This window comes from Pseudomonas sp. AF03-9, assembly GCF_020515815.1.
Lineage (GTDB): Bacteria > Pseudomonadota > Gammaproteobacteria > Pseudomonadales > Pseudomonadaceae > Aquipseudomonas.
Genome location: NZ_JAHPJF010000004.1, coordinates 1 through 115,050, shown reverse-complemented (window position 1 = coordinate 115,050; position 115,050 = coordinate 1). Strand labels below are relative to the sequence as shown.

103 protein-coding genes, 10 tRNA genes and 3 pseudogenes (1 of these 116 only partly in view) are annotated in these 115,050 nt (G+C 61.0%); 52 read left to right on the top strand and 64 right to left on the bottom strand.

Annotated features, from left to right (window positions below):
- The 3 genes from ssuD to LIY36_RS09345 all read left to right on the top strand — a co-directional run.
- Positions 1–522, top strand: partial view of an FMNH2-dependent alkanesulfonate monooxygenase gene (ssuD, locus tag LIY36_RS09355; protein ID WP_226455506.1) — the final stretch only. It extends 621 nt beyond the left edge of the window; only the last 522 of its 1,143 coding nucleotides appear in the window; its start codon lies beyond the left edge, outside the window; its stop codon occupies positions 520–522.
- A gap of 162 nt (positions 523–684) precedes the next feature.
- The gene (locus LIY36_RS09350) at positions 685–1,872 is read left to right on the top strand and encodes an acyl-CoA dehydrogenase family protein (protein ID WP_226455505.1); all 1,188 of its coding nucleotides are present in this window, start codon (positions 685–687) and stop codon (positions 1,870–1,872) included.
- Between the two features lie 12 nt (positions 1,873–1,884).
- Positions 1,885–2,988: a sigma-54 interaction domain-containing protein gene (locus tag LIY36_RS09345; protein ID WP_226455504.1), complete on the top strand. Its 1,104-nt coding sequence runs from the start codon at positions 1,885–1,887 to the stop codon at positions 2,986–2,988.
- Here the strand turns inward: LIY36_RS09345 and LIY36_RS09340 are convergent.
- The gene (locus LIY36_RS09340) at positions 2,977–3,342 is read right to left on the bottom strand and encodes an antibiotic biosynthesis monooxygenase (protein WP_192301228.1); all 366 of its coding nucleotides are present in this window, start codon (positions 3,340–3,342) and stop codon (positions 2,977–2,979) included. The two genes, LIY36_RS09345 and LIY36_RS09340, sit on opposite strands and share 12 nt — an antisense overlap.
- A 101-nt stretch (positions 3,343–3,443) precedes the next feature.
- Here LIY36_RS09340 and soxR point away from each other — a divergent pair, with 101 nt between their 5' ends.
- From soxR to LIY36_RS09290, 10 genes are all read left to right on the top strand, one after another.
- Entirely contained in the window at positions 3,444–3,884 is a 441-nt protein-coding gene (gene soxR, locus LIY36_RS09335) for a redox-sensitive transcriptional activator SoxR (RefSeq protein WP_192301227.1), read from the top strand.
- A gap of 84 nt (positions 3,885–3,968) precedes the next feature.
- A complete protein-coding gene (locus LIY36_RS09330) occupies positions 3,969–4,430 on the top strand; it encodes a VOC family protein (RefSeq protein WP_226455503.1) in 462 nt (153 codons plus the stop codon).
- A gap of 344 nt (positions 4,431–4,774) precedes the next feature.
- Positions 4,775–5,977 carry a PepSY-associated TM helix domain-containing protein gene (locus tag LIY36_RS09325; protein ID WP_226455502.1) on the top strand — a complete coding sequence of 401 codons (1,203 nt, stop codon included), beginning with the start codon at positions 4,775–4,777 and terminating at the stop codon, positions 5,975–5,977.
- Positions 5,974–6,510, top strand: coding sequence for a thiamine pyrophosphate-binding protein (locus tag LIY36_RS09320; RefSeq protein ID WP_192301224.1), 537 nt, complete (start codon positions 5,974–5,976; stop codon positions 6,508–6,510). The genes LIY36_RS09325 and LIY36_RS09320 overlap by 4 nt, the downstream gene beginning before the upstream one ends.
- Positions 6,507–6,836, top strand: a complete 330-nt coding sequence (locus tag LIY36_RS09315) for a hypothetical protein (protein WP_192301223.1) — start codon at positions 6,507–6,509, stop codon at positions 6,834–6,836. Before LIY36_RS09320 ends, LIY36_RS09315 begins: the two co-directional genes overlap by 4 nt.
- Complete coding sequence (locus LIY36_RS09310) at positions 6,833–7,393, top strand: DUF6162 family protein (protein ID WP_226455501.1); 561 nt, start codon at positions 6,833–6,835, stop codon at positions 7,391–7,393. Before LIY36_RS09315 ends, LIY36_RS09310 begins: the two co-directional genes overlap by 4 nt.
- A gap of 19 nt (positions 7,394–7,412) precedes the next feature.
- On the top strand, positions 7,413–8,333 hold the full coding sequence (locus LIY36_RS09305) for a metal ABC transporter substrate-binding protein (protein ID WP_226455500.1): 921 nt from the start codon (positions 7,413–7,415) through the stop codon (positions 8,331–8,333).
- Positions 8,330–9,076 carry a metal ABC transporter ATP-binding protein gene (locus LIY36_RS09300; protein WP_226455499.1) on the top strand — a complete coding sequence of 249 codons (747 nt, stop codon included), beginning with the start codon at positions 8,330–8,332 and terminating at the stop codon, positions 9,074–9,076. Before LIY36_RS09305 ends, LIY36_RS09300 begins: the two co-directional genes overlap by 4 nt.
- Entirely contained in the window at positions 9,073–9,972 is a 900-nt protein-coding gene (locus tag LIY36_RS09295; RefSeq protein ID WP_192301219.1) for a metal ABC transporter permease, read from the top strand. The genes LIY36_RS09300 and LIY36_RS09295 overlap by 4 nt, the downstream gene beginning before the upstream one ends.
- Positions 9,972–10,931 carry a metal ABC transporter solute-binding protein, Zn/Mn family gene (locus tag LIY36_RS09290; protein WP_226455498.1) on the top strand — a complete coding sequence of 320 codons (960 nt, stop codon included), beginning with the start codon at positions 9,972–9,974 and terminating at the stop codon, positions 10,929–10,931. The genes LIY36_RS09295 and LIY36_RS09290 overlap by 1 nt, the downstream gene beginning before the upstream one ends.
- Positions 10,932–10,949: 18 nt before the next feature.
- Here the strand turns inward: LIY36_RS09290 and LIY36_RS09285 are convergent, their stop codons facing one another.
- Complete coding sequence (locus LIY36_RS09285; RefSeq protein WP_017734819.1) at positions 10,950–11,663, bottom strand: UTRA domain-containing protein; 714 nt, start codon at positions 11,661–11,663, stop codon at positions 10,950–10,952.
- Positions 11,664–12,071: 408 nt separating this feature from the next.
- Between LIY36_RS09285 and LIY36_RS09280 the strand changes: the two genes are divergently transcribed.
- The 6 genes from LIY36_RS09280 to LIY36_RS09255 all read left to right on the top strand — a co-directional run bounded on the left by LIY36_RS09280 (position 12,072) and on the right by LIY36_RS09255 (position 17,353).
- On the top strand, positions 12,072–13,148 hold the full coding sequence (locus LIY36_RS09280) for an ABC transporter substrate-binding protein (RefSeq protein ID WP_226455497.1): 1,077 nt from the start codon (positions 12,072–12,074) through the stop codon (positions 13,146–13,148).
- Between the two features lie 109 nt (positions 13,149–13,257).
- Complete coding sequence (locus LIY36_RS09275; protein ID WP_226455496.1) at positions 13,258–14,064, top strand: alkaline phosphatase family protein; 807 nt, start codon at positions 13,258–13,260, stop codon at positions 14,062–14,064.
- Positions 14,061–14,897: an ABC transporter permease gene (locus LIY36_RS09270; RefSeq protein ID WP_192301215.1), complete on the top strand. Its 837-nt coding sequence runs from the start codon at positions 14,061–14,063 to the stop codon at positions 14,895–14,897. Before LIY36_RS09275 ends, LIY36_RS09270 begins: the two co-directional genes overlap by 4 nt.
- Positions 14,884–15,684 carry an ABC transporter permease gene (locus LIY36_RS09265; protein WP_192301214.1) on the top strand — a complete coding sequence of 267 codons (801 nt, stop codon included), beginning with the start codon at positions 14,884–14,886 and terminating at the stop codon, positions 15,682–15,684. Before LIY36_RS09270 ends, LIY36_RS09265 begins: the two co-directional genes overlap by 14 nt.
- Positions 15,681–16,670 carry an ABC transporter ATP-binding protein gene (locus LIY36_RS09260; RefSeq protein WP_192301213.1) on the top strand — a complete coding sequence of 330 codons (990 nt, stop codon included), beginning with the start codon at positions 15,681–15,683 and terminating at the stop codon, positions 16,668–16,670. The genes LIY36_RS09265 and LIY36_RS09260 overlap by 4 nt, the downstream gene beginning before the upstream one ends.
- A gap of 29 nt (positions 16,671–16,699) precedes the next feature.
- A complete protein-coding gene (locus tag LIY36_RS09255; RefSeq protein WP_226455495.1) occupies positions 16,700–17,353 on the top strand; it encodes an HAD family hydrolase in 654 nt (217 codons plus the stop codon).
- A 144-nt stretch (positions 17,354–17,497) separates the two neighbouring features.
- Here the strand turns inward: LIY36_RS09255 and LIY36_RS09250 are convergent, their stop codons facing one another.
- A complete protein-coding gene (locus tag LIY36_RS09250) occupies positions 17,498–18,460 on the bottom strand; it encodes a zinc-binding dehydrogenase (protein WP_226455494.1) in 963 nt (320 codons plus the stop codon).
- Between the two features lie 138 nt (positions 18,461–18,598).
- Between LIY36_RS09250 and LIY36_RS09245 the strand changes: the two genes are divergently transcribed.
- Both LIY36_RS09245 and LIY36_RS09240 read left to right on the top strand, forming a co-directional pair.
- Entirely contained in the window at positions 18,599–20,680 is a 2,082-nt protein-coding gene (locus LIY36_RS09245; protein ID WP_226455493.1) for a carboxy terminal-processing peptidase, read from the top strand.
- A 118-nt stretch (positions 20,681–20,798) separates the two neighbouring features.
- A complete protein-coding gene (locus LIY36_RS09240; protein WP_226455492.1) occupies positions 20,799–22,568 on the top strand; it encodes a bifunctional diguanylate cyclase/phosphodiesterase in 1,770 nt (589 codons plus the stop codon).
- Here the strand turns inward: LIY36_RS09240 and LIY36_RS09235 are convergent.
- The 4 genes from LIY36_RS09235 to LIY36_RS09220 form a co-directional block, all read right to left on the bottom strand.
- Entirely contained in the window at positions 22,565–22,936 is a 372-nt protein-coding gene (locus LIY36_RS09235) for a hypothetical protein (RefSeq protein WP_005786715.1), read from the bottom strand. The two genes, LIY36_RS09240 and LIY36_RS09235, sit on opposite strands and share 4 nt — an antisense overlap.
- Positions 22,933–23,271: a helix-turn-helix domain-containing protein gene (locus tag LIY36_RS09230; RefSeq protein ID WP_192301208.1), complete on the bottom strand. Its 339-nt coding sequence runs from the start codon at positions 23,269–23,271 to the stop codon at positions 22,933–22,935. Before LIY36_RS09230 ends, LIY36_RS09235 begins: the two co-directional genes overlap by 4 nt.
- A gap of 95 nt (positions 23,272–23,366) precedes the next feature.
- Entirely contained in the window at positions 23,367–23,822 is a 456-nt protein-coding gene (locus LIY36_RS09225; protein ID WP_226455491.1) for a YkvA family protein, read from the bottom strand.
- 420 nt (positions 23,823–24,242) lie between these two features.
- Complete coding sequence (locus LIY36_RS09220) at positions 24,243–24,983, bottom strand: FKBP-type peptidyl-prolyl cis-trans isomerase (protein ID WP_192298880.1); 741 nt, start codon at positions 24,981–24,983, stop codon at positions 24,243–24,245.
- Between the two features lie 247 nt (positions 24,984–25,230).
- Here LIY36_RS09220 and LIY36_RS09215 point away from each other — a divergent pair, with 247 nt between their 5' ends.
- Positions 25,231–27,039 (top strand): di-heme-cytochrome C peroxidase, encoded by a 1,809-nt coding sequence (locus LIY36_RS09215; protein WP_226455490.1) that lies wholly within the window; start codon positions 25,231–25,233, stop codon positions 27,037–27,039.
- Complete coding sequence (locus LIY36_RS09210; protein ID WP_226455489.1) at positions 27,036–28,202, top strand: catalase family protein; 1,167 nt, start codon at positions 27,036–27,038, stop codon at positions 28,200–28,202. The genes LIY36_RS09215 and LIY36_RS09210 overlap by 4 nt, the downstream gene beginning before the upstream one ends.
- Before the next feature lie 228 nt (positions 28,203–28,430).
- Here the strand turns inward: LIY36_RS09210 and LIY36_RS09205 are convergent, their stop codons facing one another.
- The 6 genes from LIY36_RS09205 to LIY36_RS09180 all read right to left on the bottom strand — a co-directional run bounded on the left by LIY36_RS09205 (position 28,431) and on the right by LIY36_RS09180 (position 34,988).
- On the bottom strand, positions 28,431–29,702 hold the full coding sequence (locus LIY36_RS09205; RefSeq protein WP_226455488.1) for an MFS transporter: 1,272 nt from the start codon (positions 29,700–29,702) through the stop codon (positions 28,431–28,433).
- A 6-nt stretch (positions 29,703–29,708) separates the two neighbouring features.
- Positions 29,709–30,644: a LysR substrate-binding domain-containing protein gene (locus LIY36_RS09200; protein ID WP_226455487.1), complete on the bottom strand. Its 936-nt coding sequence runs from the start codon at positions 30,642–30,644 to the stop codon at positions 29,709–29,711.
- Between the two features lie 173 nt (positions 30,645–30,817).
- Positions 30,818–32,827: a CocE/NonD family hydrolase gene (locus tag LIY36_RS09195; protein WP_226455486.1), complete on the bottom strand. Its 2,010-nt coding sequence runs from the start codon at positions 32,825–32,827 to the stop codon at positions 30,818–30,820.
- Positions 32,828–32,911: 84 nt separating this feature from the next.
- A complete protein-coding gene (locus LIY36_RS09190; RefSeq protein ID WP_226455485.1) occupies positions 32,912–34,495 on the bottom strand; it encodes a BCCT family transporter in 1,584 nt (527 codons plus the stop codon).
- 321 nt (positions 34,496–34,816) lie between these two features.
- A tRNA-Asp gene (locus LIY36_RS09185) sits at positions 34,817–34,893 on the bottom strand.
- Between the two features lie 19 nt (positions 34,894–34,912).
- Positions 34,913–34,988, bottom strand: a tRNA-Val gene (locus LIY36_RS09180).
- A gap of 200 nt (positions 34,989–35,188) precedes the next feature.
- On the opposite strand from LIY36_RS09180, the gene LIY36_RS09175 reads away from it, so the two are divergent.
- The 3 genes from LIY36_RS09175 (at position 35,189) to LIY36_RS09165 (ending at position 39,208) form a co-directional block, all read left to right on the top strand.
- The gene (locus tag LIY36_RS09175) at positions 35,189–35,707 is read left to right on the top strand and encodes a sigma-70 family RNA polymerase sigma factor (protein WP_226455484.1); all 519 of its coding nucleotides are present in this window, start codon (positions 35,189–35,191) and stop codon (positions 35,705–35,707) included.
- Between the two features lie 6 nt (positions 35,708–35,713).
- Positions 35,714–36,697, top strand: coding sequence for a FecR family protein (locus tag LIY36_RS09170; protein ID WP_226455483.1), 984 nt, complete (start codon positions 35,714–35,716; stop codon positions 36,695–36,697).
- Between the two features lie 78 nt (positions 36,698–36,775).
- Entirely contained in the window at positions 36,776–39,208 is a 2,433-nt protein-coding gene (locus tag LIY36_RS09165; RefSeq protein ID WP_226455482.1) for a TonB-dependent siderophore receptor, read from the top strand.
- Positions 39,209–39,427: 219 nt separating this feature from the next.
- Here LIY36_RS09165 and LIY36_RS09160 read toward each other — a convergent pair whose 3' ends face one another.
- The 4 genes and pseudogenes from LIY36_RS09160 to LIY36_RS09145 all read right to left on the bottom strand — a co-directional run bounded on the left by LIY36_RS09160 (position 39,428) and on the right by LIY36_RS09145 (position 41,204).
- Positions 39,428–39,880, bottom strand: a complete 453-nt coding sequence (locus LIY36_RS09160) for a hypothetical protein (protein WP_226455481.1) — start codon at positions 39,878–39,880, stop codon at positions 39,428–39,430.
- Between the two features lie 76 nt (positions 39,881–39,956).
- Positions 39,957–40,448, bottom strand: a pseudogene (locus LIY36_RS09155) (two-partner secretion domain-containing protein); the annotation flags it as partial.
- Between the two features lie 584 nt (positions 40,449–41,032).
- Positions 41,033–41,109 (bottom strand) — tRNA-Asp (locus LIY36_RS09150).
- A 19-nt stretch (positions 41,110–41,128) separates the two neighbouring features.
- Positions 41,129–41,204: transfer RNA gene (locus tag LIY36_RS09145), tRNA-Val, on the bottom strand.
- 159 nt (positions 41,205–41,363) lie between these two features.
- Here LIY36_RS09145 and rdgC point away from each other — a divergent pair.
- The 3 genes from rdgC to sugE all read left to right on the top strand — a co-directional run bounded on the left by rdgC (position 41,364) and on the right by sugE (position 43,847).
- A complete protein-coding gene (gene rdgC / locus LIY36_RS09140; RefSeq protein ID WP_192298869.1) occupies positions 41,364–42,284 on the top strand; it encodes a recombination-associated protein RdgC in 921 nt (306 codons plus the stop codon).
- A gap of 173 nt (positions 42,285–42,457) precedes the next feature.
- Complete coding sequence (locus tag LIY36_RS09135) at positions 42,458–43,423, top strand: bile acid:sodium symporter family protein (RefSeq protein ID WP_192298868.1); 966 nt, start codon at positions 42,458–42,460, stop codon at positions 43,421–43,423.
- A 109-nt stretch (positions 43,424–43,532) separates the two neighbouring features.
- Complete coding sequence (sugE, locus tag LIY36_RS09130) at positions 43,533–43,847, top strand: quaternary ammonium compound efflux SMR transporter SugE (protein ID WP_105524638.1); 315 nt, start codon at positions 43,533–43,535, stop codon at positions 43,845–43,847.
- A gap of 118 nt (positions 43,848–43,965) precedes the next feature.
- On the opposite strand, the gene LIY36_RS09125 is transcribed toward sugE, so the two are convergent.
- The 3 genes from LIY36_RS09125 to LIY36_RS09115 all read right to left on the bottom strand — a co-directional run bounded on the left by LIY36_RS09125 (position 43,966) and on the right by LIY36_RS09115 (position 48,328).
- Positions 43,966–45,834, bottom strand: a complete 1,869-nt coding sequence (locus tag LIY36_RS09125) for an MFS transporter (RefSeq protein ID WP_226455480.1) — start codon at positions 45,832–45,834, stop codon at positions 43,966–43,968.
- Positions 45,835–45,901: 67 nt separating this feature from the next.
- Positions 45,902–47,050, bottom strand: coding sequence for a TDT family transporter (locus LIY36_RS09120; RefSeq protein ID WP_226455479.1), 1,149 nt, complete (start codon positions 47,048–47,050; stop codon positions 45,902–45,904).
- A 93-nt stretch (positions 47,051–47,143) separates the two neighbouring features.
- Positions 47,144–48,328, bottom strand: coding sequence for an MFS transporter (locus LIY36_RS09115; RefSeq protein WP_226455478.1), 1,185 nt, complete (start codon positions 48,326–48,328; stop codon positions 47,144–47,146).
- Between the two features lie 91 nt (positions 48,329–48,419).
- Between LIY36_RS09115 and LIY36_RS09110 the strand changes: the two genes are divergently transcribed.
- Positions 48,420–48,959 (top strand): TetR/AcrR family transcriptional regulator, encoded by a 540-nt coding sequence (locus LIY36_RS09110; protein WP_226455477.1) that lies wholly within the window; start codon positions 48,420–48,422, stop codon positions 48,957–48,959.
- 134 nt (positions 48,960–49,093) lie between these two features.
- Here the strand turns inward: LIY36_RS09110 and LIY36_RS09105 are convergent, their stop codons facing one another.
- From LIY36_RS09105 to LIY36_RS09090, 4 genes are all read right to left on the bottom strand, one after another.
- Positions 49,094–49,873 carry an ABC transporter permease gene (locus LIY36_RS09105; RefSeq protein ID WP_017737220.1) on the bottom strand — a complete coding sequence of 260 codons (780 nt, stop codon included), beginning with the start codon at positions 49,871–49,873 and terminating at the stop codon, positions 49,094–49,096.
- Entirely contained in the window at positions 49,870–50,802 is a 933-nt protein-coding gene (locus tag LIY36_RS09100) for an ABC transporter ATP-binding protein (RefSeq protein WP_192298863.1), read from the bottom strand. The genes LIY36_RS09105 and LIY36_RS09100 overlap by 4 nt, the downstream gene beginning before the upstream one ends.
- 134 nt (positions 50,803–50,936) lie before the next feature.
- Complete coding sequence (locus LIY36_RS09095) at positions 50,937–51,554, bottom strand: glutathione S-transferase family protein (RefSeq protein WP_192298862.1); 618 nt, start codon at positions 51,552–51,554, stop codon at positions 50,937–50,939.
- Between the two features lie 43 nt (positions 51,555–51,597).
- Positions 51,598–52,257, bottom strand: coding sequence for a transglutaminase-like domain-containing protein (locus LIY36_RS09090; protein WP_226455476.1), 660 nt, complete (start codon positions 52,255–52,257; stop codon positions 51,598–51,600).
- A 158-nt stretch (positions 52,258–52,415) separates the two neighbouring features.
- Between LIY36_RS09090 and LIY36_RS09085 the strand changes: the two genes are divergently transcribed.
- Together LIY36_RS09085 and LIY36_RS09080 are read left to right on the top strand one after the other, a co-directional pair.
- A complete protein-coding gene (locus LIY36_RS09085; protein WP_226455475.1) occupies positions 52,416–54,863 on the top strand; it encodes an acyl-CoA dehydrogenase in 2,448 nt (815 codons plus the stop codon).
- A 75-nt stretch (positions 54,864–54,938) separates the two neighbouring features.
- Positions 54,939–55,346 (top strand): PA2817 family protein, encoded by a 408-nt coding sequence (locus LIY36_RS09080; protein WP_192298859.1) that lies wholly within the window; start codon positions 54,939–54,941, stop codon positions 55,344–55,346.
- 131 nt (positions 55,347–55,477) lie between these two features.
- Here the strand turns inward: LIY36_RS09080 and LIY36_RS09075 are convergent, their stop codons facing one another.
- The gene (locus tag LIY36_RS09075; protein WP_226455474.1) at positions 55,478–56,410 is read right to left on the bottom strand and encodes a LysR family transcriptional regulator; all 933 of its coding nucleotides are present in this window, start codon (positions 56,408–56,410) and stop codon (positions 55,478–55,480) included.
- 89 nt (positions 56,411–56,499) lie between these two features.
- Here LIY36_RS09075 and LIY36_RS09070 point away from each other — a divergent pair, with 89 nt between their 5' ends.
- The 4 genes and pseudogenes from LIY36_RS09070 (at position 56,500) to LIY36_RS09055 (ending at position 59,850) form a co-directional block, all read left to right on the top strand.
- Positions 56,500–57,174 (top strand): alanyl-tRNA editing protein, encoded by a 675-nt coding sequence (locus tag LIY36_RS09070; RefSeq protein ID WP_226455473.1) that lies wholly within the window; start codon positions 56,500–56,502, stop codon positions 57,172–57,174.
- A gap of 27 nt (positions 57,175–57,201) precedes the next feature.
- Positions 57,202–57,348 (top strand): annotated as a pseudogene (locus LIY36_RS09065) (phospholipase D-like domain-containing protein); the annotation flags it as partial.
- A gap of 128 nt (positions 57,349–57,476) precedes the next feature.
- Complete coding sequence (locus LIY36_RS09060) at positions 57,477–57,950, top strand: hypothetical protein (protein ID WP_226455472.1); 474 nt, start codon at positions 57,477–57,479, stop codon at positions 57,948–57,950.
- 160 nt (positions 57,951–58,110) lie between these two features.
- Complete coding sequence (locus LIY36_RS09055) at positions 58,111–59,850, top strand: dipeptidase (RefSeq protein ID WP_226455471.1); 1,740 nt, start codon at positions 58,111–58,113, stop codon at positions 59,848–59,850.
- A gap of 104 nt (positions 59,851–59,954) precedes the next feature.
- Here the strand turns inward: LIY36_RS09055 and LIY36_RS09050 are convergent.
- From LIY36_RS09050 to LIY36_RS09025, 6 genes are all read right to left on the bottom strand, one after another.
- Positions 59,955–60,030, bottom strand: a tRNA-Gly gene (locus LIY36_RS09050).
- Between the two features lie 3 nt (positions 60,031–60,033).
- Positions 60,034–60,109 (bottom strand) — tRNA-Glu (locus LIY36_RS09045).
- A 103-nt stretch (positions 60,110–60,212) separates the two neighbouring features.
- Positions 60,213–60,288, bottom strand: a tRNA-Gly gene (locus LIY36_RS09040).
- A 3-nt stretch (positions 60,289–60,291) separates the two neighbouring features.
- A tRNA-Glu gene (locus LIY36_RS09035) sits at positions 60,292–60,367 on the bottom strand.
- A gap of 104 nt (positions 60,368–60,471) precedes the next feature.
- A tRNA-Gly gene (locus tag LIY36_RS09030) sits at positions 60,472–60,547 on the bottom strand.
- Between the two features lie 3 nt (positions 60,548–60,550).
- Positions 60,551–60,626: transfer RNA gene (locus LIY36_RS09025), tRNA-Glu, on the bottom strand.
- A gap of 358 nt (positions 60,627–60,984) precedes the next feature.
- Here LIY36_RS09025 and LIY36_RS09020 point away from each other — a divergent pair.
- On the top strand, positions 60,985–61,755 hold the full coding sequence (locus LIY36_RS09020) for a hypothetical protein (protein WP_192298854.1): 771 nt from the start codon (positions 60,985–60,987) through the stop codon (positions 61,753–61,755).
- A 190-nt stretch (positions 61,756–61,945) separates the two neighbouring features.
- Positions 61,946–62,758, top strand: coding sequence for an alpha/beta fold hydrolase (locus tag LIY36_RS09015; protein ID WP_226455470.1), 813 nt, complete (start codon positions 61,946–61,948; stop codon positions 62,756–62,758).
- A 36-nt stretch (positions 62,759–62,794) separates the two neighbouring features.
- Here LIY36_RS09015 and LIY36_RS27800 read toward each other — a convergent pair whose 3' ends face one another.
- From LIY36_RS27800 to LIY36_RS09000, 4 genes and pseudogenes are all read right to left on the bottom strand, one after another.
- Positions 62,795–63,637, bottom strand: coding sequence for a methyl-accepting chemotaxis protein (locus tag LIY36_RS27800; RefSeq protein WP_442962210.1), 843 nt, complete (start codon positions 63,635–63,637; stop codon positions 62,795–62,797).
- Between the two features lie 15 nt (positions 63,638–63,652).
- Positions 63,653–63,880: pseudogene (locus LIY36_RS27795) on the bottom strand (HAMP domain-containing protein); the annotation flags it as partial.
- Positions 63,881–64,876: 996 nt separating this feature from the next.
- Complete coding sequence (locus LIY36_RS09005; RefSeq protein WP_226455468.1) at positions 64,877–66,289, bottom strand: aminotransferase-like domain-containing protein; 1,413 nt, start codon at positions 66,287–66,289, stop codon at positions 64,877–64,879.
- A 202-nt stretch (positions 66,290–66,491) separates the two neighbouring features.
- Entirely contained in the window at positions 66,492–67,253 is a 762-nt protein-coding gene (locus LIY36_RS09000; RefSeq protein ID WP_192298850.1) for an SDR family oxidoreductase, read from the bottom strand.
- Positions 67,254–67,481: 228 nt separating this feature from the next.
- Here LIY36_RS09000 and LIY36_RS08995 point away from each other — a divergent pair, with 228 nt between their 5' ends.
- Entirely contained in the window at positions 67,482–68,489 is a 1,008-nt protein-coding gene (locus tag LIY36_RS08995; RefSeq protein ID WP_226455467.1) for an NADP-dependent oxidoreductase, read from the top strand.
- A gap of 151 nt (positions 68,490–68,640) precedes the next feature.
- Here LIY36_RS08995 and pyrF read toward each other — a convergent pair whose 3' ends face one another.
- On the bottom strand, positions 68,641–69,339 hold the full coding sequence (pyrF, locus tag LIY36_RS08990) for an orotidine-5'-phosphate decarboxylase (RefSeq protein ID WP_017734306.1): 699 nt from the start codon (positions 69,337–69,339) through the stop codon (positions 68,641–68,643).
- Between the two features lie 259 nt (positions 69,340–69,598).
- On the opposite strand from pyrF, the gene LIY36_RS08985 reads away from it, so the two are divergent.
- Complete coding sequence (locus tag LIY36_RS08985) at positions 69,599–70,363, top strand: response regulator (RefSeq protein WP_192298848.1); 765 nt, start codon at positions 69,599–69,601, stop codon at positions 70,361–70,363.
- The gene (locus tag LIY36_RS08980) at positions 70,363–71,400 is read left to right on the top strand and encodes a sensor histidine kinase (RefSeq protein ID WP_226455466.1); all 1,038 of its coding nucleotides are present in this window, start codon (positions 70,363–70,365) and stop codon (positions 71,398–71,400) included. Before LIY36_RS08985 ends, LIY36_RS08980 begins: the two co-directional genes overlap by 1 nt.
- Positions 71,401–71,530: 130 nt before the next feature.
- On the opposite strand, the gene LIY36_RS08975 is transcribed toward LIY36_RS08980, so the two are convergent.
- The 9 genes from LIY36_RS08975 to LIY36_RS08935 all read right to left on the bottom strand — a co-directional run bounded on the left by LIY36_RS08975 (position 71,531) and on the right by LIY36_RS08935 (position 79,377).
- Positions 71,531–72,592: an AI-2E family transporter gene (locus LIY36_RS08975; protein WP_226455465.1), complete on the bottom strand. Its 1,062-nt coding sequence runs from the start codon at positions 72,590–72,592 to the stop codon at positions 71,531–71,533.
- Positions 72,593–72,664: 72 nt separating this feature from the next.
- Positions 72,665–73,483 (bottom strand): DUF4892 domain-containing protein, encoded by an 819-nt coding sequence (locus tag LIY36_RS08970; RefSeq protein ID WP_226455464.1) that lies wholly within the window; start codon positions 73,481–73,483, stop codon positions 72,665–72,667.
- 102 nt (positions 73,484–73,585) lie between these two features.
- Entirely contained in the window at positions 73,586–74,440 is an 855-nt protein-coding gene (locus tag LIY36_RS08965; RefSeq protein WP_226455463.1) for an alpha/beta hydrolase, read from the bottom strand.
- Entirely contained in the window at positions 74,437–75,240 is an 804-nt protein-coding gene (locus LIY36_RS08960; RefSeq protein WP_192298843.1) for an alpha/beta fold hydrolase, read from the bottom strand. The genes LIY36_RS08965 and LIY36_RS08960 overlap by 4 nt, the downstream gene beginning before the upstream one ends.
- Before the next feature lie 97 nt (positions 75,241–75,337).
- Positions 75,338–75,781, bottom strand: a complete 444-nt coding sequence (locus LIY36_RS08955; protein WP_192298842.1) for a hotdog fold thioesterase — start codon at positions 75,779–75,781, stop codon at positions 75,338–75,340.
- A 31-nt stretch (positions 75,782–75,812) separates the two neighbouring features.
- The gene (locus tag LIY36_RS08950; protein ID WP_226455462.1) at positions 75,813–77,462 is read right to left on the bottom strand and encodes an AMP-binding protein; all 1,650 of its coding nucleotides are present in this window, start codon (positions 77,460–77,462) and stop codon (positions 75,813–75,815) included.
- Positions 77,463–77,547: 85 nt separating this feature from the next.
- Positions 77,548–77,997, bottom strand: a complete 450-nt coding sequence (gene sixA / locus LIY36_RS08945) for a phosphohistidine phosphatase SixA (RefSeq protein WP_226455461.1) — start codon at positions 77,995–77,997, stop codon at positions 77,548–77,550.
- The gene (locus LIY36_RS08940) at positions 77,994–78,341 is read right to left on the bottom strand and encodes a DUF4389 domain-containing protein (RefSeq protein WP_192298839.1); all 348 of its coding nucleotides are present in this window, start codon (positions 78,339–78,341) and stop codon (positions 77,994–77,996) included. The genes sixA and LIY36_RS08940 overlap by 4 nt, the downstream gene beginning before the upstream one ends.
- A 10-nt stretch (positions 78,342–78,351) precedes the next feature.
- Positions 78,352–79,377 carry an NAD(P)H-dependent glycerol-3-phosphate dehydrogenase gene (locus LIY36_RS08935; protein WP_192298838.1) on the bottom strand — a complete coding sequence of 342 codons (1,026 nt, stop codon included), beginning with the start codon at positions 79,375–79,377 and terminating at the stop codon, positions 78,352–78,354.
- Between the two features lie 195 nt (positions 79,378–79,572).
- Here LIY36_RS08935 and LIY36_RS08930 point away from each other — a divergent pair, with 195 nt between their 5' ends.
- From LIY36_RS08930 to LIY36_RS08900, 7 genes are all read left to right on the top strand, one after another.
- Positions 79,573–81,693, top strand: a complete 2,121-nt coding sequence (locus LIY36_RS08930; RefSeq protein ID WP_226455460.1) for a TonB-dependent receptor plug domain-containing protein — start codon at positions 79,573–79,575, stop codon at positions 81,691–81,693.
- 1 nt (position 81,694) lies between these two features.
- Positions 81,695–82,624: an ABC transporter substrate-binding protein gene (locus LIY36_RS08925; protein WP_226455459.1), complete on the top strand. Its 930-nt coding sequence runs from the start codon at positions 81,695–81,697 to the stop codon at positions 82,622–82,624.
- Complete coding sequence (locus LIY36_RS08920; RefSeq protein ID WP_226455458.1) at positions 82,621–84,522, top strand: ATP-binding protein; 1,902 nt, start codon at positions 82,621–82,623, stop codon at positions 84,520–84,522. Before LIY36_RS08925 ends, LIY36_RS08920 begins: the two co-directional genes overlap by 4 nt.
- A 248-nt stretch (positions 84,523–84,770) precedes the next feature.
- Positions 84,771–85,286: a 3-hydroxyacyl-[acyl-carrier-protein] dehydratase FabA gene (fabA, locus tag LIY36_RS08915; RefSeq protein WP_010211704.1), complete on the top strand. Its 516-nt coding sequence runs from the start codon at positions 84,771–84,773 to the stop codon at positions 85,284–85,286.
- Between the two features lie 11 nt (positions 85,287–85,297).
- A complete protein-coding gene (gene fabB, locus LIY36_RS08910; protein ID WP_226455457.1) occupies positions 85,298–86,518 on the top strand; it encodes a beta-ketoacyl-ACP synthase I in 1,221 nt (406 codons plus the stop codon).
- A 236-nt stretch (positions 86,519–86,754) separates the two neighbouring features.
- Positions 86,755–87,171, top strand: a complete 417-nt coding sequence (locus LIY36_RS08905) for an OsmC family protein (protein WP_226455456.1) — start codon at positions 86,755–86,757, stop codon at positions 87,169–87,171.
- A gap of 64 nt (positions 87,172–87,235) precedes the next feature.
- Entirely contained in the window at positions 87,236–88,102 is an 867-nt protein-coding gene (locus tag LIY36_RS08900) for a pirin family protein (protein ID WP_226455455.1), read from the top strand.
- A 96-nt stretch (positions 88,103–88,198) separates the two neighbouring features.
- Here LIY36_RS08900 and LIY36_RS08895 read toward each other — a convergent pair whose 3' ends face one another.
- The 4 genes from LIY36_RS08895 to LIY36_RS08880 all read right to left on the bottom strand — a co-directional run bounded on the left by LIY36_RS08895 (position 88,199) and on the right by LIY36_RS08880 (position 91,907).
- Entirely contained in the window at positions 88,199–88,921 is a 723-nt protein-coding gene (locus tag LIY36_RS08895; RefSeq protein WP_226455454.1) for a dienelactone hydrolase family protein, read from the bottom strand.
- A gap of 66 nt (positions 88,922–88,987) precedes the next feature.
- A complete protein-coding gene (gene htpG, locus LIY36_RS08890; protein ID WP_226455453.1) occupies positions 88,988–90,892 on the bottom strand; it encodes a molecular chaperone HtpG in 1,905 nt (634 codons plus the stop codon).
- 89 nt (positions 90,893–90,981) lie between these two features.
- Positions 90,982–91,434 carry a PaaI family thioesterase gene (locus LIY36_RS08885; RefSeq protein WP_192298830.1) on the bottom strand — a complete coding sequence of 151 codons (453 nt, stop codon included), beginning with the start codon at positions 91,432–91,434 and terminating at the stop codon, positions 90,982–90,984.
- On the bottom strand, positions 91,431–91,907 hold the full coding sequence (locus LIY36_RS08880) for a PaaI family thioesterase (protein WP_226455452.1): 477 nt from the start codon (positions 91,905–91,907) through the stop codon (positions 91,431–91,433). The genes LIY36_RS08885 and LIY36_RS08880 overlap by 4 nt, the downstream gene beginning before the upstream one ends.
- A gap of 158 nt (positions 91,908–92,065) precedes the next feature.
- On the opposite strand from LIY36_RS08880, the gene LIY36_RS08875 reads away from it, so the two are divergent.
- A complete protein-coding gene (locus LIY36_RS08875; protein WP_192298828.1) occupies positions 92,066–92,317 on the top strand; it encodes a hypothetical protein in 252 nt (83 codons plus the stop codon).
- Between the two features lie 89 nt (positions 92,318–92,406).
- Here LIY36_RS08875 and LIY36_RS08870 read toward each other — a convergent pair whose 3' ends face one another.
- The 11 genes from LIY36_RS08870 to sdhC all read right to left on the bottom strand — a co-directional run bounded on the left by LIY36_RS08870 (position 92,407) and on the right by sdhC (position 106,534).
- Entirely contained in the window at positions 92,407–93,144 is a 738-nt protein-coding gene (locus LIY36_RS08870; protein ID WP_192298827.1) for a DUF599 domain-containing protein, read from the bottom strand.
- A 247-nt stretch (positions 93,145–93,391) separates the two neighbouring features.
- Complete coding sequence (gene brnQ, locus LIY36_RS08865) at positions 93,392–94,705, bottom strand: branched-chain amino acid transport system II carrier protein (RefSeq protein ID WP_226455451.1); 1,314 nt, start codon at positions 94,703–94,705, stop codon at positions 93,392–93,394.
- Positions 94,706–95,122: 417 nt separating this feature from the next.
- Positions 95,123–96,004: a succinate--CoA ligase subunit alpha gene (sucD, locus tag LIY36_RS08860; RefSeq protein ID WP_071496227.1), complete on the bottom strand. Its 882-nt coding sequence runs from the start codon at positions 96,002–96,004 to the stop codon at positions 95,123–95,125.
- The gene (gene sucC, locus LIY36_RS08855) at positions 96,004–97,170 is read right to left on the bottom strand and encodes an ADP-forming succinate--CoA ligase subunit beta (RefSeq protein WP_003233235.1); all 1,167 of its coding nucleotides are present in this window, start codon (positions 97,168–97,170) and stop codon (positions 96,004–96,006) included. The genes sucD and sucC overlap by 1 nt, the downstream gene beginning before the upstream one ends.
- Before the next feature lie 204 nt (positions 97,171–97,374).
- Positions 97,375–98,811, bottom strand: a complete 1,437-nt coding sequence (gene lpdA / locus LIY36_RS08850) for a dihydrolipoyl dehydrogenase (RefSeq protein ID WP_226455450.1) — start codon at positions 98,809–98,811, stop codon at positions 97,375–97,377.
- Between the two features lie 100 nt (positions 98,812–98,911).
- Entirely contained in the window at positions 98,912–100,132 is a 1,221-nt protein-coding gene (odhB, locus tag LIY36_RS08845) for a 2-oxoglutarate dehydrogenase complex dihydrolipoyllysine-residue succinyltransferase (protein WP_226455449.1), read from the bottom strand.
- Positions 100,133–100,176: 44 nt separating this feature from the next.
- Positions 100,177–103,008, bottom strand: a complete 2,832-nt coding sequence (locus tag LIY36_RS08840; protein WP_226455448.1) for a 2-oxoglutarate dehydrogenase E1 component — start codon at positions 103,006–103,008, stop codon at positions 100,177–100,179.
- A 261-nt stretch (positions 103,009–103,269) separates the two neighbouring features.
- The gene (locus LIY36_RS08835; protein WP_003172807.1) at positions 103,270–103,974 is read right to left on the bottom strand and encodes a succinate dehydrogenase iron-sulfur subunit; all 705 of its coding nucleotides are present in this window, start codon (positions 103,972–103,974) and stop codon (positions 103,270–103,272) included.
- An 11-nt stretch (positions 103,975–103,985) separates the two neighbouring features.
- A complete protein-coding gene (gene sdhA / locus LIY36_RS08830; protein ID WP_192298822.1) occupies positions 103,986–105,758 on the bottom strand; it encodes a succinate dehydrogenase flavoprotein subunit in 1,773 nt (590 codons plus the stop codon).
- A gap of 3 nt (positions 105,759–105,761) precedes the next feature.
- Positions 105,762–106,130, bottom strand: coding sequence for a succinate dehydrogenase, hydrophobic membrane anchor protein (sdhD, locus tag LIY36_RS08825; RefSeq protein ID WP_016974690.1), 369 nt, complete (start codon positions 106,128–106,130; stop codon positions 105,762–105,764).
- On the bottom strand, positions 106,124–106,534 hold the full coding sequence (gene sdhC / locus LIY36_RS08820) for a succinate dehydrogenase, cytochrome b556 subunit (RefSeq protein ID WP_177429371.1): 411 nt from the start codon (positions 106,532–106,534) through the stop codon (positions 106,124–106,126). Before sdhC ends, sdhD begins: the two co-directional genes overlap by 7 nt.
- A gap of 331 nt (positions 106,535–106,865) precedes the next feature.
- Between sdhC and gltA the strand changes: the two genes are divergently transcribed.
- The gene (gltA, locus tag LIY36_RS08815) at positions 106,866–108,155 is read left to right on the top strand and encodes a citrate synthase (RefSeq protein WP_226455447.1); all 1,290 of its coding nucleotides are present in this window, start codon (positions 106,866–106,868) and stop codon (positions 108,153–108,155) included.
- Between the two features lie 245 nt (positions 108,156–108,400).
- Here the strand turns inward: gltA and LIY36_RS08810 are convergent, their stop codons facing one another.
- The 3 genes from LIY36_RS08810 to LIY36_RS08800 all read right to left on the bottom strand — a co-directional run bounded on the left by LIY36_RS08810 (position 108,401) and on the right by LIY36_RS08800 (position 111,495).
- Positions 108,401–110,059: a cation acetate symporter gene (locus LIY36_RS08810; RefSeq protein WP_192298820.1), complete on the bottom strand. Its 1,659-nt coding sequence runs from the start codon at positions 110,057–110,059 to the stop codon at positions 108,401–108,403.
- A complete protein-coding gene (locus LIY36_RS08805) occupies positions 110,056–110,367 on the bottom strand; it encodes a DUF485 domain-containing protein (RefSeq protein ID WP_192298819.1) in 312 nt (103 codons plus the stop codon). Before LIY36_RS08805 ends, LIY36_RS08810 begins: the two co-directional genes overlap by 4 nt.
- A 276-nt stretch (positions 110,368–110,643) precedes the next feature.
- The gene (locus LIY36_RS08800) at positions 110,644–111,495 is read right to left on the bottom strand and encodes a glycine betaine ABC transporter substrate-binding protein (RefSeq protein WP_192298818.1); all 852 of its coding nucleotides are present in this window, start codon (positions 111,493–111,495) and stop codon (positions 110,644–110,646) included.
- Positions 111,496–111,827: 332 nt separating this feature from the next.
- Here LIY36_RS08800 and LIY36_RS08795 point away from each other — a divergent pair, with 332 nt between their 5' ends.
- Positions 111,828–113,381 carry a glycoside hydrolase family 17 protein gene (locus LIY36_RS08795; protein WP_226455446.1) on the top strand — a complete coding sequence of 518 codons (1,554 nt, stop codon included), beginning with the start codon at positions 111,828–111,830 and terminating at the stop codon, positions 113,379–113,381.
- Positions 113,382–113,494: 113 nt separating this feature from the next.
- Here the strand turns inward: LIY36_RS08795 and LIY36_RS08790 are convergent, their stop codons facing one another.
- A complete protein-coding gene (locus LIY36_RS08790) occupies positions 113,495–113,863 on the bottom strand; it encodes a hypothetical protein (protein ID WP_192298816.1) in 369 nt (122 codons plus the stop codon).
- Positions 113,864–114,100: 237 nt separating this feature from the next.
- Between LIY36_RS08790 and LIY36_RS08785 the strand changes: the two genes are divergently transcribed.
- On the top strand, positions 114,101–115,050 hold a 950-nt coding region (locus LIY36_RS08785), incomplete at its 3' end, for a serine/threonine protein kinase (protein WP_226455445.1).

Here is a 115,050-nt window from a genome sequence, read left to right as displayed (position 1 = left end):
GATGTGCGTGAGCGCGCCGCCCGTCACGGCCGCACCGTCAAGTTCGGCATTCGCTTGCACGTGATCGTGCGCGAAACCGAAGAAGACGCCTGGAAAGCCGCCGACAAACTGATCGAGCACATCAGCGATGAAACCATCGCCGCTGCGCAAAAATCCTTCTCGCGCTTTGATTCCGAGGGCCAGCGCCGCATGGCCGCCCTGCACGACGGGCGCCGCGACAACCTGGAAATCGCCCCCAACCTGTGGGCCGGTGTCGGCCTGGTGCGCGGCGGTGCCGGCACGGCGCTGGTGGGCAACCCGCAACAGGTCGCGGCACGCATCAAGGAGTACGCCGACCTGGGCATCGAGAGCTTCATCTTCTCCGGCTATCCGCATCTGGAAGAGGCATATCGCTTTGCCGAACTGGTGTTCCCGCTGTTGCCGGAGCCATACGCCAGCCTCGCCGGGCGCGGTATCACCAACCTCACTGGTCCATTCGGCGAAATGATTGCCAACGATGTACTGCCCACGAAAAAGGCTTGAGGGCAGTGAGATCGGCTTTATGTGGGAGCGGGCTTGCCCGCGATGCAGACACCTCGGTATGTCAGTTAGCCCGAGGTGATGCTATCGCAGGCAAGCCAGCGCCCACAAAAGCCCGCTCCCTCATTTGGCCTTCATTACCAAATCGATAGTGAGGAAACCCGCGTGACAGCCAAACCCCACAGCGTCCTGCCTTCCCCCTTGCAGACCGCCAAACTGCTGGCCGCCGAATTCGCCCTCAGCGCCGTCGAACGCGACGAGCGCGGCGGCACGCCCAAGGCCGAACGCGACGCGCTGCGCCACAGCGGCCTGCTGGCCCTGAGTATTCCCACCCAATACGGCGGCCTCGGCGCACGTTGGAGCGACACCCTGGGCGTCGTGCGTGAATTCGCCAAGGTCGACAGTTCCATCGCCCACGTCTTCGGCTTCCACCACCTGATGCTCGCCACCGTGCGCCTGTTTTCGCGCCCGGACCAATGGCAACCGTGGTTCGAACAGACCGCACGCAAAAACTGGTTCTGGGGCAACGCCCTCAACCCGCTGGACACTCGCACGGTGGTCAAGGACTTCGGTGGCTGGCGTGAGTTCTCCGGCAAGAAAAGCTTTTGCTCCGGCGCCAGCGATTCGGAAATGCTCATCGCCTCGGCGGTGGATGAAAACGCCGGCGGCAAACTGCTGATCGCCGCCATCCCGAGCGGGCGCAGCGGCATCACCCTGCACAACGACTGGAACAACATCGGCCAGCGCCAGACCGACAGCGGCAGCGCCAGCTTCGAGCGGGTCCGCGTCGAAGAGTCGGAACTGCTGCTCGATCCCGGCCCGCTGAGCACGCCCTTCGCCTGCCTGCGCCCACTGATCGCGCAGTTGACCTTCACGCACATGTTTCTCGGAATTGCCGAAGGCGCCTTCGAAGAAGCGCGCAACTACACCCTCACCGAAACCCGTGCCTGGCATAAATCCTCCGCCGCCGAGGTGCGCAACGACCCGTACGTGCTGCATCACTACGGCGAGTTCTGGGTGGCCTTGGAAGGCGTGCGCCTGTTAGTGGAACGTGCCGCCGATTTGCTCGACCAGGCCTGGGCCAAAGGCCCCAACCTCCGTGAACACGAACGTGGCCAACTGGCGATTGCCATCGCCACCGCCAAGGTCGCCGCCACCCGCCAGGGCCTGGAGTTGTGCAGCCGGCTGTTTGAAGTCACAGGTGCACGCTCCACCCACGCGTCGCTGCGCCTGGACCGCCACTGGCGCAACCTGCGCACCCAGACCCTGCACGATCCAGTGGACTACAAACTCCATGAACTGGGGGACTGGGCGTTGAACCAATCCCTGCCGACTCCGACGTTCTACTCCTAAGAAGAGGTGCCCATGCAGCTTTTAACCTTACCGCCCTCGCCCGCCCTTGCGACCTCGATCCGCGCCACTGCCCAGGTCTTCGAAGACCCCAAATCCCAGGCGCTGCTCGACCACATCCAGCAAGTGGCGCCCAGCGAAGCCAGCGTGTTGATCATCGGCGAGACCGGCACCGGTAAAGAGCTGGTGGCACGGCATATCCACAACCTCAGCGCGCGGCGCAACCGGCCATTCGTGGCGGTGAACTGCGGGGCGTTCTCCGAATCCCTGGTGGAAGCCGAACTGTTCGGCCATGAAAAAGGCGCCTTCACCGGCGCCCTCAGTGCCAAGGCCGGCTGGTTCGAGGAGGCCGACGGCGGCACCTTGTTTCTCGACGAGATCGGCGATTTGCCGATGGCGATCCAGGTCAAGTTGCTGCGCGTCCTACAGGAGCGCGAAGTCGTACGCCTGGGTTCGCGCAAGAGCATTGCGATTGATGTGCGTGTATTGGCGGCGACCAACGTGCAACTGGAAAAGGCCATCAACGCCGGGCATTTCCGCGAAGACCTCTACTACCGCCTCGACGTGGTCAGCCTGGAACTCAGCCCATTGCGTGAACGCCCCGGCGACATCTTGCCGTTGACCCGGCATTTTATCGAAGCCTACAGCCAGCGCCTGGGCTACGGGCCGATCACGATCAGCCGCGAGGCCGAACACAAGCTTAAAAGCTACAGCTGGCCGGGCAATATCCGCGAGCTGGAAAACGTGATCCACCACACCTTGCTGATCTGCCACAACGGCGTGATCGAACGCGACGACCTGCGCCTGTCGAACCTGCGCATCGAGCGCCAGGACGACAGCCAGCACGCCACCGACAACAGTGCCGAAGCGCTACTGGAGCGAGCCTTCCAGAAAATCTTCGAAGAACAGGCCGGTGCCCTGCACGAAAAGGTCGAGGATGCACTGTTGCGTGCCGCCTATCGTTTCAGCCATTACAACCAAGTGCACACCGCCAACCTGCTGGGCCTGAGCCGCAACGTCACACGTACACGCCTGATCAAGATCGGCGAGCTGGCGGTGAACAAACGTCGCCCGAGGGAAAACGTGCAAGGCGAACGGATGTTGCACTTATCCATTTAGGCGGCAGTGCAACGCATCGTCATGACTGCGCTCGAAACTGCGCAGCACCTGGAACGAACCAAAGGTCACGGCCGTGGCCTGGTGGGCGCGAATCAGCGTCCAGAAATCATCCTCGCCGTGCTCAAAGCGCTGGAACGCCGCCTCGCCATCCTCGCGGGACTGCCATTGCAGACAATTGAGCACCCGCCGCCCGTCATCGCTGACCTGCACGCTCGCACTCAAAAAACCGCCATGGTCCTGGGCCAGGCGTTCGCTTTGGATGGATAACGCCGCCACCAGGGCGACTTGCTGCCGGGGTTCGATGTGAAATTCGATCAGTTGAGTGAAACCGCGATTCTTCTCTGATACCTGCATGAACACTCCCCTTTCTCTGTAGGCAGAATCTTGCGATTCGATGCCACGCAGGGTAAAACCTCTAGTTAACTAGAGGTCAAGCGCTGTTTCGGAGTTTATGCATGCTCAACAAGGAACTCACTGTTGGCCAACTGGCCGCCCGCAGCGGCGTGGCAGTCACGGCCCTGCACTTCTACGAGGCCAAGGGCCTGATCAAAAGCAATCGTAACGCGGGCAACCAAAGGCGTTATCCACGGGATGTGCTGCGACGGGTGGTGGTGATCAAGATCGCACAGCGTTTGGGGATTCCCCTGGCAACCATTGGCGAAGCGCTGCATGCCTTGCCGGATGGGCGCGCACCAACGGCCAAGGATTGGGAGCGGCTATCCGCGTTGTGGCGTGAAGACCTCGACGAACGGATCAACAAGTTATTGCTGCTGCGCGACAAGCTCAACGGCTGTATTGGCTGTGGGTGTTTGTCGTTGGAGGCATGCCCGTTGCGCAATCAGGGTGATCAACTGGGTGAGCGCGGGCCGGGGGCGCAGTTGCTGGAGCCCACGTGAAGGGCCAGTCAATGTGGTTGCCACGAAGGTGTGACCTATAGTGAAAAGGCCGTCCCTCCAAAACCACCACCTAAGGAGAACGAAATGAGCGTCAAACCTATCCCCGAGGGCTTTCAGAGCATTACCCCATACCTTGGCATCGAAAAAGCCGCCGAAGCGATCGAGTTCTACAAAAAAGCCTTCGATGCTATTGCGGTCATGCGCCTGGACATGCCCGACGGCAAGGTCGGCCATGCGGAACTGCGCATCGGCGGCTCGCCGATCATGCTGGGCTCGCCCTGTGATGAAAGTGCCTTTGGCAGCCCGCGCGATGGGCATACCAGCGTCGGCATCCACCTCTATGTGAACGACGTCGACAAGCAGTACAAACAAGCCATCACCGCCGGCGGCACCGTGATCTCTGAACCCAAGGATCAGTTCTACGGCGACCGCTGCGGCACGCTGAAAGATCCGTTCGGCCATGTGTGGTTTGTGGCCACCCACAAAGAAGACCTGACCGAAGCGCAGATCCGCCAACGCGCCATGGAAATGTTCCAGCAAGGCTGAGACTCCAGGAGCAACACCATCACAATGTGGAAGGGGGCCTGCCCCCTCCCACGCGTTCACCCTTGCCCCGTGTGATTCCAGGATGCAGGCACTCAGCATCAGGAGTCCCTGCGTGTTCGCCGGCCTCGAAAAACACAGCTGCCACCTCAAGGCAGGATAAAGCCCTGCTGCGGGGTGATCACGTGTTCGCTCACAGGCCACTGAAACATTTACTTTCATTTGTCGGTTAGGGATTTCTCATTCTCATCCGTCTTAACTTAGATACAGCCCGTCGCGTCAGCAAAAGCTACGACCGGCCTTTCCCGGGCCTCCATCGCCCCCCTCCGATCAAGACCCGCATTCACATGTCGAAGAAGTCACGCTCAAAACTCTGGTTTCTCGTACATAGCTGGCTGGCATTGCCCATCTGGTTCTTTGTACTGATCGTCTGCGTCACCGGCACCCTGGCGGTGGTCAGCCAGGAGATCGTCTGGCTGGCAAACCCGGATATCCGCGCCAGCAAGCCATCGGACGATGCCGAACCGCTGAGTTATGATCAGGTGATCGCCGCCATCAAGCGCGATGAGCCCCAGGTGTTCGTCCAGTCGATCAGCCGTCCCGACGAATCGCATTTCGCCCTCAGCGTCGACCTCAGCTACCCGGATGGGCGCTCGGTCGAGGTCTACGTCAACCCGTATACCGGCAAGATCCAGGGCATCAGCCCGTCCTTCAACTTCCAGGCCTTTACCCGCGCCCTGCACGGCTGGTGGCTGGTGCCGTTCACCAATGGCTACAGCTGGGGCTGGTACCTGGTGTCGGCGCTCGGCATTCCGTTGCTGGCGTCGTTGGTAACCGGGTTGGTGGTATACAAGAAATTCTGGAAAGGCTTCCTGCGCCCGACCCTGCGGGTGCGCCACGGTGCGCGGATCTTCTGGGGTGACTTCCACCGACTGAGCGGGATCTGGTCGATCTGGTTCATCCTGGTGATCGCCGTCACCGGCATCTGGTTCCTGATCCGCGCGATCCTGGGGGACAACCAGATTTCGATCTCCACGGAGCCTGTGATCCCGGTGATTGCCCGGGAAAAGGTGCCCATGTCGCAGCCCGGCGTGCCGGCACCGATGATTCCGGTGGACGAGGCAATCAAGATTGCCACCCAGCGCATCCCGGGCCTGGAGGCGAGTTTCGTCAGCCTGCCGCTCAACGCCTACAGCCACCTGCAGATTGGTGGCCGCGGCTGGTACCCGCTGATGTACCAGACCGCACAGATCAACCCCTACGACGGAGAGGTCGCCGCCGCGCACCTGCTTTCCGACCGTTCAAAGCTGGAGTTCGTCACCGAGTCCATGCGCCCGCTGCACACCGGCGACTTCGGTGGCCTGTGGATCAAGCTGATCTGGGCGTTCTTTGGCCTGATCATGAGCATGATGGTCTTGAGCGGCCTGCTGATCTGGACCAAACGCACCGCCCTGGCCACCCTCAATGCCCTCAAGCGCGAAGCCAAGACGCAACGCGCGCCGGCTGCTATCCCGGCCATGCAGGCTGAAACTTCGGAGGCCCGCCCATGAGCAAGGTCCTTGCCGCACCGCCTTCGCCCCTGCGGGCCTTTTGGCTGAAGTGGCGTTTTCACATCAATGTCCTGCTGTTGCTGATCCCTCTGGGCTTCATGCCCAAATACTTTGCCGACGCCGCGTTGTTCCGCGGTGACAGCGGTATCGGCGAACGCGTAGCCGGTGACGTGCAGGTCGGGCCCTGGAGCCTGACCCTCGCCGAGTTTCGCAATGAAGGCCCGAGCCCGGACCCGGCAGGCCCGATGAAGTTCTTCAACGCCGCCCTGTGCGACACCTGTGCCGAGCAGGTCAAGGCCACTTACCTGCGTATCGGCAAGCCTCGCAGCCTGCGGGCTGCCGGGGTGATCTTCTTTGGCACGCCGTACCGCATGGGTGCCGCCCTGCCGGTGCCGGAACGCACGCCGGTAGACGCCGAAGTGTGGATCACCATGGAAGGCTGGGACGGCAGCATGCACCAGGGTTCCATCCCGCTGAGCCAGGCCTCGCCTGCCACCATTGCCTGGCTGAACAAGCAAGGAGTTAAACCATGACTTTGATGCGCCTGACCCGCGCCTGCAGCGTCCTGCTGCTGTGCGCCGGTTTCAGTAACCTGGCCCTGGCCCACAACCCGATGTGCGAATGCAAGGAAATCCCCGGCGAGCAGATCCAGTGCAAAGGCGGCTTCTCCGATGGCAGCGGCGCGCCCGGCGTGACCCTGGACGTGATTGGCTACGACGAAACCATCCTGGTGCCCGGCAAGCTCGGCCAGGATTCGACCCTGACCTTCAAGAAACCCTCCGCGGAGTTCTACGTGCTGTTTGATGCGGGCCCTGGCCACGTGGTGGAAATCGACCAAGCGGACATCCAGCCACAATGAGTACCACACAGGTTATCCGCCCCGCCGGGGCCGGCCACGAAACCCTCTACGTCCTGCTGCTGTGCCTGATCATCCTCGCGGTGGCGGGCTCGGTGATCGCGTTGCACGGCGAAACCCAGACCGTCGCGGCCGTGCCCAGCCATCAACTCGACGCACGCCGCGACCTGAGCGCCGCCGAGCAAGGGATCTACGCCGACCTGCGGGTGACCCTGGATGAAATCCAGTTGCTGCAGCAGGAACACAGCGCCCTGCCAACGCCCGCGCAATTGGCCGAAGAAGGCTTCGCGCCCTTCGCCCAGGACGCCAGTTCAGTCAGCCGCGGCGACCATCGCTGGCAGGTGCTGGAGCCATCGTCCTACCTGGGCCTGAGCCAGGCGCCGGGCACCGCCGGTTCGCTGCTGATGCGCGTGCACGGTGCCGAGCCGGATGTCTGGCTCAATCGCAGCGCCAACCTGGCCGCTCCTTCCGACCTCTCTGACCAGGCGCTGATCGCAGCCGGCTGGCAACAGGTGGTCACGCAATTCGATGCTGGCGTGACGCGCCAGCACCGCCACTGAACGAGAAGACCGATTGCCCATGTCTATTTCATCCCCCCTGTTGCGCCTGTTGCTGGTTGGCCTGTGCAGCCTGATGTTCGCCCCGTTGGCCAATGCCGAGGCGGCTAAACGCTTGCGTATCGGCATCACCCTACATCCGTACTACAGCTACGTGAGCAATATCGTCGGCGACAAGGCCGAGGTGGTGCCGTTGATTCCCGCCGGTTTCAACCCCCATGCCTACGAGCCGCGCGCCGATGACATCAAGCGCATCGGCAGCCTCGACGTGATCGTGCTCAATGGCGTCGGCCATGACGATTTCGCCGACCGCATGATCGCCACCAGCGAGCGCCCGGACATCCCGGTGATCGAAGCCAACGCCAACGTGCCGCTGCTGGCCGCCACCGGCAATGCCGCACGCGGTGCGGGCAAGGTGGTCAACCCGCACACCTTCCTGTCGATCAGCGCGTCGATTGCCCAGGTCAACAACATTGCCCGCGAGCTGGGCAAGCTCGACCCGGACAACGCCAAGACCTACACCCAGAATGCCCGCGCCTATGGCAAGCGCCTGCGCCAGATGCGCGCCGACGCCCTGGCCAAACTGACCAGCGCGCCCAACCCGGACCTGCGCGTGGCCACCGTGCACGCGGCCTACGACTACTTGCTGCGCGAATTCGGCCTGGAAGTCACCGCCGTGGTCGAACCGGCCCACGGCATCGAGCCGAGCCCGAGCCAGTTGAAGAAAACCATTGATGAACTGCGCGCGCTGGACGTGAAGGTGATCTTCTCGGAGATGGATTTCCCGTCGACCTACGTCGAGACCATCCAGCGTGAGTCCGGGGTAAAGCTGTACCCGCTGTCGCATATTTCCTACGGCGAATACACGCCTGAAAAGTACGAAAAGGAAATGACCGGCAACCTCAACACCGTGGTGCGGGCGATCCAGGAGTCGGGAGTATGACGGCGGCGGAGCAACTGAAAGTCGCCAGCATCGGCCCGACGATCGAGTTCGACAAAATCTGCCTGACCCTGGGCCGCACCACGATCCTCGACGGCGTGAGCTTCCAGGTAGAGCCGGGCAGCATCCACGCGCTGGTCGGCCCCAACGGCGGCGGCAAAAGCTCGCTGATCAAGACCTTGCTGGGGCAAACGCCGCACCAGGGGCAATTGCGCCTGCACTGGCCGACAGCCGTGGGTACCGTCGGCTACGTCCCCCAGGCACTGGAATTTGACCGCGGCTTGCCGATGACCGTGGATGACTTCATGGCTGCCATGTGCCAGCGCCGCCCGGCATTTCTTGGCCTGTCCACACACTACGCCAGCGCGATTGGCGATGCCCTGGAGCGCGTTGGCATGCAGGACAAGCGCAAGCGCCGCATGGGCGCGCTGTCCGGCGGTGAACGTCAGCGCGTGTTGCTGGCCCAGGGGCTGATCCCGGCGCCGCAATTGCTGGTGTTGGATGAGCCGATGTCGGCCCTCGATGAAGCCGGCATCCAGGTGTTCGAACGCCTGCTCAACGACTGGCGCCTGGCCGGGATCACCGTGCTGTGGATCGAGCACGACCTCGAAGCCGTCGGCCGCCTGGCCGACCGCGTCACCGGCCTGAACCGCCGCGTGCTGTTCGACGCCACGCCCAAAGAAGCACTGACCCCGGATCGCCTGCTGACCCTGTTCTCCACCCACCCTCGGAGCCCGGCGCAATGAGTTATGAAGCTTTTCGCTTGATGGTCCAGGGCTGGGCCTCTTCCGGGTACCTGCCGGAAGCGCTGGCCTATGGTTTTGTGGTCAACGCGCTGCTCGCCGGCCTGCTGATCGGGCCGGTACTCGGTGGTTTGGGCACGCTGGTGGTGGTCAAGCGCTTTGCGTTTTTTTCCGAAGCGGTCGGCCATGCCGCACTGACCGGCGTGGCCGTGGGCATCCTGCTCGGCGAACCCTACACCGGGCCGTATGGCGCGTTGTTTGGCTACTGCCTGCTGTTCGGCATCCTGCTCAACTACCTGCGCAACCGTACGGGCCTGGCGCCGGACACCCTGATCGGCGTGTTCCTCTCGGTGTCGCTGGCATTGGGCGCGAGCCTGCTGCTGATCCTGGCGGGCAAGATCAACGTGCACATCCTCGAAAACGTGCTGTTCGGCTCGGTGTTGACCGTCAACGGCAATGACCTGCTGGTGCTGGCGATTGTCGGCGCGCTGGTGATGGCCCTGGCGTTGCCGCTGTACAACCGCATCATGCTCGCCAGCTTCAACCCGCAATTGGCGGCGGTGCGTGGCGTGGCAGTAAAGACCCTGGATTATCTGTTCGTGATCCTGGTGACGCTGATCACCGTGGCGGCGGTCAAGGTGATCGGCGCGATCCTGGTCGGTGCGTTGCTGGTGATCCCGGCCGCAGCGGCACGCCTGTTGAGCCAGTCACTCAAGGGCTTCTTCTGGATCTCGGTGGTGATCGCCACGGTCAGCACCCTGTGCGGCATCCTGCTGCCGATCATCTTCGACCTGCCGATCCCGTCCGGTGCCGCGATCATCCTGATGGCCGGCATCGCCTTCGCCCTCGCCGCCATCGCACGCGGCACCGTGCCCAGCCTCAAAGGGAATCTAGGATAATGCGCCCCGTCTTTCGCCCACTGGCCTTGGCCATCGCTTGCTTGATCAGTACCTCGGCACTGGCTGTCGACGGTTTCGAGCCCAACGGTTTCAAAACCAACCACGGCCTCGGCCATGCCGCGCTCAGCAAGGCCACCTCGATAAAGCCGGTCAAGGTGCTGGCTTCGCTGCCGGTCACCTACGGCTTGGCCGAGGTGTTGCTCAAAGGCACCGACGTGCAACTCGAACGCGCCGCGCCAGCCAACCTACCGGGTTCGCGACAGGTGTCCTACTTCACCGGCCGTGGCGCCCCGGCGCTGGGCAAGCTGGCCGCGGATGCCGACGCCGCCATCGGCCTGCGCTCGCTGTGGGCCGATGACCCGCTGTACCCGGTAGCGCGACGCAGCAACATCCGCATCGTCGAAATCGACGCCGCACGCCCGGTAGACGGCGGCCTGCCGGGCATCGCCGTGCAGCCCGGCGTGGCCGACGGCTTGAACAGCCAGCCATGGCAATCAAGCAACAACCTGGGGCGCATGGCCGACGTGCTGGCCGCCGACCTGAGCCGCCTGGCGCCGAGAGCCAAGCCAAAGATCGACGCCAACCTCGCCGCCCTCAAACAGCGCCTGCTCAAACTCACCGCCGACAGCGAAGCGCGGTTGGCCAAGGCAGACAACCTCAGCGTTGTCAGCCTGAGCGATCACTTTGCGTATCTGGTCAGCAGCTTGAACCTGGAAGTCATCAGCACCGATGCGCGGCCGGACGCCGAGTGGACGCCGCAGGCCTTGCAGAAACTCAGTGCCGAGCTCAAAGACAACGACGTGGCCGTGGTGCTGCATCACCGGCAGCCAAGCGAAGCGGTAAAAGCGGCGGTTGCCGCTGGCGGTTCGCAACTGCTGGTCTTGAATGTGGATGGCGCAGACCCGGTGGCAGAGCTGGAAACCAATGTGGATCAGGTGCTCAAGGCACTCACACCCTAAATCCAACTGTGGCGAGGGTCACACCACATCCACGCCCACGTGGATCGCATCATGCCGCCAGAACTCCAGGTCACAATCGATCAACCGCTGGTGCTGGTCATAATTGACCCGGGCAATGCGCAAGCCGGGGCTGCCCACCGACACACGCAACGTCGCGGCAGCCTCCACCGGCAGTGACGTCGGCACGATTTCAAAGCGCACCCGCCCGTAGTGCAGGTCGTACTTGCGGGCATACAACTCGGTCATCGACTGATTCAAATCGCAGTCCAGAATCCCCGGGAAATACTGTGGGTTCAGGTAGTGCTCCACATACAGCACCAGGCGCCCGTCGATCCGCCGACCCCGGCAGATCTGGATCACACTCGACAACGCCGGCAACTGCAACCACGCACACACCGCCGCCGACGCCGGCTGCAAGCGCGCCGAGATCACTTCGGTGGACGCCACCCGCCCCTGGTCGCTGACCATCGCGTGAAAGTGGCTACGCTGCATCAGGTTGTAGGCCAGCCGTGGCGGCGAGACAAACCAGCCACGGCGTTCTTCACGATAGATCTGGCCCTGGGCCTCCAGTTGTAACAAGGCTTCCCGCACCGTGATCCGGGTGGTACCAAACAACTCGCTGAGCTTGCGCTCGGCCGGGAGTTTGCTGGCGGGCGGCAACAGGCCGTGGTCGATCTGCTCTTGCAGCGCCAGGCCGATGGATGTCACCGCCTTGATTGCCTCATCACGCATCAACGTTACCTATCTGGACTAGACCAGCACCGTTCGGGTGCAGAAACCGCGCTGTATTTGGGCTGTTGCAGTTGCATGTCAGCCTAGGCATTGCAGATGACCGACAGATGACAGTCCGTGTCAGCCCCGCGCAGAACACCCTGCAATACATCGGCCAAGTCCAATCAATGCGGGCACCTGGGCATGGTCTACGCTCACTCTGAGCGCAGCGACATCAGCGATTTAAAAACGACATCGACATGAAACTGTCATCCACCGGGCCTAAATTGGCTCAGGTATTGCTGACCTAGACCAACTGGGGCGATTCATCACTGATTTCTTGGGACGCGCCCCAAGAAATCAGTGATGAATCGCCCCCCGCAATCGTTCATAAAAACGCAGCGTTGATAACGCCCAAAGGAGCTTCGGATGAAACAGCTTTTCCTGGCATCACTGTTAGGCTCGACCATTGCCATGTGCACCGCCGCCATGGCCGCTGATACCGATCTAAAAACCCTTGAAGCCGCCGCGAAAGCGGAAGGCGCCGTCAACAGCGTCGGCATGCCCGATGACTGGGCCAACTGGAAAGGCACCTGGGAAGACCTGGCCAAGACCTACGGCCTCAAGCACATCGACACCGACATGAGCTCGGCCCAGGAAATCGCCAAGTTCAAGGCAGAGAAAGACAACGCCAGCGCCGACATCGGCGACGTCGGCGCGGCCTTCGGCCCGATTGCAGTGAAGCAGGACGTGACCCAGCCGTACAAACCGTCCACCTGGGCGCAGGTGCCGGATTGGGCCAAGGACAAAGACGGTCACTGGGCCCTGGCCTACACCGGCACCATCGCGTTTATCGTCAACAAGAAGCTGCTGCACGGCTCTGAAGTGCCTACCAGCTGGGCTGACCTGCTGACCGGCAAGTACAAGGTTTCCATCGGTGACGTAAGCACTGCGGCCCAAGCGGCCAATGGTGTGCTGGCGGCGGCCATCGCCAACAAAGGCGACGAAAAGAACATCGCCCCAGGCCTGCAGTTCTTCACCAAGATTGCCCAGCAAGGTCGCCTTGGCCTGTCCAACCCGACCATCGCCACCATGGAAAAAGGCGAAGTCGAAGTGGGCGTGGTCTGGGACTTCAACGGCCTCAGCTACAAGGCCAAGATGGCCAACCCGGATGACTACGTGGTGCTGATCCCATCCGACGGTTCGGTGAAATCCGGCTACACCACCATCATCAACAAATACGCCAAGCACCCGAACGCCGCCAAGCTGACCCGCGAATACATCTTCAGCGACGCCGGCCAGCTCAACCTGGCGAAGGGCAATGCGCGCCCGATCCGCGCTGAAACCGACCTGAAACTGCCGGCCGAAATCGCCAAGAACCTGATCCCGGGCGAGCAGTACACCAAGGCCAACCCGCAACCGATCAAGGATGCCGACGCCTGGGAAGCGACTGCCAAGAAGCTGCCACAACTGTGGAACGAGCAAGTCATCGTAGAGATGAAATAACAGACCTGAAATGCGGTCGGTGTGGGAGCTGGCTTGCCTGCTCCCACAATTTGGTCCGGTTGTGTCAGAGAAATTGAGTCAAGCCTACTGTTGCGGAGCGCCTCCCCCCATGAAGCACAATGTCATCCTTGTCGTGCTCGACGGCCTCAACTTCGAGGTTGCAAGGCACGCCATGGGGCACTTGCAGGCCTATGTCGGCGCAGGACGCGCAGCCCTCTACAAGCTGGAATGTGAACTGCCCGCCCTGTCCCGCCCGCTGTATGAATGCATACTCACCGGCGTGCCTCCGATCCAGAGCGGCATCGTCCACAACAACGTCTCGCGCCTGTCCAACCAGCGCAGCATTTTCCATTACGCCACCGATGCCGGTCTGTCCACCGCAGCGGCGGCTTACCACTGGGTCAGCGAGTTGTATAACCGCACCCCCTTCCTCGCCGCCCGCGACCGTCATACCGACGACAAGGCACTGGCGATCCAGCACGGGCATTTCTACTGGCATGACCACTACCCAGACTCCCACCTGTTTGCCGACGCCGAAAGCCTGCGCCGCAAACACGCACCGAACTTCCTGGTGGTGCACCCGATGAACATCGACGACGCCGGCCACAAGCACGGCCTTGACACCCCGCAATACCGCAACAGCGCACGCTCGGCTGACATTATCCTGGCCGATTACCTGCAAGCCTGGCTCGACGCCGGCTACCAAGTGCTGGTGACCGCCGACCACGGCATGAACAACGATCGTTCCCACAACGGCCTGCTGGCGCAGGAACGCGAAGTGCCGCTGTTTGTCTTCGGCGATGCCTTCAGCCTGGACCCCAACGCCACGCCGAAACAGACCGACCTGTGCGGCACCGTCTGTGAACTTCTGGGCGCGCCCCACGACAAACCTGTCTGCCGGGAGCTGTTGAAATGACCCGAGGCAAATGGTTGGCGCTGCTGTGTCTGGTGCCCTTCGCACTGTTCTTTATCGTGTTCGAAATCGCCCCGCTGGTATGGGTGCTGATCAACAGCCTGCAAACCGAAGAGGCCGGCTGGGGCATGGAAAACTTCGTGCGCATCTTCAGCTCGAAGTTCTACCTGCAAGCCATCCAGTTCAGCCTGGAAATCAGCTTCTACTCCAGCATATTCGGCATCATCATCGCCACGCTGGGCAGCTACTCGTTACGCCGGGTGGATTCGCCACTGCGCAATTTCGTCACCGCTTTCGCCAACATGACCAGCAACTTTGCCGGTGTGCCCTTGGCGTTCGCGTTCATCATTTTGCTCGGTTTCAACGGCAGCATTACGATCATGCTCAAGCAGGCGGGGATCATTCAGGACTTCAACCTGTACTCCAAGACCGGCTTGATCATCCTCTATACCTACTTCCAGATTCCCCTGGGAGTGTTGCTGCTGTACCCGGCCTTCGATGCATTGCGCGAAGACTGGCGTGAGTCGGCTGCACTGCTTGGCGCGAACGGCTGGCAGTTCTGGCGGCATATCGGCCTGCCGGTGCTCACCCCGGCCCTGCTCGGTACGTTCGTGATTCTGCTGGCCAACGCCCTGGGCGCCTATGCAACGGTGTATGCCTTGACCACCGGCAACTTCAACGTGCTGCCGATCCGTATTGCCGGGTTGGTGTCCGGCGATGTGTCCCTCGACCCGAACATGGCCAGCGCCCTGGCCGTGGTACTGGTGGCGCTGATGACCGTGGTCACGGTGGTCCATCAACTGCTGCTCAAGAGGAGCTACCATGTCTCGCGCTGAAGCCGGCCCGGCCTCCCTCTACCACCGCGTGGTGGTGTATGTGTTGTTTGCGATCCTGGTGCTGCCGCTGGTGGGCACCTTTGTCTACTCCATCGCCAGCAGTTGGTCGGCGACCATCCTGCCTGCCGGTTTTACCCTGAAGTGGTACGTGCAGTTATGGAGCGACCCGCGCTTTCTGATGGCGTTCGGGCAGTCGCTGCTGGTGTGCGTCGGCGCGCTGATCCTGTCGGTGGTGCTGATACTGCCGCTGCTGTTCGTGGTGCACTACCACTTCCCGAAACTCGATGCGCTGATGAACATCCTGATCCTGCTGCCCTTCGCGGTGCCGCCGGTGGTGTCGTCCGTGGGCCTGCTGCAACTCTACGGCTCCGGGCCGCTGGCGATGGTCGGCACACCGTGGATCCTGATCGGTTGCTACTTCACCGTCGCCCTGCCGTTCATGTACCGCGCGATCACCAACAACCTGCAAGCGATCAACCTGCGCGACCTGATGGACGCCTCCCAACTGCTCGGCGCCAGCACCTGGCAGGCGGCGATCCTGGTGGTGCTGCCGAACCTGCGCAAAGGCCTGATGGTGGCGCTGCTGCTGTCATTCTCGTTCCTGTTCGGCGAGTTCGTGTTCGCCAACATCCTCGTCGGCACCCGCTACGAAACGTTGCAGGTGTACCTGAACAACATGCGTAACAGCAGCGGCCACTTCACCAGTGCCGTCGTGATCTCCTATTTCTTCTTTGTGCTGGTGCTGACCTGGGCCGCCAATATCTTGAACAAGGACAAAAGCCAATGAGCTTCGTCAGCGTCCAACACCTGCAAAAAGGCTACGCCGGCACCCCGGTATTCAGTGACATCAACTGCGAGATCGCCAAGGGTGAGTTCGTCACCCTGCTCGGCCCGTCCGGTTGCGGCAAGTCCACGCTGCTGCGCTGCATCGCCGGGCTGACGCCGGTGGACAGTGGCAAAATCCTGCTGGATGACCAGGACATCGTCCCGCTGAGCCCGCAGAAACGAAACATCGGCATGGTGTTCCAGAGCTATGCGCTGTTTCCCAACATGACCGTGGAACAGAACGTCGCCTTTGGCCTGCGCATGCAGAAGGTCAACGCCGACGACAGCCACAAGCGCGTGCAGGAAGTGCTGCAACTGGTGGAACTCAAGGACCTCGCCGGCCGCTACCCGCACCAGATGTCCGGCGGCCAGTGCCAGCGCGTGGCCCTCGCCCGCTCCCTGGTGACCCGCCCGCGCCTGCTGTTGCTGGATGAGCCGTTGTCGGCGCTGGATGCACGGATTCGCAAGCACCTGCGCGAACAGATCCGCCAGATCCAGCGCGAACTGGGCCTGACCACGATCTTCGTGACCCATGACCAGGAAGAAGCCCTGACCATGTCCGACCGCATCTTCCTGATGAATCAGGGCAAGATCGTCCAGAGCGGCGACGCCGAGACCCTCTACACCGCGCCGGTCGACGTATTCGCCGCCGGATTCATCGGCAACTACAACCTGCTGGATGCCGACAAGGCGACCCAACTGCTGCAACGTCCGATCAACAGCCGCATCGCCATTCGCCCCGAGGCCATCGAGTTGAGCCGCAGCGGCGAACTCGACGCCCTGGTACGCAGCCACAGCCTGCTGGGCAATGTGATCCGCTATCGCATCGAGGCGCGCGGCGTGGAACTGGTGGTGGACGTGCTCAACCGCTCGGCCGACGATCTGCATCCGGACGGCCAGCGCCTGGCACTTTCCATCGACCCAAGCGCCCTGTGTGAAGTAGCCTGACGCAACGATTTACTGAGAGAGCACGACCGATGGCATTGGTAATTTTTGATCTGGACGACACCTTGATCCACGGCGACTGCGCCACCCTGTGGAGCGAGCAGATGGGCCGCCTGGGCTGGGTCGACCCGGCGTCGTTCATGCGCAAGAACAACGAACTGATGGACGCCTACAGCCAGGGCGAGCTGAAGATGGAAGACTACATGGACTTCAGCCTGGAGCCGATGATTGGCCGCACACCGGCGGAAATCGAGCACCTGGTAGAGCCTTGGGTCGAGGATGTGATCGAGCCGCTGATCTACAGCGACGCCACCAGGGCCATCGCCCGTCACCGCGCAAATGGCGACCGGATTCTGGTGATCTCCGCGTCGGGCACCCATCTGGTCCAGCCTATTGCAGCGCGGATCGGCATTGATGAAGTGCTGGGTATTGAACTGGAGGTCAGTCATGGCGTGTACAGCGGGCGAACCGTGGGCGTACTGACTTATCGCGAGGGCAAGATCACGCGTTTGCTGGAGTGGCTGGAGCAGGAGGGCGAGACGTTGGAGGGGGCGTATTTCTACTCGGATTCGCGTAATGATCTACCGTTGCTGTTGAAAGTGGATCATCCGCAAGTAGTGAACCCCGATCCAGTATTGCGCGCCCATGCGGAACAAGCTGGCTGGCCCATCCACCACTGGATCTGATCACACCCTGCCGAATTGAAAACCCAATCAACTGTGGGAGCTGGCTTGCCTGCGATAGCGGTATATCAGTGAAGAATTCTTCATCTGACACACCGCTATCGCAGGCAAGCCAGCTCCCACATTGGTTGCATTCCAAGTTAAAGATCAGGCCAGCGTCTCATCGATCACCAACACCAGCTTCCCGGAAATCTGGTTGGTCGCCAGCTCGGCAAACGCCGCCTCGGCATCCTTGATCGGGAACGTCTTGGCCAACTGCGGGCTCAGGCGCCCCTCGACAAACAACGGCCATACATGTTGGCTCAGGTCGCTGAACAGGCCAGCCTTGAACTGATCACTGCGACTACGCAGGGTCGAACCCAGCAATTGGATGCGCTTGCCAAGCACCTGGGCCAGGTCCAGCTTGGCCTCGCGACCGCCCATCAGGCCGATCAACACCCAGCGACCATCCAGGGCCAACAGCTTGAGGTCAAGGGCCGCATAGTCGCCGCCCACCGGGTCGAGAATCACATCGAACGGCCCGAAATCCCGCAGCCCTTCTATCCCATCCGTACGTACCACGCCGCCTTGGGCACCCAGAGCTTCGCAGTACGCCAGGCGCTCGGCCGAGCCCACGCTGACCCAGCACGGGCTGCCAAATGCCTTGCACAGCTGGATCGCCGCGGAGCCCACGCCACTGGCGCCTGCGTGCAGCAAGACTTTTTCACCGGGCTTGAGGCCCGCCAACTGGAACAGATTCAGCCACGCCGTGCTGTACACCTCAGGCAACGCTGCCGCCTCGATCAGCGACAGCCCCTCCGGCACCGGCAATACATGGCGCGCATCCACCACCACTTCTTCGGCCATGCCACCCCCGGCCAACAGCGCGCAGACGCGGTCACCGACCTGCCAGGACGAGCCCGCCCCCACTTCACTGATCACCCCGGAACACTCCAGGCCCAGCACTGCACTGGCACCCGGAGGGGGCGGATAAAGCCCCGCACGCTGTAATAAATCGGCGCGATTCAGGCCCGCTGCCGACACACGAATGCGAACTTGGCCTACATCGCAGGTAGGACTGGGTTCTTCCAACCACTCCACGTGACCGTCAACGCCTTGCAATGCTTTCACAGTGCCTCCATAGTGAGTCTGGACTGAGCCCGTAGCAGTAGCGCCGGGCTTTTTGCATTATGCGACCGGACCATATGGAACCGGCTCCCTCAAAGACGGCCTAATATGCGTTATCAATTGCCCCCGCGTCGAATCAGCATGAAGCATTTGTTCCCAAGCACCGCCCTCGCTCTTTTCATTGGTCTCGGCTTCGCGTCGATGTCGACCAATACGTTCGCAGCCAACAGCTGGGACAACCTTCAGCCGGATCGCGATGAGGTGATTGCCAGCCTTAACGTCGTCGAGTTGCTCAAGCGCCATCACTACAGCAAGCCGCCGCTCGACGACGCTCGCTCGGTGATCATCTATGACAGCTACCTCAAGCTGCTGGATCCGTCGCGCAGCTACTTCCTGGCCAGCGACATCGCTGAGTTCGACAAGTGGAAGACGCAGTTCGACGACTTCCTCAAGAGCGGCGACCTGCAGCCCGGCTTCACCATCTACAAGCGTTATCTGGACCGCGTCAAAGCGCGTCTGGACTTCGCCTTGGCTGAGCTGAACAAAGGCACCGACAAGCTCGACTTCACCGAGAAGGAAACCCTTCTGGTGGACCGCAAGGACGCCCCTTGGCTCAAGACCACCGCAGAACTGGATGACCTGTGGCGCAAACGCGTCAAGGACGAAGTGCTGCGCCTGAAGATCGCCGGCAAAGACCCCAAGGCGATCCAGGAACTGCTGACCAAACGCTACAAGAACCAGCTGGCGCGCCTGGACCAGACCCGTGCCGAAGACATCTTCCAGGCCTACATCAACACCTTCGCGATGTCCTACGACCCGCACACCAATTATCTGTCGCCAGATAACGCGGAAAATTTCGACATCAATATGAGTCTGTCCCTGGAAGGCATCGGTGCCGTCCTGCAAAGCGACAACGACCAGGTGAAGATCGTGCGCCTGGTGCCGGCAGGCCCGGCGGACAAGACCAAGCAGGTCGCCCCGGCCGACAAGATCATCGGCGTGGCCCAGGCCGACAAAGAGATGGTCGACGTGGTCGGCTGGCGCCTGGACGAAGTGGTCAAGCTGATCCGTGGGCCGAAAGGCAGCGTGGTGCGCCTTGAAGTGATTCCACACACCAATGCGCCAAACGACCAGACCAGCAAGATCGTGTCCATCACCCGTGAAGCGGTGAAGCTCGAAGACCAGGCCGTGCAGAAGAAAGTCCTCAACCTCAAGCAGGATGGCAAGGACTACAAACTGGGCGTGATTGAGATCCCGGCGTTCTACCTGGACTTCAAGGCGTTCCGTGCTGGCGATCCGGACTACAAGAGCACCACTCGCGACGTTAAGAAAATCCTGACAGAGTTGCAGAAGGAAAAAGTCGACGGCGTGGTCATCGACCTGCGCAACAACGGCGGCGGTTCCCTGCAGGAGGCCACCGAGCTGACCAGCCTGTTCATCGACAAGGGCCCGACCGTGTTGGTACGCAACGCCGACGGCCGTGTCGACGTGCTCGAAGACGAGAACCCGGGCGCCTTCTACAAAGGCCCGATGGCGTTGCTGGTCAACCGCCTCTCGGCCTCGGCCTCGGAGATTTTCGCCGGCGCCATGCAGGACTACCACCGCGCGCTGATCATCGGCGGCCAGACCTTCGGCAAAGGCACCGTGCAGACCATCCAGCCGCTGAACCATGGCGAGCTGAAGCTGACGCTGGCCAAGTTCTACCGGGTTTCCGGGCAGAGCACCCAGCATCAGGGCGTACTGCCGGACATCGATTTCCCGTCGATCATCGACACTAAGGAAATCGGCGAAAGCGCCCTGCCGGAAGCCATGCCGTGGGATACCATCCGCCCTGCGATCAAGCCAGCGTCCGACCCGTTCAAGCCATTCCTGGTGCAGTTGAAGGCTGACCACGACACCCGCTCCGCCAAGGATGCCGAGTTCGTGTTCATCCGCGACAAGCTGGCCCTGGCCAAAAAGTTGATGGAAGAAAAATCCGTCAGCCTCAACGAAGTCGACCGCCGCAAGCAGCATGCCGACATCGAGAATCAGCAACTGGTGCTGGAAAACGTCCGCCGCAAGGCCAAAGGCGAAGACCCGCTCAAAGAGCTGAAGAAAGAAGATGAAGATGCGCTGCCGGCCGAGGCGGAAAAAACCAAGCCGGAAGACGACGCCTACCTGGCCGAGACTGGCCGGATCCTGCTGGACTACCTGAAGATCAGCAAGCAGGTGGCCAAGCAGTAAATGATGGCAATTTAATGTGATGGCGACCCGAGCTGTCATCATATAGACATCATTCTGTCGTGAAATGAAGGACCGTCGGCTCACCGCCCGCGGTCCTTTTTTTTCGATCGAGATCGCCATGACCATGACCGAACAGCTGAATGCATTGGGCTCAATCCTGGCTCAAGGCAGTTTGCACAGCCTGTTCCAACCGATCATCTGCCTGTCCGAACGACGCATCCTCGGCTATGAGGCCCTTAGCCGTGGCCCCTCCAACAGCCCGCTGCACTCCCCTGTCGCGCTGTTCTCGGTGGCTAGCCAGGCGGGGCGTCTGAGCGAATTGGAAATGGCCTGCCGCGAAAGCGCGTGCCGGCGCTTCAGCGAACAGAAACTGCCGGGCAAGCTGTTCCTCAATATCTCCCCGGAGTCCTTGATGGAGACGGCGCACCAACCCGGGCGCACCCTGCAATTGCTGCGCGACTATGGCATCCCACCGAGCCAGGTGGTGATCGAGCTCACCGAACAGACCCCCACCGACGATTTCGACCTGCTGCAAACCGCATTGCATCACTACCGCAACATGGGGTTCTCGATTGCCCTGGACGACCTCGGCGCCGGCTATTCCAGCCTGCGCTTGTGGTCGGAGTTGCGTCCGGATTACGTGAAGATCGACCGGCACTTTATCGACGGCATCCATCAGGATGCGCTCAAGCGCGAGTTTGTCGGCTCGATCCTGCAAATCGCCAAGGCCTCCCGCGCCCAGGTGATCGCCGAGGGCATCGAGTTGCCGGAAGAGCTGGCGGTGCTGACGGAGATGGGCGTGGACCTGGTGCAGGGCTATCTGCTCTGTCGTCCCCAGGAAAATCCACCGCAGGAACCACGCCAAATGCTGCCCAGGCCCGACAGCGCCAACGTGGCCCTGAGCGACGAAGGCAGCGACCTCAGCGCCCTGCTCAACGAACAACCTGCCGTGGACCAGGACACCGCCACCGCCCAGGTGCTTGAGGCATTTCGCCGCCAGGCCAACCTCAACTCCCTGGCGGTGCTTGATGGCCGCGGGCATCCGGTGGGTATCGTGCACCGGCATTCGCTGTCGGATGCGCTGCTCAAGCCGTTCGCCACCGACCTGTTTGCGCGCAAGCCCATCAGCCGCTTGATGAGCAGCGACTTTCTCGCGGTGGAGTTGAGCCAGTCGCTGCAACAGGTCAGCCGCCTGCTGACCAGCCGTGCACGGCAGCGTATCGAAGAAGATTTCATCATTACGCTCAACGGCGATTACCTGGGGCTGGGCCGCGTGATCGACGTACTCAAGCTGATCACCGAGCTGAAAATCCAACAGGCACGCTACGCCAACCCGCTGACGTTGCTACCCGGCAACGTACCGATCCAGCAATGCCTGACGCGGTTGTTGCAACAACAACGGGAGTCGGTGATCTGTTACGTGGATATCGACAGCTTCAAGCCGTTCAACGACATCTACGGCTATGGGCGTGGCGATGAAGTGTTGCTGTGCCTGGCCCAGTGCCTGAACGACCGGGTCGACGCCAGCCGCGACTTTGTCGGGCATATCGGCGGAGATGATTTCTTGCTGGTACTGGGGCCGCAGGATTGGCGCAAGCGGCTCAACCAACTGCTGGATGACTTCCACACCCAATGCAGGCGCTTCTACCGTGCCGAGCACCTCGAGGCTGGCTGCTTCGTGGCGTTGAACCGCCAGGGCGTACGTCAGGAGTTCGCGTTACTGTCGCTGTCCATCGGCGTGGTGCATTTATATCCACAGGCCTGTGGACAACTCGATGCCAGCCAATTGGCGGAGTTGGCGTCGCAAGCCAAGCACCATGCCAAGGACGTGGCCGGCTACAGCATCCATGTGATCGACAGCATGGACGCGCTGCCCCAGGCGCTTTAGGCCTCGGCAGATTCCGGGTATTCGTACTCGAATACCCGCACCACTTCCGAGGCATGCCAGGATGCCGCGGCCACGCCATCGGACGGCCCGCTGAAACGCCCCAGGCGCTCCACACATTCAAAGAAGCCGGTACGCGGCAGGCGGCTCGCACCCTGGCTGATCACCAGGGAACTGCGCAACGGCTGCTCGGCCTTGGCGTCCAGCGCTGCCAGGTGTTCCAGGGCGGCGGCCAGGGTTTGCATGGCCGGCGTGGGGAATTGCAGGCGCTCCAGCAGCGCGCGGTACGTCAGCAGATGGCGCTGGCGGCGCGCCTGGTCCAGTTCGTTGAGTAACCCATCCCAATGTTGACGGCTGATACGTAGGCTCAAGATTCATCCCTCCAACCTGCAACGCCCAATTCCCAGGCCAGGCTGCGGCGGATCGCGGCATCCGGCTGGCGTTCACCACTTTCGATCAATCCAAGATACGACGGGCTGATGCCCACGGTACGGGCCAGGGCCTCGATTGCCAGGCCCTTGGCTTCGCGCAAGCCGCGCAGGTCTGCGAGCGGGCGCAGATCCGGGACGGCGGCTTGGGCAGTAGAAACGGGGGGAGGTGTAGCGGGTTGTTGCTGACCGGCAGCTTTCAGCAGCGCCTGGTATTGATCCCAAGGCAACACCGCGTATTCGGGTTCGCCATTGCGTGAAATTATCTGAATATCCATGACTGCCCCGTAGGATAACAACACTTACTAAGTAAGCTCTTTCCCTAGGAGTGTAATCCTAACAGCCACAAAGGTCGCAGAGGATAGCCGTATCGTCAGTTTTTTTGCGGGTTTTCCTTGGCCAGCAGTGCCGGCGTCGCAGGGAGCCGCTCAACCACCGCGAGCTTTTCAGGACGCTGTGCCTCACGCCAGGCACGAAAAGCGCTCAGCTCGTCGTCCAGGGTCTTCATGAGCCATGCCAGCACGGCGATGTCATCGAGCATGCCGAACAACGGGATAAAGTCCGGGATCGCATCGATCGGACTGAGAAAGTACATCAGCCCCGCCACCACCGAGACCAGTGCCTTGGGGCTGATCGCCCGATACTCGCCACGCCAGTACGCCAGGCACAGGGCCTGAAGCAATTTGAGATCATCCTTGAGCTTACCCAGGCGGTTGCCCTGGCTGGAGCCCTTGGCAGCGACCGCGAAGAGCAGCGTAGGCAAACGGCCACGGCCGAGCAAACGCGCCGCCATGGGCAGGAAACGGGTGAAATTGAAGGGTGGTTTCATTCGTCACTCCAGTTCCAGGCGAACACAAATGTTATCCACACAAATTGTGGATAACCTTGTGAACAGAGCCGGTTTTGCTGGCTGAAAGCCACGGTTTACAAGGCTTGCAGTCAGATCGGGCGTTTTTTGCGCACTTGAAAAAAACCCAATATTTCATTGACTTGGCGTTGCTGTGCGGCTAGCCGTGTTCGAGTGTTATATCAGACTGTCACCCGTCACAGACGTTCGCTTGAATCGCATGTAGTGAGCGGGCTTGCCCCGCGCCGGGGGGCGAAGCCGCCCCAAATCCGGCATCGCGGTCTTCCTGATACACCGCGGCGAACCGATTTAGGGCGGCTTCGCCCCCCAGCGCGGGGCAAGCCCGCTCACTACAAACGACAACGCCCCGTCGAGACGGGGCGTTGTGTGTTCAGGCGCCGATTACTTCTTGGCGGCGGGTGCAGCAGGTGCCTCAGGGGCTTCAGCCTTGGCTGGGTCCTTGATGGCCAACAGTTCCAGGTCGAATACCAGCACGGAGTTGGCTGGAATCGCCGGGCTCGGGCTCTGGTCGCCGTAGGCCAATGCGGAAGGAATGAACAGCTCGACCTTCTCGCCTACGTGCATCAGTTGCAGGCCTTCGACCCAACCCGGAATCACACCGCTGACCGGCAGGTCAATCGGGCTACCGCGATCCACGGAGCTGTCAAAGGTGGTGCCGTTGGTGAGCTTGCCGGTGTAGTGCACAGTCACCACGTCGGTCGGCTTGGGCTGGGCGCCGTCGGCTTTCTTGATGATCTTGTACTGCAGGCCGGAAGCCGTGGTCACGACGCCGTCTTTCTTGGCGTTGTCTTCGAGGAATTTCTTGCCGGCGGCTGCCGACTCTTCGCTCATTTTAGTCATGCGTTCTTCAGCACGCTTTTGCAGGGCGGCAAACGCTTCAACCAGTTCGTCGTCTTTGAGCTTCTGCTCTTTCTTGCCGACGGCATCTTCAATGCCTTGGGCTACTGCTTTGGAATCCAGGTCATCCATGCCTTCTTGGGCAAGGCTTTTGCCCATGTTCAGGCCGATGCCGTAGGAAGCTTTCTGCGCCGGGGTTTTCAGCTCTACGCTGGTCTGCGAATCACAACCCGCAAGTACCAGGCTAACCAGGGCCACCGCCGCCGCCAACCGATGCTGTTTCATGCTATTTCCTTGTTCATGCGCCTAAAGGGCATTCGAATAAAGTCGCGAGCTTATCAGGCGGCCACGACCAATGGCTACCGGCATGTGAGCCGAAAACTTCTGATAAGTTCACGTGTTTAAAAGCATTTTCATTCATGATGGAGGCCCGCGATGGATCGCGGGACCACCTCAAACGAGGCTCATGGCCACTTGCCGCACCTGTGGCGTAGTGGCATAACAGCGCTACCACTCGACAAGGATAGTTATCTTGCGCATTTTTTCCCGCGTTTTACTCCTGATCCTCGCGGCTCTGGGGCTGATCCTGGCCGTGGTGCTCTATTACGTCGTCAATCCCAAGCTGCCGGACTACGTGCCCGTGCAGCAGGTGCACTACGGGGACCAATGGAGTGCCGCCGACCGCCAGACCTATTACTTCACGCCCCAGGGCACCCAGGTAAAAGGCCTGCACTACGACTGGTTCACCGCCCTGGAACTGCCGTTCTCCGAGCAGCGCTTCGCCACGCCGGAATACCTGGCGCGCTTCGGTTTCCTGGTCGACCCCAAGCAAGTGCCCAGCGCTCAAAACCCCGGCAACCTGCCCGTGGGTTTCGCCCGGCACAAGAACGCCGACAGCACCGCCGAATACCTGGACATCACCTGCGCCGCCTGCCACACCGGCGAGCTGCATTTCAAAGGCCAGGCCCTGCGCATCGACGGCGGTTCGGCCCAGCATGTGCTGCCTTCCAGCGTACCGACCCTGCGCGGCGGCAGCTTTGGCCAGGCCCTTGTCGCCAGCCTTGCCGCCACCTACTACAACCCGTGGAAGTTCGAACGCTTTGCCCGCCAGGTACTAGGGGATCGCTACGACGCCGAACACAGCCAACTGCGCCAGGACTTCAAACAGTCGCTGAACACCTTCCTCAAAGTCGCCTGGAATGACACCCATCGCGGCCTCTACCCCACCGAAGAAGGCCCCGGCCGTACCGACGCATTTGGCCGTATCGCCAATGCCAGCTTCGGCGACGCGATTTCCCCAGAGAACTATCGCATCGCCAATGCACCAGTGGACTACCCGCAGCTGTGGGACATCTGGACTTTCGACTGGGTGCAATGGAACGGCTCGGCCCAGCAGCCCATGGCACGCAACATCGGCGAAGCCCTCGGCGTCGGCGCCACCCTGACCTTCTTCGACAACGCCGGCCAACCCCTGCAAGGCGCTGCGCGTTACCCCTCCAGCGTGCGCGTGCGCGACCTCAACAGGATCGAAGAAACCCTGCAACGCCTCAAGCCACCGACCTGGCCCGAGGACCTGTTCGGTGCCGTGGACAAACCCCTCGCCGCCAGAGGCCGCGCGCTGTTCGCCGAAAACTGCGCCGGCTGCCACGTACCCAGCGTCACCCAGGAAAACGGCCGCCCGGTGCAACAGCTGAAAATGCTGCCGGTGGACTACATCGGCACCGACCCTGGCACCGCCAATAACATCGCCGACCAACGCTACGACCTCAGCGCCCTGCAATGGGACCCGGCCGAGCTGGCCCAACTGAATGTGCAACTGCACCCCACGCCGACCGAACCCCTGGACCTGAAGAAGATGTCCGTGGCCAAGGGCCTGGCCTACGTCACCGCATTCGTCGAAGAGCACGCCTACCGCGCCGCCGGCGTGACCCCGGCCGAGCGTCCGCGCCTGGACGGCTACGGCCTGCCCATCGGCGTGCGTGAGTTGCGCGCCTACAAGGCGCGACCACTGGCCGGTGTGTGGGCCACGCCACCGTTCCTGCACAACGGCTCGGTGCCGACGATCTACCAGTTGCTCTCGCCCCAGGACGAACGCAGCACCACCTTCTATAAAGGCACCTTCGCCTACGACCCGCGTCACCTGGGCTTCGAAACCGCCGCGTTCAAGAACGCGTTCCTGTTCGATACCAAAATCACCGGCAACCACAACAGCGGCCACGAATTCCGTGCAGGCCAGCGTGGCAATGGCGTCATTGGCCGCGGCTTGCTGCCGCAGGAACGCTGGGCGCTGCTGGAATACCTCAAAGTGCTGGGCGGCCCGCTGGAGCAACAACTGCCATGATTATCCGTTCTCGATACGACCAACCCTCCCTGCTCGCCCGCCTCTGGCTACGCATCGGCGCGTTTCTCGGCAAGACCCTACTGTGGCTGGTGGGCCTTGGCCTGCTGGGATGGCTGGCCTCCAGCGCCTGGTTCGCCTGGCAACACAGCGGCCCGGTGTCACCGGAGGAGCAGATCCCGGCGGGTGAAGCCGCCATGACCCAAGGCATTATCCAGACTGCGGTGCGCATCGTTGACCAGCACCGCGAAGGCACGCGCTACCTGCGTGACGCCCATGCCAAGGCCCATGGTTGCGTGAAGGCCGAAGTCAGTGTACTCGCCGACCTCGACCCGGCGTTGCGCCAGGGCGTGTTTGCCCAACCGGGCAAGACCTGGCAGGCGATGATGCGGCTGTCCAACGGCAACGCGTACCCGCAGTTCGACAGCATCCGCGATGCACGCGGCATGGCGATCAAGCTGCTGGATGTACCGGGCAAGCAGCTGTTGGCCGACCAGCAAAGCCGCACCGAGCAGGACTTCGTGATGTTCAGTCACCCGAACTTTTTCGTCAGCGATGTGGCCGAGTACGCACAGAACATCGGCGCCCAGGCTGACGGCAAAAAGGTGCTGGCGTTCTTCCCCAAGGCCGACCCGCGCAGCTGGCAGGTACGCCATCTGTTTATCGCCCTGGCAACCCTGGCCCCCGCACCGGCGAGCCCGACGCAGACCACATACTTTTCCGTATCGCCCTACAAGTTCGGCGCGGCCAACGCCAAATTCCGTGTCGCGCCCGACCCGCAAAGCTGCCCGCAATACCAGTTGCCGAAGCAGAACCAGGACCTGCCGAACTTCCTGCGCAGTGCGCTGAACCAGCAGTTGTCGACCGACCGCGTAGCGGCGTGTTTCGTGTTGCAGATCCAGCGGCAGAACCCGCAGAAATTCATGCCGATCGAAGACACCAGCATCGAGTGGAAGGAAAGCGATGCGCCTTACGAAACCGTGGCGAAAGTGACGATCCCGGCGCAGGACTTCGACACCCCGGCATTGAACCTGGCGTGCGACAACCAGTCATTCAACCCATGGTTCGGCGTCGCCGAACACCGCCCCATCGGCGGCATCAACCGCTTGCGCAAAGCGGTGTACGAAGCGGTCAGCGACTACCGTCACAGCCGTAACGCCCCGTAAAGAGTGCGTAACAATGGGCCCGACGCCGTAAGGAAAACGTCGGGTCTATTGAGGCTCTTTCGCCCCGCCACTACGGTGAACACCTACCCCATCACGTAGGAATTCACCGTGGAAAGCTCAACCCTCGGCATGCTCGTACTGACCCTGATCGCCGTGTTCGGCACCGCGTCGTTTTGTTTCGAGCATTTGGCCACGCGCCGGCCGCGCAAGAAAAAAGCCGAATAGCCGTCACACCTTGATGTCGGGCGGCGGGTCGTTGATCACCAGCGCCTCGGGGATTTCGTCGACACGCGGATCGAGTACCGCGCCCATTGGGTGTTCGGGCATGGCGACGTGGTGCAACGGTGCGCCGTCGACCAGGTATTCGCCGGTGACCTGCTTGGGCTGCACGCGCCAGATCAGCAGCAGCGCACAGGCGGAAAACAGCATGTAGAACGCGCCGTGGCCGTAGCTGTTCATCAACGCGCCGCTGAGTATCGGCCCCAGGCTGGCACCAATGCCGTGGGTGGCGAGCATCATCGCGCTCAACGGTACACGTCGCGGCTGCTCGACGTTGTCATTGGCCAGCGCCACCGCCAACGGGTAGAGGGTGAACAGCAGCAAGCCGCTGAGAAAACCGAACAGCAACAACAACGCGTAAGGCAGTTGTACCAGCCCCCACAGCGGGATCACCAACAGCCCCAACGCTAACGCGCAGGCGCGAATCAAGCGCGAGCGGTCAATGCGGTCCGACAGCCAGCCGATGGGCCACTGGCCGCACAGCCCGGCAAAAATCGACACCGCGACAAACGTACTTGCCTCGCCCGTGCTCAAGCCGTTGCGTGTGGCAAACACCGGGGCCAGGGCGTAGAACGCGCCGATCATCAGGCCGGTGACAAACACCGTGGTCAGCGCCTGGGGCACCCGTTGCCAGAAAAACCCCACTTCCAGCGGTGCCGCTACCAGCTTCGCCGGGTGCAGGCGCTTGGTCATGGTCACCGGCAGCAGGCAGGCGGCAAAGCAGATCGCGACGATAATCAGCGGTTTGAAATCCAGCTCCGGACGCCAGATCAGCACGCCCTGCCCCAGCATCAAGCCTAGGGACACCGCAACCATGTAACCGGCGAACACCGCGCCGCGCCGGTTGTTTTCCGCCTGCTCGTTGAGCCAGCTTTCGATGACCATGTACTGGTTCATCATCACCAGGCCCATCACAAATCGCAGCGCCAGCCAGAACGCCAACTGCTCGAACAACACGTGCAGCAGCACGATGATGGTGGCGACTCCGGCACAGGCCACATACGAGCGCACGTGCCCGACGCCGGCGATCATGCGGTGGCCGAACTTGGCGCCGCAGACCATCCCCCCGTAGTACGCCGCCGTCAGCGCACCGATCCACACTTCGTTGATGCCCTGGCTACTCAAGCGCAGGCCGATAAAACTGAAAAACAAGCCGTTGCCGGTGAGCATCAGGATGGTCGCGCTGTACAGCGCGGGGAAGGTCAGAAAAGTCAGGTTCATGGTGGCTCAGAGAGGCTTGTTCACATGGCTGGCATGGGCCAGCAGCCATTGGCGAAAACTGCGCGCCGCCGATGGCGGGTTGCGGTGATGGGGTTGCATCAGGTGCAGGCGCCCCCGGCTGTGCATGGTGTGGGGCAAGGCCATTTGCAGGCGACCGGCGTCGAGTTCACCTTGCAGCAGACTCTTCCAGCCAAGGGCCACGCCATGGCCCATGACCGCCGACTGCATCAACAGCTGATAGCTGTTGGTGCGCAGCGCATGCCGCGGGGTGTGGTAGTGGGCGCCGACATCGGCAAACCAATCGGTCCAGGTCAGCCAGTCGTGGTAGTGGTCCTCGACGATCAATAAGGTGTGGGCGTGGAGCAAGTGCTCCACATCGCGAATCGGACCGTGACGCTCTATATAGGCAGGGCTGCACACAGTGATGACCTGCTCGTTGTCGAACACCGGCGACAGCTCCAGGCCATGGGGCGCCGGCAGTTCGTCGAGGTGATAGAACAGGCCCAGGTCATATTCGCTGACATCCAGGTGGCCGGGGCTTTCACTGCACAGGATGCGGATATCCAGGTCCGGGTGTTCACGCTGGAATTGCGGCAACAAGCCGGCCAGCCAGATCGAGCTGATGGTCGGCGTGCTGGCCAGGGTCAACTGGCGGTCGGCGCCGCGTCGGCGCAGTTCGGCGGACTCACGATCGAGTTCGCGCAACAGGCGCTGGATCGTGCGGAAGTAACGCACCCCGGCGGGTGTCAGGCTCAGCCCCTGGGCCAGTCGATAGAACAGCGGGCGGGCGAGGTCTTCTTCCAGGCGCTTGACCTGGCGGCTGACCGCGCTCTGGGTCAGGTTCAATTCATGGGCGGCCTGGGTAAAACTCAAATGGCGGGCCGCCGCTTCGAAAGTCTGCAAGCAATTGAGCGGGGGAAGATCGACGTTTCGGCGCGACATGACAGGTTCCAATAGCAGAGACAGACTCGGGTGCCCTTGATGCCAGCCAGTCAAGCACCCGAAAGCGTAAAACGTCACCTGTGGCGAGGGAGCCAGCTCCCTCACCACAGGTAGTGCGTTCGCCCTTTACTGACGACTGGCATTCGTTGGCAGGCATCCTGCCAGTTGCCCGCTTACAGCGCGACCCTGGCCACGCGCTTGCTCCATTGGCGGCGGTGCTCCAGCTGGCCGTTCTCCCAGGCAGTCTGCTCCGCTTCGATATAGAACCACTCGGCATCGGCGTGCACGCTCAGACGGCTTTCCACCTCCACCTCCCATTCGTCGCGACCGACGCGGTAGTGCCACTGGATGTCGGCACGGGTCGACAACGGGTCCCAGGCAGAGGTGCGGTATTGCTCGGTGCAACGTTGGTCCACCGCCAGGCCGTGGTCGGTAAACCGCACCGAGCCGAGGTCGTCCTCGATCTTCACGCAGACTTCGCCACTGCCCACGTCTTCGATCAAGGTGCGTTTCGGCGCCGCGGCGCGCAGCACTTGCAGGGCAACCGGAGTGGCGGCCTGCGGCGCTTCGAACGGGCAGTCCACCGCCGCGCCGCTGAACACCGGCAGTTGCAGGCTTTGCAGGGCGGGCAGCAAGGTCAGGGTGGTCAGCTCACGGCTCGGCCACAGCAACGGGAAACTCGCGGTGCTCAAGGCCAGGCGCAGACGATAGCCAGCGGGCAAGCGCATGCCGATGTGGTCCAGGCTCAGGTGCACGTCCATCGGTGCGCCAGGGACTACAGGGGTAACACGGGAAAAGTCCTCACGAAGCGTGAGATTGAGTACGCCATAGCTGATCTGTGTGACCTGGCCATCCGGCGCAATCGCATTCAGCCGCGCCACCAATTGGCCGCAAGCCGTGTCGCTGGCCAGGCGCAGCGTGAGACGCGCATCGCCCAATAGCGCCAGCGGTTCGGTCAGCACCGGCGAGTCGAAGCACAGCGAATGAGCGTCGTCGCGGCGCTGGTCAGTCGGGCCGTCGGGGCCGAACCAGATGGCGCAGTACTCGCCCTGGTGCAGGCCGGTGGTCAGCGGCGAGCAGATACTGCGCGGCGTGGCCAACGGTTGTCGGCCAGGGATCAGGCCGTGCTCGCCGAGGCTGAAATCAGTCCACTGCACCTGGGGGGCCGGCCACCCCGCCGTCTGCACCCAGATCCCCGGCCGCTCGGCGTAACTGCCCTTGGGCGGCAGCACATCCTGTAGGAAGAATGTGCAGGCTGCATCATCCATCACCCCGTTATCGATGCCTTTCAACCAGTGATCCCACCAGCGCTTGGCTTCTTGCAGAAAGCCGATGGCCGGATTCGGCACGGCGAAGTGTGGATATTTGTGAATCCACGGGCCGATCATTGCCTTCTTCGGCCCCGGAAGATGCTGCATCAGCCGCGACACGGTATTGCGGTAGGCATCACCCCAGCCGCCCACCGCATACACCGCCGCCTTGATCTGTGAATAGTCCTCGCACACCGAGCCGTGGCGCCAGTAATCGTCGCGGGTCTGGTGTTGCAACCAGGTTTCGGCGAGCAGCGGCATGCTGTCCAGGCGTTGCTGCCAAAGGGTTTTCCAGGCGTCGCCAACCAGTAGCGGGTCGGGCACGGCAGCGCTGAAATTGAGCATGGTCGCGGCCCAGCCAAAGTTCTCCAGCAGCAGGTTGCCGCCCTTGTAGTGGATGTCATCGGCGAAGCGGTCGTCGGTGGAGCACAGGGTAATGATCGCCTTCAGCGCCTCGGGTTGGCGCGCCGCGACTTGCAGGCCGTTGAAGCCGCCCCAGGAGATGCCCATCATGCCGACGTTGCCGTCGCACCACGGCTGCTGGCACAGCCAGTCGATCACTTCGAGGGCGTCGTCCTGTTCCTGCAACAGGTATTCGTCGGCCATCAAGCCTTCGGATTCGCCGTTGCCGCGCATGTCGACACGCACACACACGTAGCCCTGCCCGGCCATCCACGGGTGAGTCAGCGCATCGCGCACGGCCGTACCGTCGCGTTTGCGGTACGGCAGGTATTCGAGGATGGCGGGGAAGGTTTGCAGGCCGGCGACTTCCGGCAGCCAGATGCGCGCGGCCAGCTGGGTACCGTCCTTCAGCGGGATCAGGCAGTGCTCGATTTCACGGACCTTGTAGGCAAATTCGGTAACGGTTTCCATCGGTAACTCCAAACTTTTATTGCAAACAAACGACGCCCCCGCGCTCGTCGTGGAGCGCGTGGGCAGACACACAGGCTTGAGGGTCTAGCGGGCAAATTCGGTGACGGCGCTGGTACCACGCAGCTCCGGCTCAGCGGTCGGTCGCAAGCGTTTCACCTCGAGCAACGCCAGGTTCTTCAGCCAGAAAATCAGTGAGGTACTGGCCAGCAGCACCAGGATCATCCCCGGCAAACCACCGAGGTTGGACAGCATCTTCACCCCGTCGATGCCGATGAACGACACCATCACCCACGACACTGTGCCGATGATCACGCCCCACACGATCTTCAACATCGGGTTGCCGTCGAGGTCGGAGTCGGCAGTCACACCTTTGCTGCACAGGTTGGCGATCACGTCGGTGCTGGAGTCCGCCGCGGTGACAAACGAGATGAACGCCACGAACAGCAGGAACGCGATCATCAAGCCGCTGGCCGGCAGGTGCTGGAACATCTGGTACAGCACGTGCTCCACGCCCTGTTCGTTCAATACGCGGTTGAGGCTGCCGTCACCGAGCGCGTCGAAATACAGGCTGGCGCCGGAGAAGATGCAGATCCACACCGCCGTGAACAACGCCGGGTAGAGCATGTTGATATGGATGAATTCGCGCACGGTGTAGCCCCGACCGATCTTGCCGAGGAACAGCGCGCTGACCGGCGCCCAGGCAAACCACACCGACCAGTAGAACACCGTCCAACTCTGCGGCCAGGTGTCGCCGCTCGCGGCGCCGGTGGACAGGCTGCGGCTGAAGAAGGTGTCGAGGTACACGCCGAGGGATTCGACGCCGAGGCTGAACATGTACAGGGTCGGCCCGCACAACAGCACGAACAGGCCGAGGGCGAGCATGATCCAGGTGTTGAACGACGACAGCATCACAATGCCGCGCTGCAGGCCGCTGGCCGCCGAGGCGACAAAGGTGATGACGATGATCGCGATGATGACCGCTAAACGGAACGGTGTAGTTTCGCCGCCGATGTATTGGCTCAGGCCACCGGCCAGGGTCAGTGCGCCCGTGCCCAGGGACGAGGCCATGCCGGCGACCAGGGCGAACATCGCCAAGGTATCGATCAGCCCGGCGTAGCGCTTGACCCGCGCCGCGCCCAGCAAGGGTTCGAGCATCGCGCCAATCGAGAAGTTACTGCGGCGGTTGTAGAACACCAGCGCAAATACCAGGGACGGCACCAGGTAGATGGCGTATGGGGTGATGGTCCAGTGCAGGAACATCGTCGACATCGCAAAGCTTTTCGCCGCCGCGCTGCCCGCTTCAATCGGCAGGCTGGTGGGCGGGCCGTACAGGTGGTAGAGCGGTTCGGCGGTGGTCCAGAACAGCACGCCGACCGCCAGCGTGGTGCACAGCGCCACCATGAACCAGCGCCATTTGCTCAGCAACGGCCGGGCGTCCTCACCGCCGATGCGCACCTTGCCCAATGCGGAGAAATACACGATAGCGGTCAGTACCACCATGGCAAACGAGCCAGCGCTGAACAGCCAGGAGAAGTTCTTGAGGATCAGGTTGTTGAGCTGCTTGCTCAGCGCAAGGAATGCATTCAGGTCGACGTAGCTGGCGATCACCGCCGCCAGCAGGATCAGGAAAGTTGGCCAGAACACCAACGGACGCAATGGATATTTCATGTAGAGCCATTCCCCTTGCAGACTATTTTTATCGCCTTGAAAGGCCATTGTTAGAGGGCGGGCACCGCAGCATCCTGCTGCCGGCAGTTCGCCTGGAAGTCTTCGCGTGGCTATAGATAACCGTTTAAGCGGCCAGGGGCGCAATCGACCAATGTGCATGGGGGTATTCCCCCACGTCATGGCGCACCGGCACAGTTCAAGGTGAACGTGCAGTGCACAACGGCAAGGCGCCAAGAGGAAAATCGCAGACGAAAAAAAGCCCGCTCAATGAGCGGGCTTTCTAGTGGTGACCTGGCGTTCAGTGTTCCAGGTTACCGAATATGGCGCAGCGGACGGGACTCGAACCCGCGACCCCCGGCGTGACAGGCCGGTATTCTAACCGACTGAACTACCGCTGCGCGTAACACTTGAAGCGAATGGTGGGTGATGACGGGATCGAACCGCCGACCCTCTGCTTGTAAGGCAGATGCTCTCCCAGCTGAGCTAATCACCCTTCGTTTCGGTGTGGGCGGCATCATACATCAAAAATCCGCAATGTCTTGATTTAAATGCAATTTATTTGAAATATTTTTCTGTAGACGGCGCAAACCCCGTAAATACGGGCTTGCGGGGCCCAAACGCGACTCTATTGCGTTTACCTGACACTTGGCCTCACAATTAAAAACCATTCTCAATAACGCTCGAGCCACGCCTATGTCTGTGGGTGAACCGCCCTTCCAGCGGGAAATTACCGCGCTCTACAGCGAGCATCACGGCTGGCTGCTGACGTGGCTGCGGCGCAAATTGGGCTGTCGCCAGAACGCGGCGGACCTGGCGCAAGACACCTTTGCGCGCATCCTCAATGCACGCGAATCCGTGGCGCACATCCGCGAACCACGGGCGTACCTGAGTACCACGGCGCGACGCCTGGTAATCGATCAGGCGCGACGCAGGCAGATTGAACAAGCGTATCTGCAAGAGTTGGCACTGACGGTGGACGCCCTGGAAGGGTTCCAGTCGCCGGAACAGATCCACACCACCCTCGAAGCCCTGGAGCAGATCGCGTTTATCCTCGAAGGCATGCATGAGTACTCGCGCCAGGCGTTCGTACTCTATTACCTCGAAGAATTGACCCAGCAACAGATCGCCCAACAGCTGAAGTTGTCGGAACGCACCGTGCGCAAGTACCTGATCCAGGCACTCATGCATTGCAGCCATAGCCTGGATACTTGATCGCACATGCCCGACGCCCGCCAACAGATCGAAGAGCAAGCCGCCGAATGGATGCTGCGCCTGCACGAAGGGGAACTGAGCGAGGCCCAGCAGCTGGCATTCGAATGCTGGAAGCAACAGGGCCCGCACTACGCCGCAGCGGCCGCGCGCATGGAAGAAGTCATCACCCGGATGCAGGCCCTGCGTGGCACCAGGTCGCCGGCGCGGTCGGCATTAAGCGCGGCGTTTGCCCACCAGAAAGCCCATCGCCGCAAAAATGCCGTACGCGCCCTGCTGCTGGCGTGCAGCCTGGCGATTCCAGCGGCGGCGCTGCTGGTCAGCCCGTACCCGCAACAATGGATGGCCGATGTGCACAACGGTCCGGGTCAGTGGCAAACCCTGCAACTGGCGGACGGTTCCACGTTGACGCTGAACGGGATCAGCGCGGCGAACCTGCATTTCGACGCCGTGCAGCGCCGCATCGAGCTGCTGCAAGGCGAGATCCTGGTGGAGGTGGCTCACGACCCGGCCCGGCCGTTTATCGTGCAGACCGCCCAAGGCACCTTGCGGGCGCTGGGCACGCGGTTTGTGGTCAAGCGTGACGGTGATGTCACCGTATTGAGCATGTTGCAGTCGCGGGTCGCGGCGCAGAGCGCGAACACCCAGCAGATCCTGGAAGTCGATGCCGGCACCCAGGCCCTGCTCAGCCACGACGGCGTGCGCCTGAGCGGCCGCATCGACCCCGCCAGCATCAATGAAGCCTGGCGCCGTCACCAATTGGTCGTGGACAACCGGCCATTGCCCGAGGTGCTCGATGAGATCGCCCGTCACCATGCCGCACATGTGCAATTCGACCGCGCTGCCCTGCAAAACCTGCGCGTATCGGCGGTGATCCCCCTGGACGACAGCGACCACGCCCTGCAGTTACTCGCGCAAACCTTACCGATCAAGGTCAGAAACTTTACCAATTGGCTGATCTTCGTCGACCGCGACGACAGCGCCAAAAAATAATTATTCGCATTAGCTTCCGGTTTTTTCAGACTTGCCCGTCAAGAAAGGTAATTCGACACGTAAAGGATTGCCTTCACCATGCAGACCCCTTCCTACTCACGCGGGCGCTTTGACCTACTGAAAATCGCGCCGCTGTCCTTGGCCATATTCAGCGCTACGGCGTTGAGCATCAGCCCGGTGCAGGCGGACACGAGCAACATCGCCGCCCACGCCTACGACATTCCCGCAGGCCCTTTGGGCGCCTCGCTCAATCGCTTTGCGCAACAGGCCGGCGTGGCCATCGTGTTTCAATCCCCCGCGCTGGAGGGCCTCAACGGCCCCGGGTTGCAAGGCAATTACGCCATCCAGGAGGGCTTCGACCGCCTGCTGCAAGGCAGTGGTTATCGCGCGGTTAAAGACGGCCAGGTATATGCGCTGCAGCCCGCCCCCACCGCCGACAACGGCACCCTGGAACTGGGCCCGACCCAGGTCAGCGCCAACCTGCTGGGCAACGTCACCGAAGACACCGGTTCCTACACCCCCGGCGCCATCGCGACCTCGACCCGCCTGGTGCTGACGCCCAAGGAAACCCCGCAATCGGTGTCGGTGGTCACCCGCCAGCACATGGATGACTTCGGCCTGAACAACGTCGACGACGTGATGCGCCACACTCCCGGCATCACCGTGTCGGCCTTCGACAGCGAGCGCAGCAACTACTATGCGCGCGGCTTCTCGATCAACAACTTCCAGTACGACGGCATCCCCTCGACCGCACGTAATGTCGCGTACTCGGCGGGCAACACCCTGAGCGACATGGCGATCTACGACCGCGTCGAAGTACTCAAGGGCGCCACCGGCCTGCTCACCGGCGCCGGCTCACTGGGCGCGACCATCAATCTGGTGCGCAAGAAACCCACTGCAGACTTCCAGGGCCACGCAAGCCTCGGCGCCGGTTCGTGGGACAACTATCGCAGCGAACTGGACGTCAGCGGCCCGCTGACCGACAGCGGCAATGTGCGTGGCCGAGCCGTCGCGGCGTACCAGGACAAGCATTCCTTCATGGACCACTACTCGCGCCAGAGCCCGACGTACTACGGCATCATGGAATTCGACCTGTCACCCGATACCCTGTTGACCGTAGGCGGTGACTACCAGGACACGCTGCCAAAGGGCTCGTCCTGGTCGGGCAGCTTTCCGCTGATCGACTCCCAGGGCAATCGCAACAGCGTCAAGCGCTCGTTCAACAACGCGGCCGAGTGGAGCAGTTGGGAGCAATACACCCGCACGGTATTCGCCATGCTGGAACATGACCTGGGCAACGGCTGGATCACCAAGCTGCAACTGGACCACAAGATCAACGGCTACCACGCGCTGATGGGCTCGATTCAGGGCGACCAGCCGCAGCCGGATGGCACCGCGCAATTGACCTCGGGCAAATACACCGGCGAGACCGTCAGCGATTCCGCCGACCTGTATGTGAGTGGACCGTACAGCCTCGGTGGGCGTGAACATGAGTTGGTGCTGGGTGGTTCGATCAGCGCATCGGAATGGAATGGCAAAGGTTATTGGAACCTGGCGCCCAATATCGTCGACTTCAATAACTGGCGCGGCCACGCGACGATGCCGGACTGGGGCAAGGCGCAATCGCTGATCGACGACACCGTGCGCCAGACCGGCGCCTATGCGACCACGCGCCTGAACCTCGCCGACGACCTCAAGGTGTTGCTCGGCGCACGCCTGGTCAACTATCAGGTCACCGGCTACAACCCCAACTATCGCGAGTCCGGGCGGGTCGTGCCGTATGTCGGTGCGGTCTACGACCTGAACGACACATACGCGGTGTACGCCAGCTACACCGACATTTTCATGCCCCAGGAAAACTACAACCGCGACCGCGACAACAAGCTGCTGGAGCCGGACGAAGGCCAGAACTGGGAGCTGGGGATCAAGGCCGACTTCCTCGATGGCCGGGTCAACGCCAGCGCGGCGTACTTTGAGATCCATGAGTCCAATCGCGCGCTGTCTGACGACGAGTACAACAACCTCAAGCCGACACCGAGCAACTATGCCTACAAGAGCAGCAAGGCGGTAACCAAGGGTTATGAAGTGGAGATGTCCGGCGAAGTCGCTCCAGGCTGGCAGCTCCAGGCGGGCTACACACACAAGATTGTGCGTGACGATCAGGGCGTGAAGATCTCCACGTTTGAGCCTGAAGACCAGGTCAAGCTGTACACCACCTACAAACTCAAGGGCAACCTCGACAAGTTGACCGTCGGCGGCGGCGTGCGCTGGCAGAGCGTGGGTTGGCAGGACATCTACAACAGCCCGCGCGGCGGCTATGAAGAGTTTTCCCAGGATGCCTATTGGCTGGTGGACTTGATGAGCAAATACCAGATCAGCAAAAACCTGTCGGCGACACTCAACGTCAACAACATCTTCGACAAGTCCTACTACACCAACATCGGCTTCTATAACTCTGCCGCCTATGGCGAGCCGCGCAACTTCATGGTCACCACACGCTGGGATTTCTAAACGCCAACAGACCTTGTGGCGAGGGAGCTTGCTCGCCACAAATAAAAATCGCAGACAAAAAAAGCCCGCTCATTGAGCGGGCTTTCTACGTTCAATATTGCAATGAGGCGGCGCGGATCACTTGAGCAGTCTGCTACTCAATCAAGTGGACCGAAGTTCCAGGTGCTAGCGCACGTGCGTCGGCTACGTGTTTCAGGATCTGATCATGAGTCATCGCGTTTACTTGACCAGCACCTTATCGATTTCCTGAACCAGGGACCTTGGTGCGGGCGTATCGGCGTAATGCTGAGCCATCTCCATTGGGTCGACCATTGGCGTGGTTACCCCGTCGAAGGAGAAACCGCCGACCACATAGCGTGCGAAGGTAGGCGACGCCGGGTCTTCATCGACCTGCCAATACCCGTCATACCGTGTCGCCAGGTACTCGCCGATGTAGTAACCGATACGGGTAATGAACCATACACGGTTGGCCTCACTGATCACTGCACTTCGAAAACCGCTGTCCAATTGGGCCAAAAATTTCCCGGGCGTGTTCAGGACCTCGTGAGGTTGTTCAAACCCTAGGCTGGTGCAGAATTCATGGAGCACCGGCAGGCGCTCGGATTTGAATGTTGAAAAACCAGCCTTGCGACGCGCCAGCAATTGCTCGTCTGCCCCTTCGAAGTTATCCATGCAGCCCTCATCAATCAATTATGAATAAGCACATCAATTTTATTTAACTCCAGCATCTTTGATAACTCTTGAGGTTGAGGCGACTCGGATTGCTCGAGTTCACTTCGTTGAGAATCACCCGTGCCGAACCGCCACTCAGCGCCGCATTGCCTTCGATCCAACCGCCCAATTGGGTACGACTGTTGGTCGCCGAGTTGTTGAGAATGACGCCGCGTGAATCGACATCAAACTGCTGATAGGTATTGCGTGACACCCCACCCGCACTCGGCGCGGTGATGTTGACTTGGGTGACACCGCTACCGGTGGCACCGATACCCGGGCGCTGCCCCGCAGGCGCTGAGGGATCAGCAATCACGGCGGCTTGAGCCGAAGCCGCCACCAGTGTAATCAGGCCAAGCCCCAGCATCATGGCAAAACGCAAAGGCGTCAGCCGCTCTTCGCAGACGGGTGCAACCGTTGTGCAACCCAAGCTACCGGCGGCTTTGGCGCCACTGCTGACGTTCTCGGCGACCACCATCAACAAGCCACGAGCCTTGTTGAAAACGATGCGGTACAAATGCTTGTTCATGTTCAATTCCTTTTGAGCTGCGCCATTCCTGAGCGGTGCCAGAGGCAGAGAGAGAAGCGTCGGGCTACAGGGTTGGTAGCAGATGTGCAGCGAACCCGGCGTGAGCTTCGGCGCTGAAGTTCAGCCAGGACATCAAAAACACCGGACAGCCCTGGTCGCTGGCGAGAATGAATTGGCTGGGCTGCTTGAGAGGGGTTGCGCTGAACAGGTCATAGGCAACCTGCGCATATCCGCCGCACAGACCAACGACCCAGCCCAACAGGCCAGCGCACGAACAAATGGATGGGGTATAAAAAACATGACACGTCCCTGATAGTGAAACTTCCTACACGCGCCGTTGGTCCGTGAGTAAGCAGAAAAGTGCAATTCAGAGAGGCAAAGAAACCGTCGAGGACGCCTTTTGTGGCGTAGCTCTCATTTATCGGAGCGTGCGCGTGGGCAAGAAGCGGCACGTAACCGCGCGCCACATCCAAGGTGTGTTCATACGAAAATATGCAAGGAAGGAATTTCAGGCACAAAAAAGCCCGCTCAATGAGCGGGCTTCCTGTGGTGACCTGGCGTTCAGTGTTCCAGGTTACCGAATATGGCGCAGCGGACGGGACTCGAACCCGCGACCCCCGGCGTGACAGGCCGGTATTCTAACCGACTGAACTACCGCTGCGCGTAACACTTGAAGCGAATGGTGGGTGATGACGGGATCGAACCGCCGACCCTCTGCTTGTAAGGCAGATGCTCTCCCAGCTGAGCTAATCACCCTTCGTCTCGGTGTGGCGCGCATTCTACGGAGCGACCCAAGGTCTGGCAAGCACTTTCTTAAATCTTTTTTTTGAGGCCTTCCAATGGCTTAGGCAGGGTTGGCCTCAGACGTGATCAAGACAATAATGCCCGCCTTTGTATAAAGGAGAGACTCACCCCATGTGGTTCAAGAACCTGCTTATCTATCGCCTGACCCAAGATCTGCCTGTTGATGCCGAGGCGTTGGAAGCGGCCATGGCCACCAAACTGGCGCGCCCGTGTGCCAGCCAGGAGTTGACCACTTACGGTTTCGTCGCGCCTTTCGGTAAAGGTGAAGACGCTCCCCTGGTTCACGTCAGCGGTGACTTCCTGCTGATCGCTGCGCGCAAGGAAGAACGTATCCTGCCGGGTAGCGTGGTGCGTGACGCACTGAAAGAAAAAGTCGAAGAAATCGAGGCCGAGCAAATGCGCAAGGTCTATAAGAAGGAACGCGACCAGCTCAAGGATGAAATCATCCAGGCTTTCCTGCCGCGCGCCTTTATCCGTCGTTCGTCGACCTTCGCTGCCATCGCGCCGAAACAGGGCCTGATCCTGGTGAACTCGGCCAGCCCGAAACGCGCCGAAGATCTGCTGTCGACACTGCGTGAAGTGATCGGCACCCTGCCCGTTCGCCCGCTGACCGTAAAAACAGCGCCAACCGCGATCATGACCGACTGGGTCACCACCCAGAAACCGGCCGATGACTTCTTCGTCCTCGACGAATGCGAACTGCGCGACACCCACGAAGACGGCGGCATCGTACGCTGCAAGCGCCAGGACCTGACCGGCGAAGAGATCCAGCTGCACCTGACCACCGGCAAAGTCGTGACCCAACTGGCCCTGGCCTGGCAGGACAAGCTGTCCTTCATGCTTGACGACAAGATGACCGTCAAACGCCTGAAGTTCGAAGACCTGCTGCAAGACCAGGCGGAACAGGACGGCGGCGACGAAGCCCTGGGCCAACTGGACGCAAGCTTCACCCTGATGATGCTGACGTTCGGCGAGTTCATCCCGGCACTGGTTGAAGCTCTGGGCGGTGAAGAGACGCCACAAGGCATCTAAGCCATGTGAAGTTCCACCTATAGGAGCGGGCTTGTGTGGGAGCGGGCTTGCTCGCGAAAGCGGAGTGTCAGTCACTAAATCCGTTACTGAGCCACCGCATTCGCGGGCAAGCCCGCTCCCACATTTGATTGGGTTTCCAAGCAGAGTCATTCACTAATAACAAGGACACTCCCATGCGCGCACTCGCCGCCCTGAGCCGCTTCGTCGGCAATACCTTCGCCTACTGGGTGCTGATTTTCGCGGTACTGGCGTTCCTCGAACCGGGCTGGTTCATCGGCCTGAAAACCGCCATCGTGCCGCTGCTGGGCCTGGTGATGTTCGGCATGGGGCTGACCCTCAAGATTGATGACTTCGCCGAGGTCGCCCGCCATCCGTGGCGCGTCGCCCTGGGCGTGGTCGCGCACTTTGTGATCATGCCGGGCGTGGCGTGGTTGCTGTGCCAGGCCTTCCACCTGCCGCCGGAAATTGCCGTCGGCGTGATTCTGGTCGGTTGCTGCCCAAGCGGCACCTCGTCCAACGTGATGACCTGGCTGGCCCGTGGCGACCTGGCGCTGTCGGTGGCCATCGCCGCCGTCACTACCCTCCTCGCCCCGCTGCTCACCCCGGCGCTGATCTGGTTGCTGGCCTCGGCCTGGCTGCCGGTATCGTTCATGGAGCTGTTCTGGTCGATCCTGCAAGTGGTGCTGCTGCCGATCGTGCTCGGCGTAGTCGCGCAGCGTGTGCTCGGCGAACGCGTAAGGCATGCGGTGGACGTGTTGCCATTGGTATCGGTGGTGAGCATCGTGATCATAGTCGCCGCGGTGGTGGCCGCCAGCCAGGCGAAGATCGCCGAATCGGGCCTGCTGATCATGGCCGTGGTGATGCTGCATAACAGCTTCGGCTACCTGCTGGGCTACTTCACCGGCCGCGTGTTCAAGCTGCCATTGGCGCAGCGCAAGTCGTTGGCGCTGGAAGTCGGCATGCAGAACTCCGGGCTGGGCGCCGCATTGGCCAGTGCACATTTCTCGCCGCTGGCGGCGGTGCCGAGTGCGCTGTTCAGCGTCTGGCACAATATTTCCGGGGCATTGCTGTCGACCTACTTCCGCCGCATGAGCGAGAAAGAAGACCGTCGCATACTGGAAAACACCCCACAAACTTGATCCGCCGGGCACAGTTCGGCACTCTAACGAACTTCGCGGGGACGACCCCGCGACGCTCTCAAGCGCCTAATCCGGGGACGACCCCACGTCTATATAGAAGAGGGTCAGCATGTCCTGGATCATTCTGTTTTTTGCCGGATTGTTTGAAGTCGGCTGGGCCGTCGGCTTGAAATACACCGATGGCTTCAGCAAGCCCCTGCCCACCGCCCTGACGATTGTCGCCATGGCCATCAGCCTTGGCCTGCTGGGGCTGGCCGTGAAGGAACTGCCGCTGGGCACTGCGTATGCGGTGTGGACCGGGGTGGGCGCCGTGGGTACGGTGATCGCTGGGATCATCCTGTTCGGGGAATCCATGGCGTTGTTTCGGTTGGCCAGTGTGGCGTTGATTATTTGCGGGCTCATTGGGCTCAAGATCAGCACTTAGGCCACTACCGCTTTCGCGAGCAAGCCCGCTCCCACATTCGCCCGTATTCCAAAAGTGGAACGCGGTCAAATGTGGAAGCGGGCTTGCTCGCGAAGAGGCCCGCCCCTTCAACACAAACCTACCTGACACTTCCCCGCAACCCACCAACCACCTCCTGCAATCTTGCAGGCGTCGGCTCTGGCACTGGCTCACCCGCCACCAACACCACCCGCGACCAGACCCGGTGAAAGAAGCCCTTGTTCGGATCGCGACTGAAAAAGCTCCCCCACAACCCCTGCAACGCCAGCGGAATCACCGGCACCGGCGTCTCCTCCAGAATCCGCGTCACCCCACCGCGAAACTCATTCATCTCGCCGTCAGCCGTCAACTTGCCTTCCGGAAAGATGCACACCAACTCGCCGTCCTTCAGATACTGCGCAATCCGCGTGAAGGCCTTTTCGTAGATCTGAATGTCCTCATGCCGCCCGGCAATCGGAATCGCTCCGGCCGTGCGGAAGATAAAGTTCAGCACCGGCAAGTGGTAGATCTTGTAGTACATGACGAAGCGAATCGGCCGACGCACCGCGCCGCCAATCAACAGCGCATCGACAAACGACACGTGGTTGCACACCAGCAATGCCGCGCCCTCATCCGGGATCGCTTCCAGGTTGCGGTGCTCCACGCGGTACATGGAATGGCTGAGCAGCCAGATCATGAAACGCATGGTGAACTCGGGCACGATCTTGAAGATGTAGGTGTTCACCGCGATGTTGAGCAGCGACACCACCAGGAACAACTCCGGAATCGACAGCTTGGCCACGCTGAGCAGCAGGATCGAGACAATCGCCGACACCACCATGAACAATGCATTGAGAATGTTGTTCGCCGCGATCACCCGTGCGCGTTCGTTCTCGGCAGTACGCGACTGGATCAGCGCATACAGCGGCACGATATAAAAGCCGCCAAACACGCCCAGCCCGAGGATGTCGAACAACACCCACCACGCCTGGCCATGGCTCAACACCGCGAGCCAATCGTTGGCCTGTACGTTCTGCGGGAAGCCGCCTGAGTGCCACCACAGCAGCAGGCCAAACACCGTCAGGCCGAATGAACCGAACGGCACCAGGCCGATTTCCACCTTACGCCCGGAGAGTTTTTCGCAGAGCATCGAACCGAGGGCGATACCCACCGAGAACACGGTGAGGATCAGCGTCACTACAGTTTCGTCGCCGTACAACCATTCCTTGGCGTAGGCCGGGATTTGCGTCAGGTAGATCGCACCGACAAACCAGAACCACGAGTTGCCGACAATGGACCGTGACACCGCGGGTGTCTGCCCCAGGCCCAGGCGCAAAGTGGCCCAGGATTCGCTGAAGATATTCCAGTTCAAACGCAGCCCCGGCGTCGACGCCGCCGCCCGCGGAATACTGCGGCTGGCCAGGTAACCGAGCACCGCCACGCCGACAATCGCCACCGCTACCACTGGCGCGTAATGGGTCGACGACATCATGATCCCGGCGCCAATGGTGCCGGCCAGGATCGCCAGGAACGTACCCATCTCCACCAGGCCGTTGCCGCCCACCAGCTCATCTTCGTGCAGGGCCTGGGGCATGATCGAGTACTTCACCGGCCCGAACAGCGCCGAATGGGTGCCCATGGCAAACAACGCCAGCAGCATCAATTCCAGATGGTTGGTCAAGAAGCCCGCGGCGCCCACGGCCATGATCACGATCTCGCCGATCTTGATCGCGCGGATCAACGCGTCCTTGTTGAATTTCTCGCCAAACTGCCCGGCCAGCGCCGAGAACAGGAAGAACGGCAGGATGAACAGCAACGCGCACAGGTTGACCCAGATCGAACGGTCACCGTCGATGGTCAGCTTGTAGAGAATGGCGAGGATCAGCGATTGCTTGAAGATGTTGTCGTTGAAAGCACCCAGCAACTGGGTAATGAAAAACGGCAGGAAGCGCCGTGTGCGCAGCAAGGTGAATTGCGAGGGGTGGCTCATCGTCCGTGTTCCTGCGTGGCCTGTTTTTTTGTAAAAGCATTCAGGCCACGACTTTACCTAATCCGGCTTACTTATTCCCTAGTCCTGCAATACACGGCGAAACAAAAAGCTCACCTTTATAGGCGCCCTGCACGGTGCGCCTGGCGACGATCAGCCACATCAACGCCAACGTCAGCACCAGCACACTGCCGAACACACTGAAGAACCCCAGGTGCAGCAGGCTCGCCAGCTTCAACGTGGCCAGCGCATACACGCCCAGTGGAAAGGTAAACCCCCACCAGCCGAGGTTGAATGGGATGCCCGCACGCAGGTAACGCAGGGTGATCAACACGGCGATCAGCATCCACCACAAACCGAAGCCCCACAGGGTAATACCGGCCACCAGGCCCAGGCCGCTGGCCATCTCGCCGACACCGGGCATGCCGTTGGCGGCAAAGATCGCCGGGGCGTCGCCGCCGAGCAGCAACATACCCAGGGCACCAGTGCCGATCGGGCCAAGGGCCAGCCAGCTCGACGCAGCCATATTGGCGTGGGGCAGTTTATGCAGGGCCATGCGCAACATCAGGATGGTCAGGATGCTGAACGCCACCGGCAAGGAAAACGCCCACAGTACGTAGCCTGTCACCAGCATCACCAGTTGCCCATGGGCATCGGCCAAGTGCGGCGCCAACAGGCCACCGCTGGCAGCGGCCACTTCAGCAGCGACCACGGGCAGCAGCCACACGGCCGTCATCTGGTCGATGCTGTGTTCCTGGCGGGTGAACATCATGAAGGGGATCAACACGCCACAGGCCAGGGCCATTGCCACGTCCAGCCACCACAGGGCTTCGGCCAGCGGTATCACATCGCCGCCCCAGCGCGGCAAGCCGAACAACAGCAAACCGTTGAGAATGGTCGCCAGGCCCATGGGGATGGTGCCGAAGAACATCGAAACCGTGGAGTGCCCGAAGATCCGCCGCGCCTCGTGGAAAAACATCACCCAGCGGGCCGCATACAATCCGCTGAACAATACAAACAGGCCGATGGTGAACCACCACAAGCCTTCGGCGATGGCGTACAAGCCCGGCAGGTTGACCGGCACCTGCGCCAAGGCCAGCGCCAGCACGCCGGTGCCCATGGTCGCGGCAAACCAGTTGGGGGTGAACTGGCGAATCACTTCCCGTGGCCGGGCCAGGTGACTGAAGGGTTTGTAACTGATGGTATTCGAGCAGGTCATGATGGTTATCCTCTTCCTCGCATGAGGTTGAGACCATGGTAGAACCCAATCGAATATCTATATAACGGGTAATTTCTCTAACTGTTATCTGTTTTACCTATAAGCACGTTTTACCGAGCCCTGTACCAGCAGACCGCCCAGGGCACCAAGCGATAGCAGGATCAGCACAACGCCATAGCCATCGGTGGTGGCGATCAGGCCGAAACTGCGGATCAGGTTGCCCGCCAGCAGCGACGGCAGGCAGAACGCCAGGTAGCTCAACACATAAAACGCCGACATCAGGCCGGCCCGCTCGTGGGGCAGCGCCAGGGGCACCACGCTGCGCAACGCGCCAAGAAAACCGGCGCCGAAACCGCTGCCCGCAACCAGCGTGGCCATGAAAAACAGCGGCAGACTGGCACTGTGCACCGCCATGAGGATCAGCCCCACACCGACGGCCAGCAGGCTTGCCCCCAGGCGCAGGACTTTGTCGGCAGGCCGATTGCGCAGGCTGAAGATCATCAGCGCGCCGCTCAAGGTCAGCACCGCCACCAGCCCACCGCCGATCAGGTTGGACGTGGAACCGGTCGCTGCCCGTACCAGCGAGGGCGCCAACGACAGATAGAACCCGCCCATCGCCCACACCGCCACATCCACCGGCAGCGACAACCACAAGGCCCGGCGCGCCTGGGGCGGCACATGCAAGGTCGGGCGCAACGAGGCCAAGGCTCCCGGAATGCGGCTCACGGTTTCCGGCAGGCGCCATACGTACAGCGCCTGCAACAGCATCAGCACGAACAGTGTCCAGTAGATCAACTGCGTCGGCAGCGGCGCGAACTCCACCAGCACGCTGCTGCCCATCGCACCGCACGCCATACCCAGCAACGGCGCCACACTGTTGACCAGCGGCCCCTGCTGGCGATCGTGGTCGAGCAGCGCGGCACCGAGCACGGCGGTGGCCATGCCAGTGGCGAAACCTTGCAACGTGCGTGCAGCAATCAGCCAGGCAACGCTGCCCTCATTGATAAACAGCAACATCGCCAGCATATCCAGGACCAGCGCGGCGAAAATCACCGGCTTGCGCCCCAGGTGGTCCGACAGCGAGCCCACGGTCAACAACGCCGCCAGCAGGCTGATGGCATAGACCCCAAAGATCAGCGTAAGCATGCCCGCGGAAAAATGCAGGCCTTCCTGATACAGGTGATACAACGGCGTCGGCGCGCTGGAAGCGGCGAGGAAGGTCAGCAAGGTGATCGCCAGGAACACCAGGCTGGAACGGTTAGAAGGGTTGCTGGACATGGGCACGCTCCGCTAAAGCTAATATTTTGCTTTTGCTGAGTGTGCTACTGGCCGGCGCTTAAAGCAAATTCTTTGTGTTAAGGTCGCAAACATGGCGATAAAAGAAGGCCTCCGCCCGGGGGGCCGTAGTGCCCGGGTCCAAGAATCCGTCCATACGGCGGTGCGCGAATTGCTGGAAGCCCATGAGCGTTCCAGCGTCACCGTGCCGATGATTGCCGCGCGCGCAGGCGTCACGCCGTCGACCATCTACCGGCGCTGGGGCGACCTTTCGGTGCTGCTGGCCGATGTGGCCCTGGCACGCCTGCGCCCGGACAGCGAACCGGCCAACACCGGCAGCCTGCGCGGCGACCTGCAAGCCTGGGCCGAGCAGTATCTGGATGAGATGAGTTCAGAGCCGGGACGCCACATGATGCGCGACGTGCAATGCAGCCAGACGCCGGGGTATTGCGTGGCGCTGATTGGCGGGCAGTTGCAGGTGATCGTGGATCGCTATCCCGGCGAACAGGCGCCCAGCGTGGAGCGGTTGATCAACCTGCTGGCGGCGCCGACGGTGTTCAGGATCTTGTTTGCGGATGCGCCGTTGCCGGTGGAAGAGCTGCATGCGCTGATCGAGTTGGCACTAAAGCCATAATGCCTTGCACATAACCAAATGTGGGAGCGGGCTTGCTCGCGAAAGCGGTGGGTCAGTGAATACATCTTTGACTGATACACCGTCTTCGCGAGCAAGCCCGCTCCCACATTTTCTGACCGCATGCAGTCAGTGAGTCAGGTACGCATCCCACGCCCGCTCACCAGCAGCTTCGCGCAGCCGATATACAGCACCACGGTCGCCACCAGCATGAAGGTGATCGCCACGCTGATCTTGATGTCCGACACCCCCAGAATGCCGTAACGGAACGCGTTGACCATATGCAGCACCGGGTTGGCCAACGACACGGTCTGCCAGAACGGTGGCAGCAAGGTGATCGAATAGAACACCCCGCCCAGGTAGGTCAGCGGCGTCAGCACGAATGTCGGGATGATCGAAATATCATCGAAGTTGCGTGCAAACACGGCGTTGATGAAGCCCAGCAGCGAGAAGATCGTCGCCGTCAACACCACCACCAGAATGGTGACCCCGAGGTGATGCACCTGCAGGTGGGTGAAGAACAGCGACAGCAACGTCACGATCACGCCGACCATCAGGCCACGCAGCACGCCGCCCACGGTGTAGCCGATCAGGATGGTATGCGGCGACACCGGCGACACCATCAGTTCCTCGATCGAACGCTGGAACTTGCTGCCGAAGAAACTCGACACCACGTTGCCGTAGGCGTTGGTGATCACCGACATCATGATCAGCCCCGGCACGATGTACTCCATGTAGGTAAAACCACCCATGTCGCCGATCTGCCGGCCGATCAGGTTACCGAAGATCACGAAGTACAGGACCATGGTGATCGCCGGCGGTAGCAGGGTCTGCGGCCAGATCCGGGTAAAGCGTTTCACTTCGCGATAGATGATGGTTTGCAGCGCGACGAGGTTGGGTTGCAGTTCGGAACTCATAACGCCACCTTCGCCAGATTTTTCTCCACCAGGGACACGAACAACTCCTCAAGGCGATTGGTTTTGTTGCGCAGGCTCAGCACTTCGATGTTCTGGGTCGCCAACTGCGTGAACAGCGCGGTGATGCCCATGGCTTTGTCCACCTGCACTTCCAGGGTGTGGCTGTCGACCAGGCGGCTCGGGTAGCCGAGCAGCTGCGGCGGCACCGACAGATTGTTCTTCAAGTCGAGCAGGAAGGTTTCCACATGCAACTGGCCCAGCAGGTTACGCATGCTGGTGTTCTCGACAATGGTGCCGTGGTCGATGATGCCGATGTTGCGGCACAGCTGCTCAGCCTCTTCCAGGTAATGGGTGGTGAGGATGATGGTGATGCCCTTCTCGTTCAGTTCGGTGAGGAAGGTCCACATCGAGCGGCGCAATTCGATGTCCACGCCGGCGGTGGGCTCATCGAGGATCAGCAGGCGCGGTTCATGCACCAGCGCCCGGGCAATCATCAGGCGCCGCTTCATGCCGCCGGACAGCGAGCGCGAGGGGACGTCGCGCTTGTCCCACAGGCCCAGTTGGGTCAGGTATTGCTCGGCACGTTCCTTGGCGATTTTCGCCGGAATGCCGTAGTAACCGGCCTGGGTCACGACGATGTCGAAGGTCTTTTCGAACTGGTTGAAGTTGAACTCCTGGGGCACCACGCCGATGGAACGCTTGAGCGCGGCCGGGGATGTGTCCAGGTCATGACCGAAGATGTTCACTGTGCCGCTGGTCTTGTTGACCAGGGTCGACAGAATGCCGATGGTGGTGGACTTGCCGGCACCGTTGGGGCCGAGCAAGGCGAAGAAGTCACCTTCGGCAACGTCCAGATCGATACCACTCAGGGCCTGGAAACCGTTGCCGTAGGTTTTGGTTAGCTGCCGGATGGACAGAGCGGAACTCATATCGGATTACGCACCAAAGAAGAGAAGAGGAAGAATAGATGAAGGCGCACGCCACGAAGTTCAACGGCGGCGCATGACAGGCATGGTGGCTGCCCGCGCCGCACAAGTACAGTCACCTGTATTAATAGTCAGTATTAAGTCAACGCGGTCATGACCGCTTTGCGATAGGCCGGGCGCTGTTGCAGGCGTTGGTACCAGGCCTCTAGATTGGGCATCGCAGGCCGTTCGATAGGCATTTCGAACCAGGCGTAGATAAAGCAGCCCAGGGGAATATCACCCATGCCGAATTCGCTGCCCGACAGATACGGCTGCTCGGCGAGGGCTTTTTCCACGGTGCCGAGCACATCGATGCAGGCTTGGCGCGCGGCGTGAATGCTGTCCCAGTTCTGTTTTTCCGCCGGGGTGCGCAGGATGCCCCAGAACACCGTCTTGAACGGCTCGGCGAGAGTGGAAGTGGTCCAGTCCATCCACTTCTCGGCGCTGGCGCGCGCCTTCACATCACTGGGATACCAACTCCCCCCCTGCTTGGCGCAGAGGTAACGCACGATGGTATTGGACTCCCACAGTACAAAGTCGCCGTCTTCGATCATCGGCACCCGGCCGTTGGGGTTCAGCGCCCGGTACTGCGGGGTGTCGACCACACCAAACGCCCCGCCCGCATCGATTGACTCATAGTCCAGGCCGAGTTCTTCGGCGCACCACAGTGCTTTCCTGACGTTTGATGAATTTTTACGACCCCAGATTTTCAGCATGACAGTGCCTTATTGTGTGGTGAGCGCAGCAGCATACGCCGGTTCACCCACGGCTTGAATCGGTGTGCATGTCACCGAGCAGCGGCGGACTGTCTGCGGCAAACAGATGCGGGTAACACGTACGAATATGCTCGAAGAAAAACGCTTCAGGCACATCGGAAAACTGCCCATGGTCGACGATGTACTCCATCGAGCGCTGCCCCTGGCGGTTGAACGCGTGGAACACACTGTCATTGATCCCATCGAATTCCAGCGGCGGCACATCGAACACGTCACACAACTGCCTGTTGAACGCCGGGGTGGCCTTGACCCAACGCCCGCGCAAGTAAAGTTCGGTGTAACCGTGCATGGCGAATACATCGCTTTTGAGTAAAGCGAGCAGGCGCGGCGTCGACAGATGATTGCGCACATCCGCCAGGCCGATACGCGCCGGGATGCCGCAGTGGCGGGCGCAGGCAGCGAGCAGGTTGGCCTTGGGCACGCAATAGCTTTCACCGGTGGCCAAGGCGAAGCTGGCATTCAAGGTGCTGGGATCGCGGCTGAAGGTATAGGGGTTGTAGCGAATCGCCTCACGTACGGCGTAATAAAGACTGACTGCCTGGTCATTAAAATCCGCACTGGTACTGCGATGCTTTTCGGCGAACTCCACCACCGCAGGGTGGTCACTATCGATGAAGCGGCTGGGACTCAGGTACGTATCCATGAGCGTTATCTCCGAAGGAAGCCTGGAGTCTAACCACAGGCCTGCCATCGAGATAACGACGAATCGGCCAAATCTCGTTACACCCGGATCACCCCGCTTGCTCGGATGCCGACTAAGCTCCCTGGTGGTTTCGCCCCTGGTTTCACGGAGGATTGAATATGCTGTTGTTGTGGATACTGGTTCTGGTGGTCGGCATTGCCTACCTGGCACACCGCCGCACCGCGCCCCTGCCCGCCCTGGGCGTGGTCGCCGTCTACCTGCTGGCGATGGGCGCATGGAGCCACGCGCCGGGCTGGCTGCTGCTGGTTTTCTGGATACTGATCGCCGTTGTCGCCGTGCCGTTGCTGCTGCCCGACCTGCGCCGCCAATACTTCACCAAGCCGCTGTTCAGCTGGTTCCAGAAAGTCCTGCCACCGATGTCCGAGACCGAACGCGATGCCATCGACGCCGGCACCGTGTGGTGGGATGGCGAACTGTTCAGCGGCCGCCCGGACTGGGACAAGCTGCTCGCTTACCCCAAGGCCCAACTGACTGAAGAAGAACAGGCGTTTATCGACGGCCCCACCGAAGAACTCTGTGCAATGGTCAGCGACTGGGACATCGGCCAGGCCATGGACCTGCCGCCCGCCGCCTGGGAGCACATCAAGACCCATGGCTTCTTCGCCCTGATCATCCCCAAGGAATACGGCGGCAAGGGCTTCTCGGCCTACGCCCACTCCCAGGTGGCGATGAAACTCGCGACCCGCAGCGGCGACCTGGCGTCCACCGTGATGGTGCCCAACTCCCTCGGCCCGGCCGAACTGTTGCTGCACTACGGCACCGACGAGCAACGCAACCACTACCTGCCGCGCCTGGCCCGGGGCGACGACATTCCGTGCTTCGCCCTCACCGGCCCGCTGGCCGGCTCCGACGCCGGTGCCATGCCCGACACCGGGGTGATTTGCAAAGGTGAATGGCAAGGCAAGGAAACCCTCGGCCTGCGCCTGAACTGGGAAAAACGCTATATCACCCTGGGCCCGGTCGCGACCCTGCTCGGGCTGGCGTTCAAGGCCCATGACCCGGATCACCTGCTGGGTGAAGAGGAAGACCTGGGCATCAGCCTCGCGCTGATCCCCACCGATACACCGGGTGTGGAAATCGGCCGTCGCCACCTGCCGCTGGGCGCCGCGTTCATGAACGGTCCCAACTCCGGCAAGGACGTGTTCATCCCCCTGGAATTCCTGATTGGCGGCCAGGAGATGCTCGGCAAGGGCTGGATGATGTTGATGAACTGCCTGTCCGTGGGCCGTTCGATTTCCCTGCCTGCCGTGGGCACCGGCGCCGCCAAGTTCACCAGCCTGGTCACCGGCCAATATGCCCAGGTCCGCGAGCAGTTCAACGTCCCGCTGTCGGCGTTCGAAGGTATCCAGGAAGCCCTGGCGCGGATCGGCGGCAATGCCTGGCTGATGGACAGTGCGCGCATGCTCACCGCCAACGCGGTGGACCTCGGGGAGAAACCCTCGGTGCTGTCGGCGATCCTCAAGTACCACCTCACCGAACGCGGCCGCGAGTGCATCGGCCACGCCATGGACGTGCACGGCGGCAAGGGCATCATCATGGGCCCGAACAACTACCTGGGGCGCAGTTGGCAAGGTGCGCCGATCTTCATCACCGTGGAAGGCGCGAATATCCTCTCGCGCAACCTGATGATCTTCGGCCAGGGCGCGATCCGCTGCCATCCGTTCGTGCTCAAGGAAATGGCCTTGGCCGGTCGTGAAGACCACGATCAGGCGCTGAAGGAATTCGACAGCCTGTTGATGCAACACATTGGTTTTGCCGTGAGCAACGCCGCCAGCACCCTGGTGTTGAACCTGGGCATCGGTCACTTCGAGAAAGCACCGGGCAACCGCTTGAGCCAGGGTTATTTCCGCGCGCTGAACCGTCAGGCCGCGGCGTTCGCCCTGCTCGCCGACCTGAGCATGATGCTGCTGGGTGGCGAACTCAAACGCCGCGAACGCCTGTCGGCACGCCTGGGCGATGTACTCAGCCACATGTACCTGGCCTCGGCGGCGCTCAAGCGTTACCACGACCTGGACTCGCCGGGCCACATGGAGCCGCTGTTCGCCTGGGCCATGGAGGAAAGCCTGGGTGAATCGGAGCGCGCACTGGACGAACTGCTCAGCAACTTCCCGAACAAGGTGCTCGGTTGCCTGCTGCGGGTGATCGTGTTCCCGTTCGGCCGTCGGCATACCGGGCCATCCGATGCGCTGGATGCCGAAGTCGCCGCAGTGATCGGCCGCGCCAAGGGCGATCCGACCCTGGAAGAGTTGCTGGCTGGCTGCTACCGCCCGCAATCGGCGCAAGACCCGGTCGGCGCCCTGCAACATGCCTACGACCTCCTGGGCGCCAGCCATGCGTTGCAGAAGAAACTGCATACCGCGCTCAAGAGCGGCCAGGTCAAACCGGCGGCTGGCGAGCATGCCATCGACGCGGCGCTGGAAGCGGGCGTGCTGCAACCGGCCGAAGCGCAAACCCTGCGCGACGCCGAAGCGGCGCGGCGCAAGGTGATCGACGTGGATGATTTCAGCAAGGAAGAGCTGGCCCAGGCAGAGGGCACAGTCCGCTGATACCGGCGGTCATATAAATACGGGCGCGAGGGCTATATACTCTCGCGCCCGTTTTTGCTTTAGAGGACTTATCTCGTGTCCAACGTCGTTGCCGATCATCTCGTCTTGCTCGACCACCTGCGCAGCATCCTGGTTGCCGTCGGCGAAGCCGAACAGGTGCCCGAGGAAAGCCACACCTTGTTCCTGGAGCGCTTCGACGAATTGCGCGCCCTGCTACCGATCGACCCGATCGAAAGCCAGTACCTGGGCCAGGACCTGATGAGCCAGGTCATCTTGCGCTACCCACAAATCGCCCATCTGGTGCCACGCGACTTGCTGTGGTTCTTTGGCGGCGATTGCCTGCACTTCATGCCGGACGAAGAACTGGACATGTACCAGGCCCTGGAAGAGCGTCGCTTCGAAGCCGAACAGAACGACGAACCGTTCGACTGGAACCAGGAAAAGCAGCTGCTGGCCATGCCTGAAGACCAAAGCAAGCACTGATAGTCGAAACACCGCAGAACCCAATGTGGTAGCGGGCTTGCTCGCGAATACGGAGTGTCAGTCAATATATTCATCAACTGGCAGACCGCTTTCGCGAGCAAGCCCGCTCCCACATTTTTTAGACCGCGTATCTACCGTCGGCGCAACGTCGGCTCCTTGGCCATGCACTCCACCAGATAATCAATAAACACCCGCAACTTGGGCGGCAGATACCGCGTTGGCGAATGCAGCAGCCACACATCGCCGTGGTACGACGCAATAAAATCCCACTGCGGCAACACCTGCAGGACCCTCCCCGCGTCCAGATCATGGCGCGCCGTAAAGTACGGCAGACTGCCAATACCCACATGCTGCAACACCGCATCCAACCGCACGCCGGTATGGTTCGCCGCATAACGCCCACGCACCCCGGCCGTCACCGTCTTGCCAGCCTGGCGAAACTTCCAGCGCGCATCCGCGGCAGTTTCTCCCAGGTAGATGCAACTGTGCTCCAGCAGGTCATGGGGATGCTCCGGCGTGCCGTACTCAGCCAGATACTGCGGCGTCGCGCACAGCAAGTGTTCGATGGGAAACAATGGCCGCCCCACCAACCCCGGCGGCGGGCTTTCGGAGATGCGCAGGATCAGATCCAGGTTGTCGTCGATCAAATCCACCGGCCGGTCTTCCAGGATCAACTGCACATCCACTTTGGGATAACGCCGCAAGAACTCCGGCACATGGGGATGCACCACAAACCGCCCCACCGCCTTGGGCACGCTGACCCGTACCAGGCCTTCGGCCTCATGGGTAAATTGGCCGCTGACCTCCATCACCGAGCGCGCCGCGTTGACCATGTCCTGGCAACGCTTGAATACCTCTTCACCGCCCTCGCTCAAACGCAATTTGCGCGTGGTGCGTTGCAGCAAACGCGTGGCCAGGGCTTTTTCCAGGCGCGAAATGCTGCGGCTGACCGATGACGGCGAAGCGCCCATTTGCCGGGCGGCCGCGGAAAAGCTGCCGGTTTCCACCACCTTGACGAAAATCGCCATTTCGCCCAGCAGCGGCAAAGGAAGATTGATGCTCATGACGCACAGGTCCATTGATAGTTGAGCGGATTATCACGTATTAACGCACTATTTATACTGCGCGCAGAACCCTGATGCGGATGTAGAAAATGACCGAGCGCCTGTTTTTCACCCATGACCACCTGACGGCCGAGCTCGAAGTGCTCAGTTGCACGCCCCACGAGGCGCATTTTGCAGTCATCCTGCAGTCGACGATCTTCCATCCCCAAGGCGGTGGCCAGCCATTCGATACCGGCTGGCTCGGTGACAGCCAGGTATTGCGCGTCATCCAGGAAGCCGACCAGGTGGTGCACTACGTTGATCAAGCGGTCGCCCCTGGTCCGATCAGCGCGCGCGTCGATGAGACACGCCGCGCCCTGCACACCCGCCTGCATTCTGCCGGGCACCTGATCGGCAACGCCGGCGAAAGCCTCGGCTGGATGCCGATCAAGGCCCATCACTGGCCGGGCGAAGGCAAGATCACTTTTATCCGTGGTGAAGCGGCACAAACCATCGACGCCGAGACCATCCAGCAACAGGTCAACCAATGGATCGCCGCGGATTACTCGCGCCATATGGCCTTGGATGAAGGCACCCGCGAAGTCGGCTTCGGCGAATTGCCCGCCTACGCCTGTGGCGGCACACACGTCCAGGCCCTGAGCGAACTGGGCCAGGTAAAAATCCTCGCCCTCTCGGAAAAAAAAGGCGCCCTCTGCGTCCGCTACGAGCTTTGCAGTGAGCAGGCTTGCCCCGCGCCGGGGGGCGAAGCCGCCCCAAAACCGTAAACCGCGGTATTTCAGAAAGACCGAGGCGCCTGGATTGGCACCAGCAACTGGTTGGGCGGCTACCTGGATAATTCACGCAACCTGGAGGTGGTGATGCGCAATGAAGCGATGGCTAAACGTGTAGGGCAACTGCATGAGCAGTTGTGGGACGGGCCCTCTGCCAAAGCGCTGTAGATGACAGACGAGTATCCAGCCCCACCCCCAGGCACCTTGTAAAATGTCGTTCGCTTGCTAGCCTTGCACTCTCTGGGCGCAGCTTTAGCGGTGCTGCGCGTTCAGGTCACTCACATGAGAGCCCGCCCATGAAAACCGCCGCCCTTCGCTTTTCTTGCATGTTGCTGTTGCTTATCCCTCTGAGCGCCTGCGTCAACAACGTGCAAACACTGACCCTCGTCACCCTCGCCGACGGTACGCGCGGCCTCAAAAACGCAGTCGATATCGGGCCTGTGGGCGCCTCCCAAGGCGATCTTTTTGTATTCGATCAACCCTTGATGGACCAGGACCGCAAAGACATCGGCAGCAACAGTGGCTACTGCGTCACCACCCTGCCGGGGGTACACAGCCAATGCCAATGGACACTGCTGTTCTTCGGTCCCGATAAAACCGTCATAGGCACCATCGTCGTAGGCGGGCAGGAGCTTGAAGCGGGTCAATCCACAGTCGCCGTCCTCGGCAGCACGGGAAAATATGCCGGGGTTACCGGCACAATGACTTCCGCGCCCAACCTCGATGGAACGTTCACCCAAACCCTGTATTTGGTTAGCCATCAACCGTGAAAATCGCCGCTTCTGATCGGGCAGTGATTGCAGAGCGAAGCAGTAAAATTCCCTCACTCGGGTCTCCCACCCCCTCCTTTGCAGTGTTAGTGTGTGGAAATGTTTCTGACACTTCAGTCAGAAACCTCTTACTCACCACCTGCAAAGGAATGCTCCAACAATGCACTTCCCACTCAAGCAACTGGCGGCTGCCAGCCTGTTCGCAGCCAGCCTCTCGGCGATCGTCACCCCCGCCTTCGCCAACATCTCCGCCGAGCAAAGCACCGCGATTCTCAAGAATTTCAACGAAACCTCCGTCACTGATTTCCGTGGTTTCCTCGGCACCCTGGCCAAGGGCGACCTGGGCAAGACCGCCGACGTGGACCCGGCGATCAGCGCCTTTCTCGACAACAAGCCGCTGAACGCCGACCAGCAGAACGAGATCAATCGCCTGCTGGGCATTTATACCCGCGTGAAGTACGGCAAAGCCGCCACAGAAACCTTGCGCGAGCTGGTGGAAATTCCGACCTTCAACATCGACGGTATGCCGCAGTACAAAAACCCGGAGTTCCTCAGGATCGCGGCCAAGCTCAAGGACCTGGCAGAGGCCTTCAACCTGAACTTCCGCAATATCGACAACCGCGTGTATGAAGTTTCCCTGGAAGGCGCCAGCGATGAAGTGGTCGGCATTCACGCCCATGCCGACGTAGTGCCGGTCACGCCGGAAAACTGGGTGTTGAAAGATGGCACCAAGCTCGACCCGTTCAAGGTCACGCTGATCGGCGACCGCATGTACGGCCGTGGCACCGAGGATGACAAGAACGGCATCGTGGTGGCGATGTATGCCATGAAGGTGATCAAGGAAGAGAAGCTGCCGTTGGCGCGCACGTTCAAACTGCTGGTGGACACCACCGAGGAAACTTCCGGCGATGCGATCCCGTATTACTTCGAAAAGAACCCGACACCGCAGTACAACCTAGCGCTGGACGGTGGCTATCCGGTGGTGATTGCCGAGAAAGGCTACGGCACCGTGATGGCCACCTTCCCGCGCCGTAAAGGCGAAGGCAAGGGTGCGGAAATCATTGCGATGACCGGGGGCATGGCGACCAACCAGATTCCATCGGCCTCGGTGGCGACCTTTGTCAGCGACAAGCCCGCCGAACTGGCGGCCAGCCTGCAAAAAGCCGGTGCGGCGTATGCCAAGGCCAATGGTGGCGACTTCGAGGTGGCAGCCAAGGCGGTCGGTAAAGAAGTGAAGCTGACGGTGACCGGTGTTTCAGCGCACTCCTCCGAGCCTGAATCCGGCATCAACCCGGTGGCGCGCATGCTCGAGTTGATCCACAGCATCGACGGCAAGATCGCCCTCAAGCACAACCACATCACCGACGCCGCGCGTTATGCGTCCGACAACTGGGGCCTGGATTACCTGGGCGGCAAGCTGGGGGTGGGTTTCTCCGACGAGTTCATGGGGCCGCTGACCACCTCGCTGACGTTTGTCGGCCAGGATGACAACGCCTTCAAACTGGCAGTGAACCTGCGGGTGCCGAAGGGTAAATCCCCAGAGACGTTGAAAGCGGAAATCGCCGACAAACTCAGCGCCTGGGACAAGCACACCAAGGTCAAGGTGGATTTCACCTACTCGGTGGCCGAGCCGATGTACCGCAACCCGGAAGGCGAGTGGGTCAAGGCGCTGCTGGCAGTGGCCAGCGAAAACCTGGGCATGGAGCACAAGTTCGGCACGTCGGCCGGGGCGACCTCGGTGCATGAACTGCCCAATGGCGTGCAATTCGGCCTGGCGCGGCCCGAAGTGAAGTACACCGGGCACACCGACAATGAGTTCAAGACAGTCGAGCAGTTCCTGCTGGACTTGCAGATCGTCACTGAAATGATGGGGCGTGTCGGGCAGTTACCGAAGCTCTGACCTCGACAAGGGAGCCCGCCGCGATGGCGGGCTTTTTTCATCGGCCATCAATCACGCACAAACAAAAACGCCGATCATCGCTGATCGGCGTTTTTTGTTGAATATGGAGCGGGAAACGAGACTCGAACTCGCGACCCCGACCTTGGCAAGGTCGTGCTCTACCAACTGAGCTATTCCCGCAAATGGCGTCCCCTAGGGGACTCGAACCCCTGTTACCGCCGTGAAAGGGCGGTGTCCTAGGCCACTAGACGAAGGGGACACGCTACTGAAACACATGGTGTGTATTCCAGTGCCCAGAGGTTGGATCCGAAGATCATGCCCTGGTTTCACTCAGTGCCGCCCGAGGGCAACACTGCTTAAATTGGAGCGGGAAACGAGACTCGAACTCGCGACCCCGACCTTGGCAAGGTCGTGCTCTACCAACTGAGCTATTCCCGCAAATGGCGTCCCCTAGGGGACTCGAACCCCTGTTACCGCCGTGAAAGGGCGGTGTCCTAGGCCACTAGACGAAGGGGACACGCTACTGAAACACATGGTGTGTATTCCAGTGCCCAGAGGTTAGATCCGAAGATCATGCCCTGGTTTCACTCAGTGCCACCCGAGGGCAACACTGCTTAAATTTGGAGCGGGAAACGAGACTCGAACTCGCGACCCCGACCTTGGCAAGGTCGTGCTCTACCAACTGAGCTATTCCCGCATATGGCGTCCCCTAGGGGACTCGAACCCCTGTTACCGCCGTGAAAGGGCGGTGTCCTAGGCCACTAGACGAAGGGGACACACGTACAACATTCACTACTCGCCGCGTTTCGCTGTGTGCTTTACGCTTTAAGTGGCGCGCATTCTATGGATGGATTGGGAGGTCGTCAACCCCCAAGGATAAATTTATTAAAATCAATGACTTCGCCCCTCTTTACGAGACCGGGCACGCATTCTGTACAGCAGGGCTTTGACGCCTATATTCTGGCACACCACAAGACGCTATAGTTCGCTGCAGCCGATGATGGCAATGTGCATCCATACATGGAACGTTCACCTATATAGAAGAATCTACCTGGGCAACTGGTCGATCAGTCCTATCCGCCGGCCAGCCCAGTCACTACACTCCACTGCAAACCCTATAAAGAGGTCACACCGGTGACACCACTCATGATCACCCTGCTGGTAATAGCCGGGATCGCAATACTGATCGCCATTGGCTACATGAACCACGTGGTGGAAAACAACAAGTTGGAAAAACAGCGCACCGTGATCGAGCTCAATGATCGCCTGCGTCGTTGCGGTGAAATCACCGAGACATTCCCTGGCCAGTTGATGAACCCGGCGCTCAAGCTGTTGATGACCCGCCTGGAACTGAACGTCAACCAGCGCCTGCTCAACCTCGACAAGACCAGCGCACCGCTCAAGGCCCGCATCGCCGAACTGAATGCACTGGTCTCCCAGGGCGAATCGATCCCGGTGAACAATCCGCCGGCGCCGATCCAGACCGAAGCCAAGGCCAAGGACGTGCGTTTCCTCCTCGAAGCCCTGCACGGCCAAGTCACCCGCGCCGCCCAGGATGGCTTCCTGCCGTCCAACGAAGCCAAGCACTGGATCAAGGAAATTCGCCACATCCTGGTACTGCTGCATATCGAGTTCTTCAACAACCTCGGCCAACATGCCCTGCAACAAGGCCAGCCTGGCCAGGCACGCCTGGCATTCGAACGTGGCGTGCAGTACCTGCGCAAACAGCCGGAACCCGTGCTCTACAGCGCGCAGTTGCAACACCTGGAAGGCCAACTGGCCCGCGCCAACTCCACGGTGCTGACCAACAGCAAGCCTGCCGAGGATGAAGTCAACGAACTGACCCAAGGCCTCAAGGCGGACGACGCCGACGCCGAGTGGAAAAAGAAAGTCATCTACGACTGACCGCTTGTTCCGCGCCGGGTGGCGAAGCCGCCCCAAACCCAGGCACCGCGGTGTTTCAGTAAGACCCAGGTGCCTGGGTTTAGGGCGGCTTCGCCACCCGGCGCGGGGCAAGCCCGCTCACTACAACTATCCATGGCGCGCCGAGTAGCGTAAAAAAGTGCCCCTCACTCCGTGAAGTCAGAGGCCTGCTATGCCTGTCACCGTGATAGATGGACAACCGCTGCACTACCTCGACCAAGGCAACGGCCCCGCCGTCCTGCTTGGTTCGAGCTACCTGTGGGACCGCGCCATGTGGACCCCGCAGATCGAAGCCCTGTCGCAACAATACCGCGTGATCGTCCCCGAGTTGTGGGGCCACGGCGAATCGGGCCCGCTGCCCGCACACACCCAATCCCTTGATGACCTGGCGCGCCAGGCCCTGGCGCTGCTCGACCATCTGGACGTCGCCCAGGTCAACCTGGTGGGCCTGTCGGTCGGCGGCATGTGGGGCGCCCGCCTGGCATTGCTGGCACCCGAGCGCGTCAACAGCCTGGTGCTGATGGACACCCACCTTGGCGCCGAGCCCGAGGCCACGCGCCAGTATTACTTCTCGCTGTTCAAGCTGATCGAAGACGCCGGCGCCATTCCCGAGCCGTTGCTGGATGTGATCGCACCGATTTTCTTTCGTCCGACCATCGACCGTGAGTCAGCGCTGTATCAGGGTTTTCGCCAAGCGCTGCAAGGCTTTTCCCGCGAGCGCCTGCTGGACAGTATCGTGCCCCTGGGTCGGCTGATCTTCAGTCGCGAGGATGTACTGGAACAACTGCCACGGCTGGACGCCGACACCACGCTGGTGCTGTGCGGCGAGCAGGACAAACCCCGGCCACCCGCCGAGTCCCGGGAGATGGCCGAGCTGATCGGCTGCGGTCTGATCCTGATCCCGGACGCGGGACACATCAGCGCCCTGGAAAACCCGGATTTCGTCAATGAAGCGCTGCTGACCTTCCTCGCCAACCACGCCTGAGCGCCCTGCCCCTTGATCGCTGCACCTGTGCAGCGATCAGAGGCGGAAGTGCCCGACCATGCCTTTGAGTTCCGCCCCCAGTTGCGCCAACTGAATGCTCGACGCGGCATTGCCCTGCATGCTCAACGCCGATTGGTCGGCACTCGCGCGGATGCTGGTGACGCTACGGTGGATCTCTTCGGCCACCGAGCTCTGCTCCTCGGCCGCCGCCGCGATCTGCTGGTTCATCTGCTGGATCAATGACACCGCCGTGGCGATGCTGCCCAGGGCGCTTTCGGTTTCCAGCGCATCGCTGACGGCCAGCTTCACCAACTCGCCGCTTTGCTGGATCTGCTGCACCGAAGACTGCGCGGCGTTGCGCAAGGTGCTGACCAGGCGCTCGATCTCTTCGGTGGACTGTTGCGTGCGCTTGGCCAGCGCCCGCACCTCATCGGCCACCACCGCAAAGCCCCGGCCCTGTTCACCGGCGCGGGCCGCTTCGATAGCGGCGTTCAACGCCAACAGGTTGGTCTGCTCGGCCACGCTCTTGATCACACTCAGCACGGTGCCGATGTTCTGGATCTCGGCACTGAGGCTGTCGATACTCGCACTGGCGCTGGCACTCGAACTGGCAAGCTGCTCGATGCGCTGCAGACTCTGGCGCACCACCTGCTGGCCACTGTCGACCTTGTCATCGGCGGTCTGCGCGGCCTGTGCGGCTTGTTCAGCGTTGCGCGCCACGTCGTGCACCGTGGCGGTCATCTGGTTCATCGCCGTGGCCACCTGCTCGGTTTCTTCCTTCTGGCTGCTGACCTCGACATTGGTCTGCTCGGTGACGCTGGACAGCGAATGCGCCGAGCTGGCCAATTGTTCGATACCAGCCTGCAACCCGCTGACCATCTCGCTCAGTCCATTGCCCATCTGTTGCATCGCCTGCATCAGCTGGCCGATTTCATCACGCCGGCTGACCTCCATCCGCCCGCTCAAATCACCCGCTGCAATCTGCTGCGCCACCGCGATCACCCGGCGCAGTGGCGCGACGATCAAGCGTGTGATCACCAGCGCTGCAATCAACCCCACCAGTAGCGCGAGGGCCGACGAAGCGATGATCAGCAGAGTGCTTTTCTTCAATTGTTCCTGCATCGACTGGTCTTCGGCGGCATACGCCTGGTTGACCCGGCTGACCACTTCCCCGGCCCGATCATGCAGCTGTTTGTAGACGATCTTTTCCTGCGCCAACAGGCCGGTGTACTCACCGAGTTTTTCGCTGAAAGCGGCAATATGCCCGGAGACTTCGTTCAGCACCGTCTGGTAGCCAGGGTCCTTGACTGAAGTCTTCAACTGTTCGACCTGCGCCAAGGCCTGGTCAGCCTGTTCGATCTTGCCTTGCTCGGCGCCGTCCTCATCGCCCTTGCGGCTCTGGTCCAGGCGCACATGGGCTTCGTTCATGGCTTGCAACATCAAGCGCGACACCTGGCTGACCTGCCCCGCTTGCTCGATAAACTCTGCGCCCTCCTTGCCCTGGCTCTCCTTGAGGCCATAGGCGCCATCGTCCGCCAGGCCGGCCTGCAGCACATCGAGGTTATTCGCCACACTGGACACCGACCAACTGGCCATTTCCAGCGCCAGATCCTTGGTCTGGGTCAGCTCGACAAACTCGTCAAACGCCTTGCGGTAGGCGGCCAGGGCCTGCTCGACGTCCGTCATCGCCGGCACATTGGCCGCCGATTGGGTCTTGAGAGCGGCCGCCAGGGCCGCCAGGGCGTCGACGCTCTCATGCAAGGCGTCGACGGACTTGGGGTCGGCATGCAGTGCGTAGTCCTGCTCGATCAAACGCACCTTGAGCAAGCCACTGTTGAGCGAAGACATGCTGTTGAGGCCTTCAAAACGCTGCCCCACGGTTTGCAGCGACCATACGCCAATCGCCGCGACCACTGCCGTCAGCAACAGCACCAAGAGGAAGCCCAAGCCCAGTTTCTTCGCCATACCGAGGTTGGCGAAACGTCGTTGCACGCCCGTCATCATTGCACTTGAGTCCTCTAGCAATGGCAGATGCCATCAAGCCCGATTTACCAGTAGCGAGATTCGCAACCACGGGCCACCGACACAAGCCGTTGGCGCCGGAATAATGGCAAAAAGCTACACGCTCGTCGTTTTCAGAATGGTCGAGGTCGATCTGGCCGGCCCCATGGCGCGCAGCAACGCCACGGCACGCTGATCAGTAGCATAGGCTACATTGATGCGCAGCCAGTCACTGTGCTCTGCCGTCGGGCTGAACAGCGCCCCCGGTGACAGCAACACACCGAGGCGCCGTGCGCTGGCCTGCAACTGCGAACAATCCTCCACCCCGGGGCGCGCCCACAGGAACATGCCTCCGGCGGGGGCGGCAAACACCTGCCACTCCTCATCCTCCAGCACTTGCAGGGTCGCCGCCATTTGCGTGCCCAGGCGTTTGCGCAGGCGTTGCACCCACTTGCGATAGGTGCCGTTGGCCAACAGCGTCGCCACCACCGCCTCGGCGAAACGCGACGTACCGATGCCGGTCAGGGTCTTGAGGTTGACCAATTGCGGGATAAGCGCACTGCTGGCACAGAGATAGCCGACCCGCAAGGCGCTGCTCAAGGTCTTGGAAAAGCTCGAGACATAGATCACCCGATCATCATGAGGCAGCGCCGCCAGGCGTGTGCAACTGGCATGTTGCAGGTCGCCGTAGACGTCTTCTTCAATGATCAGGAAATCCTTGGCCCGGGCCAGTTGCAGCAAACGCTCGGCCACCGCGAGGCACAGGCTGGTGCCGGTGGGGTTGTGGTACAGGCTGCTGATGAACAGGCATTTGGGGCGATGCACCGCAAGCAACGCTTCCAACGCCGACAGGTCCGGCCCGCCTCGGGTACGCGGTACTTCCAGCAGTGTGACGCCATGAAACACCAACTGGCGATACAGGTTGCCGTAGCCTGGGGTCTCGACCACCACCGTGTCGCCGGCCCTGAGCAGCGTACGTATCAACAGGTCCTGGGCCTGGCTGGCGCCCTGGGTGGTGAGGATGCGGTCCAGGCTGGTCGCCACGCGCATGCGGGCCAGGTGCTTGAGCAATTGCTCACGCAGCGCTAGCAGCCCCAACGGCGTGCTGTAGTTGAACACGGCGGCGGTGTCGGTGCGGCTGACTTCACGGATGGCGTAGCTGATGTCATCGCTTTCGCGCCAGGCATCCGGCAACCAACCGCAGCCCAGCTTCAATTCGCCCAGGGGGCTGTCGGTGAACGCCCCCCAGCCCTGCTCCGCCCCTTCATACCAGTGCTGTTCATGATGGGCCGGGGGCTCGGCCACCACATACCCCGAACCCGGCCTGGAGGCCAGCAGCCCTTGGGCGACCATGCGCTCGAAGGCCTCGATGACACTGGACTGGCTGAGGAGGTTGTCGAGGGCCAATTGGCGGATGGACGGCAGGCGCGTGCCAGGGCTTGCCCCGCTCTTGCGAATCCAGTCCGCCACCGCGCTGATGATTTGCTGCACCACTGGTACAAGGGCTTGTCGATCTATCCCTAAATCCATGAACCACTCACTTCACTGTCTGTTATTCAACCCACAAGAGTTAAGCACAGAAGTTCGGCGCAGCCGGCTTACAAGTTTTATTAAAGTATTGATTTTATTGAATTATTTACCTGCTGATACATATTAGCGCACGGCGTTTTGCCAGCTATGGAAACGCCCCACAGCACCCCGATCCTTTTCGATTGGGGTGCGTTTACAGGTCCTAAATGGCGGTCGCGCCGCCGTCCACCGCCAGCGCATGGCCGGTGGTGAACGCCGCACCATCGCTGCACAGGTAAAGCACCGCGGCGGCGATTTCCTCGACTTTGCCGATGCGCCCGACCGGGTGCATGGCTGCCGCGAAATCCGCCTTGCGCGGGTCGGCTTCATAGGCACGACGGAACATATCGGTGTCGATCACCGCCGGGCACACTGCGTTCACGCGGATCTGCTTTTTCGCATACTCGATGGCCGCCGATTTGGTCAGGCCGATCACTGCATGCTTGGACGCCGCATAAATGCTCATCTTCGGCGCCGCCCCCAAACCGGCCACCGACGCGGTGTTGACGATTGCCCCGCCGCCCTGGGCCAGCAGCAGCGGCAACTGATACTTCATGCACAACCACACGCCTTTGACGTTGACGCCCATGATGGCGTCGAACTCATCCAGACTGCCGTCGGCCAGCTTGCCTTTTTCGATCTCGATCCCGGCATTGTTGAACGCGTAATCCAGCCGGCCATAAGCGGCAACCGTCTGCGCCATCAGTTGCTGCACATCCGCCTCGAGGGTGACGTTGCAGCGCACAAACAGCGCCTCACCGCCGGCCTGCCGGATCAGCGCCACAGTGCCCTCGCCGCCCGCCTCGTCCAGGTCGGCGACCACTACCTTCAAGCCTTCAGCGGCGAACGCCAGCGCGGTGGCGCGGCCGATACCGGCAGCGGCGCCAGTCACCAGGGCGACCTGGCCGGAAAACGTCATGCTCATGGGGGATGTCCTTTGTGAGAAATTGCCGTGCGGCGAGTCTAGCCAACGCGGCGCCGGGCGCGTCAGCACTATCAGAAGGCCGGTTGGCGCTGCATGGATCACAGTGATAAAGCCACCGGCGTGACTATCAACATGAACTATCGAGGGGCATTCGCACCGACGGTGAACCTTGCTCCCGAGCCGTTGCGGGTCTATCAATCTAGGCTCACTTCTAAAAGAGTCCTTGCCATGCCTGCCCAGACCAACCGCCAATTCCTGCTCGCCAAACGCCCGGTCGGTGCCGCCACGCGGGACACCTTTACGTATCAGGAGGTCCCGGTGGGCACGCCGCAGGACGGGCAAGTGCTGGTGCGCAATGAATACCTGTCCCTCGACCCGGCCATGCGTGGCTGGATGAATGAGGGCAAGTCCTACATCCCCCCGGTCGGCATCGGTGAAGTGATGCGTGCGCTCGGCGTAGGCAAAGTGATTGCCTCGAACAACCCGAAGTTTGCGGTCGGCGACTACGTGAACGGCGCCCTGGGCGTGCAGGATTACTTCCTTGGCGAGCCGCGCGGCTTCTACAAAGTCGATCCGAAACTGGCGCCACTCCCGCGTTACCTGTCGGCCCTGGGCATGACCGGCATGACCGCCTACTTCGCGCTGCTCGATACCGGCGCACCCAAGGCGGGCGAAACGGTGGTGATCTCCGGCGCAGCCGGTGCGGTAGGCAGCATTGCCGGGCAGATCGCCAAGATCAAAGGCTGCCGCGTGGTGGGCATTGCCGGGGGGGCCGACAAGTGCAAGTTCCTGGTGGATGAACTGGGCTTCGACGCCGCCATCGACTACAAACACGAAGACGTACCCGCCGCGCTCAAGCGCGAGTGCCCCAAGGGCGTGGATGTGTATTTCGATAACGTCGGCGGCGACATTCTAGACGCGGTGCTCAGCCGCCTGGCGCTCAAGGCCCGGGTGGTGATTTGCGGTGCGATCAGCCAATACAACAACAAGGAAGCGGTGAAAGGCCCGGCCAACTATCTGTCACTGCTGGTCAATCGCGCGCGCATGGAGGGTTTTGTGGTGATGGACCACGCGGCCAACTTTGCCGCCGCCGGGCAAGAGATGGGCGGCTGGATGGCCCAGGGCAAGCTCAAGAGCAAGGAGGATATTGTGGAAGGGCTGGAGACGTTCCCGGAGACGCTGATGAAGCTGTTCAACGGCGAGAATTTTGGGAAGTTGGTGCTGAAGGTTAACTGAGGCGCCACGCGGTAAACGTGAGCATAGACCGTGTGGGAGTCGGGCTTGCCGCGATGCAAGCGCCTCGGTGTATCAGTCAACCCGAGGTGATGCTATCGCAGGCAAGCCAGCTCCCACACAAGCCCGCTCCTACCGTTTAGATCGGTGATGGTCAGGCGATCTCAGCGACGACTGCCGCCAACGCCTTGGCCGGATCGGCCGCCTGGCTGATCGGACGGCCGATCACCAGATAGTCGGAACCGGCATCTAACGCCTGGCGCGGAGTCAGGATGCGACGCTGGTCGTCCTGGGCGCTGCCCGCCGGACGAATCCCCGGGGTCACCAGTTGCAACGACGGGTGTGCGGTCTTCAGTGCCTGGGCTTCCAGCGCCGAGCACACCAAACCATCAAGGCCGGCTTTCTGTGCCAGGGCTGCGAGGCGCAGGACCTGCTCCTGGGGCTCGATGTCCAGGCCGATGCCGGCCAGGTCTTCGCGTTCCATGCTGGTCAGCACGGTCACACCGATCAACAACGGTTTGGGGCCGCTGCGCTGCTCCAGCACTTCGCGGCACGCGGTCATCATGCGCAGGCCGCCGGAACAGTGCACATTGACCATCCACACGCCCATCTCGGCCGCGGCTTTCACGGCCATGGCGGTGGTGTTGGGGATGTCGTGGAATTTCAGGTCGAGGAACACTTCGAAGCCTTTGTCACGCAGAGTGCCGACAATTTCTGCGGCGCAGCTGGTGAACAGTTCCTTGCCGACCTTGACCCGGCAAAGCTTCGGGTCCAACTGGTCAGCCAGCTTCAGTGCGGCGTCACGAGTGGGGTAATCCAGGGCGACGATGATAGGAGTCTGGCAGACGGACATTGGAATGGGCTCTCAGGCAAGTCGAAATCGGCGCGGATTGTAGCGCAAGCGGCGCCGTTGCGGGATCCGATGATCGGTAAATACTGACAGAGCGCATGGCAACGGGCATTTCAGCCAATTATTTCAAAGCTGATACATTCACGACATGCCTGCAACACGCCCCACGACTAGCCTCGCCCGCACGACCCACCGACCAGCACTTCCAGCCATGGGGCTGGGCGCCTATGCTGACCGCAACGACCAGGCAGATGATCGCACTATGCATACCTCTCCCGTCTCTACGAATGACGAGCACAAAGGCGCGGTGACCGCCGATGACAAGCGCTGGAACACCCGTGCGCTGATTGTCGACGACGATGTGCCGATCCGCGAACTGCTGATCGACTACCTGGCACGCTTCAATATCCTCGCCACCGGCGTGACCGACGGCGCGGCCATGCGCGTGGCGATGCAGGCCGAAACCTTTGATGTGGTGGTGCTCGACCTGATGCTGCCGGGCGAAGACGGCCTGTCGTTGTGCCGTTGGCTGCGTGCGGAATCGGACATCCCGATCCTGATGCTCACCGCCCGCTGCGAACCCACCGACCGCATCATCGGCCTGGAACTGGGCGCCGACGACTACATGTCCAAGCCGTTCGAACCGCGCGAACTGGTCGCGCGCATCCAGACCATCCTGCGTCGGGTGCGCGATGACCGCACCGAACAACGCGCCAACATCCGCTTCGACAACTGGCGCCTGAACAGCGTGCTGCGCCAACTGGTGGCCGATGATGGCCTGGTGGTGCCGCTGTCCAACGCCGAATTCCGCCTGTTGTGGGTATTTATCGAACGCCCGCGCCGGGTGTTGAGCCGCGAGCAACTGCTGGACGCTGCCCGTGGCCGCTCCATCGAAGCCTTCGACCGCAGCATCGACTTGCTGGTCTCGCGCCTGCGCCAGAAACTGGGCGATGACCCAAAAGCACCGCAGTTGATCAAGACCGTGCGCGGCGAGGGTTACCTGTTCGACGCGCGGGACATCGGTTGATGCGCGCCCCCTTCAATACGCTGTTTGGGCGACTGTTCGGCGTATTGCTGGTGGCGATCATCCTGGCCCACGTGTTGGCGATCGCCTGGTTCCGCCACTACGGCCCGCCACCGCCGCCGCCCCAGGAGACCTTTGTCGAACAGCCGGACGGCCGCATGGTGCCGCTGAACAAGGAACATCGCCGCCCCTGGTTTGGCGGCCCGGTGGTGCCGCTGACGTTCCAGTTCATCTCACTGATCATTGCCGCCTGGTACGGCGCCAAGCTGCTGAGCCGGCCGATCCAGCGCCTGAGCGAAGCGGCCGAACGCCTGAGTCTGGACCTCGACAGCCCGCCCCTCGACGAGTCCGGGCCACGTGAAGCGAAACAAGCGGCATCGACCTTCAACCTGATGCAACGGCGTATCCGCGAACAGGTCAGCCAACGTGCGCGCATGCTCGGCGCCGTGTCCCATGACCTGCGCACGCCGCTGTCGCGCCTCAAGCTGCGCCTGGAGCAGATTGAAGACCCCAAGTTGCAGGGCCAGATGCGCCAGGACCTCAACGACATGATCGGCATGCTCGACGCGACCCTGAGCTACCTGCACGAGCAACGCACCAGCGAGACCCGGCATTGGCTCGACGTGCAGGCACTGGTCGAGTCCATGAGCGAGAACGCCCAGGACCAGGGCTGCGACGTGCAATTCGCCGGCACCTGCGTGCCGTTGCAGGTGCAGCCGATGGCCTTGCGCTCGTGCCTCAACAACCTGATCGACAACGCGTTGCGCTACGCCGGCACGGCGCGGGTGGAACTGGAGGACAGCCGCGAGGCCCTGATCATCCGCGTGATCGACCACGGCCCGGGGATTGCCGCCGATCAGCGTGAGACAGTGTTCGAGGCGTTCTATCGCCTGGAAGGCTCGCGCAACCGCAACTCCGGCGGGGTCGGCCTGGGCATGACGATTTCCAGGGATGCGGCGGAGCGCCTGGGCGGGCGCCTGAGCCTGGAGGAAACTCCAGGGGGCGGGTTAACCGCAGTGATGTGGCTACCACGGACCTAGCAGGCTGGCGCAGGCCAATAATGTGGGAGCGGGCTTGCTCGCGAAAGCAGCGTGCCAGTCAACACATCTGGTGACTGAACCACCGCCTTCGCGAGCAAGCCCGCTCCCACACTGATCTGCACTCGCTAGGTTACAGAGGCTTGTCTTCCCGGCGGCTTTGGGCCTGGGTCGCACTCCAATCCATCAGCAAGCTATACGCCACCGCCAACAACGTCGGGCCGATAAACAATCCGATAAACCCAAACGCAATCAGGCCGCCGAACACCCCAAGCAGCACGATCACCAACGGCAGGTTGCCACCTCGGCTGATCAGGTACGGCTTGAGCACGTTGTCCACGCCGCTGATGATGAACGTACCCCACCCCCCCAGAAACACCGCATAGGTGTAGTCGCCCTTCCACGCCAGCCAGGCCGTGGCCGGGATCCACACCAGCGGCGGCCCCATGGGGATCAGGCTGAGCAGGAAGGTGACGATGCCCAATACCAGCGCGCCCGGGACCCCGGCGATCAGGAAGCCAATCAGCGCCAGCAGGGCCTGGGCGGCGGCGGTACCGATCACGCCGTTGACCACCCGCTGCACGGTGCCTGCCACCAGTTCGATGTAATAGCCCGCACGCTCGCCGATCAGGCGCTCCAGCAAACGGTGCACGAACATCGCCAGGCGCGGCCCGTCACGGTAGAAAAAGAACACGAACACCAGGCTCAGGGTCAGCTCCAGGATGCCACCGCCAATCTGCGCACTTCGCGCCAGCAACCAGTTGCCGACCTGGCCCAGGTAGGGTTTGAGCGTGACCATCAACGCGGCGCCCTGCTGGTCGATGCTGTTCCACATCGCTACCAGCCGCTCACCGACAAAGGGAATCGAGCCCAGCCAGGTCGGCGCCTCGGGCAGGCCATCGACCTGAATATCCTTGATCAGCGCCACGGCATCGCGCACATGATCCGCCAGGTTGAACCCCAGCCACACCAGCGGCACCGCCACCAGCAGCATCCAGCCCAGGGTCAGGATGCCGGCGGCCAGGGATTCGCGGCCACCCAGCACGCGGGTCAGCAAGCGCATCAGCGGCCAGCTGGCAAACGCCAGCACCGCGCCCCAGAACAGCGCCGACCAGAACGGCGCCATGACCCAGAAGCTGGCACCAAACAGCACCAACAGCAGGATTTGCACCAGCAGGCGATCGTTATTGAGCATGGGGTATCTCTAGAAAAAGGCGTTAGGAAGACAGCTTAGGCGAACGGCGCGGGGCCGTTCGCCGGGGAACGCCTAGCGTATCAGATGCAGGTGCAGGCCCTTGGCAGCGCCGGTGCCGGATTCCAGGCGCGCGGCGCGTACGCCGCTGTCGATCAGGCCCTGGCGCCAGGCTTCGGCCGTGGGCCCGGTCAAACTCACACGCAACGTGGTGTCGAGGTTGAGTCCGCGGGAAATCAGGGTCAGCCAGGTGGGGTCGGGCTCGGCGCCCAAGGCCGGGAAGTCCAGCTCGCCGGTGCTTTTCAGTTCACGCAGCAAGGTGGCCGACGTGGGCAGCAGGACGCCCAGTGGCGCGCTGGCGTCCAGTTGCTCCACATGCAGGTAGGCACGCCGGTTGCCACGGGTAATGCCGTACAAGGCGATCAGGGCATTGTCTTGCGGGGCGGCCAGACGCAGGAGCAGGTATTCCTGCTGGCCATCAGCACCCACCAGCTTGGCGTTGCCGAACACTTCATTGGCCCACAGGCTGCTTTCGCCGCAATCGCGGGCCTGGCACCAGAACAACAGCTGCGCGCCCTTCGCCTGCAACGCTTCGCGGGTCGCGGTAAACGCGGCGCTGGAGCTGTGCTCGGCAGGCAATTCATAGGTAATCGCGGTGGCTTGGCCGCGTGCGGTGGCCTGGCCTTCGTAGCGCAACTGGCCGCTGATCTTGCGGATCGCGCCCATGGGGTAGATACGCTCCTTTTCTTCGGCGGGGCGGTAATCGACGATCTGTGCATCGATTTGACGGGCTACGGTGGGCAGGTCCTGGCTTCCCGGCACGTCGGCGGCGAATACCAATGGGCTGAGCAGGCTCAGCCCGAGGATACGGATACAGCCGTTGCGCACGCTCATAGGATCAACGAGCCGTGGCCAACGGAGGTCATAGCAGTGTTGAGATGGTTCATGGTTGACTCCCTTTCAATCCGCCCAGCCTCGGCAGTTGACCACGCCAAGTCAAGGCGTGGAGAAGAACCGATTGAAACAGTCTGCAACAAGAGCGGCGCCGGGCGCGTCATTCAGGTGCAAATGATGGCCGCCCGGCAGTGTGGTTACGGTGAAGGGTAGCTGGGAAAGCAATTCCGGATGTTTCGCCAGCATGCCGTCGGCAGCCACCACCAACTGCGTAGGGCACGCCACCCGCCGCACGAAAGACATGGCTTGTTCATCCGTCAGGCGCATCGGCGAGGTCAGGGTCAGGCGGCTATCGGTGCGCCAGGTGTAACCGCCCGGCACCGGCATCAAACCGCGCTGGGCCAGCAGTTCGGCGGCTTCACGGCTGACGGCGACCACGCCTTTCATGCGCGCTTCCACAGCGCGATCCAGGCTGCCGTAGACCGGCTTGCGCTTGTCCTGCAGGTTCATTTGCGCCAGCAGCGCCATGCCCAGGCGCTCGGCGGCGTGCTCGCCACTGGCGGTCGGCGGGATCACGCCGTCGATCAATCCCAGATGCGTCACGCGCTCAGGCAGCGCGCCGGCCAGCACCAGGGAGACGATGGCGCCGAGGGAGTGGCCAAGTAATGCAAAACGTTTCCAGCCCAATTGTTCGGCGACTTGCAGCACATCGTGGACGTAATCCCACAAGGCATAACCGGCCCCGGCTGGACGATGCGCCGAATGCCCATGCCCGGCCATGTCCAACGCCACGATGCGCAAGCCCTGCAACTGCGGCGCCAACCGTGCAAAGCTGTTGGCGTTGTCCAGCCAGCCATGCAGGGCGATCACCGGCAAGCCGTCTTCGGGACCAAACAAGTGAGCCGCCAACTCGATATGGGGCAGGCTCAGGCGCACTTCCTCGACTGGCGTACTCATGCGCAACTGCGCTCGCGGGCCTGCCAGCGGGCGAACAGGTTCTTGATCAAGGTCGCAGTGTCCTGGGGACGTTCCAGCGGGAACATATGGCCGCCGGGCATGGTGAGCATTTCGCCCATGGGCATGCGGTCGACGCCGCTGGCGTGGTGACGCATCACCACGCGGCTCTGGCGCCCACGCACCACTGCCAGCGGCACTTTCAACTGGCGGACCTGGCCGGGGCTGGTGTGGGGCACACCGCGGTAGATGCTGATTTCGGTGGCCGGGTCGAAGCGCAAGCGCAGGCGATCGCCCACTTGCTGCAAGCCGTGTTGCAGGTACGCGTCGAAACATTCCGGATCAAAACCGCGAAACAGGGTCTTGCCCGCGAAGTAGCTGCGTGCGCTGTCCAGGTCGTGGAACTCTTCTCGCCGGCCCAGGGTGCGCCCGGCCGGGGTCAGGCGGTCGATGAAGCCAAAACGCTTGGCCGCGCGGATCACCCAGCGGTCGGCGCGGGTCAGCACGGGCGAGTCGAGCATCACCACACCGCGATACAGCTGCGGGCAGCGCATGGCCGCGTGCAGGTGCAACACACCGCCGAGGGAATGACCTACGCCCCATACCGGCTCCGGCTGTTGCTCCAGATGATGGATCAATTCGTCCACCAGGTTCTGCCAGTTATCGTCCACCGGAAACCTGGGGTCGTGACCGTGCTGCGGCAAATGCGCCACCGCATACTCCGGGGCCAGAGCGGCAAACAACTTGCCGTACGTAGCCGAAGGGAAACCATTGGCGTGGGCAAAAAACACGTGCTGCGACATACCGGATCCATCTGACTGAACAGAAATCGATTGTCACCACGCCCGGCCACAACAGCAATGACTGTAACTGCCAGGAATGATGACACTCACGCCACGCCTATCGCGCCGGCGGCTGCTCGCCCAGGGGCACCACGGCCATGGTCAGGCGCGAGACGCAGCTGGTTTTGCCTTCATCATTGGTCAAGCGGATGTCCCATACCTGGGTGGTACGCCCGATGTGGATCGCTCGCGCCACCGCCGTGACCCGCCCGTTGCGCACACCGCGCAGGTGGTTGGCGTTGACCTCCAGGCCCACGCAATAGAACTTGCTGGCATCGATGCACAGGTAGGCCGCCATGGAGCCGACGCTTTCCGCCAGTACCACCGAGGCGCCACCGTGCAGCAGGCCATAGGGCTGATGGGTGCGCGGGTCGACCACCATGCTGGCCGTCAGGGATTCGTCGTCGAAGCTTTCGAAGCGAATATCCAGCAGTTCACCGATGGTGTTTTTCTGGATCGCGTTGAGTTGTTCGATGTTCGGTTGGGTGCGCCACAAGCCCATGGGAGTAGTCCTTGTCTGTTTTATGATGAGCCTAATCCTGCCACAGAACCGATTCGGAACGCTCGCTCCAGGTTTGCAAATGTGCACCGTAAGTCGATTCGATCACGCTGCGCTTGATCTTCAGGGTCGGCGTCAGGAACCCGTTCTCCACTGCCCAGCTGTCCTTGACCACCACCAACTGGCCCAGGCGCTCATGTTTATCCAGCGCCTGGTTGACCTGTTCCAACCAGCGCTCCAGGCTGGCGCGCAGGGTTTGCCGGTCGAGGTCCAGCGTCGACAGCACGCACAAGCCTATCGGCGCGCCCAGGCCATCGCCGACCACGCACACCTGCTCGATGTGCGCGTGTTCGGCCAGGCGGTTTTCAATCGGCGCCGGTGCCACATATTTGCCTTTGCTGGTCTTGAAGATTTCCTTGAGCCGCCCGGTCAGGCGCAGGCGGCCGTCGGCATCCTGCTCGCCCTTGTCGCCGGTACGCAGAAAGCCGTCGGCAGTGAGGGTCTCGGCGGTTTTCTCGGGGTCCTTGAAATAGCCGAGCATGGTCGCGCCACTGCGCACCTGCACTTCGCCCGAGGCGTCGATGCGCACTTCAACCCCAGGGCACGGCAGGCCGATCCAGCCGATTGTCTGCTGGCCGGGACGACACACATGGGAGTAGCCGCAGCTCTCGGTCATGCCGTACACCTCCAGCACATCCAGGCCCAGGCGCTGATACCAGCGCAGCAGCGCTTCGGGCACGGGCGCCGCACCGGACAGGGCAATGCGCAACTGATCCAGGCCGAGGCCTGCCAGCACTTTATGGCCGATGCGCTTACCGATAAATGGCAGGCGCAACAGCAAGTCGAGGCGTTTTTGCGGGATCTTGGCGTAGACGCCCAGCTGGAATTTGGTCCAGATACGTGGCACGCCAAACAACGCCGTCGGCCGCGCCCGGCGCAGGTCAGTCAGAAACGTATCAAGGCTTTGCGCGAAAAATACTGTTTGCCCGGTATAGATGGCCGCCATTTCCACAAACATCCGTTCGGCCACATGGCACAGCGGCAAGTACGACAACAAGCGGTCGCCCTCCCCCAGCCCAAATAATTCAGTGCCGCGCGTGGCCGCGAACCCCAGGGCGCCGAAGCTGTGCATCACACCCTTGGGCAAGCCGGTGGTGCCGGAAGTATAGATGATGGTCGCGAGGTCCGACGCCGCAGGCGTGGGGTTATCCTGGATCGGCGAGCAGGCCTGCAAGTCGGCCCAGCGGAAATCGAAAGCGCCCACCGGGCATAGCGGCAGGCTGATGGTCGGCACCCCCTTCGGCACGCCCGGTGCCATCGCGGGCCAGTCGTCCAGCTTGCCGATAAACGCCAGCGCTGCCTCGGAGTGCGTCAGCACATGGGCGACGGAATCGGCGGTGAGGTTGGGGTAAAGGGGGACGCAGACGTGCCCGGCCATCCAGATCGCCAGGTCGGCAATGATCCAGTGCGCGCAGTTTTTCGAGATCAGGGCAATGTGCGAACCGTGGGGCAACTCTCGGGCGCGCAGCCAGTGCGCGGCGCAACGGGCCTGATGGCCCACCTCGGCCCAGGACAGGCGTTGCACTTCGCCGCCGCCGACCGGCTGCACCAGGAAAGTCTGGCGCGGATGGCGCGCTTCGCGTTCAAAGAAGACCTGCAACGGCAAACGAAAAGCGACGGGCATGGGACGCGCTCCTGTGTGGTCCGATCATAGCCAACCAAGCACTTGCTTGGTTGACTATATATCACACACAAAGCAGCGATCCATCCTACGGATTCTTGACGCTGACCAGGCTCATCAGCCCCGCCAGCGGAAAATCCCCTTCCAGTTCCGCGAGGCTTGCAGTGTGCATCGGTTGCGGCTGGCGCTGATGGCCGTGTTGCAAAAAGCTGATCAGGCTGCCCACCAAAGGCTGGTGGCTGACCAGCAGCACATTGTCATCCGTGTCGAGTTGTTCGAGCACCTGCAACGGATTGCCCTCGGGGGTCAGCCACGGCACCGTACGGATCTGTGGCTCAAAGCCGAGCGCCTGGCGCACCAGCTGCGCGGTCTGCTGCGCACGCACATAGGGGCTGGCGATGATTGCGCTGATGGGCTGGCCGATCAGGTGCGCGGCGCTGCGCAACACTTCGCCGCGACCGTGCTCGGTGAGATTGCGCTCGGCATCCGTGCGGGCGTGCCCTTCGGCTTCACCGTGGCGCAGAATCCACAGCTTCACAGTTTCGGCTCTTCATCACGCACCGGGTGCGGTGCCGGCGGCACGCTGTGGGCGGCTTCGCCCTCGGGTGCGCGCGGGGTTGGCCAATCGGCGAACGGCCAGGGCTTTTGCTCGGTATGGAAGCTGCCGAAACGGCCGATCTGCGCAAGGAACTGGCTGAGGCTATCGCCAAAGTTCATCAGGCCCAGGTTGGGCGCGCCGTAGATCAAGCGGTAGATCAACTGCACCACCACCAACGCGCCGAGCAGGAACTGCGCGACTTGCCACACCAGGGCAAACACCAGCATCCACAGGATGCGCAGGACAATGGATTCGTACTTGGGCGCTGCTTTCGGATCGTTCATGACGCGTTCCTCAGTTGAAACCACTGGTGGAAATAAAGTCGACATCGGTTTTCGGTTCGGCGCGCATCAACAACTCGATCACCTGGTTCAAGGTGCGCCCTTCAAACAGGATCGCATGCAACCCGGCAACCAACGGCATGTACACCCCGACTTCCTGGGCCTTGGCCTTGAGGACCTTGAGGGTGTTGACGCCTTCGGCCACTTCACCCAGGCGCGTCACCGCGTCTTCCAGGCTCAAGCCCTGGCCCAGGGCGAAACCGACTTGGTAGTTGCGGCTTTTCGGCGACGAGCAGGTGACGATCAAGTCGCCCACGCCCGCCAGCCCGAGAAAGGTCATCGGGTTGGCGCCCTGGTTGACCGCAAAGCGGGTCATCTCGGCCAGGGCGCGGGTGATCAGCATGCTCTTGGTGTTTTCGCCCATGCCCAGCGCCACCGCCATGCCGGCGATGATCGCGTAGACGTTTTTCAACGCACCGCCCAACTCGACGCCAAACCGGTCGCCACTGGCGTAGACGCGGAAGGTACGCCCGTGCAACACCGCCTGCACGCGCTCGCACAGCTCTTCGTCTTCACTGGCGATGACCGTGGCGGTCAGCGCGTGTTCGGCGACTTCCCGCGCCAGGTTCGGCCCGGACAGCACGCCAATACGCGCCTGGGGAGCGATCTCGGCGAGGATTTCGCTCATCAGCATGAAGGTCTGCGCCTCGATGCCCTTGGTCAGGCTGACCAGCAGCTTGCCCGCCAGGCGCTCGGCGTGGGGCGCCAGTACCGTGCGCAACGCGCTGGACGGCAGCGCGACGAAGCACAGGTCGCAGTCCGTCAGGGTCGCCAGCAAGTCCGTCACCGGCTCGACCGCCGGGTGGATCTTGATGCCTTTAAGGTAACGGGGATTTTCGCGGTGCACCCGGATGGCTTCGGCCTGCTCGGGATCACGCATCCACTGGCGTACCACGTGGCCGTTCTCCGCCAGCAGGTTAGCCACGGCGGTGCCAAAACTTCCGCCTCCAAGGACCGCAATAGGGCGCTGTTCAGTCATATGCAATCCGTTAATCCATACCAATGGCGATGGCCGCATTATACGGGGCGACCCGCTTGCGGCCAGCCCCCGTGTCAATTCGTTCACATGTCGGAAAATGCCACACCCGTGTGAAGTAATTGCAAGTCCTACGACTGGCAAAAGGCCCGACCTCAGTTAACATGGGCGGCTATCCGTCATTATCAAGGCCGTTCCGTGTATTTGGGCCCTCCTCCCCGTTCATCAGTGTTGTGGCTGCTGCTGTGCAGCGGCGCGGCCATGGCCGACGATCTGTTCCTCGACAACCAGCCGTTGCCGCAGGTCCTGACCGCGACGCGCCTGAAGCAATCGGCGGCGGCCGTGCCGGGCAGCATGACCGTGATCGACAGCGAGTTGATCAAGGCCAGCGGCGCGCGGGACATCAGCGAGCTGCTGCGCCTGGTGCCGGGGATGATGGTCGGCTACACCACCGGCAACCAGGCGGCGGTGAACTACCACGGCACCAGCGCCAGCGATGCGCGACGCATGCAGGTGTTGATCGACGGACGCTCGGTGTACCGCGCAGGCCTGGCGACCGTGGACTGGAGCGACATTCCAGTGGCCATGGAAGACATCGAGCGCATCGAAGTATTCCGCGGCCCCAATACCGTGAGTTACGGCGCCAACGCGCTGATGGCGGTGGTCAATATCCTCACTCGCTCGCCGGCCAACAGCCAGGGCACGCGGGTCAAGGTCATCCGTGGCGAACGCGGGATCAACGACTTCTACGCTAGCCAGGGCGTGCGCTGGGACACTGGCGACTTGCGCCTGTCGCTGTCGGGGCAACAGGACGACGGCTTTGACAGCGATGCCGCCGGCGCCGACCGCCGTGACAGTCGCCGTCTCAACCGCTTCAGCCTGGCCGTGAGCCAGACGTTGAACGCGCAACAAAGCATCGACTGGCAGCTGAATGCCAAGGAAGGGACCAACCAGCGGCCCTACACCTACATGCCGGTATTCGCGGGGATCACCGAAGGTGGCGACAATTCGGACGTCACCGCCAAGGACTACGCCGGCTCCCTGCGCTGGAACTTCGATTTCAATCCCGAGCACAGCCTGTATATCCAGGGCTCTGCCCAGCAGTGGGATCGCCGGCAGATCTGGAAGGCCTGCGACGCCAAGGTCTCGTTCAGCCCGGAACTGACGCGCCTGTGGCAACTCAATCCCAATTATGCCGAGCAACTGGCACGGCACATGGACAGCTACAGCCAGGGTGTCGCCCCGCCCGGCGGCGCCGACGAGCAAGCACTGGGTAACCAGGTCCTGGACCAGTGGCGCAACGGTGCCAGCCAGAGCGTGTGCGGCGACATCAACCAGAGTACCCGTGAAAACCGCTACGACCTGGAGATCCAGGACACCCTGAGCCTGTCCGACAGCCTGCGCCTGGTCAGCGGTGTGAATTATCGCTACGACCGCGCCGACTCCGACACCTACTTCAACGGCACCCTGGACGACACCACCTGGCGCCTGTTCGGCCAGTTGGAGTGGCGCGCCAGCGAACACTGGTTGTTGCAGGGCGGCGCGATGTTCGAAGACACCCACCTCAGTGGCAGCTCGCTGACGCCACGGGTGGCGGTCAACTACCTGATCAACCCGCGCCACGGCCTGCGTGCGGTGTACTCCGAGGCAATCCGTTCGCCGGACATGTTCGAAAACAACGTCAACTGGAGCTACCGCGTCACCAACCTCAGTTCGCCGACCTACGGGCAGAATTCCGGCCAGTACTTCGTGGTGACACGCGGCCCGGGCAACCTCGACAAAGAGCTGATGCGCTCGCGGGAACTGGGCTACAACGGCTTCTTCGCCGACCTCGGGCTGAACCTCGACGTGAAGCTGTTCTACGACGAGATCACCGAGATGATCAGCTCGCCGCTGCGCAACAACCAGTACATCGCCAGCAACGCCAACAGTTCGCGGTTTACCGGTGCCGAATCGCAGTTCGACTGGCGCATGAGCAGCGCCGACCGCCTGCGGCTGACCTATGCTTACGTCGACGCCACCACCAGCAACCCCCGGGACAAAGCCCAGACCGCGCGTAACAGCGGTTCGGCCGGCTGGCTGCGGGAATGGGGCCAGGGTTGGTCCAGCGCGCTGTTCTACTATGGCGACGACGCACTCAATCAATATCGCTTCGAACGGGTCGACCTGCGGGTGGCCAAGCGCATTGCCCTGGGCAAAGCCAACGTGGAGCTGGCCGGCATGTTGCAACAACGCCTCGATAACCAGCCCACCACCTGGGCCGACAACAATTACGACCACCGCCACGTGCTCTACTTCAGCGCCGAGTTAGAGTTCTGACATGGGCGCACAGTCAAGGATGACCCTCCTCTCAATACTCAGGCTTTGGCGGCGCGCCCTGCTGCTGGTGTGCCTGTTGCCGAGCACGCCAGCGTGGAGTGCCGACATCCTGCTCACCGCAGCCGAAGACGGTGCCGGCGTGCAGGCCTTCGTCAACGCCCTGGCCAAAGAGCGCCCGGAAGACCGCGTGACCTTCACCCCGCTCAAGGACCTGCCCGCGCCGAGCCGCCTGCCTGCCGCCACGCACCTGATCCTGCTGGACCTGGCCGGCCTCGACTGGCGCCTGCAAGACAGCCTGGGCCCTCCAACCCTGGTGCTGCGCATTAGCCGCCTGCAAGCCCGGCAACGCCTGGGCAACCACCTTCCGGCCCGGATCAGCCTGCTCTGGAGCGACCCGCCGCTAGCGCGCCAATTGCGCCTGATCACCCACATCCTGCCCCAGGCCCGGCGCATCGGCGTGCTCTACGCCGCCGACAGCGAATTCCTGCTGCAAGAGGTGCGCGAGTACGCCAAGTCCATGGGCCTGGAGGTGGTGCCACAGCTGTGGGACAACACCAACGACAGTCGCCCGCTGCAAAACCTGTTCAAGAGCAGCGACGTGCTGCTCGGCCTTGATGACCCGCAGCTGTACAACCCGAAAACCGTGAAGAACCTGCTGTTGAGCAGCTACGCCCGGCAATTGCCGCTGGTGGGGCCCAACGCCGGGTTTGTCCGCGCTGGCAGCCTGGCCAGTACCTACAGCGATCAGGCCGATTGGCTGGCGGTGCTCGACCGCCTGCTCGACCAGCCACCGGCCACCTGGCCGCGCACGCTGTACCCGGAACATTTCAAAGTCGCGGGCAACCCGCAAGTCGCACGTTCGCTGGGGCTCGAAGAGGTCGATGAACGCGACGTCGCCGCCCGGCTGGCCGCAGGAGAAAAACGCCCATGACCTTACGCCGTCGTTGGGACATCAACACCCGCACCCAACTCATCACCCTGGGCCCGGCGCTGTTGCTGACGTTGCTGTTGATCAGTTTCTTTACCTTCGTGCGGATCCAGGACCTGCGCCAGGAACTCGACCACACCGGCCAATTGATCGCCAACCAGTTGGCACCTGCCACTGAGTACGGGGTGATTTCCGGCAACAACGATGTGCTGGAAAGCCTGTTGCGCGCGACACTGGCCACGCCCCACGTGCGTTTCCTGGAGATCCAGGACAGTGCCGAAAACATCCTGGTGTACGTCGAGCAGCCGTCGGAAAGACATGACCGCTCGCTGTCGGTCAAAGTCTTCCAGGCACCGATCCGCTTGCAGCATATCCAACTGGGCAATGACTTTTTCCAGGACAACCTCAACGAACCCAAGGCGCCGCGTGCGGATTACCTGGGCCGGGTGATCGTTGGCATGTCCAACGATGCGTTCAGCCAGCGCCAGCAGGAAATTCTGCTCAAGGCCGGCATCCTGGCGATGTTTGCCCTGCTATTCACCTTTCTGCTGGCACGCCGTCTGGCGGCGAGCCTGTCGCAGCCGATCAGCGCCATGGGCAATGCGGTCAAGGCAATCCAGCAAGGCGACTACAAAACGCCGCTGCCGATTGTCGATGACTCGGAATTGGGCGACCTGTCGCGGCATATCAACAACCTGGCCGAAGGCCTCAACCAGGCCAGCCGCGAACAGCACCAGGCCATGGCGCAGTTGATCCAGACCCGTGAGGAAGCGGAGCGGGCGAACAACGCCAAGTCGGATTTCCTGGCAATGATGAGCCATGAGCTGCGCACGCCGATGAACGGCGTGCTGGGCATGTTGCAGCTGCTGGAAACAACCGAGATGACCGAGGAGCAGACCGAGTACGCGGCACTGGCGTCCGAATCCACCGAACATCTGCTCAAGGTGATCAACGATATTCTCGACTTCTCGCGTATCGAACGTGCCGCCCTGGAGCTGGAGCATATTCCGTTCAACCTGGCAGACCTGATCAACAGCTGCGCCCAGTCCTTCCAGCACAGCGCCCAGCAACGCGGGCTGACCTTGGAGCTGCCGATTCCGGCGGGGATCGACGCGCTGCAGGTACAGGGCGATCCGACGCGAATCCGGCAGATCCTGGTGAACCTGATCGGCAACGCACTGAAATTCACCGAACACGGCACGGTGACGATCGAGCCCCAGTGGCAGGTCCTCGATCACGAGCTGTTGTGGTTTACCTGCACTGTGCGCGACAGCGGCATCGGCATTTCGGTCGAGCGCCTGGAGCTGATGTTCGATGCGTTCCAGCAGGCCGACAGTTCCATTTCAAGACGTTACGGCGGCACCGGCCTGGGCCTGCCGATCGCGCGCACCCTGGCCGAACGCATGGGCGGCACCTTGCGTGCGCAGAGCGAAGAAGGCCGTGGTTCGGTGTTTACCCTGGAAATCCCGTTGGCCATCGACCAGCAATACCTGCCGAAGATTGCCCATGACAGCGAAGGTAAAAACAGTGCCGGTGATGGCCGCCATGTGCTGCTGGTGGAAGACAACCCGGTCAACCGCACCGTGGTCGAAGCCATGCTGCGCAGCCTGGGCTTTGAAGTGAGCCTGGCCATCGATGGCGCCGAGGCGATCCGCAGTGCCGAGAGCCTGATTTTCACCGCGATCCTGATGGACTGCCGACTGCCGTTGGTCGACGGCTACGAGGCGACCCGGCAAATCCGTCAACTGCCGGGCTGCGCCGACCTGCCGATCATCGCCCTGACCGCCAACGCCTTGCAGGGCGACCGCGAAGCGTGCCTGGCCGCCGGAATGAACGATTACCTGGCCAAGCCATTCAAACGCACGGATTTGCAGCAAATTCTGCAGCGCTGGGTGCAATAGCGCCGCGCCATCAGCCAACTCCGACTGGCGTGAAAGACGAAAGTGCGGCAGTCTTAGGCACCCAAACGGACCGATAAACAGGCCCGGTTTAAAATTTCAGTGAACAAGTGTACATTCAGTGCCTTGCCGCTGTGACTTTCACTACAACGCAATAGTCTATGTGTAGGCTGCCGGTATGAAGCGTAACGCTTCAGTCGGTTCGGGAAGATCTACCCTACCCTGCCGCATGGGATTATTGAGGAGCTCGCATGACCAAACAAAACGCCTTTACCCGGGAAGACCTGCTGCGCTGCAGTCGCGGTGAGCTGTTCGGCCCAGGTAACGCGCAACTGCCCGCCCCGAACATGCTGATGGTGGATCGCATCACCCATATCAGCGAAGAGGGTGGCAAGTACGGCAAAGGTGAATTGGTCGCCGAGCTGGATATCACCCCGGACCTGTGGTTCTTCGCCTGCCATTTCGAAGGCGATCCTGTAATGCCAGGCTGCCTGGGCCTCGACGCCATGTGGCAGTTGGTCGGCTTCTTCCTTGGCTGGCAGGGTCTGCCGGGCCGCGGTCGCGCCCTGGGTTCGGGCGAAGTGAAGTTCTTTGGCCAGGTCCTGCCGACCGCCAAGAAAGTCACCTACAACATTCAAATCAAGCGCGTCCTCAAGGGCAAGCTGAACCTGGCCATCGCCGATGGTTCGGTGAGCGTCGACGGTCGCGAGATCTATACTGCCGAAGGCCTTCGGGTCGGCGTATTCACTTCCACTGACAACTTTTAAGGGTTATCCGCATGCGCCGCGTCGTTATCACTGGTCTGGGCATCGTTTCTTGCCTGGGCAATGACAAAGAGACCGTCACCGCTAACCTGCGTGCAAGTCGCCCTGGCATCCGCTTCAACCCGGAATATGCCGAAATGGGTCTGCGTAGCCAGGTTTCCGGCTCCATTGACCTGCCCCTCGAAGAACTGATCGATCGCAAGATCTATCGCTTCGTCGGCCACGCTGCCGCCTACGCCTACCTGGCCATGAAAGACGCCATCGCCGACTCCGGCCTGAGCGAAGAGCAGGTTTCCAACGTACGCACCGGCCTGATCGCAGGTTCCGGCGGCGCATCGACCCTGAACCAGATGGAAGCGCTGGACATCCTGCGCGAAAAAGGCGTGAAGCGCGTTGGCCCGTACCGTGTCACACGGACCATGGGCAGCACCGTTTCGGCCTGCCTGGCCACGCCATTTGCCATCAAGGGCGTGAACTACTCGATCTCCTCCGCTTGCGCCACCAGTGCTCACTGCATCGGTACTGCGGTCGAGCAGATCCAGTTGGGCAAGCAGGACATCGTGTTCGCCGGCGGTGGTGAAGAAGAGCATTGGAGCCAGTCGTTCCTGTTCGATGCCATGGGCGCACTGTCCACCCAATACAACGAAACCCCGGAAAAGGCCTCCCGCGCCTACGACGCCAAGCGTGACGGTTTCGTCATCGCCGGCGGCGGCGGCATGGTGGTGGTCGAGGAGCTGGAACACGCTCTGGCCCGTGGCGCGAAGATCTACGCGGAAATCGTCGGCTACGGCGCCACTTCCGACGGCTACGACATGGTTGCGCCAAGCGGTGAAGGCGCCATCCGCTGCATGCAGATGGCAATGTCCACCGTGGATACCCCAATCGACTACCTGAACACCCACGGCACCTCGACTCCGGTCGGCGACGCCAAGGAAATGGAAGGCGTGCGTGCGGTATTCGGCGACAAGGCCCCGGCCATCAGCTCTACCAAGAGCCTGTCGGGTCACTCCCTGGGCGCCGCCGGCGTTCACGAAGCGATCTACTGCCTGCTGATGATGGAAGGCAACTTCATCGCCGGCTCGGCCAACATCGATGAACTGGACCCAGCAGTCGCTGATATGCCGATCCAGCTCAAGACCGTTGAAAACGCCAAGATCGACACCGTGATGAGCAACAGCTTCGGCTTCGGTGGCACTAACGCCACCCTGGTGCTGAAACGCTGGCAGGGCAAGTAAGGTCTGTAGCTTGATTGCATGAAAAAGCCCCGACTGGTTCGGGGCTTTTTCATGGGGGTATGGAATCATGTGGCAAGAGCGCCTGCTGCAATTGCGCGAATCTGGCCAAGACGAAAACGCGATATAAACCCCTAACACAATCGCGGCGAAAGTGATTGTAGAAAACATGGAACACCCGAACGCCGCCATGCTCTATAACTGCATGACCTTCATCCTGCCCCCTTGTGAGGTTCGCCATGCCTGTTACCGTCAATACGCTCAACCACGACAACTTTCGCCACAGCCTGAACATCGACAACCACGAGCTGTTCACCGACCTGCCCAAAAGCCTGGGCGGCGATGACTCGGCGCCCTCCCCCCACGACTACTTCGACGCCGCCCTGGCCTCGTGCAAGGCATTGACGGTCAAGCTCTATGCGCAAAAGAAAGACATCCCGCTCACCGGCGTGACCGTGGAAGTCACCCACGACGCAACTGAAGAGCAGAAAGGCAAATACAAGCTCAACGTCAAGCTGACCCTCAAGGGCGTGCTCACCGACGCCCAGCGCGATGAACTGCACCGCGTGGCCGACCGCTGCCCGGTGCACAAGCTGATGACGACGGCCGAGATCAGCATCGACACGAAATTGTCCGAAGGCGCGTTCAGCCAGTAACAGCAACATCCTCCCGAGCGGGTTATGCTCAACGGCATCCAACCCGCTCAGACTGGGATGCACCATGACCACCCTCACCGTGATCCGCCCTCGCCCCGAAGATGTCGAAGGCCAGCCGATCCTGCGCCCGCTACCATCGCGTGAATGCCGCAGTGTCGGGCCCTTCGTGTTTTTCGACCATATGCTGCGCACCCAATACGCACCGGGCAGCGGCATGAATATCCGCCAGCACCCGCACATCGGCCTGTCGACCCTCACCTACCTGTTCGAAGGCGCCTTGCAGCACAAGGACAGCCTCGGTTCGGACCAGCTGGTGCAGGCCGGCGATGTCAGCTGGATGACCGCCGGCAGCGCGATTGCCCACGTCGAACGTACCCCCGCAGCGCTCCAGGCCAGCGGTTTCAGCCTGCACGGGCTGCAAGTGTGGCTGGCCTCGCCGAGGGACCACGAAACCGGACCGGGGCATTACAGCCACCACCCGGCGGCGAGCCTGCCGGTGAGTGACAACCTGGGGGTGCAGATCCGGCTGATCGCTGGCAATGGCTTCTGCCTGAAATCACCGGTGCCGGTGCTGTCGCCGACGCTGTATGCCGAAGTGCGGATGCAGACGGCCACTACCCTGCTGATTCCGGATGAGCATGAGGAACGCGCGGTGTACCTGCTGGCAGGCGAAGCGCAATTGGACGGTGAGACGCTGGAGGTGCACAGCCTGGCGGTGTTGCCGGCAGGCCAGGAGATGGCGTTGTTTGCCGAGACGGATTGCCACCTGGTGATATGTGGCGGCGCGCCGCTGGATGGGCCGCGGCGGATCAATTGGAATTTTGTCGCGAGCGATCCGGCAGTTATCGAGCAGGCGCGGCAGCGTTGGGCGGCGGGGGATTGGCCGACGGTGCCCGGTGAAACAGACAGGATAGAGTTGCCGGTGAGATAGCCATCGCGGGGCCCCACTCCCACATTTTGATGTGTGAATACAGTCAAATGTGAGAGCAGGCTTGCCTGCAATGAGGCCAGTACAGACGCTGAACAATCAGCCCTGGAACACTTCATCCAACAAATCATGCATCGACTTGAACGCCCGCTTGGCGGTCTTCGCGTCATACATCATCTTGCCCGGCACGTTCGCATGCGGATCGGTGAAGGAATGCACCGCACCGCCGTAGCTCAACAATTGCCAATCTACACCGGCTGCGTTCATTTCCTCTTCGAACGCGGGCAGTTGCTCTCTCGGCACCAATGGATCGGACGCGCCGTGCAGCACCAGCACTGAACCCTGGATGTGCTTGGCGCCTGCCGGGTTCTGGGTGTCGAGAGTGCCGTGGAACGACACGGCAGCCTTCAACGGTGCTCCGGTACGCGCCAGTTCCAGCGCACAGAAACCGCCAAAGCAGAAACCAAAGGTCGCCAGCTTCGAGGTATCCACCTCGGCCTGGTCCTGCAGTTGCGCAAAGGCCGCCTGCAAGCGTTTGATCAGCGCCGGGTTGTCTTGCTTGAGCGGCATCATTGCCGCACCGGCTTCATCGCCATTCGAGGGGCGCACGGCTTGCCCATACAGGTCGGCGATCAGCACCACGTAGCCTTTGCTGGCCACGCTCTTGGCGATCTCCTCGGCACCCGCACTCACCCCCATCCAGTTCGGCGCCATCAACAGGCCCGGCAGCGAACCCTTGTGGCTGGCATCGAACGCCAGGCGGCTTTCGTAGGACTGGCCATCAATCTGATAGACCACGGAACGCACAGTGACTTGGCTCATCATTTACTCCAGTTGAGGTGCACTAGAACGAAAAAGCCCGCCGAAGCGGGCTTTTCTACAACGGTGTCAGACCGACAGTTCAACCAACAGCTTGTTCAGGCGGCGCACGTAGGCGGCCGGGTCTTTCAAGCTGTCGCCAGCGGCCAGGGCCGCCTGGTCGAAGAGGATGTGCGACAGGTCGCCAAACCGCTCTTCGTTCTGCTCGCCGTCGAGTTTCTCGATCAGCGGGTGAGCCGGGTTGAATTCGAAGATCGGCTTGGAGTCCGGAACCTTCTGACCGCTGGCTTCAAGGATCTGACGCATCTGCAGGCCCAGATCCTGCTCGCCGATGGCCAGGATCGCCGGGGAGTCGGTCAGCCGGTGGGAAACCCGCACTTCACTGACCGCATCGCCCAGGGACGCCTTGATCCGCTCAACCAAGCCTTCTTTGGCCTTGGCGACTTCTTCGGCTTCTTTCTTCTCTTCTTCGGAGTCCAGGTTCCCCAGGTTCAGGTCACCACGAGCCACGTCGACGAAAGACTTGCCGTCGAACTCGCTGAGGTAGCTCATCAGCCACTCATCGATACGATCGGTCAGCAGCAGCACTTCGATGCCTTTCTTGCGGAAGACTTCCAGGTGCGGGCTGTCCTTGACTGCTTCGTACTTCTCGCCGGTCAGGTAGTAGATCTTGTCCTGACCTTCCTTGGCGCGTGCCAGGTACTCGGCCAGGGACACCACCTGCTCGCCGTCGTCGCCCTGAGTGGAAGCAAAACGCAACAGGCCGGCGATTTTTTCTTTGTTGGCGAAATCTTCAGCCGGGCCTTCTTTCATGACCTGGCCGAAGTTTTTCCAGAAGCTTTTGTATTGCTCAGGCTCGTTCTTCGCCAGTTTTTCCAGCATGTCGAGCACGCGCTTGGTCAGCGCCGACTTCATGGAGTCGATGATCGGGTCTTTCTGCAGGATCTCCCGCGATACGTTCAGCGACAGGTCGTTGGAGTCGACCACGCCCTTGATGAAGCGCAGGTACAGCGGCAGGAACGAGTCCGCCTGATCCAACACGAACACGCGCTGCACGTAGAGCTTGAGGCCCTTGGGCGCTTCACGCTGGTACAGGTCGAACGGAGCACGGGTCGGCACGTAGAGCAGCGAGCTGTATTCCAGCTTGCCTTCGACTTTGTTGTGGCTCCAGCTCAGCGGGTTTTCGTAGTCGTGAGCGATGTGTTTGTAGAACTCCTGATACTCCTCGTCCTTGATCTCGGTACGCGGACGGGTCCACAGGGCGCTGGCGCGGTTAACGGTTTCCCATTCCTGCTCAGGCTGTTCCTCGCCTTCGACGGCAGCCTTTTCTTTCGGCAGCTCGATCGGCAGAGGGATGTGGTCGGAGTACTTCTTGATGATGTTGCGCAGACGGTAACCGTCGGCGAACTCATCTTCACCGGACTTCAAGTGCAGCACGATGCGGGTACCGCGGTCGGCCTTTTCGATAGTGGCGATCTCAAATTCGCCCTCACCCTTGGACGACCAGTGTACGCCTTCGCTGGCAGCGAGGCCGGCACGACGGCTGAATACTTCAACTTTGTCGGCAACGATAAAGGCCGAGTAGAAGCCCACGCCGAACTGGCCGATCAGGTGCGAATCCTTCTTCTGGTCGCCCGACAGGTTCTTCATGAAATCAGCAGTGCCGGATTTGGCGATGGTACCCAGATGGGTAATCGCGTCTTCACGGCTCATGCCGATACCGTTGTCTTCGAGGGTGACGGTGTTGGCGTCCTTGTCGAAGCTCACGCGGATTTTCAGTTCGGCGCCACCTTCCAGCAACTCAGGCTTGGACAGGGCTTCGAAACGTAATTTGTCGACGGCGTCAGAGGCGTTCGAGATCAATTCGCGAAGGAAAATTTCCTTGTTGGAATACAGCGAATGGATCATGAGGTGCAGCAGCTGCTTCACCTCGGTCTGGAAGCCCAGGGTTTCCTTTTGAGTTTCCACACTCATGGTCATCAAACTCCAATTGGATGGCAGTGGCCGCGCCCTTGAGGGTTGGCGGCGGGTTGTCATCAAAGTTGGGGGCTAAGACCAGGATTTCAAGGGCGGCTCGCTTCCTCGATTTTGAAATGCGCACGGGCAGTGGCAATCGGTTCCGCCGCGGTGCTCTGCCACGCGGTGATCGCGACATTCGCCACCCGTCGGCCCTGGCGCCACACCTGGCATTTGGCGTAAGTGTCGCGAAACTGGCCCGCGCGCAGGTAATCCAGGGAGAAATCGATGATTTTCGGCAACCCCGGCGCGCCGGTGAACACCAGCAGGTGCAGCGCCGCCGACAATTCCATGAAGCCTGCGATCACGCCGCCGTGGAGCGCCGGCAATATGGGGTTACCAATATTGTCCTTACTGGCCGGCAAGCGAAACAGCAACTCATCGCCCAAACGGGTGCATTCGATGCCGATCAGTCTGGCGTAGGGGATCTGCTCCAGCAGCGCTGCATAGTTGCCGCGTGCGTGGGCCTGTTCCAGGCGGGTCTTGAATCGATGGGTCATGCCTGTGCTCCATGGATGGTGCTGCCCAATCCTTGTGTGCCTTTAAGCCGCTTGCCCATACGCATGAACGTACCCACCACATGGGCGATGGGTTGCTGCGGGTCATCCTGATAGGCGAAGCCGCGGGTAAAGATCACGTCGGTGGTGACCCGGTAGCATTGGGCGAAGCCGTACACCGGCTTGTGGGGTTCGGCGGGATGCATGTAGTCGATGCGCAGGTCGAGGGTTGGGCACACCTCGAACTCCGGCAGGACGCACAGGGTCGCCATGCCGCAAGCGGTGTCCATCAAGGAGGTCAAGGCGCCGCCGTGGATCACGCCGGTGTGCGGGTCGCCGACCAGGTGCGGGGCATACGGCATGAGCAGCGTAATACCCTCCCCGCTGGCCCCATGGGCGGTAATGCCCAGCACCTGGCAATGGCGCAAGGCCGATACAAAGCGCGCCGCGCGCTCTAACAAAGGGTTTTCGGTCATTCGTTCGAGACTCTCATTAGTGTTGATCGAGGCTATCGGTGGCGCCGGAAAAAGTTCCTTTAAGTCAGTGGTTTATATATCTGTGAAACAAAAGGAACTAATGCTGGAGCCCCATGCTCGAAAGGCCAGTAGATATCTTCAATAAGGAGAAACAACCCATGCGCAAGACTTTAGCTATTTCCATGATGCTGGCCGCTGCCCTCGGTCTGGCTGCCTGCGACAAAAAATCCGAAGACAAAGCCCAAGACGCTGCTGCACATTCCGAGCAAGCTCAGAAAGACATGTCGAAGGCTCAGGATAAAGTGAACGACGCTGCGAAAGAAAACGCCGAAGCTGCCAAAGCTCAGGCTGAATCGAACGCCGCTGCAGCAAAAGAAGCAGCACCTGCTACTCCAGCCACCGGTTCTTGAGACCGCGGTTTGAAATAGCCTGACTGCAAAAAGAAAGCCCGCTTAGATAGCGGGCTTTTTTGCGGCTGCTGTTTGAGTTGAAACGTTAATCAAGCCAGCTCTTTAACCGCCTCCGGCTGTGCCGTATCGGTCGGGGTAAACACCATCACTTGCAGTACGTCGGAATGAAACTCCCGGCGATACAGCACCAGCACCACCCCGCTGCTCATCAGCATGAACAACCAGGGGCTGACAAACCACGCCAGCATGGTCATGCCGAAGTAGTAAGAGCGCAGGCCAAAGTTGAATTGGTTGGCGGCCATGGAAATCACGCGCGCCGCTCGCAGGGCGAACGCCTGACGTTCCTGCTCGGACACGTGCCGCTCACCGATCATCGGCGCAGAACCCACCAGCACTGCCGCAAAGTTGTACTGGCGCATGCACCAGCTAAAGGTGAAGAAGGCGTAGACGAACACCAGTGCCAGGCACAGCAACTTGATCTCGGACATACCCTGGGATGCCTGCTGCACCATCGGAATGTCCGCCAACAGCGACACCGCCCGCTCCGAGGCGCCCAGCACCGTGAGAATACCGGCGAGGATGATCAAGGTACTGGAAGCGAAGAACGAGGCGTTACGCTCCAGGTTGCCGATCACGCTGGCGTCGGCGATGCGGTTGTCGCGCATCAGCATGCGGCGCATCCAGTCTTCGCGATACAGATGCAGCACACTGGCCAGGCAGGCCGTGTCCCGGGCCTTCCAGGTGGCATAGCGGGTGTAGCCACCCCAGCACAGGGCGAACCAGAAGGCGGCAAGCAGGTGGATCTGATTGGTTTCGATGAACGACATGCGGGCCCCTATGACGAGCGCGATCAGGGTGGGAGCTGGCTTGCCTGCGATGGCGTCTGCTCAGTCACTATTGTGCCAACTGACAGTCCGCTATCGCAGGCAAGCCAGCTCCCACACTGACCGCGTTTCAACTTGAATTTTTCTTAACCTGTTCGACGCTAGCCCAGGCAAAAAGACACTGCCAGCCGCCCATAAAAAAAGCCCCGTATCGATTGATACAGGGCTTTTCGATAGCGCGTTCAGCGGATCAAGCGATCGCTTCGCTGCGCTTGCCCAACAGACGGTCAATTACCACGGCCACTCCCAGCACCATCACCGACGGCACCAGCCAGGCCAGGCCTTGCTCGCTCAGCGGCAGGTTGGTCAACTGTGCAGGCAACCAGTCGGCGAAACCTGCACCCTTGAGCGCATCGATGCAGCCAAAGATGAACGACACCAGCATCACCGGCCCCACGATACGGCCCTGCTCCTGCCAGAAGTCTTTGCAGAAGCTCAACGCCACCAGCACGATGCACGGCGGGTAGATCGCGGTGAGTACCGGGATCGAGAACGCAATCAGCTTGGTCAGGCCTAGGTTGGACACGAACAGCGAGAACAGCGCCAGAATCACCACCAGCGTCTTGTAGGACAGCGGCAGGATACGGCTGAAGTACTCGGCGCAGGCACAGGTCAGGCCTACAGCTGTCACCAGGCAAGCCAGTGAGATCAGCACCGCCAGGAAGCCGCTGCCCAGGGAACCAAAGGTATGTTGCACGTAAGCGTGGAGCACCGCTGCGCCGTTACTGGCACCGGCGGCAACGGCATGGCTGCCCGAGCCCAGGCGAAACAGGCTGAAGTACACCAGGGCCAGGCCCACGCCGGCAATCAAGCCCGCAATGATGGCGTAACGGGTGATGAGCTTCGGCGACTCGACGCCACGGGAGCGGATGGCATTGACGATCACGATGCCAAACACCAGGGCGCCCAGGGTATCCATGGTCAGGTAGCCCTGGATAAAGCCTTGGGAAAACGGTGCAGCGACATATTCGGGGGTAGCGACGCCCACGTCACCGGCCGGCAAGGCAAACGCGGCAATGCCGAGCACGGCCAGCGCGATGATCTTCAGCGGTGCCAGGAAACGCCCAACGGTGTCCAGCAAACGCCCCGGATACAGGGAAACGAAGAACACCACCAGGAAGTACACCGAGCTGTAGAGCAACAGTGCCAGCGGGCTTTCACCAGTCAGCGGCGCCAGGCCCACTTCAAAGGACACGGTCGCGGTACGCGGGGTGGCGAACAGCGGCCCTACCGCCAGATACGCCGCCGCCGCGAGCAGGCCACCGGCGATCTTGCCGATCGGGCTGCTCAACGCGTCCATACCGCCGCCGACCTTGGCCAGGGCGATCACGGTAACCACCGGCAAACCCACTGCGGTGATCAGGAAGCCCAGCGCTGCCATCCAGACATGAGGCCCGGACTGCAAACCTACGATAGGCGGGAAGATGATGTTGCCGGCGCCCACGAACAGGGCAAAGGTCATAAAGCCCAGCGCCAGGACATCCTGGCTTTTCAACACTTTCATTTCGGGAAATACCACACTACTGAATCGGAATTTAGAGAGGGATTCCCTGTGGATGAGGGAACTACTGTCGGCCCTGATGGGGGTCGACCGGTCTAGCGCGGGGCTTCCTTTTGGGAGGCACACGCATAAAGAGGCGGCTAGGGTACAGAATTTGGCTGACAAGCGCACTGTTGCGGGGCGTACTGTCCGATAAGCGACATCCAAATGTCGCGTTTTCATACTTAACCTGGCAGACCAATCCAATGTGGGAGCGGGCTTGCTCGCGAATGCGGTGTATCAGTCAACTTATCTGAATCTGACACTCCGCATTCGCGAGCAAGCCCGCTCCCACATTTTTGATCTTCACCAGATCCAGAATGCACAAAGGCCACCCGAAGGTGGCCTTTGTGTTGGTGAAGCGTCAGTTAAGCGCGAGGCTTACTTGACAGCCCAACCGGTCAGCTCGGCCAGGGCCTTGCCGATGTCTGCCAGCGAACGCACGGTTTTAACGCCTGCGTCTTGCAGCGCAGCGAATTTCTCGTCTGCAGTGCCTTTGCCGCCAGAGATGATTGCGCCAGCATGGCCCATGCGCTTGCCAGCAGGGGCAGTCACACCAGCGATGTAGGAAACAACCGGCTTGGTCACGTGTGCCTTGATGTAGGCAGCCGCTTCTTCTTCAGCCGAACCGCCGATCTCACCGATCATCACGATCGCTTCGGTCTTCGGGTCTTCCTGGAACAGTTTCAGGATGTCGATGAAGTTCGAGCCTGGGATCGGGTCACCGCCGATGCCGACGCAAGTCGACTGACCGAAACCGGCGTCAGTGGTCTGCTTGACCGCTTCGTAGGTCAGGGTGCCGGAACGGGAAACGATACCGACTTTACCTGGCAAGTGAATGTGACCTGGCATGATGCCGATCTTGCATTCGCCCGGAGTGATCACGCCTGGGCAGTTAGGGCCGATCAGGGTAACACCCAGCTCGTCGCACTTAACTTTAGCGTCCAGCATGTCCAGGGTAGGAATGCCTTCGGTGATGCACACGATCAGCTTGATGCCGCCGAATGCTGCTTCCAGGATCGAGTCCTTGCAGAAAGGAGCTGGAACGTAGATCACGCTGGCAGTGGCGCCAGTGGCAGCTACAGCATCTTTCACGGTGTTGAACACTGGCAGGCCCAGGTGTTCGGTGCCGCCTTTACCAGGAGTTACACCACCAACCATCTTGGTGCCGTATTCGATGGCTTGCTGGGTGTGGAAACTACCTTGGGAACCGGTAATACCCTGGCAGATAACTTTGGTGTCTTTATTGATCAGGACGCTCATTATTTGCCCTCCGCAGCTTTGACAACTTGTTGAGCAGCGTCGGTCAGGCTGGTAGCCGCGATGATGTTCAAACCGCTTTCTGCCAGTACTTTAGCGCCCAGTTCAGCGTTGTTGCCTTCAAGGCGAACAACAACCGGGATTTTAACGCCGACTTCTTTCACTGCACCGATGATGCCTTCGGCAATCATGTCGCAACGAACAATGCCGCCGAAGATGTTGACCAGTACTGCAGCGACGTTGGAGTCGGACAGGATGATCTTGAAAGCTTCGGTTACGCGTTCTTTGGTAGCACCACCGCCCACGTCGAGGAAGTTGGCTGGTTTGCCGCCATGCAGGTTGACGATGTCCATGGTACCCATGGCCAGGCCAGCACCGTTGACCATGCAACCGATGTTACCTTCCAGGGCTACGTAGTTCAGTTCGAACTTGGCAGCGTGCGCTTCGCGCGGATCGTCTTGCGACGGATCGTGGAAAGTCTTCAGCTTAGGCTGACGGTACATGGCGTTGGCGTCGATGTTGATCTTGGCATCGAGGCAATGCAGATCGCCGTCGGCCTTGATCACCAGCGGGTTCACTTCCAGCAGGGCCAGATCGTGATCCTGGAACAGTTTGGCCAGACCCACGAAGATCTTGGCGAACTGGGCAACTTGCTTGCCTTCCAGGCCCAGCTGGAAAGCCAGCTCGCGACCCTGGAATGGCTGAGCGCCAACCAGTGGATCGATAGTGGCTTTCAGAATTTTTTCTGGGGTTTCGTGAGCGATCTTCTCGATGTCCACGCCACCTTCGGTGGAAGCCATGAACACGATGCGACGGCTCGAACGGTCAACGACAGCGCCCAGGTACAGCTCTTTAGCGATATCAGTGCACGATTCAACCAGGATCTTGGTGACTGGCTGGCCATTGGCATCAGTCTGGTAAGTCACCAGACGCTTGCCCAGCCACTGCTGTGCGAAGGCCTTGGCGTCTTCTTTGCTGCGAACCAGCTTAACGCCGCCCGCTTTACCGCGACCACCAGCGTGGACCTGGGCTTTGACAACCCACTCGGTACCACCGATTTTGTCGCAAGCTTCTGCTGCTGCTTCCGGGGTGTCTACTGCGTAGCCCTTGGATACTGGCAGGCCGTATTCAGCGAACAGCTGCTTACCCTGATACTCGTGAAGATTCATGCTTTTTACCGTCTTCGTTAGGTACTGCGCATTCGGCGCTGCGCTCATTATGAGTGCCGCGCCACCTGTGACTGCTGCTTGCGCAACTTGCGGGGCTCAAGGCCCGTAAAGCTGCGCAAGGCTGCGTCCAGCGGATATTCCGCGGTGAGTCTTGCGCACAAGGCTCACGACGGGCAACTCCGCCGTGGTTTCTTATTATCTCGCTTAGCGCTTCTTGCGGTTGGCGATGTGGATGGCGCCGCCATTCACTGCCAACGCTGCTTCGTGCAATGCTTCGGACAGGGTCGGATGGGAGAAGACCATCATGCCCAGGTCCTCGGCACTGGTGCCGAACTCCATACCGATCGCGCCCTGCTGAACCAGTTCTGCAGCGCTCGGGCCAATCACGTGGACGCCCAATACGCGGTCAGTCTTGGCATCAGCGATGACTTTGACAAAACCACCGGTGTCGTTCGCTGCCATGGCACGGCCAGAAGCGGCAAACGGGAAGGTGCCGACGTTAACTTCAACGCCTTCAGCTTTCAACTGCTGTTCGTTCTTGCCGACCCATGCAATTTCCGGGTGGGTGTAGATAACCGAAGGGATCAGGTCGTAGTTCATCTGGGTCTTGTGGCCCTTGATGCGCTCGACAACCATGATGCCTTCTTCGGAAGCCTTGTGCGCCAGCATCATGCCGCGAACCACGTCACCGATGGCGTACACGCCAGGCACGGAGGTTGCGCAGTGATCGTCAACGTGCACGTAACCGCGCTCGTCGAGGGTCACGCCGCTGTCGGCTGCCAGCAGGTCGGTGGTCACTGGACGGCGACCCACGGCTACGATCAGCTTGTCGAAAGTGATGGTTTTTTCGCCATCCTTGTCGGTGTAGTTGACGACAACTTCTTCACCGTTGACTTTCGAACCGGTCACGCGAGCGCCCAGCTTGATGTCCAGACCTTGTTTGGTCAGGGTTTTCAGTGCTTCTTTGGAAACGGCGGTGTCGGCAGCCATCAGGAACGTGTCCAGGGCTTCCAGCACAGTCACTTCGGCACCCAGGCGGGACCATACCGAACCCAGTTCCAGGCCGATCACGCCAGCGCCGATCACGCCCAGACGCTTGGGAACAGCCTGGAATTCCAGGGCGCCGGTCGAATCAACGATCACGTTGTTGTCGACTGGAGCCGGTGGAATGTCGATTGGACGCGAACCTGGAGCCAGGATCACGTTCTCGGCTTCGATGATTTCGGTCGAACCGTCTGGCTTGGTGATTTCAACTTTCTTGCCGGCCAGCAGCTTGCCGTGGCCTTGCAGGGAAGTGACGCCGTTGGCCTTGAACAAGGTCGCAACGCCGGAAGTCAGGCCTTTAACGATGCTGGCTTTACGGCCGACCATTGCTGGCACGTCCATGGTCACGCCAGCATGGTTGATGCCGTGGATCGCGAAGCCGTCTTGGGCTTCGTGGAATTTCCAGGAGCTGTCCAGCAGCGCCTTGGAAGGAATGCAACCGACGTTCAGGCAAGTACCGCCCAGTGCCAGTTTGCCTTCCTTGTCGGTGTATTTTTCGATGCAAGCAGTCGAGAGGCCCAGTTGTGCGGCCTTGATGGCGGCAACATAGCCGCCAGGACCTGCACCAATCACTACAACGTCAAATTTCTGCGACATGAAAATAGATCCTCTATTTAGCGACAAGCTTTAAGCGTCAAGCTGCAAGCCAAGCTGCTTTTTCCTGCAGCTTGCAGCTCGCAACTTGACGCTGCTTATATCAGATATCCAGCAGCAGACGAGCCGGGTCTTCCAGCAGGTTCTTGATGGTCACCAGGAAAGTCACGGCTTCTTTACCATCGATCAGGCGGTGATCGTAAGACAGTGCCAGGTACATCATCGGGCGGATCACGACTTGGCCGTTGATGGCCATCGGACGCTGGATGATGTTGTGCATGCCCAGGATCGCAGCTTGTGGCGGGTTGACGATCGGGGTCGACATCATCGAACCGAAGGTACCACCGTTGGTGATGGTGAACGTACCGCCGGTCATCTCGTCGATGGTCAGCTTGCCGTCACGGGCTTTCTTGCCGAAGGTGGCGATGCCGCCTTCGATTTCAGCCAGGCTCATCAGTTCGGCGTTACGCAGGACCGGCACCACCAGGCCACGGTCGCTGGACACCGCTACGCCGACGTCTGCGTAGCCATGGTAAACGATGTCGTTGCCGTCGATGGAAGCGTTGACAGCCGGGAAGCGTTTCAGCGCTTCGGTGGCCGCTTTCACGAAGAACGACATGAAGCCCAGGCGCACGCCGTTGTGGGACTTCTCGAACAGATCCTTGTACTTAGAACGCAGGGCCATGACTTCGGTCATGTCGACTTCGTTGAAAGTGGTCAGCATCGCCATGTTCGACTGGGCTTCAACCAGGCGCTTGGCCACGGTGGCACGTACACGGGTCATCGGTACGCGCTTCTCGGTGCGGTCGCCGGCAGCGAACACAGGGGCAGCGGCAGCCGGGGCAGCAGCCTTGGCAGGCGCGGCAGCTGGAGCGTTTTTCTTGGCTTCAACAGCAGCAACCACGTCTTCCTTGGTCACACGGCCGTCTTTGCCGGTGCCTTTGATGGAAGCCAGGTTGATGCCGTTTTCTTCAGCCAGTTGGCGCGCAGCTGGAGCAGCGATCGGGTCTTCAGCGCCAGCAGCCGGGGCGGCAGCAGGTGCCGAAGCAACTGGTGCAGCGGCGGTAGGAGCAGCGGCAGCAGCGCTGCCCTCTTCAATCGAGCCCAGAACCTGGTTCGACAGGACGGTAGCGCCCTCTTCAGCCACGATTGCGCCCAGCACGCCGTCAGCCTCGGCCAACACTTCCAGAACAACTTTGTCGGTCTCGATGTCGACGATCAGGTCGTCACGCTTTACAGCGTCGCCTGGTTTCTTGTGCCAGGTGGCAACGGTGCCATCGGCAACCGATTCCGGGAATGACGGGGCTTTGATTTCGATAGCCATTATCTGTGTGTCCTTAAAATTCGGTTTCAGTCAGCGCGAAGGCGTTAAACAGTGAAAGCATCTTGCAGCAGTTTTTCCTGCTGCTCGGCGTGCATCGACGCATAACCACACGCAGGTGCAGCAGAAGCATCACGACCGGCGTATTCAAGGCCCAGGGCCTTGTTATGGTTGCCGATGCTACGACGCAGGTGATGCTGGCTGCTGTACCACGCGCCCTGGTTCATCGGTTCTTCCTGGCACCACACCACATTGGTGAGGTTGGTGTAAGGCGCGATGGCCTCCATCAGGTCGTCTTCCGGGAACGGGTAAAGCTGCTCGATACGCACGATGGCGATGTCTTCGCGGCCTTCGGCACGACGTTTTTCCAGCAGGTCGTAGTAGACCTTGCCGCTGCACAGGACCAAGCGAGTCACCTTGGCCGCGTCCAATGCATCGATTTCTGGAATCACGGTCTGGAACGAGCCTTCGGCCAGATCTTCCAGGGTCGAGATGGCCAATTTGTGACGCAACAGCGATTTCGGAGTCAGCACTACCAGCGGCTTGCGCAGCGGGCGGATCACCTGGCGACGCAGCAAGTGGTAGATCTGGGCCGGCGTAGTCGGCACGCACACCTGGATGTTGTGCTCGGCGCACAACTGCAGGTAACGCTCCAGACGGGCCGAGGAGTGCTCCGGCCCCTGACCTTCATAACCGTGTGGCAGCAGCATGGTCAGACCGCACAGGCGGCCCCACTTGTGCTCGCCGCTGGTGATGAACTGGTCGATAACCACCTGGGCACCGTTGGCGAAGTCGCCGAACTGGGCTTCCCAGATCACCAGCGCGTTAGGCGTGGTGGTGGAGTAGCCATATTCGAACGCCAGCACGGCTTCTTCGGACAGGAACGAGTCGTACAGGTCGAAACGTGGCTGGCCTTCGTACAGGTGCTTGAGCGGCACATAGGTGCCCGCGTCTTTCTGGTTGTGCAATACCGCGTGACGGTGCGAGAACGTACCACGGCCGATGTCCTGGCCGGTCATGCGGATCGGGTGACCTTCGAACGCCAGGGTCGCGTATGCCATGGTTTCGGCATAACCCCAGTTGATCGGCAGGCCGCCGGCTTGCATCTTCTGACGGTCTTCGTAGATCTTCGCAACCTGGCGCTGTACGACGAAGCCTTCCGGAATTTCCAGCAGCTTGGCAGACAGTTCCTGCAGGGTTTTCAGATCGAACGAGGTGTCGTGACGCGCGGTCCAGGTGTGACCCAGGTATGGACGCCAGTCGACGAACAGCTCTTTGTTCGGCTCTTTGACCAGGCTTTTCACTACGTGCAGACCGTTGTCCAGCGCGTTGCGGTATTCATCGATCTTCGCCTGAACACGTGCATCGTCAACCACACCGGCCTTCGTCAGGCTTTCGGCGTACAGCTCACGGGTGGTGCGCTGCTTGGTGATCTGCTGGTACATCAACGGCTGGGTGCCGCTTGGTTCGTCGGCTTCGTTGTGACCGCGACGGCGGTAGCAAACCAGGTCGATCACCACGTCACGCTTGAACTGCATGCGGTAGTCGACAGCCAGTTGGGTCACGAACAGCACGGCTTCCGGATCATCGCCATTCACATGGAGGATCGGTGCCTGGATCATCTTGGCAACGTCGGTGGCGTACTCGGTAGAGCGTGCGTCCAGCGGGTTGCTGATGGTGAAGCCGACTTGGTTGTTGATGACGATGTGAACCGTGCCGCCGGTCTTGAAGCCGCGAGTCTGCGACATCTGGAACGTTTCCAGGACCACGCCTTGACCGGCGAATGCCGCGTCACCGTGGATGGAAATCGGCAGGACTTTTTCACCGGTCGCGTCGTTGCGACGATCCTGGCGCGCACGGACCGAACCCTCGACCACTGGAGAAACGATTTCCAGGTGGGATGGGTTGAAGGCCATGGCCAGGTGAACTTCACCGCCGGTGGTCATCACGTTGGACGAGAAGCCCTGGTGGTATTTAACGTCACCGGAACCCAGCTCGACCTTCTTCTTGCCTTCGAACTCGTCGAACAGTTCACGCGGGTTCTTGCCGAAGGTGTTGACCAACACGTTCAGACGACCACGGTGAGCCATGCCGATCACGATTTCCTTGGTGCCGTAGGAACCGGAACGCTGGATCAGCTCGTCGAGCATCGGGATCAGGCTTTCGCCGCCTTCCAGACCAAAACGCTTGGTACCTGGGTATTTGGTGCCCAGGTATTTTTCCAGGCCTTCGGCAGCGGTCACGCGCTCAAGCAGGTGGCTACGTACGTCAGCGGACAATACCGGACGACCACGCACGCCTTCCAGACGATGCTGGAACCAGTGGCGTTGCTCGGAATCGGTGATGTGCGTGAACTCAGCGCCAATGGTGCGGCAATATGTCTGCTGCAACGCTTCGTGAATTTCGCGTAGGCTCGCTTCCTCTTTGCCGATGAACAGGTCTCCGGCACGGAAGGTCGTATCAAGATCGGCATTGGTCAAGCCGTAATGATTGATCGACAGGTCAGCAGGTGCAGGACGCTGCCAGAGCCCCAGCGGGTCAAGCTGGGCCGCCTGGTGGCCACGCATCCGGTAAGCCTGGATCAGTCGCAGTACTTCAACTTGCTTCTTCTCATGCTCACTGCTCACGCTGCCGGCGGAAACCGGTTGGGCGCGGCGCTGGTTCTTTGCCAGCAGCACAAATTGATCGCGAATTGTTGCATGCGATACATCGGTGGCAGCGTTGCCGTCTGAAGACAACGTCTGAAATTTGGTGCGCCATTCTTCTGGCACAGCGTTAGGGTCGTGCAGGTAGAGCTCATAAAGCTCTTCCACATAGGCAGCGTTACCACCTGAAAGATAGCCGCTGTTCCACATGCGCTGCATCACGCTTTCTTGCATGCTTGGTCACCCTCGATTTGGGGACACCACCGGCGAAAACACCGAGTTTGCTTGCAAAAGGCCAAGTGCAGCGACCAAAACAAGCCACTTAGGATCACGCTGATAGTTCGGGTACCAACCCGAATGCCCCTGCTTGTCTCATTTCTTCAAAATAAGAGCTGCGGCTTTGTAAGTCGCTGCTCAAGTTAAAACTACGGCGCCGGTTGAAGCCTGCGCCGCAGCATTTACGGGCACAACGGTCCTGCTTTGCTACAACGTCAGTTACACGCCGCTTTGCAGCAGCATATTACGGATGTGACCAATGGCCTTAGTCGGGTTCAGGCCTTTGGGACATACGTTGACGCAGTTCATGATCCCGCGGCAGCGGAATACGCTGAACGGGTCATCCAGTGAAGCCAGACGCTCGGAGGTCTTGGTGTCACGGCTGTCTGCCAGGAAGCGGTACGCTTGCAGCAGGGCAGCTGGACCCAGGAATTTATCCGGGTTCCACCAGAAGGATGGGCAAGAAGTCGAGCAGCAAGCGCACAGGATGCACTCGTACAGACCGTCAAGTTTCTCACGCTCTTCCGGGGACTGCAGACGTTCGATGGCCGGAGCCGGCGTGTCGTTTTGCAGGAACGGCTTAACTTTCTCGTATTGCTTGTAGAAGATGCTCATATCGACAACCAAGTCACGGATAACCGGCAAACCTGGCAGCGGACGAACGATCAGCTTGTTACCTTTAACCACGGCGGACAGCGGCGTGATGCACGCCAGGCCGTTTTTGCCGTTGATGTTCATGCCGTCGGAACCGCACACACCTTCACGGCAAGAGCGACGATAAGAGAAACCTTCGTCCTGCTCTTTGATCAGTGCCAACACATCCAGCACCATCAGGTCTTTACCACCGGTATCGACCTGGAATTCCTGCATGAACGGCGCAGCGTCCTGATCAGGGTTGTAGCGATAAACACTGACTTTCAACATGGCAGCCACCCTTAGTAAGTCCGAATCTTCGGTTCAAACGTCGGAACCGTCTTCGGCGAGAAGTTCACGGCACGCTTGGTTACGCGCTTGTCACCCGGGAAGTACAGGGTGTGGCACAACCAGTTTTCGTCGTCGCGATCTTCAAAGTCTTCACGGGCGTGGGCACCACGGGATTCTTTACGAACCTCGGCAGCGATTGCGGTCGCTTCGGCCACTTCCAGCAGGTTTTGCAGCTCAAGGGCTTCGATACGAGCGGTGTTGAACGCCTGGCTCTTATCGTTGATCTTGACGTTGGCGATGCGCTTGCGCAGGTCGGCCAACTGGGCGATGCCCTTCTGCATGTACTCGCCGGTACGGAACACACCGAAGTAGTTCTGCATGCAGCTTTGCAGCTCGCGACGCAGGGTTGCTACGTCTTCGCCATCAGTACGCTCGTTCAGAGCGTTCAGACGCGCCAGGGCAGCTTCGATGTTGGCGTCGGTGGCGTCATCGTATTCGATGCCGTCGGTCAGCGCTTTTTCCAGGTGCAGGCCGGCAGCACGGCCGAATACCACCAGGTCGAGCAGCGAGTTGCCGCCCAGACGGTTGGCACCGTGAACCGATACGCAAGCCACTTCGCCTACCGCGAACAGGCCGTGGATGATCTCGTCTTCGCCTTCGGCGTTCTGGGTGATCGCCTGGCCATGAATGTTGGTCGGCACGCCGCCCATCATGTAGTGGCAAGTCGGAACAACCGGAACCGGAGCAACCACCGGGTCAACGTGAGCAAAGGTCTTGGACAGCTCGCAGATACCTGGCAGGCGGCTATGCAGGACTTCTTCGCCCAGGTGATCGAGCTTCAGCAGTACGTGGTCGCCATTCGGGCCACAGCCGTTGCCGGCGATGATCTCTTTAACCATCGAACGGGCCACAACGTCACGACCAGCAAGGTCTTTCGCGTTCGGAGCATAACGCTCCATGAAACGCTCGCCGTGCTTGTTGATCAGGTATCCACCTTCACCACGGCAACCTTCGGTAACCAGTACACCAGCGCCGGCGATGCCGGTCGGGTGGAACTGCCACATTTCGATGTCTTGCACCGGCACGCCGGCACGCAGTGCCATGCCAACGCCGTCGCCGGTGTTGATCAGGGCATTGGTGGTCGAAGCGTAGATACGGCCTGCACCGCCAGTCGCCAGCACGGTAGCCTTGGCGCGGATGTAGGTGGTTTCACCGGTTTCGATGCAGATCGCGATCACGCCGACGAACTCGCCTTGCGAGTTCTTCACCAGATCAACCGCGTAGTACTCGTTCAGGAACGTGGTACCGGCTTTCAGGTTGCCCTGGTAAAGGGTGTGCAGCAGCGCGTGACCGGTACGGTCGGAAGCGGCGCAGGTACGGGCAGCCTGCCCGCCTTTACCGTAATCCTTCGACTGGCCGCCGAATGGACGCTGGTAGATACGACCCTGTTCGGTACGGGAGAACGGCAGACCCATGTGGTCCAGCTCGAACACCGCAGCCGGGCCTTCCTGACACATGTATTCGATAGCGTCCTGGTCACCGATATAGTCGGAACCCTTGACGGTATCGTACATGTGCCAGCGCCAGTCATCGTTCGGATCGGCGGAGGCGATGGCGCAGGTGATGCCACCCTGGGCCGATACGGTGTGGGAACGGGTCGGGAACACCTTGGTGATCACGGCTGTCTTGTGACCGCCCTGTGCCAGCTGCAGCGCAGCGCGCATGCCGGCACCGCCACCACCAATAATGATGGCGTCGAATGAAATAGTTGGAATGTTAGCCATGGATCAGATACCCCAAAGAATCTGCACACCCCAGACGAAGTAAGCGAACATCGCGACGCCGCAGACTGCCTGGAAGAGGAAACGTACTGCGGTCGCGGACTTGCCCAGCGCCATTGGCGTCAGGTAGTCGGTCGCGATGGTCCACATGCCGACCCAGGCGTGAGCGCCCAGGGCTACAAGGGCCAGCAGACTGAAGATTCGCATCGCATTATGGGAAAACAGGCCGTGCCATTGCTCATAGCTGATGCCTGGATTTGCGACGAGGTATCCGATCAGGAAGATGAAATAAGCCGCGAGAACGACCGCAGACACACGCTGTGCCATCCAGTCATAGAGGCCCGAACGCGAAAGGTTCGTAACGCTGGTTACCATATCCAAACTCCTGCCAGAACGATCAGCACCACGGAAATGGCGATGATGATTTTCGAGCCCAGGCGGCCGCCTTCCAGCGTCTCACCGATACCCGCATCCATGATCAAGTGGCGCACACCGGCTACCAGGTGATACAGCAGAGCGGACAGGAGGCCCCATGCTACGAACTTGGCCAGCGGGCTGGTCAAGCATGCCTTCACCTCGGCGTAACCTTCCTCGGAACCCAGGGATTTGCTCAATGCGTAAAGCATGATGCCCAAGCCCAGGAACAGGATGATGCCGGAAACACGGTGCAGGAACGACGTAACGCCGGTGATGGGGAGTTTGATGGTCCTTAGGTCTAGGTTTACAGGTCGTTGGCTATTCTTCACGGCTTTTTTTTCACACTGAAGAGCCCCTAACAATCAGGGCAAAGTTGTAGGGGAGTGCACTGGTCAGGTAGCACCACCCAGGGAGTGCGACCCCCAATGAAAGCAAGCCCAAAAGCCCTTGGCGGTCGGTGGCCGAGTATAGACAGTTAGGTTACTAATGACAACGCGCCTGCCTCACCCTAATAGCTGATTGCGCTGGCGGTATAAAAGGCGTAAATGGCAGGCAATTTCGAGGAAAAAGTACGGTTAAAGCCTTCTGGTGCAAGACTTTAGGCAAATTGACATCTGGATTTATATCAATATAGTGGTGCGGGCCCTGCGTGGGGGGTCTGTCTGATGATTTGAAGCATAAATAGGAGGCCACATGGCTGACAAAAAAGCGCAGTTGATCATCGAGGGCGCAGCCCCCGTCGAGCTGCCCATTTTAACCGGCACCGTTGGTCCCGATGTTATCGACGTACGGGGCCTGACGGCCACGGGCCGTTTTACATTCGACCCAGGCTTCATGTCGACCGCCTCTTGCGAGTCGAAGATCACCTACATCGATGGTGATAATGGCATTTTGCTGCATCGCGGCTACCCGATCGAGCAACTGGCCGAGAAATCGGACTACCTGGAAACCTGCTACCTGCTGCTAAATGGCGAACTGCCAACAGCCGAGCAGAAAGCCCAGTTCGTCAGCACCGTGAAGAACCACACCATGGTTCACGAGCAGTTGAAGACCTTCTTCAACGGCTTCCGTCGCGACGCCCACCCAATGGCCGTCATGTGCGGTGTGGTCGGCGCCCTGTCGGCCTTCTATCACGACTCCCTCGACATCAATAACCCGCAGCATCGCGAAATTTCCGCGATCCGCCTGGTTGCCAAGATGCCGACCCTGGCCGCAATGGTTTACAAGTACTCCATGGGTCAACCCATGATGTACCCGCGCAACGACCTGACGTACGCGGAAAACTTCCTGCACATGATGTTCAACACCCCGTGCGAGATCAAACCGATCAGCCCGACGCTCGCCAAGGCCATGGACCGGATCTTCATCCTCCACGCCGACCACGAGCAGAACGCATCGACCTCCACCGTGCGCCTGGCAGGCTCCTCGGGTGCCAACCCGTTCGCCTGTATCGCCGCCGGCATCGCCGCACTGTGGGGCCCTGCCCACGGCGGTGCGAACGAAGCCGTATTGACCATGCTCGATGAAATCGGCGATGTCTCGAACATCGACAAGTTCATCGCCAAGGCCAAGGACAAGAACGATCCGTTCAAGTTGATGGGCTTCGGTCACCGGGTCTACAAGAACCGCGACCCACGCGCCACCGTCATGAAGCAGACCTGCGACGAAGTGTTGAAGGAACTGGGCATCAACAACGATCCGCAACTCGAACTGGCCATGCGCCTGGAAGAGATCGCCCTGACCGACCCGTACTTCATCGAACGCTCGCTGTACCCGAACGTCGACTTCTACTCGGGGATCATCCTGAAGGCGATCGGCATTCCAACCAGCATGTTCACCGTGATCTTCGCCCTGGCGCGGACCGTAGGCTGGATCTCCCACTGGAAAGAAATGCTCTCCAGCCCGTACAAGATTGGCCGCCCGCGCCAGCTGTACACCGGCTACGAGTCGCGTGACATCACCAAGCTGGAAGATCGCAAGTAAGCATTCACCTGCTTAGCTGGATCGAGAACGGCCTCCCTTAGTGGAGGCCGTTTTTGTTTGTGTCGCCGGCACCATCGCCATCGCAGGCAAGCCAGCTCCCACATTCGACTGCATTCCAAGGGATGTACTCAGTCAAATGTGGGAGCTGGCTTGCCTGCGATGGCGACAGCCCAGACACCCCATAACCCCAGACAAAAAAATGCCCCGGCCTTGCGACCGGGGCATTTTCCTATCCAGCTACAACCTTAGTGATTGACCGCCCCACTCGCCCCCAGGCCAGTCTGCGAACGCACAAACTGCGGGAAGTACAGTGCACGCTCCTTCTCTGCCGCCGCCGACTTGTCGGTGATGGAGAAGAACCAGATGCCGATGAACGCAATGACCATCGAGAACAGCGCCGGGTACTCATAAGGGAAGATGGCTTTTTCATGGTGCAGGATCGAGACCCAGATGGTCGGACCGAGGATCATCAGGCCAACGGCACTGACCAGGCCCAACCAGCCGCCAATCATCGCGCCACGGGTGGTGAGGTTTTTCCAGTACATGGAAAGCAGCAACACCGGGAAGTTACAGCTGGCGGCAATGGAGAACGCCAGGCCAACCATGAACGCGATGTTCTGGCTTTCGAACAGGATACCCAGACCGATCGCCAATACACCCAAGGCCACGGTGGTGATCTTCGACACGCGAATCTCGTCTTTCTCGTTGGCCTTGCCTTTCTTGATCACGCTGGCGTAAAGGTCATGGGACACCGCCGACGCACCGGCCAGGGTCAGGCCGGCAACCACCGCGAGGATGGTTGCGAACGCCACCGCCGAGATGAAGCCCAGGAAGATACTGCCACCCACCGCGTTGGCCAGGTGCACCGCCGCCATGTTGTTGCCACCGAGCAAGGCGCCTGCTGCATCCTTGAACGCCGGGTTGGTGCTGACCAGCAGGATCGCGCCGAAGCCGATGATGAAGGTCAGGATATAGAAGTAGCCAATGAAACCAGTGGCGTACAGCACGCTCTTACGCGCTTCCTTGGCGTCGCTTACGGTGAAGAAGCGCATCAGTATGTGCGGCAGGCCGGCGGTACCGAACATCAGTGCCAAGCCAAGGGAGAATGCCGAGATCGGGTCTTTCACCAAGCCGCCAGGACTCATGATCGCTTCACCTTTCGGGTGAACCTTGATCGCCTCGGAGAACAGCACGTTGAAATCGAAGTTGACGTGCTTCATCACCATCAGCGCCATGAACGAGGCACCGGACAGCAGCAGCACTGCCTTGATGATCTGCACCCAGGTGGTCGCCAGCATGCCGCCGAACAGCACGTACATGCACATCAGGATGCCCACCAGGATCACCGCAACGTGGTAGTCCAGGCCGAACAGCAGTTGGATCAGCTTGCCCGCACCCACCATCTGCGCGATCAGGTAGAACGCCACCACCACCAGCGAGCCACAGGCCGACAGGCTGCGGATCTGGGTTTGCCCGAGGCGGTAGGACGCCACGTCGGCAAAGGTGTACTTGCCCAGGTTACGCAGGCGCTCGGCGATCAGGAACAGAATGATCGGCCAGCCCACCAGGAAGCCGATCGAGTAGATCAGGCCATCGTAGCCGGAGGTGAACACCAGCGCGGAAATCCCCAGGAAGGACGCCGCCGACATGTAGTCACCGGCAATCGCCAGGCCATTCTGGAAACCGGTGATCTTGCCGCCGGCCGCATAGTAGTCGGCCGCCGATTTGTTGCGCTTGGACGCCCAGTAGGTGATGCACAGGGTGGCGCCGACAAACGCGACAAACATCACGATGGCCGACACGTTCAGGGGTTGCTTGTGCACTTCACCGGTCAATGCGTCCGCAGCCCAGAGGGCCGGAGCAAACAGCGAAGCGACGAATACTGCCAGTAGACGCCCGATCATTGCGCAGCCTCCTTGAGAATCGCATTGTTCAGGTCGTCGAATTCGCCATTGGCGCGGCGCACGTAGATGCCGGTCAGGACGAAGGCAGACACAATCAGCCCGACGCCCAGGGGAATACCCCAGGTAATCGAGGAACCGGGGCTGATCTTGGCCCCCAGCACTTGTGGCCCGTAGGCGATCAACAGGATGAAAGCGGAGTAAAGCCCGAGCATGATCGCCGAGAGAATCCAGGCGAATCGTTCCCTTTTTCTCACCAGCTCCTTGAAACGCGGGCTGTTTTGAATCGAGAGGTAAATGCTGTCGTTCATTGTTTTTATCCTCGCAGCACAGCTTTTTTATTATTTTGGAACGTATCCACTGTATGCGGCTGCCGTAGAGGTTCCAGACGACCTTAGTCTTAGATCGAGTGTAGCGAGGGATTGCGTGAACGCTGGAGGATTTGCAAAGGGTCAAATAAGTGTGGGAGCGGGCTTGCCTGCGAAGGCGGCGTGTCAGTACCGAATCGATCGGCTGACACACTGCAATCGCGGGCAAGCCCGCTCCCACATTAGGTTGGCGGTGTACTTGTTGCTACAGGTGAAGGGTTATTTAGCGGTCCACTCGGCAACACGCTCAGGGTGCTTGGCTACCCAATCCTTGGCTGCTGCATCGGGCTTGGCGCCCTCTTGGATTGCCAGCATGACTTCGCCGATTTCATCCTTGGAGGCCCACTGGAATTTCTTCAGGAAGGCCGCGACTTCCGGCGCTTTCGCCTCCAGGCCCTTGCTGCCGATGCTGTTGACGGTCTCGGCAGCGCCATAAACGCCTTTTGGATCTTCCAGGAAACGCAGTTTCCACTTGGCAAACATCCAATGTGGCACCCAACCAGTGACCGCAATGGATTCCTGCTTGTCTTCGGCGCGGGTCAGTTCGGCGATCATCGCTGCGCCCGAGCTGGCTTGCAGTTTGTAATCGAGGCCGTACTGCTTGATGGCTTCGTCGGTTTTGAGCATCACGCCTGAACCGGCGTCGATGCCGACGATCTTGTTCTTGAAGGTGGTGTCGGTCTTGAGGTCTTCGATGGACTTGGCTTTCACATACTCCGGCACGATCAGGCCGATTTTTGCATCCTTGAAGTTGGGGCCGTAGTCGACCACCTTGTCCTTGTTCTTGGCCCAGTACTCACCGTGGGTCACTGGCAGCCAGGCGGAGAGCATGGCGTCGAGTTTGCCGGTAGCCACACCCTGCCACATGATCCCGGTGGCGACCGCTTGCAGTTTCACGTCATAACCGAGCTTGGCCTTGATCACCTCTGCCGCCACGTGGGTGGTGGCAACGCTGTCGGACCAGCCGTCCACGTAACCGATGCTCAGGGTTTTGCTGTCGGCGCTGGCCAGTGTGGAGCTCATCGCAACTACCAGAGTGGCAGCTGCGCCCAAGAGTCGTCGCATCTTCATCGTACTTCCCCGAAAGTGCTGCGCCCGGCGGATGCCGAGCGACGTCAACCTGTTGTTATGTGGTGCGCCGCGCTCCCATCACGCGCATCGATCCGGCTGCTGCGGCGTCAGTGGAGTGCTGACACCTCGATCATCAACCCGTCGGGACTTGGAACCTGCTCTGTCAGCGACCTTACCCAAGCAAGAAACGACATCACAACGCCAGCAGGAGGCTTTGTAGGAAATGACGTCAAAATTCCGCCCGAACTTTGCATGTCAAAATCATGCGGCCCCACTGGGACCGGCCAAATCCGGGTAAGATGCGCGCCTTTGCTCTCCCAGATAAGCCGACCATGCCTGCGACTGCCCGCTTCCCTGCCCTACCCTATTTCTTCGCCTTGATCCTCGGCCTGCTGGCCCTGGTCGGTTACTGGTATGGCCTCGGCCGTCCCGTGGTGCTGCCGGATGTGGCCAGCGCCAGCCACAAGATGCAATGCGCGTCCTATACGCCGTTCGACAAGGACCAATCACCGTTCGACCAGCCGTTCAAGCTGCGCCCCGAACGCATGGACGCGGACCTCGCCTTGCTGGCCACCCGTTTTGAATGCATCCGCACCTACTCCATGACCGGCCTGGAAGCCCTGCCAGAGATGGCGCGCAAGCATGGCTTGAAGGTCATGGCGGGCGCCTGGGTCAGCAGTGATCCCATCGCGACCGAAAAGGAAATCAACGAACTGATCGCCTCGGCCAACGCCAACCCTGATGTCGTCACCGCGGTGATCGTTGGCAACGAGGCGCTGTTGCGCAAGGAAGTCACCGCCAAGCAGCTGGTGACGCTGATCCACACCGTCAAAAGCCAGATCAAGCAGCCGGTGACCTACGCCGATGTGTGGGAATTCTGGCTGCAACACCCGCAAATCGCCCCGGCAGTGGACTTCCTCACCATTCACCTGTTGCCCTATTGGGAAGATGATCCGTCCGGCATCGACCAGGCGCTCAAGCACGTCGGCGATGTGCGCCAGACCTTTGGCAACAAATTCGCGCCCAAGGATGTGCTGATCGGCGAAACCGGCTGGCCCAGCGAAGGCCGCCAGCGTGAAACCGCGGTGCCGAGCCGGGTCAACGAGGCCAAATTCATGCGCGGTTTTGTAGCCATGGCCGAGGCCAATGGCTGGCACTACAACCTGATCGAAGCGTTTGACCAGCCGTGGAAACGCGCCAGTGAAGGTGCCGTGGGTGGCTATTGGGGCCTGTTCGATGCAGACCGCCAGGACAAGGGCATCCTCGCCGGGCCGGTGACCAACGTGCCGTACTGGCCGCTGTGGCTGAGCGTGGGCGGGCTGATCCTGCTGGGCACATTGGCACTGGGTGGCCGCGTGCGCAGCGCGCGTGCCGCGCTTGCCCTGCCGCTGCTGGGTGCGGTGGCGGCCTGCTCCATCGGGACGTGGGCCGAACTCACCCGCGTCACTGCACGCTTTGGTGATGAATGGGTGTGGGCCGGCTTGCTGGTGCTGCTGAACCTGCTGGTACTGGCCCACGCCGCCCTGGCCTTGAGTGCCCGGGACGGTTGGCGTGAACGGGCGTTCAACTGGCTGGAGCAACGTGCGGGCTGGCTAGTGGCGATTGCCGGTTTTGCGGGGGCCGTGATGATGCTGGCGTTGGTGTTTGACCCGCGTTATCGCAGCTTCCCAAGTGCGGCGCTGGTGTTGCCGGCGTTGGTTTACCTGGTGCGTCCGGTCACTGGTCCGCGCCGGGAGATCGCCTTGCTGGCCTTCATCATCGGCGCCGGCGTTGCGCCGCAGTTGTACCGTGAGGGGCTGATGAACCAGCAGGCTTGGGGCTGGGCACTGGTCAGCGTGTTGATGGTAGGGGCATTGTGGCGCTGCTTGCGGGTACGCAAGGCTTAAGACCGCTATCGCAGCGATGCGGCGACCCGACAAGCCAGCTCCCACAGTTGACCGAGTACATCTTTTGGAATGTGCTCAAGCGTGGGAGCTGGCTTGCCTGCGATGGGACCCTATCAGGCAACCCGAGGCTTCCTGACCAACCGCAACCCCGCAACCACCAGCGCAAACACCGCAAACGTGGTGTTGTACAACGCCAGCGCCGGCAATCCGAACACCATCCCCAGCAACGCCAGCCACCAGCCCACGCGACCCGGCACAAAAAATGCGACGAGCGACGCCACCAACGCCACCCAGCCCAGCACCTTGAAGTGGATCATCAAGCCCAGGTTCGAACGCAACTGGCACTCCCAGCGCCCGGCTTCGTCGGCGCAGATCCCCACCCAGCTGCCATCCTCCATAAAACCGTAGCGCGCGCCATAACTGGCGGCCAGCCATAGCGGCAGGGCAATAAGCAGCAGGATCAGCGGCAAACGACGGGACATGGGGGCACTCCGATAGGCAAAAACGGCGCTCAGCTTAATGCCCCGGCAGCCGTTAGCAAGGCGCATACACACAATTTGTGTCCATCAACGCGTGGCAAAGTGTATCGTCTGGCAACTATTACCCCGATTCCGACGTTATTTACCGACATTTCGTGCCGAGTGATGGCACTTCGGCGACAACGCGGTGGTCATAGCCTGCGAACTTCATTAAGCACGTTTCCTCTTAGGGATTTAGTCATGCTCCGTTCCTTGCGCTGTGCCGCCCTCTTGGGCAGCCTTTTTCTGAGTGCGTCAGCACTGGCGGTCGATATTGACCAAGCCAGCTATGGCTACCCTTTGACCAACCCGTTTGAAGCGACCATCGCCACCACCCCGCCCGACCTTCGGCCAAAACTGCCGAGCGACGACGAGATCAACCAGTCCGACTACACCCTGACAATGCGTCCCGAGCGAGAATTCAGCCTGCCCGACAACTTCTGGCCGGTAAAGAAGCTCACCTACCGCATCGCCAAGCAGGACCGCGCCGCACCGCTGATCTTCCTGATCGCCGGCACGGGTGCGCGGTTTGACAGCAGCATCAACGAATACCTGAAAAAACTGTATTACCAAGCCGGCTACCATGTGGTGCAGCTGTCGTCGCCGACCAGCTTCGACTTCATCAGCGCCGCCTCGCGCTTCGCCACCCCGGGGATCACCCAGGAAGACGCCGAAGACATGTACCGCGTGATGCAAGCCGTGCGTGCGCAAAACGCCTCCTTGCCGGTGACCGACTTCTACCTCACCGGCTACAGCCTCGGCGGCCTGGACGCGGCGTTCGTGGCCAAACTGGACGAGACCCGTCGCAGCTTCAACTTCAAGAAAGTCCTGTTGCTGAACCCGCCGGTCAACCTCTACACCTCGATCACCAACCTCGACAAGCTGGTACAGACCGAGGTGAAGGGCATCAACAACACCACCACCTTTTATGAATTGGTGCTGAGCAAGCTGACCCGCTACTTCCAGCAAAAGGGCTATATCGACCTCAACGACGCCCTGCTCTACGACTTCCAGCAATCCAAGCAGCACCTGACCAACGAACAGATGGCCATGCTGATCGGCACCTCGTTCCGCTTCTCGGCGGCCGATATTGCCTTTACCTCGGACCTGATCAACCGCCGCGGCCTGATCATCCCGCCGAAGTACCCGAT

Coding starts and splice junctions, on each gene's coding strand:
- LIY36_RS09135 (WP_192298868.1), top strand. CDS start 42,458: ATGCGCGCACTCGCCGCCCTGAGCCGCTTCGTCGGCAATACCTTCGCC.
- LIY36_RS08885 (WP_192298830.1), bottom strand. CDS start 91,434: ATGACCCATCGATTCAAGACCCGCCTGGAACAGGCCCACGCACGCGGC.
- odhB (WP_226455449.1), bottom strand. CDS start 100,132: ATGGCTATCGAAATCAAAGCCCCGTCATTCCCGGAATCGGTTGCCGAT.
- LIY36_RS09160 (WP_226455481.1), bottom strand. CDS start 39,880: ATGGATAACTTCGAAGGGGCAGACGAGCAATTGCTGGCGCGTCGCAAG.
- LIY36_RS08935 (WP_192298838.1), bottom strand. CDS start 79,377: ATGACTGAACAGCGCCCTATTGCGGTCCTTGGAGGCGGAAGTTTTGGC.
- LIY36_RS09205 (WP_226455488.1), bottom strand. CDS start 29,702: ATGAACCTGACTTTTCTGACCTTCCCCGCGCTGTACAGCGCGACCATC.
- LIY36_RS09165 (WP_226455482.1), top strand. CDS start 36,776: ATGCAGACCCCTTCCTACTCACGCGGGCGCTTTGACCTACTGAAAATC.
- LIY36_RS09340 (WP_192301228.1), bottom strand. CDS start 3,342: ATGCAGGTATCAGAGAAGAATCGCGGTTTCACTCAACTGATCGAATTT.
- LIY36_RS09295 (WP_192301219.1), top strand. CDS start 9,073: ATGAGTTATGAAGCTTTTCGCTTGATGGTCCAGGGCTGGGCCTCTTCC.
- LIY36_RS09095 (WP_192298862.1), bottom strand. CDS start 51,554: ATGCTGAAAATCTGGGGTCGTAAAAATTCATCAAACGTCAGGAAAGCA.
- LIY36_RS08980 (WP_226455466.1), top strand. CDS start 70,363: ATGCGCGCCCCCTTCAATACGCTGTTTGGGCGACTGTTCGGCGTATTG.
- sugE (WP_105524638.1), top strand. CDS start 43,533: ATGTCCTGGATCATTCTGTTTTTTGCCGGATTGTTTGAAGTCGGCTGG.
- LIY36_RS09085 (WP_226455475.1), top strand. CDS start 52,416: ATGCTGTTGTTGTGGATACTGGTTCTGGTGGTCGGCATTGCCTACCTG.
- LIY36_RS09345 (WP_226455504.1), top strand. CDS start 1,885: ATGCAGCTTTTAACCTTACCGCCCTCGCCCGCCCTTGCGACCTCGATC.
- LIY36_RS09070 (WP_226455473.1), top strand. CDS start 56,500: ATGACCGAGCGCCTGTTTTTCACCCATGACCACCTGACGGCCGAGCTC.
- LIY36_RS09055 (WP_226455471.1), top strand. CDS start 58,111: ATGCACTTCCCACTCAAGCAACTGGCGGCTGCCAGCCTGTTCGCAGCC.
- LIY36_RS08970 (WP_226455464.1), bottom strand. CDS start 73,483: ATGAGCGTGCGCAACGGCTGTATCCGTATCCTCGGGCTGAGCCTGCTC.
- soxR (WP_192301227.1), top strand. CDS start 3,444: ATGCTCAACAAGGAACTCACTGTTGGCCAACTGGCCGCCCGCAGCGGC.
- LIY36_RS08920 (WP_226455458.1), top strand. CDS start 82,621: ATGACCTTACGCCGTCGTTGGGACATCAACACCCGCACCCAACTCATC.
- brnQ (WP_226455451.1), bottom strand. CDS start 94,705: ATGAAAGTGTTGAAAAGCCAGGATGTCCTGGCGCTGGGCTTTATGACC.
- fabA (WP_010211704.1), top strand. CDS start 84,771: ATGACCAAACAAAACGCCTTTACCCGGGAAGACCTGCTGCGCTGCAGT.
- LIY36_RS09225 (WP_226455491.1), bottom strand. CDS start 23,822: ATGAAACCACCCTTCAATTTCACCCGTTTCCTGCCCATGGCGGCGCGT.
- LIY36_RS08985 (WP_192298848.1), top strand. CDS start 69,599: ATGCATACCTCTCCCGTCTCTACGAATGACGAGCACAAAGGCGCGGTG.
- LIY36_RS09090 (WP_226455476.1), bottom strand. CDS start 52,257: ATGGATACGTACCTGAGTCCCAGCCGCTTCATCGATAGTGACCACCCT.
- LIY36_RS09300 (WP_226455499.1), top strand. CDS start 8,330: ATGACGGCGGCGGAGCAACTGAAAGTCGCCAGCATCGGCCCGACGATC.
- LIY36_RS09260 (WP_192301213.1), top strand. CDS start 15,681: ATGAGCTTCGTCAGCGTCCAACACCTGCAAAAAGGCTACGCCGGCACC.
- LIY36_RS09230 (WP_192301208.1), bottom strand. CDS start 23,271: ATGGATATTCAGATAATTTCACGCAATGGCGAACCCGAATACGCGGTG.
- LIY36_RS08965 (WP_226455463.1), bottom strand. CDS start 74,440: ATGAGTACGCCAGTCGAGGAAGTGCGCCTGAGCCTGCCCCATATCGAG.
- LIY36_RS09005 (WP_226455468.1), bottom strand. CDS start 66,289: ATGGATTTAGGGATAGATCGACAAGCCCTTGTACCAGTGGTGCAGCAA.
- LIY36_RS08790 (WP_192298816.1), bottom strand. CDS start 113,863: ATGTCCCGTCGTTTGCCGCTGATCCTGCTGCTTATTGCCCTGCCGCTA.
- LIY36_RS08895 (WP_226455454.1), bottom strand. CDS start 88,921: ATGAGCCAAGTCACTGTGCGTTCCGTGGTCTATCAGATTGATGGCCAG.
- sucD (WP_071496227.1), bottom strand. CDS start 96,004: ATGAGCGTCCTGATCAATAAAGACACCAAAGTTATCTGCCAGGGTATT.
- LIY36_RS08940 (WP_192298839.1), bottom strand. CDS start 78,341: ATGAACGATCCGAAAGCAGCGCCCAAGTACGAATCCATTGTCCTGCGC.
- LIY36_RS09275 (WP_226455496.1), top strand. CDS start 13,258: ATGAAGCACAATGTCATCCTTGTCGTGCTCGACGGCCTCAACTTCGAG.
- LIY36_RS08900 (WP_226455455.1), top strand. CDS start 87,236: ATGACCACCCTCACCGTGATCCGCCCTCGCCCCGAAGATGTCGAAGGC.
- LIY36_RS09310 (WP_226455501.1), top strand. CDS start 6,833: ATGAGTACCACACAGGTTATCCGCCCCGCCGGGGCCGGCCACGAAACC.
- LIY36_RS09120 (WP_226455479.1), bottom strand. CDS start 47,050: ATGACCTGCTCGAATACCATCAGTTACAAACCCTTCAGTCACCTGGCC.
- LIY36_RS09200 (WP_226455487.1), bottom strand. CDS start 30,644: ATGTCGCGCCGAAACGTCGATCTTCCCCCGCTCAATTGCTTGCAGACT.
- LIY36_RS09240 (WP_226455492.1), top strand. CDS start 20,799: ATGACCATGACCGAACAGCTGAATGCATTGGGCTCAATCCTGGCTCAA.
- LIY36_RS09100 (WP_192298863.1), bottom strand. CDS start 50,802: ATGAGTTCCGCTCTGTCCATCCGGCAGCTAACCAAAACCTACGGCAAC.
- LIY36_RS09305 (WP_226455500.1), top strand. CDS start 7,413: ATGTCTATTTCATCCCCCCTGTTGCGCCTGTTGCTGGTTGGCCTGTGC.
- LIY36_RS09210 (WP_226455489.1), top strand. CDS start 27,036: ATGATTATCCGTTCTCGATACGACCAACCCTCCCTGCTCGCCCGCCTC.
- LIY36_RS09245 (WP_226455493.1), top strand. CDS start 18,599: ATGAAGCATTTGTTCCCAAGCACCGCCCTCGCTCTTTTCATTGGTCTC.
- sucC (WP_003233235.1), bottom strand. CDS start 97,170: ATGAATCTTCACGAGTATCAGGGTAAGCAGCTGTTCGCTGAATACGGC.
- LIY36_RS08995 (WP_226455467.1), top strand. CDS start 67,482: ATGCCTGCCCAGACCAACCGCCAATTCCTGCTCGCCAAACGCCCGGTC.
- sdhD (WP_016974690.1), bottom strand. CDS start 106,130: ATGGTAACCAGCGTTACGAACCTTTCGCGTTCGGGCCTCTATGACTGG.
- LIY36_RS09315 (WP_192301223.1), top strand. CDS start 6,507: ATGACTTTGATGCGCCTGACCCGCGCCTGCAGCGTCCTGCTGCTGTGC.
- LIY36_RS09000 (WP_192298850.1), bottom strand. CDS start 67,253: ATGAGCATGACGTTTTCCGGCCAGGTCGCCCTGGTGACTGGCGCCGCT.
- LIY36_RS09255 (WP_226455495.1), top strand. CDS start 16,700: ATGGCATTGGTAATTTTTGATCTGGACGACACCTTGATCCACGGCGAC.
- LIY36_RS09220 (WP_192298880.1), bottom strand. CDS start 24,983: ATGAAACAGCATCGGTTGGCGGCGGCGGTGGCCCTGGTTAGCCTGGTA.
- LIY36_RS09060 (WP_226455472.1), top strand. CDS start 57,477: ATGAAAACCGCCGCCCTTCGCTTTTCTTGCATGTTGCTGTTGCTTATC.
- LIY36_RS09270 (WP_192301215.1), top strand. CDS start 14,061: ATGACCCGAGGCAAATGGTTGGCGCTGCTGTGTCTGGTGCCCTTCGCA.
- LIY36_RS08950 (WP_226455462.1), bottom strand. CDS start 77,462: ATGCCCGTCGCTTTTCGTTTGCCGTTGCAGGTCTTCTTTGAACGCGAA.
- gltA (WP_226455447.1), top strand. CDS start 106,866: ATGGCTGACAAAAAAGCGCAGTTGATCATCGAGGGCGCAGCCCCCGTC.
- LIY36_RS09125 (WP_226455480.1), bottom strand. CDS start 45,834: ATGAGCCACCCCTCGCAATTCACCTTGCTGCGCACACGGCGCTTCCTG.
- LIY36_RS09115 (WP_226455478.1), bottom strand. CDS start 48,328: ATGTCCAGCAACCCTTCTAACCGTTCCAGCCTGGTGTTCCTGGCGATC.
- LIY36_RS08875 (WP_192298828.1), top strand. CDS start 92,066: ATGCGCAAGACTTTAGCTATTTCCATGATGCTGGCCGCTGCCCTCGGT.
- LIY36_RS08840 (WP_226455448.1), bottom strand. CDS start 103,008: ATGCAAGAAAGCGTGATGCAGCGCATGTGGAACAGCGGCTATCTTTCA.
- LIY36_RS08955 (WP_192298842.1), bottom strand. CDS start 75,781: ATGGGCTTGTGGCGCACCCAACCGAACATCGAACAACTCAACGCGATC.
- fabB (WP_226455457.1), top strand. CDS start 85,298: ATGCGCCGCGTCGTTATCACTGGTCTGGGCATCGTTTCTTGCCTGGGC.
- pyrF (WP_017734306.1), bottom strand. CDS start 69,339: ATGTCCGTCTGCCAGACTCCTATCATCGTCGCCCTGGATTACCCCACT.
- LIY36_RS09170 (WP_226455483.1), top strand. CDS start 35,714: ATGCCCGACGCCCGCCAACAGATCGAAGAGCAAGCCGCCGAATGGATG.
- sdhA (WP_192298822.1), bottom strand. CDS start 105,758: ATGGCTAACATTCCAACTATTTCATTCGACGCCATCATTATTGGTGGT.
- LIY36_RS09015 (WP_226455470.1), top strand. CDS start 61,946: ATGCCTGTCACCGTGATAGATGGACAACCGCTGCACTACCTCGACCAA.
- LIY36_RS09330 (WP_226455503.1), top strand. CDS start 3,969: ATGAGCGTCAAACCTATCCCCGAGGGCTTTCAGAGCATTACCCCATAC.
- LIY36_RS09320 (WP_192301224.1), top strand. CDS start 5,974: ATGAGCAAGGTCCTTGCCGCACCGCCTTCGCCCCTGCGGGCCTTTTGG.
- LIY36_RS08905 (WP_226455456.1), top strand. CDS start 86,755: ATGCCTGTTACCGTCAATACGCTCAACCACGACAACTTTCGCCACAGC.
- LIY36_RS09105 (WP_017737220.1), bottom strand. CDS start 49,873: ATGAGTTCCGAACTGCAACCCAACCTCGTCGCGCTGCAAACCATCATC.
- LIY36_RS08880 (WP_226455452.1), bottom strand. CDS start 91,907: ATGACCGAAAACCCTTTGTTAGAGCGCGCGGCGCGCTTTGTATCGGCC.
- htpG (WP_226455453.1), bottom strand. CDS start 90,892: ATGAGTGTGGAAACTCAAAAGGAAACCCTGGGCTTCCAGACCGAGGTG.
- LIY36_RS08800 (WP_192298818.1), bottom strand. CDS start 111,495: ATGAAGATGCGACGACTCTTGGGCGCAGCTGCCACTCTGGTAGTTGCG.
- LIY36_RS09110 (WP_226455477.1), top strand. CDS start 48,420: ATGGCGATAAAAGAAGGCCTCCGCCCGGGGGGCCGTAGTGCCCGGGTC.
- LIY36_RS09285 (WP_017734819.1), bottom strand. CDS start 11,663: ATGCGTGATGAGGCAATCAAGGCGGTGACATCCATCGGCCTGGCGCTG.
- LIY36_RS09075 (WP_226455474.1), bottom strand. CDS start 56,410: ATGAGCATCAATCTTCCTTTGCCGCTGCTGGGCGAAATGGCGATTTTC.
- LIY36_RS08925 (WP_226455459.1), top strand. CDS start 81,695: ATGGGCGCACAGTCAAGGATGACCCTCCTCTCAATACTCAGGCTTTGG.
- LIY36_RS09190 (WP_226455485.1), bottom strand. CDS start 34,495: ATGAAATATCCATTGCGTCCGTTGGTGTTCTGGCCAACTTTCCTGATC.
- LIY36_RS09325 (WP_226455502.1), top strand. CDS start 4,775: ATGTCGAAGAAGTCACGCTCAAAACTCTGGTTTCTCGTACATAGCTGG.
- LIY36_RS08870 (WP_192298827.1), bottom strand. CDS start 93,144: ATGTCGTTCATCGAAACCAATCAGATCCACCTGCTTGCCGCCTTCTGG.
- LIY36_RS08810 (WP_192298820.1), bottom strand. CDS start 110,059: ATGATCGGGCGTCTACTGGCAGTATTCGTCGCTTCGCTGTTTGCTCCG.
- LIY36_RS09175 (WP_226455484.1), top strand. CDS start 35,189: ATGTCTGTGGGTGAACCGCCCTTCCAGCGGGAAATTACCGCGCTCTAC.
- LIY36_RS08795 (WP_226455446.1), top strand. CDS start 111,828: ATGCCTGCGACTGCCCGCTTCCCTGCCCTACCCTATTTCTTCGCCTTG.
- rdgC (WP_192298869.1), top strand. CDS start 41,364: ATGTGGTTCAAGAACCTGCTTATCTATCGCCTGACCCAAGATCTGCCT.
- LIY36_RS08805 (WP_192298819.1), bottom strand. CDS start 110,367: ATGAACGACAGCATTTACCTCTCGATTCAAAACAGCCCGCGTTTCAAG.
- LIY36_RS09280 (WP_226455497.1), top strand. CDS start 12,072: ATGAAACAGCTTTTCCTGGCATCACTGTTAGGCTCGACCATTGCCATG.
- LIY36_RS09265 (WP_192301214.1), top strand. CDS start 14,884: ATGTCTCGCGCTGAAGCCGGCCCGGCCTCCCTCTACCACCGCGTGGTG.
- LIY36_RS09290 (WP_226455498.1), top strand. CDS start 9,972: ATGCGCCCCGTCTTTCGCCCACTGGCCTTGGCCATCGCTTGCTTGATC.
- LIY36_RS09195 (WP_226455486.1), bottom strand. CDS start 32,827: ATGGAAACCGTTACCGAATTTGCCTACAAGGTCCGTGAAATCGAGCAC.
- lpdA (WP_226455450.1), bottom strand. CDS start 98,811: ATGTCGCAGAAATTTGACGTTGTAGTGATTGGTGCAGGTCCTGGCGGC.
- LIY36_RS08835 (WP_003172807.1), bottom strand. CDS start 103,974: ATGTTGAAAGTCAGTGTTTATCGCTACAACCCTGATCAGGACGCTGCG.
- LIY36_RS27800 (WP_442962210.1), bottom strand. CDS start 63,637: ATGGTCAGCGGGTTGCAGGCTGGTATCGAACAATTGGCCAGCTCGGCG.
- LIY36_RS08960 (WP_192298843.1), bottom strand. CDS start 75,240: ATGTCGCAGCACGTGTTTTTTGCCCACGCCAATGGTTTCCCTTCGGCT.
- LIY36_RS08975 (WP_226455465.1), bottom strand. CDS start 72,592: ATGCTCAATAACGATCGCCTGCTGGTGCAAATCCTGCTGTTGGTGCTG.